The 112095-nt window shown below is 64.7% G+C and carries 107 protein-coding genes, 1 tRNA gene and 2 pseudogenes (1 of these 110 cut by a window edge); 48 read left to right on the top strand and 62 right to left on the bottom strand.

The window, feature by feature from the left end:
• Positions 1-4: 4 nt before the first annotated feature.
• A complete protein-coding gene (locus tag JEY66_RS24445) occupies positions 5-193 on the bottom strand; it encodes a hypothetical protein (protein WP_018271551.1) in 189 nt (62 codons plus the stop codon).
• Between JEY66_RS24445 and JEY66_RS24440 the strand changes: the two genes are divergently transcribed.
• Complete coding sequence (locus JEY66_RS24440) at positions 192-371, top strand: VOC family protein (RefSeq protein ID WP_018271552.1); 180 nt, start codon at positions 192-194, stop codon at positions 369-371. The two genes, JEY66_RS24445 and JEY66_RS24440, sit on opposite strands and share 2 nt — an antisense overlap.
• Positions 372-453: 82 nt before the next feature.
• Here the strand turns inward: JEY66_RS24440 and JEY66_RS24435 are convergent, their stop codons facing one another.
• The 4 genes from JEY66_RS24435 to JEY66_RS24420 all read right to left on the bottom strand — a co-directional run bounded on the left by JEY66_RS24435 (position 454) and on the right by JEY66_RS24420 (position 5866).
• Complete coding sequence (locus JEY66_RS24435) at positions 454-771, bottom strand: barstar family protein (protein ID WP_240537292.1); 318 nt, start codon at positions 769-771, stop codon at positions 454-456.
• A gap of 94 nt (positions 772-865) precedes the next feature.
• Positions 866-3853, bottom strand: coding sequence for an excinuclease ABC subunit UvrA (gene uvrA, locus JEY66_RS24430; protein ID WP_018271553.1), 2988 nt, complete (start codon positions 3851-3853; stop codon positions 866-868).
• 350 nt (positions 3854-4203) lie between these two features.
• The gene (locus JEY66_RS24425) at positions 4204-4863 is read right to left on the bottom strand and encodes an outer membrane protein (RefSeq protein WP_026192744.1); all 660 of its coding nucleotides are present in this window, start codon (positions 4861-4863) and stop codon (positions 4204-4206) included.
• A gap of 256 nt (positions 4864-5119) precedes the next feature.
• A complete protein-coding gene (locus JEY66_RS24420; protein ID WP_018271555.1) occupies positions 5120-5866 on the bottom strand; it encodes an outer membrane protein in 747 nt (248 codons plus the stop codon).
• A 447-nt stretch (positions 5867-6313) separates the two neighbouring features.
• Here JEY66_RS24420 and JEY66_RS24415 point away from each other — a divergent pair, with 447 nt between their 5' ends.
• From JEY66_RS24415 to gyrA, 3 genes and pseudogenes are all read left to right on the top strand, one after another.
• Positions 6314-6805: a single-stranded DNA-binding protein gene (locus JEY66_RS24415; RefSeq protein ID WP_018271556.1), complete on the top strand. Its 492-nt coding sequence runs from the start codon at positions 6314-6316 to the stop codon at positions 6803-6805.
• A 258-nt stretch (positions 6806-7063) separates the two neighbouring features.
• Positions 7064-7461, top strand: a pseudogene (locus JEY66_RS24410) (DUF2306 domain-containing protein).
• 224 nt (positions 7462-7685) lie between these two features.
• Complete coding sequence (gene gyrA, locus JEY66_RS24405) at positions 7686-10412, top strand: DNA gyrase subunit A (protein WP_018271557.1); 2727 nt, start codon at positions 7686-7688, stop codon at positions 10410-10412.
• Positions 10413-10467: 55 nt separating this feature from the next.
• On the opposite strand, the gene JEY66_RS24400 is transcribed toward gyrA, so the two are convergent.
• The 3 genes from JEY66_RS24400 to JEY66_RS24390 all read right to left on the bottom strand — a co-directional run bounded on the left by JEY66_RS24400 (position 10468) and on the right by JEY66_RS24390 (position 13783).
• Positions 10468-11439, bottom strand: coding sequence for a phosphotransferase family protein (locus JEY66_RS24400; RefSeq protein ID WP_018271558.1), 972 nt, complete (start codon positions 11437-11439; stop codon positions 10468-10470).
• A 20-nt stretch (positions 11440-11459) separates the two neighbouring features.
• Complete coding sequence (locus JEY66_RS24395; protein WP_051110169.1) at positions 11460-13358, bottom strand: potassium transporter Kup; 1899 nt, start codon at positions 13356-13358, stop codon at positions 11460-11462.
• A gap of 167 nt (positions 13359-13525) precedes the next feature.
• On the bottom strand, positions 13526-13783 hold the full coding sequence (locus JEY66_RS24390; RefSeq protein ID WP_016846093.1) for a hypothetical protein: 258 nt from the start codon (positions 13781-13783) through the stop codon (positions 13526-13528).
• A 267-nt stretch (positions 13784-14050) separates the two neighbouring features.
• Between JEY66_RS24390 and coaD the strand changes: the two genes are divergently transcribed.
• From coaD to queA, 5 genes are all read left to right on the top strand, one after another.
• Positions 14051-14548 (top strand): pantetheine-phosphate adenylyltransferase, encoded by a 498-nt coding sequence (gene coaD / locus JEY66_RS24385; RefSeq protein ID WP_016846094.1) that lies wholly within the window; start codon positions 14051-14053, stop codon positions 14546-14548.
• A 46-nt stretch (positions 14549-14594) separates the two neighbouring features.
• Positions 14595-15158 carry a peptidylprolyl isomerase gene (locus JEY66_RS24380; protein ID WP_016846095.1) on the top strand — a complete coding sequence of 188 codons (564 nt, stop codon included), beginning with the start codon at positions 14595-14597 and terminating at the stop codon, positions 15156-15158.
• Positions 15159-15164: 6 nt separating this feature from the next.
• Complete coding sequence (locus tag JEY66_RS24375; protein WP_016846096.1) at positions 15165-15605, top strand: energy transducer TonB; 441 nt, start codon at positions 15165-15167, stop codon at positions 15603-15605.
• The gene (locus JEY66_RS24370; RefSeq protein ID WP_016846097.1) at positions 15581-16045 is read left to right on the top strand and encodes a peptidylprolyl isomerase; all 465 of its coding nucleotides are present in this window, start codon (positions 15581-15583) and stop codon (positions 16043-16045) included. The genes JEY66_RS24375 and JEY66_RS24370 overlap by 25 nt, the downstream gene beginning before the upstream one ends.
• Before the next feature lie 115 nt (positions 16046-16160).
• Positions 16161-17237, top strand: a complete 1077-nt coding sequence (queA, locus tag JEY66_RS24365) for a tRNA preQ1(34) S-adenosylmethionine ribosyltransferase-isomerase QueA (RefSeq protein WP_018271560.1) — start codon at positions 16161-16163, stop codon at positions 17235-17237.
• 193 nt (positions 17238-17430) lie between these two features.
• On the opposite strand, the gene JEY66_RS24360 is transcribed toward queA, so the two are convergent.
• The 4 genes from JEY66_RS24360 to JEY66_RS24345 all read right to left on the bottom strand — a co-directional run bounded on the left by JEY66_RS24360 (position 17431) and on the right by JEY66_RS24345 (position 21635).
• Entirely contained in the window at positions 17431-18468 is a 1038-nt protein-coding gene (locus JEY66_RS24360; protein ID WP_018271561.1) for an aspartate-semialdehyde dehydrogenase, read from the bottom strand.
• 268 nt (positions 18469-18736) lie between these two features.
• Entirely contained in the window at positions 18737-19309 is a 573-nt protein-coding gene (locus tag JEY66_RS24355) for a PepSY domain-containing protein (protein WP_018271562.1), read from the bottom strand.
• 307 nt (positions 19310-19616) lie between these two features.
• A complete protein-coding gene (locus tag JEY66_RS24350) occupies positions 19617-20366 on the bottom strand; it encodes a TetR/AcrR family transcriptional regulator (RefSeq protein WP_018271563.1) in 750 nt (249 codons plus the stop codon).
• 96 nt (positions 20367-20462) lie between these two features.
• A complete protein-coding gene (locus JEY66_RS24345) occupies positions 20463-21635 on the bottom strand; it encodes a patatin-like phospholipase family protein (protein WP_051110107.1) in 1173 nt (390 codons plus the stop codon).
• A 203-nt stretch (positions 21636-21838) separates the two neighbouring features.
• Between JEY66_RS24345 and tgt the strand changes: the two genes are divergently transcribed.
• The gene (gene tgt, locus JEY66_RS24340; RefSeq protein ID WP_018271565.1) at positions 21839-22972 is read left to right on the top strand and encodes a tRNA guanosine(34) transglycosylase Tgt; all 1134 of its coding nucleotides are present in this window, start codon (positions 21839-21841) and stop codon (positions 22970-22972) included.
• Positions 22973-22981: 9 nt separating this feature from the next.
• Here tgt and JEY66_RS24335 read toward each other — a convergent pair whose 3' ends face one another.
• Positions 22982-23197, bottom strand: a complete 216-nt coding sequence (locus JEY66_RS24335; protein WP_026192745.1) for a hypothetical protein — start codon at positions 23195-23197, stop codon at positions 22982-22984.
• A 226-nt stretch (positions 23198-23423) separates the two neighbouring features.
• Here JEY66_RS24335 and cysK point away from each other — a divergent pair, with 226 nt between their 5' ends.
• Positions 23424-24398: a cysteine synthase A gene (gene cysK, locus JEY66_RS24330; protein WP_018271566.1), complete on the top strand. Its 975-nt coding sequence runs from the start codon at positions 23424-23426 to the stop codon at positions 24396-24398.
• Positions 24399-24416: 18 nt separating this feature from the next.
• On the top strand, positions 24417-24656 hold the full coding sequence (locus JEY66_RS24325; RefSeq protein WP_018271567.1) for a BrnA antitoxin family protein: 240 nt from the start codon (positions 24417-24419) through the stop codon (positions 24654-24656).
• A 75-nt stretch (positions 24657-24731) separates the two neighbouring features.
• Here the strand turns inward: JEY66_RS24325 and JEY66_RS24320 are convergent, their stop codons facing one another.
• Positions 24732-25607: a DMT family transporter gene (locus tag JEY66_RS24320; RefSeq protein ID WP_026192746.1), complete on the bottom strand. Its 876-nt coding sequence runs from the start codon at positions 25605-25607 to the stop codon at positions 24732-24734.
• Positions 25608-25750: 143 nt separating this feature from the next.
• Here JEY66_RS24320 and JEY66_RS24315 point away from each other — a divergent pair, with 143 nt between their 5' ends.
• Positions 25751-26149, top strand: a complete 399-nt coding sequence (locus JEY66_RS24315) for a RidA family protein (protein WP_016846109.1) — start codon at positions 25751-25753, stop codon at positions 26147-26149.
• Between the two features lie 90 nt (positions 26150-26239).
• Here the strand turns inward: JEY66_RS24315 and JEY66_RS24310 are convergent, their stop codons facing one another.
• The 6 genes from JEY66_RS24310 to JEY66_RS24285 form a co-directional block, all read right to left on the bottom strand.
• Positions 26240-26794, bottom strand: coding sequence for a hypothetical protein (locus JEY66_RS24310; protein WP_018271569.1), 555 nt, complete (start codon positions 26792-26794; stop codon positions 26240-26242).
• Positions 26739-27098 carry a hypothetical protein gene (locus tag JEY66_RS24305; RefSeq protein WP_016846110.1) on the bottom strand — a complete coding sequence of 120 codons (360 nt, stop codon included), beginning with the start codon at positions 27096-27098 and terminating at the stop codon, positions 26739-26741. Before JEY66_RS24305 ends, JEY66_RS24310 begins: the two co-directional genes overlap by 56 nt.
• Positions 27099-27289: 191 nt before the next feature.
• Positions 27290-27889 (bottom strand): formyltransferase family protein, encoded by a 600-nt coding sequence (locus JEY66_RS24300; protein WP_018271570.1) that lies wholly within the window; start codon positions 27887-27889, stop codon positions 27290-27292.
• A gap of 133 nt (positions 27890-28022) precedes the next feature.
• Complete coding sequence (locus JEY66_RS24295; RefSeq protein WP_018271571.1) at positions 28023-29312, bottom strand: hemolysin family protein; 1290 nt, start codon at positions 29310-29312, stop codon at positions 28023-28025.
• Positions 29313-29617: 305 nt separating this feature from the next.
• On the bottom strand, positions 29618-29875 hold the full coding sequence (locus JEY66_RS24290; protein WP_016846113.1) for a hypothetical protein: 258 nt from the start codon (positions 29873-29875) through the stop codon (positions 29618-29620).
• 128 nt (positions 29876-30003) lie between these two features.
• Complete coding sequence (locus JEY66_RS24285; protein WP_018271572.1) at positions 30004-30219, bottom strand: hypothetical protein; 216 nt, start codon at positions 30217-30219, stop codon at positions 30004-30006.
• 937 nt (positions 30220-31156) lie between these two features.
• Between JEY66_RS24285 and JEY66_RS24280 the strand changes: the two genes are divergently transcribed.
• A complete protein-coding gene (locus JEY66_RS24280; protein ID WP_018271573.1) occupies positions 31157-32008 on the top strand; it encodes a 3-hydroxybutyryl-CoA dehydrogenase in 852 nt (283 codons plus the stop codon).
• Between the two features lie 147 nt (positions 32009-32155).
• Here JEY66_RS24280 and JEY66_RS24275 read toward each other — a convergent pair whose 3' ends face one another.
• Complete coding sequence (locus tag JEY66_RS24275) at positions 32156-32947, bottom strand: anthrax toxin lethal factor-related metalloendopeptidase (RefSeq protein ID WP_026192747.1); 792 nt, start codon at positions 32945-32947, stop codon at positions 32156-32158.
• A 339-nt stretch (positions 32948-33286) separates the two neighbouring features.
• Here JEY66_RS24275 and JEY66_RS24270 point away from each other — a divergent pair, with 339 nt between their 5' ends.
• From JEY66_RS24270 to JEY66_RS24260, 3 genes are all read left to right on the top strand, one after another.
• Positions 33287-33547, top strand: coding sequence for a DUF3551 domain-containing protein (locus JEY66_RS24270; protein WP_026192748.1), 261 nt, complete (start codon positions 33287-33289; stop codon positions 33545-33547).
• An 88-nt stretch (positions 33548-33635) separates the two neighbouring features.
• Positions 33636-33800, top strand: coding sequence for a hypothetical protein (locus JEY66_RS24265; protein WP_018271575.1), 165 nt, complete (start codon positions 33636-33638; stop codon positions 33798-33800).
• Between the two features lie 35 nt (positions 33801-33835).
• On the top strand, positions 33836-34306 hold the full coding sequence (locus JEY66_RS24260) for a hypothetical protein (RefSeq protein WP_041482654.1): 471 nt from the start codon (positions 33836-33838) through the stop codon (positions 34304-34306).
• A gap of 39 nt (positions 34307-34345) precedes the next feature.
• On the opposite strand, the gene JEY66_RS24255 is transcribed toward JEY66_RS24260, so the two are convergent.
• A complete protein-coding gene (locus JEY66_RS24255; RefSeq protein ID WP_018271577.1) occupies positions 34346-34564 on the bottom strand; it encodes a hypothetical protein in 219 nt (72 codons plus the stop codon).
• A gap of 267 nt (positions 34565-34831) precedes the next feature.
• Here JEY66_RS24255 and JEY66_RS24250 point away from each other — a divergent pair, with 267 nt between their 5' ends.
• The 3 genes from JEY66_RS24250 to JEY66_RS24240 all read left to right on the top strand — a co-directional run bounded on the left by JEY66_RS24250 (position 34832) and on the right by JEY66_RS24240 (position 36527).
• Positions 34832-35026 carry a hypothetical protein gene (locus JEY66_RS24250; protein WP_018271578.1) on the top strand — a complete coding sequence of 65 codons (195 nt, stop codon included), beginning with the start codon at positions 34832-34834 and terminating at the stop codon, positions 35024-35026.
• A 213-nt stretch (positions 35027-35239) separates the two neighbouring features.
• A complete protein-coding gene (locus JEY66_RS24245) occupies positions 35240-36145 on the top strand; it encodes a ribonuclease Z (protein ID WP_018271579.1) in 906 nt (301 codons plus the stop codon).
• Between the two features lie 145 nt (positions 36146-36290).
• Positions 36291-36527 carry a hypothetical protein gene (locus JEY66_RS24240; RefSeq protein ID WP_016846121.1) on the top strand — a complete coding sequence of 79 codons (237 nt, stop codon included), beginning with the start codon at positions 36291-36293 and terminating at the stop codon, positions 36525-36527.
• Between the two features lie 364 nt (positions 36528-36891).
• Here the strand turns inward: JEY66_RS24240 and JEY66_RS45170 are convergent, their stop codons facing one another.
• Complete coding sequence (locus tag JEY66_RS45170; RefSeq protein WP_256438746.1) at positions 36892-37023, bottom strand: hypothetical protein; 132 nt, start codon at positions 37021-37023, stop codon at positions 36892-36894.
• 773 nt (positions 37024-37796) lie between these two features.
• The gene (locus JEY66_RS24235) at positions 37797-39170 is read right to left on the bottom strand and encodes a TubC N-terminal docking domain-related protein (RefSeq protein WP_018271580.1); all 1374 of its coding nucleotides are present in this window, start codon (positions 39168-39170) and stop codon (positions 37797-37799) included.
• A gap of 365 nt (positions 39171-39535) precedes the next feature.
• Here JEY66_RS24235 and JEY66_RS45480 point away from each other — a divergent pair.
• A pseudogene (locus tag JEY66_RS45480) lies at positions 39536-39727 on the top strand (hypothetical protein); the annotation flags it as partial.
• A 43-nt stretch (positions 39728-39770) separates the two neighbouring features.
• Here JEY66_RS45480 and JEY66_RS24225 read toward each other — a convergent pair.
• The 3 genes from JEY66_RS24225 to JEY66_RS24215 form a co-directional block, all read right to left on the bottom strand.
• A tRNA-Lys gene (locus JEY66_RS24225) sits at positions 39771-39846 on the bottom strand.
• A gap of 194 nt (positions 39847-40040) precedes the next feature.
• Positions 40041-42890 carry a glycosyltransferase gene (locus JEY66_RS24220; RefSeq protein ID WP_018271581.1) on the bottom strand — a complete coding sequence of 950 codons (2850 nt, stop codon included), beginning with the start codon at positions 42888-42890 and terminating at the stop codon, positions 40041-40043.
• 193 nt (positions 42891-43083) lie between these two features.
• Entirely contained in the window at positions 43084-43695 is a 612-nt protein-coding gene (locus JEY66_RS24215) for a hypothetical protein (RefSeq protein WP_018271582.1), read from the bottom strand.
• 245 nt (positions 43696-43940) lie between these two features.
• Between JEY66_RS24215 and JEY66_RS24210 the strand changes: the two genes are divergently transcribed.
• The gene (locus JEY66_RS24210; RefSeq protein ID WP_018271583.1) at positions 43941-45569 is read left to right on the top strand and encodes a glycoside hydrolase family 17 protein; all 1629 of its coding nucleotides are present in this window, start codon (positions 43941-43943) and stop codon (positions 45567-45569) included.
• Here the strand turns inward: JEY66_RS24210 and JEY66_RS24205 are convergent.
• Both JEY66_RS24205 and JEY66_RS24200 read right to left on the bottom strand, forming a co-directional pair.
• Positions 45529-45909, bottom strand: a complete 381-nt coding sequence (locus JEY66_RS24205; RefSeq protein WP_018271584.1) for a hypothetical protein — start codon at positions 45907-45909, stop codon at positions 45529-45531. The two genes, JEY66_RS24210 and JEY66_RS24205, sit on opposite strands and share 41 nt — an antisense overlap.
• Before the next feature lie 94 nt (positions 45910-46003).
• The gene (locus JEY66_RS24200) at positions 46004-47371 is read right to left on the bottom strand and encodes a hypothetical protein (protein ID WP_018271585.1); all 1368 of its coding nucleotides are present in this window, start codon (positions 47369-47371) and stop codon (positions 46004-46006) included.
• A gap of 184 nt (positions 47372-47555) precedes the next feature.
• Here JEY66_RS24200 and glmU point away from each other — a divergent pair, with 184 nt between their 5' ends.
• Entirely contained in the window at positions 47556-48914 is a 1359-nt protein-coding gene (gene glmU / locus JEY66_RS24195) for a bifunctional UDP-N-acetylglucosamine diphosphorylase/glucosamine-1-phosphate N-acetyltransferase GlmU (RefSeq protein WP_026192750.1), read from the top strand.
• Positions 48915-48981: 67 nt separating this feature from the next.
• Here glmU and JEY66_RS24190 read toward each other — a convergent pair whose 3' ends face one another.
• The 4 genes from JEY66_RS24190 to JEY66_RS24175 form a co-directional block, all read right to left on the bottom strand.
• Entirely contained in the window at positions 48982-49923 is a 942-nt protein-coding gene (locus JEY66_RS24190) for an IS110 family transposase (RefSeq protein ID WP_018271587.1), read from the bottom strand.
• 357 nt (positions 49924-50280) lie between these two features.
• Entirely contained in the window at positions 50281-51864 is a 1584-nt protein-coding gene (locus tag JEY66_RS24185) for a solute symporter family protein (RefSeq protein WP_018271588.1), read from the bottom strand.
• 12 nt (positions 51865-51876) lie between these two features.
• Positions 51877-52191: a DUF485 domain-containing protein gene (locus tag JEY66_RS24180; protein ID WP_016846996.1), complete on the bottom strand. Its 315-nt coding sequence runs from the start codon at positions 52189-52191 to the stop codon at positions 51877-51879.
• Positions 52192-52268: 77 nt separating this feature from the next.
• Positions 52269-53219, bottom strand: a complete 951-nt coding sequence (locus JEY66_RS24175) for a LysR family transcriptional regulator (RefSeq protein ID WP_018271589.1) — start codon at positions 53217-53219, stop codon at positions 52269-52271.
• Positions 53220-53394: 175 nt separating this feature from the next.
• On the opposite strand from JEY66_RS24175, the gene JEY66_RS24170 reads away from it, so the two are divergent.
• Both JEY66_RS24170 and JEY66_RS24165 read left to right on the top strand, forming a co-directional pair.
• Positions 53395-54459, top strand: coding sequence for a carbon-nitrogen hydrolase family protein (locus JEY66_RS24170; protein ID WP_018271590.1), 1065 nt, complete (start codon positions 53395-53397; stop codon positions 54457-54459).
• Positions 54460-54634: 175 nt separating this feature from the next.
• Complete coding sequence (locus JEY66_RS24165; protein ID WP_018271591.1) at positions 54635-55429, top strand: adenylate/guanylate cyclase domain-containing protein; 795 nt, start codon at positions 54635-54637, stop codon at positions 55427-55429.
• Positions 55430-55598: 169 nt separating this feature from the next.
• Here JEY66_RS24165 and JEY66_RS24160 read toward each other — a convergent pair whose 3' ends face one another.
• Positions 55599-57566 carry an oleate hydratase gene (locus JEY66_RS24160; RefSeq protein ID WP_018271592.1) on the bottom strand — a complete coding sequence of 656 codons (1968 nt, stop codon included), beginning with the start codon at positions 57564-57566 and terminating at the stop codon, positions 55599-55601.
• Between the two features lie 396 nt (positions 57567-57962).
• Here JEY66_RS24160 and JEY66_RS24155 point away from each other — a divergent pair, with 396 nt between their 5' ends.
• The 4 genes from JEY66_RS24155 (at position 57963) to JEY66_RS24140 (ending at position 61788) form a co-directional block, all read left to right on the top strand.
• Positions 57963-58238 carry a hypothetical protein gene (locus JEY66_RS24155; RefSeq protein WP_018271593.1) on the top strand — a complete coding sequence of 92 codons (276 nt, stop codon included), beginning with the start codon at positions 57963-57965 and terminating at the stop codon, positions 58236-58238.
• Positions 58235-58882: a hypothetical protein gene (locus JEY66_RS24150; RefSeq protein WP_018271594.1), complete on the top strand. Its 648-nt coding sequence runs from the start codon at positions 58235-58237 to the stop codon at positions 58880-58882. The genes JEY66_RS24155 and JEY66_RS24150 overlap by 4 nt, the downstream gene beginning before the upstream one ends.
• Positions 58883-59057: 175 nt before the next feature.
• Entirely contained in the window at positions 59058-60884 is a 1827-nt protein-coding gene (gene glmS, locus JEY66_RS24145; protein WP_018271595.1) for a glutamine--fructose-6-phosphate transaminase (isomerizing), read from the top strand.
• Positions 60885-60990: 106 nt separating this feature from the next.
• Positions 60991-61788 (top strand): DUF502 domain-containing protein, encoded by a 798-nt coding sequence (locus tag JEY66_RS24140; RefSeq protein ID WP_026192753.1) that lies wholly within the window; start codon positions 60991-60993, stop codon positions 61786-61788.
• Positions 61789-61805: 17 nt separating this feature from the next.
• Here the strand turns inward: JEY66_RS24140 and recG are convergent, their stop codons facing one another.
• Positions 61806-63914, bottom strand: a complete 2109-nt coding sequence (gene recG / locus JEY66_RS24135; protein ID WP_018271596.1) for an ATP-dependent DNA helicase RecG — start codon at positions 63912-63914, stop codon at positions 61806-61808.
• Between the two features lie 244 nt (positions 63915-64158).
• Here recG and JEY66_RS24130 point away from each other — a divergent pair, with 244 nt between their 5' ends.
• Both JEY66_RS24130 and mfd read left to right on the top strand, forming a co-directional pair.
• The gene (locus JEY66_RS24130) at positions 64159-64449 is read left to right on the top strand and encodes an FAD assembly factor SdhE (RefSeq protein WP_016847004.1); all 291 of its coding nucleotides are present in this window, start codon (positions 64159-64161) and stop codon (positions 64447-64449) included.
• Positions 64446-67964, top strand: a complete 3519-nt coding sequence (gene mfd, locus JEY66_RS24125) for a transcription-repair coupling factor (protein WP_018271597.1) — start codon at positions 64446-64448, stop codon at positions 67962-67964. Before JEY66_RS24130 ends, mfd begins: the two co-directional genes overlap by 4 nt.
• 25 nt (positions 67965-67989) lie before the next feature.
• On the opposite strand, the gene JEY66_RS24120 is transcribed toward mfd, so the two are convergent.
• A complete protein-coding gene (locus JEY66_RS24120; RefSeq protein WP_041482655.1) occupies positions 67990-68895 on the bottom strand; it encodes a LysR family transcriptional regulator in 906 nt (301 codons plus the stop codon).
• A gap of 191 nt (positions 68896-69086) precedes the next feature.
• Here JEY66_RS24120 and JEY66_RS24115 point away from each other — a divergent pair, with 191 nt between their 5' ends.
• Genes JEY66_RS24115 through JEY66_RS24095 form a run of 5 tightly spaced genes read left to right on the top strand, consistent with a single transcriptional unit; the run spans position 69087 to position 73534 of the window.
• A complete protein-coding gene (locus tag JEY66_RS24115; protein ID WP_016845779.1) occupies positions 69087-69863 on the top strand; it encodes an amino acid ABC transporter ATP-binding protein in 777 nt (258 codons plus the stop codon).
• A gap of 27 nt (positions 69864-69890) precedes the next feature.
• Positions 69891-70685, top strand: coding sequence for an ABC transporter substrate-binding protein (locus JEY66_RS24110; RefSeq protein ID WP_018271599.1), 795 nt, complete (start codon positions 69891-69893; stop codon positions 70683-70685).
• Between the two features lie 8 nt (positions 70686-70693).
• Positions 70694-71359, top strand: coding sequence for an amino acid ABC transporter permease (locus JEY66_RS24105; protein ID WP_018271600.1), 666 nt, complete (start codon positions 70694-70696; stop codon positions 71357-71359).
• Positions 71346-72602: a M20/M25/M40 family metallo-hydrolase gene (locus JEY66_RS24100; protein WP_018271601.1), complete on the top strand. Its 1257-nt coding sequence runs from the start codon at positions 71346-71348 to the stop codon at positions 72600-72602. Before JEY66_RS24105 ends, JEY66_RS24100 begins: the two co-directional genes overlap by 14 nt.
• Positions 72599-73534 carry an arginase family protein gene (locus JEY66_RS24095; protein ID WP_018271602.1) on the top strand — a complete coding sequence of 312 codons (936 nt, stop codon included), beginning with the start codon at positions 72599-72601 and terminating at the stop codon, positions 73532-73534. Before JEY66_RS24100 ends, JEY66_RS24095 begins: the two co-directional genes overlap by 4 nt.
• Before the next feature lie 63 nt (positions 73535-73597).
• Here JEY66_RS24095 and JEY66_RS24090 read toward each other — a convergent pair whose 3' ends face one another.
• From JEY66_RS24090 to JEY66_RS24080, 3 genes are all read right to left on the bottom strand, one after another.
• Complete coding sequence (locus tag JEY66_RS24090) at positions 73598-74824, bottom strand: hypothetical protein (protein WP_018271603.1); 1227 nt, start codon at positions 74822-74824, stop codon at positions 73598-73600.
• A 105-nt stretch (positions 74825-74929) separates the two neighbouring features.
• Positions 74930-76483: an AMP-binding protein gene (locus tag JEY66_RS24085; RefSeq protein WP_018271604.1), complete on the bottom strand. Its 1554-nt coding sequence runs from the start codon at positions 76481-76483 to the stop codon at positions 74930-74932.
• Positions 76484-76523: 40 nt separating this feature from the next.
• Positions 76524-78308, bottom strand: a complete 1785-nt coding sequence (locus JEY66_RS24080; RefSeq protein ID WP_018271605.1) for an extracellular solute-binding protein — start codon at positions 78306-78308, stop codon at positions 76524-76526.
• Between the two features lie 319 nt (positions 78309-78627).
• On the opposite strand from JEY66_RS24080, the gene JEY66_RS24075 reads away from it, so the two are divergent.
• Positions 78628-79467, top strand: coding sequence for an invasion associated locus B family protein (locus JEY66_RS24075; protein WP_026192757.1), 840 nt, complete (start codon positions 78628-78630; stop codon positions 79465-79467).
• Between the two features lie 350 nt (positions 79468-79817).
• Positions 79818-81092: an MFS transporter gene (locus JEY66_RS24070; protein ID WP_018271608.1), complete on the top strand. Its 1275-nt coding sequence runs from the start codon at positions 79818-79820 to the stop codon at positions 81090-81092.
• Between the two features lie 47 nt (positions 81093-81139).
• Here the strand turns inward: JEY66_RS24070 and hspQ are convergent, their stop codons facing one another.
• Positions 81140-81472, bottom strand: a complete 333-nt coding sequence (gene hspQ, locus JEY66_RS24065) for a heat shock protein HspQ (RefSeq protein ID WP_016845766.1) — start codon at positions 81470-81472, stop codon at positions 81140-81142.
• A gap of 121 nt (positions 81473-81593) precedes the next feature.
• Here hspQ and JEY66_RS24060 point away from each other — a divergent pair, with 121 nt between their 5' ends.
• A complete protein-coding gene (locus JEY66_RS24060; RefSeq protein ID WP_018271609.1) occupies positions 81594-82547 on the top strand; it encodes an AEC family transporter in 954 nt (317 codons plus the stop codon).
• Positions 82548-82617: 70 nt separating this feature from the next.
• Here JEY66_RS24060 and JEY66_RS24055 read toward each other — a convergent pair whose 3' ends face one another.
• On the bottom strand, positions 82618-83802 hold the full coding sequence (locus JEY66_RS24055) for a UbiH/UbiF family hydroxylase (protein ID WP_018271610.1): 1185 nt from the start codon (positions 83800-83802) through the stop codon (positions 82618-82620).
• A 132-nt stretch (positions 83803-83934) separates the two neighbouring features.
• Here JEY66_RS24055 and pcsA point away from each other — a divergent pair, with 132 nt between their 5' ends.
• From pcsA to JEY66_RS24040, 3 genes are all read left to right on the top strand, one after another.
• Positions 83935-84663 carry a phosphatidylcholine synthase gene (pcsA, locus tag JEY66_RS24050; RefSeq protein WP_018271611.1) on the top strand — a complete coding sequence of 243 codons (729 nt, stop codon included), beginning with the start codon at positions 83935-83937 and terminating at the stop codon, positions 84661-84663.
• A complete protein-coding gene (locus JEY66_RS24045; RefSeq protein WP_018271612.1) occupies positions 84660-85385 on the top strand; it encodes a TerC family protein in 726 nt (241 codons plus the stop codon). The genes pcsA and JEY66_RS24045 overlap by 4 nt, the downstream gene beginning before the upstream one ends.
• Before the next feature lie 159 nt (positions 85386-85544).
• Entirely contained in the window at positions 85545-86519 is a 975-nt protein-coding gene (locus JEY66_RS24040) for a quinone oxidoreductase family protein (protein WP_026192759.1), read from the top strand.
• A gap of 134 nt (positions 86520-86653) precedes the next feature.
• Here JEY66_RS24040 and JEY66_RS24035 read toward each other — a convergent pair whose 3' ends face one another.
• From JEY66_RS24035 to rimO, 6 genes are all read right to left on the bottom strand, one after another.
• Positions 86654-87850 (bottom strand): acetylornithine transaminase, encoded by a 1197-nt coding sequence (locus tag JEY66_RS24035; protein ID WP_018271614.1) that lies wholly within the window; start codon positions 87848-87850, stop codon positions 86654-86656.
• 1061 nt (positions 87851-88911) lie between these two features.
• Positions 88912-89091 carry a hypothetical protein gene (locus tag JEY66_RS24030; protein WP_016845758.1) on the bottom strand — a complete coding sequence of 60 codons (180 nt, stop codon included), beginning with the start codon at positions 89089-89091 and terminating at the stop codon, positions 88912-88914.
• Positions 89088-89402, bottom strand: a complete 315-nt coding sequence (locus JEY66_RS24025; RefSeq protein WP_210291395.1) for a hypothetical protein — start codon at positions 89400-89402, stop codon at positions 89088-89090. The genes JEY66_RS24030 and JEY66_RS24025 overlap by 4 nt, the downstream gene beginning before the upstream one ends.
• A 403-nt stretch (positions 89403-89805) precedes the next feature.
• A complete protein-coding gene (locus tag JEY66_RS24015) occupies positions 89806-90261 on the bottom strand; it encodes an Hsp20 family protein (protein ID WP_018271616.1) in 456 nt (151 codons plus the stop codon).
• Positions 90262-91068: 807 nt separating this feature from the next.
• Complete coding sequence (locus tag JEY66_RS24010; protein ID WP_244620808.1) at positions 91069-91383, bottom strand: hypothetical protein; 315 nt, start codon at positions 91381-91383, stop codon at positions 91069-91071.
• A 297-nt stretch (positions 91384-91680) separates the two neighbouring features.
• Positions 91681-93006, bottom strand: a complete 1326-nt coding sequence (gene rimO / locus JEY66_RS24005) for a 30S ribosomal protein S12 methylthiotransferase RimO (RefSeq protein WP_018271618.1) — start codon at positions 93004-93006, stop codon at positions 91681-91683.
• 117 nt (positions 93007-93123) lie between these two features.
• Here rimO and JEY66_RS24000 point away from each other — a divergent pair, with 117 nt between their 5' ends.
• The 3 genes from JEY66_RS24000 to JEY66_RS23990 all read left to right on the top strand — a co-directional run bounded on the left by JEY66_RS24000 (position 93124) and on the right by JEY66_RS23990 (position 95271).
• Positions 93124-93714 carry an ANTAR domain-containing response regulator gene (locus tag JEY66_RS24000; RefSeq protein ID WP_018271619.1) on the top strand — a complete coding sequence of 197 codons (591 nt, stop codon included), beginning with the start codon at positions 93124-93126 and terminating at the stop codon, positions 93712-93714.
• Positions 93711-94868, top strand: a complete 1158-nt coding sequence (locus JEY66_RS23995) for a CmpA/NrtA family ABC transporter substrate-binding protein (RefSeq protein ID WP_018271620.1) — start codon at positions 93711-93713, stop codon at positions 94866-94868. The genes JEY66_RS24000 and JEY66_RS23995 overlap by 4 nt, the downstream gene beginning before the upstream one ends.
• 250 nt (positions 94869-95118) lie before the next feature.
• Positions 95119-95271, top strand: a complete 153-nt coding sequence (locus JEY66_RS23990) for a hypothetical protein (RefSeq protein ID WP_018271621.1) — start codon at positions 95119-95121, stop codon at positions 95269-95271.
• Between the two features lie 74 nt (positions 95272-95345).
• On the opposite strand, the gene JEY66_RS23985 is transcribed toward JEY66_RS23990, so the two are convergent.
• The 4 genes from JEY66_RS23985 to pxpB all read right to left on the bottom strand — a co-directional run bounded on the left by JEY66_RS23985 (position 95346) and on the right by pxpB (position 98464).
• Positions 95346-95744, bottom strand: a complete 399-nt coding sequence (locus tag JEY66_RS23985; protein ID WP_018271622.1) for a hypothetical protein — start codon at positions 95742-95744, stop codon at positions 95346-95348.
• Positions 95745-95896: 152 nt separating this feature from the next.
• On the bottom strand, positions 95897-96670 hold the full coding sequence (locus JEY66_RS23980; RefSeq protein WP_018271623.1) for a LamB/YcsF family protein: 774 nt from the start codon (positions 96668-96670) through the stop codon (positions 95897-95899).
• A gap of 31 nt (positions 96671-96701) precedes the next feature.
• Complete coding sequence (locus JEY66_RS23975; protein WP_018271624.1) at positions 96702-97736, bottom strand: 5-oxoprolinase subunit C family protein; 1035 nt, start codon at positions 97734-97736, stop codon at positions 96702-96704.
• A complete protein-coding gene (pxpB, locus tag JEY66_RS23970) occupies positions 97733-98464 on the bottom strand; it encodes a 5-oxoprolinase subunit PxpB (protein ID WP_026192761.1) in 732 nt (243 codons plus the stop codon). The genes JEY66_RS23975 and pxpB overlap by 4 nt, the downstream gene beginning before the upstream one ends.
• Before the next feature lie 211 nt (positions 98465-98675).
• On the opposite strand from pxpB, the gene JEY66_RS23965 reads away from it, so the two are divergent.
• Both JEY66_RS23965 and JEY66_RS23960 read left to right on the top strand, forming a co-directional pair.
• Positions 98676-99374, top strand: coding sequence for a ribonuclease activity regulator RraA (locus JEY66_RS23965; protein WP_018271626.1), 699 nt, complete (start codon positions 98676-98678; stop codon positions 99372-99374).
• Between the two features lie 23 nt (positions 99375-99397).
• Positions 99398-99802 (top strand): (R)-mandelonitrile lyase, encoded by a 405-nt coding sequence (locus JEY66_RS23960; RefSeq protein WP_016847553.1) that lies wholly within the window; start codon positions 99398-99400, stop codon positions 99800-99802.
• A gap of 198 nt (positions 99803-100000) precedes the next feature.
• Here the strand turns inward: JEY66_RS23960 and JEY66_RS23955 are convergent, their stop codons facing one another.
• The 9 genes from JEY66_RS23955 to JEY66_RS23915 form a co-directional block, all read right to left on the bottom strand.
• The gene (locus JEY66_RS23955; protein ID WP_018271627.1) at positions 100001-100825 is read right to left on the bottom strand and encodes a DUF2147 domain-containing protein; all 825 of its coding nucleotides are present in this window, start codon (positions 100823-100825) and stop codon (positions 100001-100003) included.
• A gap of 172 nt (positions 100826-100997) precedes the next feature.
• Complete coding sequence (locus tag JEY66_RS23950) at positions 100998-101771, bottom strand: transporter substrate-binding domain-containing protein (RefSeq protein ID WP_370143907.1); 774 nt, start codon at positions 101769-101771, stop codon at positions 100998-101000.
• Between the two features lie 55 nt (positions 101772-101826).
• A complete protein-coding gene (locus JEY66_RS23945; RefSeq protein WP_018271629.1) occupies positions 101827-102471 on the bottom strand; it encodes a hypothetical protein in 645 nt (214 codons plus the stop codon).
• Between the two features lie 143 nt (positions 102472-102614).
• Positions 102615-104039: an amidase gene (locus JEY66_RS23940; protein WP_018271630.1), complete on the bottom strand. Its 1425-nt coding sequence runs from the start codon at positions 104037-104039 to the stop codon at positions 102615-102617.
• A 69-nt stretch (positions 104040-104108) separates the two neighbouring features.
• Entirely contained in the window at positions 104109-105098 is a 990-nt protein-coding gene (locus tag JEY66_RS23935; RefSeq protein ID WP_016847557.1) for a hydroxyacid dehydrogenase, read from the bottom strand.
• A 29-nt stretch (positions 105099-105127) separates the two neighbouring features.
• Positions 105128-106228, bottom strand: coding sequence for an ABC transporter ATP-binding protein (locus JEY66_RS23930; protein ID WP_018271631.1), 1101 nt, complete (start codon positions 106226-106228; stop codon positions 105128-105130).
• Positions 106229-106232: 4 nt separating this feature from the next.
• Positions 106233-107144 carry a carbohydrate ABC transporter permease gene (locus JEY66_RS23925; protein WP_018271632.1) on the bottom strand — a complete coding sequence of 304 codons (912 nt, stop codon included), beginning with the start codon at positions 107142-107144 and terminating at the stop codon, positions 106233-106235.
• Positions 107144-108082: a carbohydrate ABC transporter permease gene (locus tag JEY66_RS23920; protein ID WP_016847560.1), complete on the bottom strand. Its 939-nt coding sequence runs from the start codon at positions 108080-108082 to the stop codon at positions 107144-107146. Before JEY66_RS23920 ends, JEY66_RS23925 begins: the two co-directional genes overlap by 1 nt.
• Before the next feature lie 116 nt (positions 108083-108198).
• Complete coding sequence (locus JEY66_RS23915) at positions 108199-109539, bottom strand: ABC transporter substrate-binding protein (RefSeq protein ID WP_018271633.1); 1341 nt, start codon at positions 109537-109539, stop codon at positions 108199-108201.
• Positions 109540-109994: 455 nt separating this feature from the next.
• Here JEY66_RS23915 and JEY66_RS23910 point away from each other — a divergent pair, with 455 nt between their 5' ends.
• A complete protein-coding gene (locus tag JEY66_RS23910; protein WP_026192763.1) occupies positions 109995-110732 on the top strand; it encodes a Spy/CpxP family protein refolding chaperone in 738 nt (245 codons plus the stop codon).
• Positions 110733-110995: 263 nt separating this feature from the next.
• Here JEY66_RS23910 and JEY66_RS23905 read toward each other — a convergent pair whose 3' ends face one another.
• Positions 110996-111397 carry a VOC family protein gene (locus JEY66_RS23905; RefSeq protein WP_026192764.1) on the bottom strand — a complete coding sequence of 134 codons (402 nt, stop codon included), beginning with the start codon at positions 111395-111397 and terminating at the stop codon, positions 110996-110998.
• Positions 111398-111421: 24 nt separating this feature from the next.
• Positions 111422-112095 carry the 3' portion of an acyl-CoA dehydrogenase family protein gene (locus JEY66_RS23900; protein WP_018271636.1) on the bottom strand. 514 nt of this gene lie beyond the right edge of the window, so 674 of the gene's 1188 nt are visible here — the last part of the coding sequence; its start codon lies beyond the right edge, outside the window; it ends in the stop codon at positions 111422-111424.

The raw sequence follows: 112095 nt of genomic DNA, 5'->3' as shown, positions 1-112095 counted from the left end.
GCCCTCATTCAAGCCCGCCGGCTGGCCTTCCGTCATACCGCGAATTGTCACCCGCGACCTCACCGGCTTGGCCAGATTTCTTCGAGACGTTTTCGATGCGCAGGGCGATGTCCGCTCCGGCGCGCCGACGGAAATCCGGATCGAAGACTCGGTCATCGCTGATCAGCGATGGCGGAGGCGTGCGCGAGGCCATGCCGACCTTTCTCTATGTCTATGTTGAGAACGCGGACGAGGCTTATCGGCGGGCGATCGCGGCAGGCGCTGAATCGATCGAGCCGCCTGCGGATACGCCTTACGGTGACAGACGAGCGACAGTTCGGGATTCATGGGCAAACGTCTGGCAGATCGCTACCTATCGCAGCAATCCGTAGGATGGGTGGAGCGAAGCGATACCCATCGTTCGGGCCGCGAGATGAGTCGATGGGTTTCGCTTCGCTCCGCCCATCCTGCGCGCTACGTGCGACGGGCGTGGTCCGCTCGAAGCAACCACATGACCTGGTCGCGATACTGGGGTGGAAATGCGACAGAAAGCGGATGGTCCGCCGATCGCGACATCTTGCAGACAGCGTCATTCAGAATTGCCACATAGGTCATGGCGTTCGACACGTCGCTAATCAGGGGCACGTCCGCATGCGCTACGAATACGGGACCGTGGGGCAACCATGAGAGATCGCGAATACATTCCTCGAACGCATCCCAAGTGTTGCCAAAGTAATCGGGGAGTCCGAGCTGCGCTGCGAGCGTTGCCAAGAGCGCTGCTTTGCTTGTCACGTTTTCGGGAATGTATGCGCGCGCCGCAGCGGTGTGCGGAGCGCTGTCATCTCCGAACGCGAAGCTTGTTCGCAGCCCGCTCACCCTACCAATGTCACTCCGCCGCCTCGCTTGCTGAGCTCTTCCTTGGCTTGCTGTTCGCCTTCTTCAGCACCGGCGCCAAAAACTTGCCGGTGTAGCTGCGCGGTGCCTTGACGATGTCCTCCGGGGGACCCCAGGCGACGATCTCGCCGCCGCCGTCGCCGCCTTCGGGGCCGAGGTCGATCACCCAGTCGGCGGTCTTGATGACTTCGAGATTGTGCTCGATCACCACCACCGTGTTGCCCTGCGCGACCAGCTCGTGCAGCACCTCGAGCAGTTTTGCGACGTCATGGAAGTGCAGGCCGGTGGTCGGCTCGTCCAGGATGTAGAGCGTGCGGCCGGTGGCGCGCTTTGACAGCTCCTTGGCAAGCTTGACGCGCTGGGCTTCGCCGCCCGACAGCGTCGTCGCCTGCTGGCCGACATGGATGTAGTCTAGGCCGACGCGGTGCAGGGTCTGGAAGGTCTCGCGCACGCGCGGCACCGCCTTGAAGAACTCGGCGGCTTCCTCGACCGTCATGTCGAGCACGTCGGCGATGCTCTTGCCCTTGAACAGCACCTCCAGCGTCTCGCGGTTGTAGCGCTTGCCCTTGCAGGTGTCGCAGGTGACGTAGACGTCGGGCAGGAAGTGCATCTCGATCTTGATGACGCCGTCGCCCTGGCAGGCCTCGCAGCGGCCGCCCTTGACGTTGAAGGAGAAGCGCCCGGGCTCGTAGCCGCGCGCCTTCGCCTCGGGCAGGCCGGCGAACCATTCGCGGATCGGCGTGAAGGCGCCGGTATAGGTCGCGGGGTTGGAACGCGGCGTGCGGCCGATCGGCGACTGGTCGATGTCGATGATCTTGTCGATGTGCTCGAGGCCCTCGATGCGGTCGTGCGGCGCGGCGCCTTCGCTGGCGTTGTTGAGCTTGCGGGCGATGGCGCGGTACAGCGTGTCGATCAGCAGCGTCGACTTGCCGCCGCCGGACACGCCGGTGACGCAGGTGAACAGGCCGAGCGGAATCTCGGCCGAGACGTTCTTGAGGTTATTGCCGCGGGCGTTGACGACCTTGATGGTGCGCCGGTGGTTCGGCGGCCGCCGGTCGGGCACGGGGACCGAAAGCTCGCCGGTCAGATACTTGCCGGTCAGCGATTTCGGGTTGCGCATGATCTGGTCGGGCGTGCCCTCGGCGACGATGTGGCCGCCATGCATGCCGGCGCCGGGCCCGATATCGAGCACGTAATCGGCAAGGCGGATGGCGTCCTCGTCATGCTCGACCACGACCACGGTATTGCCGAGGTCGCGCAGCCGCTTCAGCGTGTCGAGCAGGCGGGCATTGTCGCGCTGGTGCAGGCCGATCGACGGCTCGTCCAGCACATAGAGCACGCCGGTGAGGCCCGAGCCGATCTGCGAGGCGAGGCGGATGCGCTGGCTCTCGCCGCCCGACAACGTGCCGGACGAGCGCGACAGCGTCAGGTAGTTCAGGCCGACGTCGAGCAGGAAGGTCAGGCGCTCGCGGATCTCCTTGAGGATGCGCGTCGCGATCTCGTTCTGCTGGGCGTTCAGCGCCTCCGGCACCGTCTCGAACCATTCGCCGGCGCGCTTCACCGAGAGCTCCGAGATCTCGCCGATATGCTTGCCGCCGATCTTGACGCACAGCGCCTCCGGCTTCAGCCGGTGGCCGTTGCAGCCGGCGCAAGGCACGTCGGAGAAATACTTGCCGAGCTCCTCGCGCGCCCACTCGCTCTCAGTCTCGCGGTAGCGGCGGTTGATGTTGGTGATGACGCCCTCGAACGGCTTCTTGGTGTCGTAGGAGCGGACGCCGTCCTCATAGGAGAACTTGATCTCGTCGTCGCCGGAGCCGTGCAGCAGCGCGTTCTGGACCTTCTTGGTGAGGTCCTTCCACTTGGTGTCGAGCGTGAACTTGTAGTGCTTGCCGAGCGCGGTCAGGGTCTGGATGTAATAGGGCGAGGACGATTTCGCCCAAGGCGCGATCACGCCCTTGCGCAAGGTCAGCTCCTTGTCGGGGATGACGAGGTCCTCGTCGATATGCTGCTCGACGCCGAGGCCGCCGCAGGCCGGGCAAGCGCCATAGGGGTTGTTGAACGAGAACAGGCGCGGCTCGATCTCGGGGATCGTGAAGCCGGAGACCGGACAGGCGAATTTCTCCGAGAACAGGATGCGCTCGGGACCGCTCTTGTCGTGGATCTTCGCGGTCTTCTTCTTGTCCTCTTTCTTGTCGTCCTGCGCGGCCGCCGCCGGCGCGTCGGCGTATTCGATCACGGCGAGGCCCTCGGCGAGCTTCAGCGCGGTCTCAAAGCTTTCCGCGAGGCGCTGGGCGAGGTCGGGACGCACCACGATGCGATCGACCACGACGTCGATGTCGTGCGGGAATTTCTTGTCGAGCGCGGGCGCCTCGGACAGTTCGTAGAAGGTGCCGTCGATCTTGACGCGCTGAAAGCCCTTCTTGAGATACTCGGCGAGCTCCTTCTTGTACTCGCCCTTGCGGCCGCGCACGACCGGCGCCAGCAGGTAGAGGCGGGTGCCTTCCGGCAGCGCCAGCACGCGGTCGACCATCTGCGAGACGATCTGGCTCTCGATCGGCAGGCCGGTGGCCGGCGAATAGGGCACGCCGACGCGCGCCCACAGCAGGCGCATGTAGTCGTAGATCTCGGTGACGGTGCCGACGGTCGAGCGCGGGTTCTTCGACGTCGTCTTCTGCTCGATCGAGATCGCCGGCGACAGGCCGTCGATCTGGTCGACATCCGGCTTCTGCATCATCTCGAGGAACTGGCGCGCATAGGCCGACAGCGATTCGACGTAGCGGCGCTGGCCCTCGGCATAGATGGTGTCGAACGCGAGCGACGACTTGCCGGAGCCGGACAGGCCGGTGAACACCACGAGCTTGTCGCGGGGAATCTCGACGTCGATGTTCTTCAGATTGTGTTCGCGCGCGCCACGGATCGTGATGGCGCGCGATGAGGAGCCGGCGTTCTGTTGGCGCTTCGCCTTGAGCACTTCATCCATAGCGACAGTTCCGGGCGCATGCTTGGGCGCCTTTTGGGCGCGCATCGCCGGTGATGCCGGGACCTTGCGCCGATGGGGTGTGAAGACTGGAACGTAGGAAGAACGGCCAACAATTTCCAGTGCTGAGTTGCGTCCATCAACGGATAGTTTGCCTGATGGCAGCAGCCGTCAGCAGCGCCGGTTCCGCCAGAGCATTTTGCCGTTCCGATCGAATCGGAACGGGGGCTCCTGATTCCTGCTTTGGCGCGTTTTCTTGACGCGAACCGGAATCCACCTCGCTCAAAAACGCTCTTACGCAAAAAGGCCGGCGCGAGGCCGGCCTTTCCGCGCGATCTGATCGCAGATCGATCTTAGTACCTGGCGACGATCGGGCCGCCGAAGTGATAGTTGACGCCGAACTGGGCGCTGTGCAGCTCGAGCGTGCCGGAGGGCACGCCGAAATAGTTTTCGCTGTCGAGGCTGCGATACAGGTATTCGCCCTTGATCGACCACTGCGGCGCGATGAACGCTTCGACGCCGGCGCCGACGGTCCAGCCGGAGTGGAAGTTGCTCTGCGAGGCGGTGACGCCGAGCGCGGTGACGCTGACCTCGTTGTTGACCCAAGCGTAGCCGCCGGTGCCGTAGAACAGCACCTTGTCGACGGCGAAGCCGAAGCGGCCGCGCACGGTGCCGAGCGAGTCGATCTTGCTCCGGGCGGTAACGCCCAGCGTCGAGACCGACGCGTCGATGTCAGCGCCTGCAGCGTCGACCTCAAGGCCGTACACGATGTTGCCGGCCTGCCAGTTGTAGCCGATCGTGCCGCCGCCGAAGCCGCCTTCCATGCTCGGGGTGCCGGAGTTCTCGCTGGCGTAGCCGCCGAAGCCGCCGACGTAGAAGCCGGTCCAGTTGTAGATCGCGGCCGGCGGCGGAGCCTTCACGTAAGGCGCGCGCGCCGCCATGTCGGCGGCCATCGCCGGTGCAAAAGCGCTCAGTGCAAACATGCCGGCCGAGGCCAGCAAAACAGTCCTCATTTTCAAAGTCCCAGTCCCATTTTCTTGTTGTCCCTTCAGAGATATTGAAGAGAGCGTCACAGCAGTGTCGCGTGACGTGCTGGTGCTTCTACAGAGAAATGCCGGAACGTGTGTATCCGCGAAACCACAACGCACCGAAAACGGCCCCGGTGAAGTGCGCGTGCACACGCAACGAAAAAGCCGGCGCACAAACAGGCACAAACAAAAAGGCCGGCGCGAGGCCGGCCTTTCGTCTGGATCAATCGGCCTGGCGCGATCAGTAGCGCGCGACGACCGGGCCACCCCACTTGTAGTTCACGCGGACGGTGACGAGGTCGACGTCCTGGCGATCACGGATGGTGCTGTTCAGCGTGCCGTTGGGGGCGATCAGGTTGTAGGTCTTGTCCTGCATGAACAGGTGGTCGTATTCGATGCCTGCGGTCCAGTTCGGCGCGAAGCCGACTTCGATGCCGGCGCCGACAGTGCCGCCCCAACGGGTGTCGCTGGCGCTGCCGACCAGCACGCCGGTCGGGGTGAAGTAGGTGTTGAAGCGGTTGTCGGTCAGCGCCGCGCCGCCCTTGGCATAGAGCAGCACGTTGTTGACGGCGTAACCGATCTGGCCGGTGAACAGGCCGAACGCGTCGATCTTGGACTGGTTGGTGAACAGGCCCGGGAAGATCGCGCTGCCGTTGCTGCCCTTCAGGTCAGCCCAGTCGCCCTGCGCTTCAAGGCCGAACACCCAGGCGCCGGCCTGCCAGCGATAGCCGATCTGGCCACCGGCGACGCCGCCCGTTGCGTCATGGCAACCGTCCGAGGCGAGGAAGATGCCGGCCGGGAGCTGGTCCCAGCAATTGTGACTCGAGCCCCAGCCGCCGTTGGCGCCGATGTAGAAGCCGGTCCAGTCATAGATCGGGGCAACCACCGGCGGCGGCGCCTTGGTGTAGGGGCGCGCAGCGAGATCGGCGGCCGCGGCAGGCGCAGCAAACGCAATCAGAGCAACCGTACCGAGCAAAAACTTCTTCATTATCAGTCCCCCAATTCCCCGATCGGCTTCCAAACGGTCCCGAAGCACGATCCCAGACGCGAGCGCCCGCGCCACGGCTGGAGCTATACGCTGATTCAACCGGAAACGCCGTCTCCCAAATGCAACACTCCCGGAAGAAGTAACGATAAGGCAAGGTGCTGATTTGTTTGTTGTTTTTCTAAATCTCGTTGCCGGGTGTCGGCCGGTGCCGAGATCGACTGCCGCTCGGTCGGCACTGGCCGTTTCTACGGCTGGTTGTGCGAACAAAACTGGAACAATTCCGGATGCGATGCTATATCTTGAATATCGTGGATAACCGGCGTGAGGGCAAAGGCGGCGAGCCGGCACCGGCGTATAGGGTCATCCACGACGCCTGCGACGTAAGTGGCGAAGGTTGAGAGTGGCGGCCGATGTCCGGACGCCCGGTTTTTGAGTGGAGATGATGCGATGGCAGGAAGCGTGAACAAGGTGATCCTGGTGGGAAATCTCGGCAAGGATCCGGAAATCCGGCGGACGCAGGACGGCCGTCCGATCGCAAACCTTTCCATCGCCACCTCGGAAACCTGGCGCGACAAGGGCACCGGCGAGCGCAAGGAAAAGACCGAGTGGCACCGCGTCGTGATCTTCAACGAGGGCCTCTGCAAGGTCGCCGAGCAGTATCTGAAGAAGGGCGCCAAGGTGTACATCGAGGGTCAGCTGCAGACCCGCAAATGGACCGACCAGAGCGGCGTCGAGAAGTACTCGACCGAAGTCGTGCTGCAGGGCTTCAACTCCAACCTCACCATGCTCGACGGGCGGGGCGGCGGAGGCGGCAGCTTCTCTGATGATGCCGGCAGCGATTTCGGCTCGTCCGGACCGGTCAGCTCGGCGCCGCGCCGCGCCGTCGCCGCGGGTGGCGGCAGCCGCAACAGCGACATGGACGACGACATCCCGTTCTGAGGAGCGGTCGCGCTTCCATCCATTCCGTCAGGCGCCGTTCCGTGAAGATCATTCTCCGGAACGGTTGATGCGATCCGGAGCAGCAATTTCCTCGTGTGGAATATGAGGATAACCCGATAACTGTCTGTCGGAACGTCGCTGATCCTCCGTGCAGGGATGCGGGTTCCCTGGACTTTGACACAGGTGAATGTAAATGATATTTACATTTGCCTGCGGCAGTTGATGTCTGGCCGCGAGCTTCACTCGAGGGCCGCCATCATGAGCCTCGCGCCATTGCTCGACGCCGCGCCTGCGATCCCGCTCCACGCCTTTGCCGCGATGGCTGCCTTCGTGCTCGGCTCCATCCAGCTCGCCGTCCCCAAAGGCACGCTGCCGCACCGGACCCTGGGCTGGATCTGGGTGATCCTGATGCTGGTGGTCGCCGGAAGCTCGTTCTGGATCCATCAGATCCAGCTGGTCGGTCCCTGGAGCCCGATCCACCTGCTGTCGATCTTCTCGCTGGCGCGCTTGTGCTCGGCGTAATGGCGGCTCGGAGCCACAATGTCCGCCGCCACAGGTTCACGATGATCGGCATCTTCTTCGGCGCACTGCTCATCGCCGGACTGTTCACCTTGATGCCCGGGCGGATCATGCATGCGGTGGTTTTCGGCCAGTGACGGAAGAGGCGAGCAGCCTATGGCGAGTGGCGAATAGGGATTTTTCCGTTCGCTCTTCGTCATTCGCTGCACGCTTCCCGACCAAGCAGCCGGAACCTCGGTGTCCAACCCCTAAGTGCATGAAAAAACGAACGGAAAAACGGCTTGCCGGAGCCGCCCGAGGGTGGTTATCAGGCCTCCGATGGGCTATATGATTCCCCAGTAGAACCGACCGGATTTCCCCTTTGTCCGATAACGACGACCACAAGCCCGGCGAGCCGCCGGGACCCTCAGATATTCGTCCCGTTTCCATTCTCGACGAGATGAAGAAGTCCTACCTCGATTACGCGATGAGCGTGATCGTGTCGCGTGCGCTGCCCGATGCGCGCGACGGGCTCAAGCCGGTGCACCGGCGCATCCTCTATTCGATGCATGAGCAGGGACATACGCCGGACAAGAAATACGTGAAATCCGCGCGCGTCGTCGGCGACGTGATCGGTAAATATCACCCGCATGGCGACCAGTCGATTTACGACGCGATGGTCCGCATGGCGCAGGATTTCTCGCTGCGCGTGCCGCTGATCGACGGCCAGGGCAATTTCGGTTCGGTCGACGGCGATCCGCCGGCCGCCTATCGATATACGGAAGCGCGGCTGACCCGGGCGGCGCTTGCCGTTCTGGCCGACATCGACATGGAAACCGTCGATTTCCAGCCGAACTACGACAACTCCGAGAAGGAGCCGTCGGTTCTGCCGGCCCGGTTCCCGAACCTGCTGGTCAATGGCGCCGGCGGCATCGCCGTCGGCATGGCGACCAACATCCCGCCGCACAATCTCGGCGAGGTCGTCGACGCCTGCGTGGCGCTGATCGACAATCCGGCGCTCACAATCGACGAACTGATCGACATCATTCCCGGACCGGACTTCCCGACCGGCGGCGTCATCCTGGGCCGCCAGGGCATTCGCAGCGCCTACCATCTCGGCCGCGGCTCGATCGTGATGCGCGGCAAGGTGACGATCGACACCATCCGCAAGGACCGTGAAGCGATCGTCATCACCGAGATTCCCTATCAGGTGAACAAGGCGACGATGGTCGAGCGCATCGCCGATCTCGTCAAAGAGAAGAAGATCGAGGGCATCGGGGACCTGCGCGACGAGTCCGATCGCGACGGCTATCGCGTCGTCATCGAACTGAAGCGCGAAGCGGTGCCCGACGTGGTGCTGAACCAGCTCTACCGGTTCACACCGCTGCAGACCAATTTCCCGGCCAACATGCTGGCGCTGGATTCCGGCCGTCCACAGACGATGAATCTGAAGGACCTGCTCACCATCTTCGTCGCGTTCCGCGAGCAGGTGGTGACCCGGCGGACCAAGTTCCTGCTCGGCAAGGCGCGAGACCGCGCCCACATCCTGGTCGGCCTCGCGATCGCGGTCGCCAACATCGATGAGATCATCCGCGTCATCCGGACCTCGCCCGATCCGAACACCGCGCGCGAGGCCCTGATGTCGCGCGACTGGCCGGCGCGCGACGTCGAGGCGATGATCACGCTGATCGACGATCCCCGGCATCGCATCAACGAGGACGGCACGCTGCGGCTGTCGATGGAGCAGGCCAGGGCCATCCTCGACCTTCGGCTGCAGCGCCTGACCGCGCTGGGGCGGGACGAGATCTCCGAAGAGCTCGACAAGCTCGCCGCCGAGATCGCCGACTATCTCGACATCCTGCGCTCGCGTGCGCGCGTCCAGGGCATCGTCAAGACCGAACTCGCCGAGGTGAAGCAGCAGTTCGCCACGCCGCGGAAGACCGAGATCATCGAGCAGGAAGGCGAGGTCGAGGACGAGGACCTGATCCAGCGCGAGGACATGGTCGTGACCGTGTCGCACGCGGGCTACGTCAAGCGCGTGCCGCTGTCGACCTACCGGGCGCAGCGCCGCGGCGGCAAGGGCCGCGCCGGCATGCAGACCCGCGACGAGGATTTCGTCTCGCGCCTGTTCGTGGCGTCCACGCACACGCCGGTGCTGTTCTTCTCGTCGCGCGGCCAGGTCTACAAGGAAAAGGTCTGGCGGCTGCCGATGGCGGCGCCGAACGCGCGCGGCAAGGCGCTGATCAACATCCTGCCGCTGGAGCAGGGCGAGCGCATCACCACCATCATGCCGCTGCCGGAGGATGAATCCTCCTGGGCCAATCTCGACGTGATGTTCGCGACGACCGGCGGCACGGTTCGCCGCAACAAGCTGTCCGACTTCGTCGATGTGCGCCGCTCCGGCATCATCGCCATGAAGCTCGGGGAAGGCGAGGCGATCGTCGACGTGCAGATCTGCACCGAGCATGACGACGTGCTGCTGACCGCCGCCGGCGGCCAGTGCATCCGTTTCCCCGTCACCGATGTGCGCGTCTTCACCGGCCGTACCTCGATGGGCGTGCGCGGCATCGCGCTGGCCGAGGCCGACAAGCTGATCTCGCTGGCGATCCTGCGCCATGTCGAGACCACCTCGGACGAGCGCTCGGCCTACCTGAAGATGCGCCGCGCCGTGGCCGGCGAAGCCGCGGCCGAGGAGCCGGTCGAGGCCGAAGGCGAGGAGACCGCGAATGCGATCCAGCTGTCGCAGGAGCGCTATGCCGAGCTGTCGGCGGCCGAGCAGGTCGTGCTGACCGTCTCCGTCAACGGCTATGGGAAGCGGACCTCGTCCTACGAGTACCGCACCACCGGCCGCGGCGGCAAAGGCATCGTCGCGATGAGCGTCAACAACCGCAACGGCAACCTGGTGGCATCGTTCCCGGTCGAGGACGCCGACCAGATCATGCTGGTCACCGACAAGGGCCAGCTGATCCGCTGCCCGGTCGCCGACATCCGCGTCGCCGGCCGCTCAACCCAGGGCGTGATCGTGTTCGACACCGCCGAGGACGAGCACGTGGTCTCGGTCGAGCACATTCCGGAAGAGGAAAACGGCGAGAACGGCAACGGCGGCTAGCGCCGCCGGGCCGTTGAATTTCCTGTAGCCCGGATGAAGCGAAGCGAAATCCGGGCTACGCCAAGGTATTCGCGGCGCGTTCCAACTCCTCGGTGATCTTCGGGAGCGCGTCCATCTTCCCGATCTGGGCGAACCAGCACCACAGCTCGAGCGTCGAGGCCAGCCGGTAGAGGGCGATCGTGGCTTCCCAATCAGAACGGTCGCTCGCGCCATAACCCGCGAGCAATCCGTCGCGCTTCGGCGCGTCCTTCGGCGTGAAGTAGTAGAGCGCCTTGGCGACGTCCATCAGCGGATCCCCGGCGGTGGCATTCTCGAAATCGACGATGCCGGTGAGACGCGGCTGCCCCTCCGGTGTCACCAGCACGTTGCCGGCGTGGAAGTCATAGTGGCAGAGGCGGGGCGTGTCGGCTGCGTCGAGCAGGACGCTGCGCGCCAGGATGCCGGCCCGCAGCCGCGCGGCCAGCGCTTCGTCCCCGCCGCGCGTGCAAAACTCGGTCAGCTTCCGCTCGAACTGCGCGGACATGTAGGCGCGGTTGGTCGGGTGCGACGTCCAGACGCCGTGCGGGCCGATATAGCCGAAGCTGTCGAGCGTGATGCCATTGATATGGCGGAGCGCCGCGCCCATGGCGGCGTAGATCGAAAACAGCTCCTGATCCGTCAGCGCCGCCTCGCGGTTGCCGAGCACGACGCCGTCGAGCTTGCTCATCAGCACAAAATTGAGGTCGATCAGCGCGCGGCTGTCGTCGGCCATGAGGATACGGGGAATGGCAATGCCGGCGTCGCGCACAAGACCAAGGACATAGACCTCCTTCGCCATCTTCCATTGCAGCTGGGCGGGATAGACCTTGAGGATGCAGCTTGGCGCATCGGCCCGCGTGATCTCGAGGATCGTGCTGATCTCGCCGCCGTGCAGTTCGGTGATGGCTGCCACGGGCGATCCCGGCGCAACCCGATCAATGATCGCCTGCGCCTGGTCGATCGAAATCTCCAGCCGCGGCTTCAGCTGAAGAGGCGGATCGTCTGACATGTCCGCATCCGGCCGCGGGACTAGATCTCGATCTCCGTCCCGAACTCCACGACCTGTCCGGTCGGCACGCCGAAGAACGCCGCCGACCGCTCGGCGTTGCGCTGCAGGAAGGCGAACAGCGATTCCCGCCACACCCACATGCCCGGAATGTCTTCCCGCGGAATGATGGTTTCGCGGCCGATGTAGTAGGTCACATCGGTCAGACGCACACCGGGCAGTTTGCCCTGACGGCAGGCGAGCTTCAGCCCTTCGTAAATGGTCGGATATTGCATGAAGCCGTAACGCAGGATGACCCGGATGATGCCCGGGGTTACGTCGTGAACCACAACGCGATCCTCGTCCGAGATGCGCGGGGATTCCTCGATCTGGACGGTGACCAGCAGCACGCGTTGGTGCAGCACGTGGTTGTGCTTGACGAACTGGGTCAAGGCGAGCGGCACGCCTTTAGGGGCGGAGGCGAGGAATATGGCGGTGCCCGGCAGCCTGCTGTGGCACTTGTTGACCGCGGTCTCGATCAGATCTTCTTCCGGCTGACGCAGCTTGCTGCGCGCCGTCTCGACCAGTTTCACGCCGCCGCGCCAGGTCAGCATCAGAAACGCAACGGCGGCCGCAAGCAGCAGCGGGAACCAGCCGCCTTCGAACAGCTTGGTCGAGTTCGCCGCAAAGAAGATCGCGTCGATGATGAAGAAAAAGCCGTTCACGGCGATCACGATGATCGGCGAATAGCCCCACCGGATCGCGACCAGCGCTGCAAGCAGCGTGGTGATCGCCATCAACAGCGACACTGCGATGCCGTAGGCGCCGGCGAGCGCGTCCGAGGTGCCGAAGGCCAGCACCGCGCCGAGCGTTCCCGCGGCGAGCAGCCAGTTCACCAGCGGCACGTAGATCTGCCCGATCGCATCGCTCGTGGTGTGCTCGATGTGCATGCGCGGCAGGAAGCCGAGCTGGATCGATTGCTGGGTCAGCGAGAACACACCCGAGATGATGGCCTGCGAGGCAATCACGGTGGCGATGGTCGCGAGCAGGACGAGCGGGTAATGCGACCAGTCAGGCGACAGCTGGAAGAACGGGTTTTCGATCGCGGTCGGATCGGTGATCAACAGCGCGGCCTGGCCGAAATAGTTCAGCACCAGGGCAGGCAGGCAGACGGCGAACCAGGCGAGCCGGATCGGAAAGCGGCCGAAATGTCCCATGTCGGCATACATCGCCTCACCGCCGGTGACCGCGAGGAAGGCGGCGCCGAGGATGGCGAAGCTGACGTGAAAATCCTGATGGATCAGGAAATCGAATGCATAAAGCGGGCTCAGCGCAACCAGCACGCCGGGCGCCTTGACGATGCCGTGAATGCCTAGGGCCGCCAGCACGGCGAACCAGAACAGCATCACCGGACCGAAGATCCTCCCGATGAAGCCGGTGCCCTGCTTCTGCATCATGAACAGGCCGATCAGGATGACGACGGTGATCGGCACCACCGCAGGCGTCAGCGAGGGCGCGTCGACCTTGAGGCCTTCGATCGCCGACAGCACCGAGATGGCCGGCGTGATGGCGCCGTCGCCATAGAGGAGGGCTGCGCCGATCAGGCCGACCACCAGAAGGTGGGCGCGCCAGGTGCCGGGCGCGGCGTTGCGCGCCGAGAGCAGCGCCAGGAGCGCGACGATGCCGCCTTCGCCGCGGTTGTCGGCGCGCAAGATCAGCATCGCGTATTTGATCGAGATGATGAGGATCAGCGCCCACAGGATCAGCGAGACCACGCCGAGCACCGCGCTCTCGGTAAGCGGACCGCCATGGGTGGCGGCCTTGGCTGCTTCCTTCAGGGCGTAGAGGGGACTGGTGCCGATGTCGCCATAGACGACGCCGAGGGCACCGAGCGTGACGGCAACCGGGATCGGACTGGACGGGGGGCGGCCAGAAGAAACGATGGCGGGCGTACTCGTCACGGCAATCCCCCGATGTCTTGCGCGCGCCAGGTCATCCGGCCGGGCGCCTTAGACGATAGTCTGCGACGGGACGTCGCAAATTACCATTGGGTTTTGTGTGACGGCCCGACCTTACGCCAGGCTGACGACCGACTTCGCTTGAATACGCGCTACGGGGTACGGTCTGCGGTGACCAGGCGGGCTTCGCGAACCACCGTCTTGTTGCCGGCGGTGCGCAGGCACGAGGCCTCGAAATTCGGCCAGGCCTGCTGCGAGCAGTCCTTGCCGATCGGGTGGACGTCGAGACGGTCGCTCTTGGCCAGCGGCTGCGGGGTGGAGGCTTCGACCTGCGGCGCAAAGCCCGGCAGCACGGTGAGCGCGGCGGCAATGAACGCGGCCACAGCGACGGCGGAAAGTGCCTTGATCATGACGGTCCCCAGTTGATCGGGCCGCCCGGGCCCATCGTTTCATTGTCGAATGTCTACCGGCCGCAAGTTTCCTGGTGTCTTCGCCACCCCGGGAAATGGTTTCGTCGCGGGCCGGTTTTGTTTCGTCCGCCAACGGCCGACGAAACATTCACCCCCGTAGACGCTGGCATCCCAGGACTCGTTCACTGGACGACTGGAAATTTGTTTCGAGCAGGCGATGGAACCCGGGCGGCTTGCCGGGGAGAGCCGGGCGGGTTAGGAGGGACCATGTCCCGTATCGCGATCTATCCTGGCTCCTTCGATCCCGTCACCAACGGCCATCTGGACGTGGTGAAACAGGCCGTCTTCCTCTGCGACCGCCTGATCGTCGCCATTGGCGTCCATCCCGGCAAGAAGCCGCTGTTTTCCACCGAGGAACGGCTGGCCATGGTCCATGAGGTGTTCGGCCCCATCGCCCAGCAGGCGGGCTGCGCCTTCGAGAGCGCGACCTATGACAACCTCACGGTGGCGGCGGCGCGCGCGACCAAGGCCACGTTGATGATTCGCGGCCTGCGCGACGGCACCGATCTCGATTACGAGATGCAGCTTGCCGGCATGAACGAGGCCATGGCGCCCGAGGTGCATACCGTGTTCGTTCCGGCGTCGGTCGCGGTCCGCCCGATCACCGCCACACTGGTGCGCCAAATCGCCCAGATGGGCGGCGACTTCTCTGCATTCGTGCCGTCATCGGTTGCCGCTAGCCTGAAGGCCAAGTTCGCCGGCTGATCCCGGCGGCCTGCCACACCCCGATCGTTAAAGCTCCGGAGTTGCCATGATCCGCATTCTTGCATTCGTTGCCGCGCTGCTCTGCGCCGTGCCCGTGGTCGCGCAGTCGCTGCCGGCCAATCTCGACAAGGCCGATGCGATCGTGATCGACACCACCAAGGGCCGCATCGTCATCAAGCTGCGCACCGACATTGCGCCCAAGCATGCCGAGCGCATCAAGCAGCTGGCGCGCGAGGGCTTCTACAACAACGTGCCGTTCCATCGCGTGATGGACGGCTTCATGGCGCAGACCGGCGACGGCCAGAACTTCAACGGCACCGGCGGCTCGAAATACCCGAACCTGAAGCAGGAATTCTCCCAGGTGCCGTTCAAGCGCGGCATCGTCGGCATGGCCCGGCGCGGCGACAGCGTCGACAGCGCCAATTCGCAGTTCTTCATCATGTTCGCCGACGGACCGAGCCTGAACGGCCAGTACACCGTGATCGGCGAGGTGGTGCAGGGCATGGACGTGGTCGACAAGCTGAAGAAGGCGTCTGCGGGCTCGCCTGGCGGAGCCGTCACCGATCCCGACAAGATGGTGAAGGTGCAGGTCGCATCCGACATCAAGTGATCCGCGATGGCGGCGCGCAGCAAACCATGTGCCTGGTTCGCCGCGCCGCTGCTGGTGTGGCTCGCGCTGACCGGATCTGCGGCGGCCGAGCCGGAGCAACTCAATACGATCAAGGACGTTGTTCTTGCTATCCACCGCTGCTGGCGGCCGCCGCCGGCGGACAAGGCCGGCCCGATCGACATCACCGTCATTGTCAGCTTCAACCGCGAGGGCGCGATCCTCGGACATCCCAGGATCAGCTATGAATCGCAGGAGGCGACCGACAACGACCGGATTGCATACCGGGTCGCGGTGATGGAGGCGTTGCAACGCTGCACGCCGTTGCCATTTACCGAGAGTCTCGGCGGCGCAGTCGCCGGCCGCCCATTCGCGATCCCGTTCAGGAATAAGAAGTATCCACCCCGAAGCCAGGAGAAGCGAGCATGGCTGCTACCGAAAATACTCTGATCCTCGAAACCACGCAGGGCCCGGTCACGATCGAGATGCGCCCGGATCTCGCGCCCGGCCACGTCGCGCGGATCAAGGAGCTGGTGCGCGAGGGCTTCTACGACGGCATCGTGTTCCACCGCGTGATCGACGGCTTCATGGCGCAGACCGGCTGCCCGCAGGGCACCGGCATGGGCGGCTCCGGCAAGAAGCTGAAGGCCGAATTCAACAAGGAGCCGCATGTCCGCGGCACCGCCTCGATGGCCCGCGCCGCCAATCCGGATTCCGGCGACAGCCAGTTCTTCATCTGCTTCGACGACGCCTCCTTCCTCAACGGCCAGTACACCGTCTGGGGCAAGGTCACCGAGGGCATGGAGAACGTCGACAAGATCAAGCGCGGCGAGCCGGTGAAGGATCCGGACAAGATCGTCAAGGCGCGCATGGCCGCCGACGCGGCGTAAGTCAAATACTCCGTCATTCCGGGGGCGATGCGCAGCATCGAACCCGGAATCTCCAGATTCCGGGTTCACGCTTCGCGTGCCCCGGAATGACGGCGCTGAATTATTAGTCACCGCCATGCGCACCGACCTTTTCGACTTCGAACTGCCGCCCGAGAGCATCGCGCTTCGCCCCGCGAGCCCGCGCGATTCCGCACGGATGCTGGTGGTGCATCCCGACGGCGTGCTGCGCGACGCCACCATCGCCGACCTGCCGCATTGGCTGGAGGCGGGCGATCAGATCGTCGTCAACGACACCAAGGTGATCGCGGCGCAGCTCAGGGGCCGCCGGATCGGGCGCGACACCGAACCGAAGATCGAGGCGACCTTGATCAAGCGGCTCGACGGCTCGCGCTGGCAGGCGCTGGTGAAGCCGGCGAAGAAGCTCAGCCCCGGCGACACCATCCGCTTCGGCAATGAGGGTAGGGTGTGCCTGCTCGGCAATCTCGATGCAGAGGTCGAGGCCAAGGGGCAGGAGGGCGAGGTGACGCTGTCATTCTCGTTCCATGGTCCGGTGCTCGACCAGGCGATCGCCGATGTCGGCGCCACGCCGCTGCCGCCCTACATCGCCTCCAAGCGCACGCCTGACGAGAAGGACGTCAGCGACTACCAGACCATGTTCGCCACCAATGAAGGCGCGGTCGCAGCGCCCACGGCGGGGCTGCATTTCACGCCCGCGCTGGAGGCCGCGCTGAAGAGCCGCGGCGTCGAGCTGCACCGCCTGACGCTGCATGTCGGGGCAGGGACGTTCCTGCCGGTGAAGACCGAGGAGACCTCGGAGCACAAGATGCATGCCGAATGGGGCTGCATCACCGCCGAGACCGCTTCCGCCTTGAATGCCGCGCGCGCAAGAGGCGGCCGGATCGTCGCGATCGGCACTACTTCGCTGCGGCTGCTGGAGAGTGCCGCCAGTGCCGACGGCACTATCGAGCCGTTTGCGGCGGAAACCTCGATCTTCATCACGCCGGGCTACCGCTTCCGCGCGGTCGATATTTTGCTGACCAACTTCCACCTGCCGCGCTCGACGCTGTTCATGCTGGTCTCGGCCTTCTCCGGCCTCGAGACGATGCAACGCGCCTACGCCCACGCGATCAGGGACGGCTACCGGTTCTATTCGTACGGCGATGCGTGCTTGCTGTTTCGGGCGCGAGGCTAGCTCCGCAAGCACGGCCGCTTCACCGTCACCCCCGCGCAACGGCGCAGCCGTTGTCGCTGGAGGCGGCCGCTTCTTCAGCGGCCCTCGAGGGCGACGGCCCGACTGGGGCCGACGCATCCTTCGAGACGCCCGACGCGCGGGCTCCTCCAGCGACAATGGCTGCGCCGTTGCGCGGGGATGACGGTTCTCGCATTCACGCCATCGCGCGTTCGGGCAGCAGCTCGGCGATCTGCACCGCGTTGAGGGCGGCGCCCTTGAGCAGCTGATCGGCCGCGACGAACATCGAGATCGAGTGGCCGCTGGGGTCGCTGAGATCCTTGCGGATGCGGCCGACCAGCACGTCGTCCTGGCCGGAGGCGTCGATCGGCATCGGGAAGTAGTTCTTGGCGCGATCGTCGACGACCTTGACGCCCGGCGCCCGCGCCATGATCGCGCGCACCTGGTCCTCGGTGATCGGCTTCTCGCATTCGAAGGTGATCGCCTCGCAATGCGCGCGCAGCACCGGCACCCGCACGCAGGTGACGCCGACCGCGATCTTCTCGTCCTCGAAGATCTTGTGGGTCTCCTTGATGACCTTGGTCTCCTCGTCGTTGTAGCCGGTCTCCGGATCAACAGCGGTGTTGTGGTTGAACAGGTTGAAGGCGTAGGGGTGCGGCATCACCTTCGGGGTGTAGACCTGACCGTTGAGATTGGCGCGAGTGGACTCGAGGAGCTCCTCCATCGCGGCTGCGCCGGCGCCGCTCGCGGCCTGGTAGGTCGAGATGATCACGCGCTTGATGCGGTTCTTCTGGTGGATCGGCCACAGCGGCACCAGCGCGGTGATGGCGGCGCAGTTCGGGTTGGCGATGATGCCCTTGTGGTCGCGGATGCGGTTGGCGTTGATCTCGGGGATCACCAGCGGCACGTTCGGGTCCATCCGGAACGCCGAGGAATTGTCGACCACGACGGCGCCGGACTTCACGGCAAGCGGCGCGAACTTCCTGGAGATGCCGCTGCCGGCCGAGAACAGCGCGATGTCGACGCCCTCGAAGGCGCGCTCGGTCAGTTCCTCGATCACGACCGGCTTGCCGCGGAAGCTGACGGTCTTGCCGGCCGAGCGGGCGCTCGCCAGCGCCTTCAGCTTGCCGACGCGGAAGCCGCGCTTGTCCATGGTGGCGATGAATTCGGCGCCGACGGCGCCGGTTACGCCGACAATCGCGACGACGGGATCGTTACTCACTTTATCCTCCATTTGAGATGTGTTGGGTGTGCTGCAGGCAATAAAAAAGCCCCGGACCTTCATCAGGCGGGGCTTCGGGTAGAGATGATGCGGTTCGACCGACTACGCGCGCACGCCTCCCGAGGCCCCGGAGGGCTTGGCGGTTTTGCTGGTGCGTTTGGTCGCGGTGATCATGGATCGGACTTATGCGGGACAGATCGGCGTCCGTCAACGGCTTTGGGGCGAAAACTTGGCGAGGGAGAACTTGGCAAGGAAAACCTGGCAAGTCCCGCGCCGGGCCTCAGCGCCGGCGCGCGCCGGGCGGCTCGAGGATCACCTCTTTCAGATCGCTGCCGGCGAGCACGACGATGACGAAATTGAGCTTGCCGCGTTCGCGCATCAGGCCGCCGCTGATCGCCTTTCCGGAGGTCGTGTGCTCGGCCACCCGCACCGCGTCGGCGAGGCGATGCCGGAGCGCCCTGAGCACGACGAGGTTGTCACGGTCTTCGGCGCCGAGTGATTTCAGCGGCGCGGCGGCCTCGCCACCCACGACTTCGCCGGTCGCCGCGTCAATGGCGTGGCGCCAGATGCGGTCCTGCTGCATGGTCTTGACCCGGTAGACAGCGGGCTCCGACGCGCCGTCGAAGCTGATGTCGGCGGTGATCGAGCCGGAGTGCAGCGCCTCCGCAATCGCCATCGCCTTGCGCAGCGAGATCTGGGCGGCCTGGAAGCTGTCGAGCTCGCGGCGAACCGCGTGCACGTCGAGCGCGCTGTCGTTGTCTTGCGGGGTGAGCGCCGCGGCAGTTGAGCTCGTGATCGCGTACGCCGGCGTCGCGAAGGGCAGGGCAATGAGCGCGGTTGCCAGCAGCCGCATGCCGAATGCCCAATGCCGCAGTGCGTGTAATCGTCCCGTCGTCATGGTCGCATCCGTCGCGTCGAACCGCCGCCCGGGCAGAGAAAGTGCGGCCGACCTTTGTTAGTCAGAGGTCGGCCGCCGAACGTTCAGACGGAGCGATGGCGGCAGCTCCGTCGTGACGATCGAAGTTACAAGGCGACACGAAACCGTTGGGGGGCTGAACTTGGGTTCCGCGTCTCATTGCAACTAAACAATACGGTTTCGTTCTGTTTCCTTCAAGGCTCATCACGACAACGTGTGAGGCGATGCAACGATCCTAAAACTGTCAGCGAGCCGGGCGGCGGCGCGCCTTCGTCGTTTCCTTGGCCGCATCGCGAAGCCGGTCCTGCGGCCCGACGGCGCCGGCAAGAAACAGCCGGATCGAGACTTCCATCCGCGTCTCGGCGGTCTTCATGTCGATCGGAATTCCGAATGTCGCCATCCGGTGGGTATGGCCTACCACCATGTTGAGGAATGTCTCGGCCGCGATCGTGGTGTCCTCGAGATCGAGAACGCCTTTATCGACCAGATGATCGAAGAAATCCGCCGTGGTCGAAACCGCTTTCGACCAGCCCTCGTCGACGGCAAGCTTGGCGACCTCAGGGAAATTGATCGCCTGCGCGGTCAGGATCCGGCTGAAGGCGATGGAGTCGGCGCTGCAGTTGAGCACCAATAGCTGGCGTCCGAGCTCGGTCAGCCGTTCCTCGACCGAACCGTCGCAGTTGCCGCCGGTCTGCGCTTCGGCCGCCGCGGCGGCGAGCGGGGCCAGCCAGCGAGCGATCTCGCGGCGGAGTACCGCGGCGAACAGGCCGCGCTTGTCGCCATACTGCCCGTAGACGGTGGGCTTGCTGACGCGGGCGGCCTCGGCCACCGCGTCGATCGACGTCGCATCGAAGCCGCGATCGAGGAACAGGCGGGTGGCGACCTCGATCAGCCGCTGGTCGCGCTCGATCGCAGCGTCCCGCGTCGGCCGGCCGCCGCGTGACTTGATCACGCCACGCTTGGCCACCTTGGCCTTGGTTGCCGTCAATCCCATTTGCCCATTCATCTCATTGTGCGTCGGACGGGTCCGTCCGGTCTATAACCCGCGCGGTGCGGATTCGTCCATTCGGCGGTATCGGGAGCAGGCCGCTTACGGGGGCATCGCGGTCCAGGCCTGCCCGGCGGCGGCCTTGTCGTATCCGTACTGGTAGAGCGCGCGCATATAGGCGGTGTCGAAGCCCTGCGTTTCCGGCGCCGGATAGTCGCGTTCGATGTAGGACAGATGGAAACCCAGCCGGTTGCGCCGGGCGAAGTCATAGGTCGAGAGGATGACGGAGCGCGTCTGCGCCTGTGTGATCGCCGAAATGCTGCGCGAGGCGACGTCGATCGTCGAGTTCGACACCAGCTCGAAGTTGCCTTCGAGCTTCTTGTTGACGAGGATGTAGATGTTCATGCGGCCATTGGCGGGCCAGCCGCGCTCGCGGAACAGCAGCGCATCCGGCAATGTCAGCACCGGCGCGGTCACGCCGCCGTCGACATGCATCTCCTGGAAGCGCCGGCCCTGGCCCTCGGCGTCGATCATGATCGGCGGAAACACCAGCGGGATGCTGGCGGAGGCGGCCATCACGTCGCGAAACAGCTGCAGCGCCTCGGGCGTTCCGACGGCGGCGATCCGTCCCATGTCCCAGATCACCGTGCGCTGGGTGTCGAGATCGGTGGTGACGATCAGGAGCTTTCGGCCCTTGGCGTTTTCGCGCGCCACCTCGCTCAGGATGTCCGGACCGACATAACGCGCCACCAGTTCGCGCAGCCGCTTGTTGCCAAACAGGCCGGAGCCGAACAGCACCCGCATCAGGCTGGGGTCCTGCAGCAGGCTTTCCGCGATGCCCGAGGTGTAGACCTCCTTCAGCGTGTCGTCGTAGCGCGGGCCAAGGAAGGCAAATGGCGCAATCAGCCCGCCGGTGCTGACGCCGGAGACGACCGAAAAGGCCGGGCGGTTGCCGGCCGCGGTCCAGCCGTTGAGGACGCCCACGCCATAGGCGCCGTCGGCGCCGCCGCCGGAGAGGGCGAGGTAAGTCTTGATCGGGGCGAGGTCGCTCTTCTCGAGCTTGAATTTTGACGCCGGCTCGTCGGCATAGCGGCGCAGCCCGTCGAGGTCGAGCACCCGCGAATTGGCGGCATCAGCGGCCGTGTAGGGCATCCGCGGCAGCGAGCTGCAGGCCGAAAGCGCCAAGGCGAGGCCGCACAGCAGGACCGCTTGCCGGATCGCACGGGCAGCCGTCGTCCGAGGGCCGGCGGGCCGGACGCTAGGGGGTGAGACCATCTCTGCCAGTCACGTTCGCGGATTGACGTCGCTGCGGAAGCCGGTTGCCATATTGTCGTCATAAAACGACACTGTTTCGTTTTGTTTAACGGGGCTGATGATGCAAGGCAAGCGTCTGGCCGGTTGTCCGTGTTCACGAAGTCGCGCGAGGGCCGTTATCCGACGGGTTGATCGGGCACCGGCGACACGCAATAAGCAGCCGCATGAATCTTCCCAATCATTTCGAGCTGCTGGCAACCGACGGCGCCGCCCGCACCGGGCGCCTGACCACGCCGCACGGCCTCGTGCGGACGCCCGCCTTCATGCCGGTCGGCACCGCGGGCGCGATGAAGGGCATGCATTGGCGCGAAGTGCGCGATGCCGGCGCCGATATCGTGCTCGGCAACACCTATCACCTGATGCTGCGGCCGGGCGCCGAGCGCATTGCCGGGCTTGGCGGCCTGCAGCGCTTCACCGGCTGGGGCGGCCCGATGTTGACGGATTCCGGCGGCTTCCAGGTGATGTCGCTGTCGGAGCTGCGCAAGGTGACCGAGAAAGCCGTGACCTTCCGCTCGCATATCGACGGCACCAAGGTCGAGCTGTCGCCGGAGCGCTCGATCGAGGTGCAGCGGCTGCTCGGCTCCGATATCGCCATGCAGATGGACGAATGCGTCCGGCTGCCGGCGGAGCGCGCCGACATCGAGCGCGCGATGCAGCTCTCGCTGCGCTGGGCCGAGCGCTCCAAGCACGCGTTCGAGGCGGCGCCGGACGGCTACATGCTGTTCGGCATCGTGCAGGGCGGGGACGTACCGGATCTGCGGCACGCCAGCGCGCGCGGGCTGACCGACATCGGCTTTCACGGTTACGCGATCGGAGGGCTCGCGGTCGGCGAGCCGCAGGCGGTGATGCTGGCGATGATCGAGGAGACCGCGCCGGCGCTCCCGGTCGATCGGCCGCGTTATCTGATGGGCGTCGGCACGCCGGAAGACATCCTCGAGGCGGTGGCGCGCGGGGTCGATATGTTCGACTGTGTGATGCCGACACGGAACGGACGCCACGGCATGGCGTTCACCCGCTTCGGGCAGATCAATTTGCGCAACGCCCGGCACGTCGACGATCCGCGTCCGCTCGACGACGAGAGCCCGTGGCCGGCGGCGAACGGCTATTCGCGCGCCTATCTGCATCATCTGGTGCGATCGGGCGAAACACTTGGGGCAATGCTGCTGTCCGAAATCAACGTCGCCTATTACCAGCAGCTGATGCAGGGCATCCGCGATGCGGTGGCGAACGGGACGTTCGAGGACTTCAGAACGAAAACGCGCGCCGGTTGGGCGCGCGGTGACATCGCTCCAAGATGAGCTGTGTGATCAGTTGCACACGATCGGTTTCACCGCGTGTTTGGTCACGAACCCGTAACCGCAGTTGTCGCAGGTCCAGAGATAGCTGATCAGATTGTCGAACAGGTACGCGGAGGCTTCCGCCGCCACCATGGAGTCAGCACACACCGGACAGGTCGGCAAATCGCTGCCGCGCGGATCGGGCCTGGACGCTGTGGTCGACAGAACTTCAGCGAGAGCTGGCATGTGACCTCCTTTGCGTTCTGAGCTGCACCTGACGAAAGTATATAGACGCATTTGTTTGACCTTGTCGCAACACAAATGCGTAGGTTTTACGTTATTTGTGTAGGTTCTTATTTTGCAATGCAACGAATTCGCGCCGCGGCGGTTTCTCACTTGCGCGTCATGATGCGCTGCTTCTAATGAGACAAGACCGCATATTCCCAGCACATCCCGCTACAGGAGCCGCTTGATGGACGCGCCGTCGACAACGAGTGCAGTGCAACCCGGACGCGGCCGCGTCTTTGACTCCATCGTCGATGCGATCGGCTCCACGCCGATCGTGCGGCTGCGCAGATTGCCGCAGGCGGCTGGCGTCAACGCGACGATCCTCGCCAAGCTGGAATACTTCAATCCGGCGGCCAGCGTGAAAGACCGCATCGGCGCGGCGATGATCGTGGCGATGGAGAAGGCCGGTATCATCAACGCCGACACCGTGCTGATCGAGCCGACCTCGGGCAACACCGGGATTGCGCTTGCCTATGTCGCGGCCTCGCGCGGCTATCGGCTCAAGCTCGTCATGCCGGAATCGATGTCGATCGAGCGGCGGCGGATGCTGGCCTTTCTCGGCGCAGAGATTGTGCTGACCCCGGCCGCGCAGGGCATGAAGGGCTCGATCGCGACCGCGGAAGAATTGGTGCGCACGACGCCCAACGCTGTCATGCCGCAGCAGTTCAAGAACCTCGCCAATCCCGAGATCCATCGCCGCACCACCGCCGAGGAAATCTGGAACGACACCGGCGGCAACATCGATTACTTCGTCGCCGGCGTTGGCACCGGCGGCACCATCACCGGCGTTGGTCAGGTGCTGAAGCCGCGCAAGCCGTCATTGCGCGTCGTCGCGGTGGAGCCGGAAGAGAGCCCGGTGCTGTCGGGCGGCCAGCACACGCCGCACAAGATCCAGGGCATCGGCGCCGGCTTCATCCCTGACATCCTCGACCGATCCGTGATCGACGAGATCGTCAAGGTCAACAGCGCGACCGCGATCGAGACCGCGCGCGAGCTGGCGCGCAACGAAGGCATCCCCGGCGGTATCTCGTCGGGTGCCGCGATCGCAGCCGCCTTGCAGATCGGCAGGCGGCCGGAAGCGGCGGGCAAAACCATTCTGGCGATTGTGCCGTCATTCTCGGAGCGCTATCTCTCCACGGTACTGTTTGAAGGAATCTGAGACACAGGAATCCAGCATATGGCCGACCAGCCGAGGCGACCGCGAACCCTGAACGATGCCCGCAGCGAAGCCGAGGCGGCGTTCAAGCGCGCCACCACCAAGGTCGCGGACGCGGTGCCAAAGACCGTCGCTGTCCCCGGCGTCCGCGAGCAGGTCACGCTGCGGATCGATCAGGACGTGCTGGAGTATTTCCAGGCGGGCGGCCCCGGCTGGCAGGACCGCATCAACGCGGCGCTGCGCAAGGCCGCCGGAAAGTAACACGCCTTCGAAACCAGGGGGCCCGGGACGATCCCCGGGGTCTTGGCTGGCAGGGCGCGGCGACGCGCACGGGTGTTACCGCGCGCGGGCCGGCTTCCTTGCGGTCGGTTTCAGGTTCATGAGGTTGCCGGCCAGAATCATGGCCGCGCCGAGCACCGTGTAGACATCGAGCCTTTCGGCATAGATCAGCCAGCCGGCGATCGCCGTCAGTGGCACGCGGACGAAATCCATCGGGATCACGACCGTCGCGTCGGCGTGGAGCAGGGCGCGTGCCATGCAATAGTGCGAGAAGGTGCCGCAGAATGCGATCACGGCAAGCCAGCCCCAGGTCGAGAGCGGCGGCCACGTCCAGACGTAGAGCGCAGGCCCGATGCTCGCGAGCGATTGCACCACCAGCATCCAGAACATGATCGTCAGCGTCTGCTCGGTCCGCGTCAGCGACTTGACCACGGCGACCGAGATGCCGAAGCCGACTGCCGCGGCAAGCGCGATCAGCTGGCCCGGATTGAGCGCGCCGGCCGCCGGCCGCACGATCACGAACACGCCGACAAGGCCAAGCACGATCGCGACGATCTTCCACGCCGTCATCCGCTCGCCGAGAAAGCTCGCCGCGAGGATCGCGGTCCAGATCGGCATCGTGAACTCGATCGCGACCACCTGGCCGATCGGGATCAATGTCAGCGCAAAGAACCAGCCGAGCTGCGCGCAGAAATGGATCAGGTTGCGTGCGATATGGACGTGCACCCGTGCCGTCTTCACGATCGCAAACCCGCCATTCATGTAGATCAGCGGATAGAGCATCGCGAAGCCGAGCACGCCGCGAACGGCCATCAGCTGGAAGACGTTGACCTCGCGCGTGGCCTCGCGGCCGGCCACAGCCACGATCAGCATCAGCGCGAGCCAGCCGGACATCCACAAGGCTGCGCGGGTCTTCGAGGGCGTGCGATCCATGACGGGGAACGAGCGGAGGAGGGGTGCCCGGTATCGGCGAGCTGCCATGAATTTGCAACGCGCAATTCTGCCTGCGCGGTGATGCGTCACCCGCGTGATCTCTGCTAAGCAGATCGGGAAATCAAAATCAGGAGGATCTGCTCATGCGTGTCTTGCAACCGGCCGAATGGTCGAAACCCCGCGGCTTCTCGCACGGTGTCGCGTTCGACGCGCCCGGCAGGTGGATCGTGCTGGCGGGGCAGACCGGCGGCGATGAGAAGGGCGACTATCAGCCCGAGATGGCCGCGCAGGTTGGCACGGCGCTGAAGCGCATCGTCAAGCTCCTGAACGAAGCCGGCGCCGGTCCAGAGCACATCGTCCGCCTGACCTGGTACCTGACCAGCCGCAGCGAATACGAGGCCGCGGGCGCCGGCATTGGCGCCGCATGGAAGGAGACGCTCGGGCGCAATTTCCCGCCGTCCACGCTGCTCTATATCGACGGGCTGGTCGATCAGCGCGCCAAGGTCGAGATCGAGGTCACGGCGTTCGTACCTGCGGCATAGCACCGCTGGGAAGCATGCGAGCCATTGCGGCACAGGCGGAAAAAAGCCCTCGGGGATGACCGAGGGTTGTTCTCGTCGAGATCTGATTGATTACTTCGACAGCGTGATGTTGGCGCCGCGGAATTGATTGTCGGCCCTGATCGTCACCGACTGTCGGTTGCCGCTGGTGCGCATCGCGATGTCGGCGTTGAAGCCGGGCGCGCTGGCGACAACCTGGAAGTTGCCGCCGCCGCCGCGGCCCTGCAGGGTGCCGTTGATGTTGCGGCTCGTTTCGGTCCACGACCCGCTGACCGCGCTGCCTTGGGCTTGCACGTCGGCGCCCAGGTTGAACTTGTAGGAGTCGCTTGCGCAGACGAGGTTCATGGTCATCCTGGGCCCCCCAACTTGATAGGTCGCGCGGCAGCGAATCCGCTCGTTGGAACCGTCGTCCAGCGAGACCGAGCCGCCGCCCGACCAGGTGCCCGCCATGCCTGCGAACGGGCCGGACTGGGCATGGCCGGCGGTGCTCGCAAACGCAGTCACGAAAAGCGCGGCGGCCGCAAATGCAGGCCGCCGCGCGATCGCGAAAAACCTTGATGTGATGGTGATCTTACTGACGGGATGCTTCCCATCGGCCGCTGCACGGTACGCCAGCTGATGCCCCATTCCACTTCCCCGATCCGGAGTTGCCACTGAGTTGTCCGTTCGCATATGCACCATTGATCGAGACCCGCACAAGTCCCCCGCTGCCGACGGTGCCGGAGATTGCCGCACCTTGTGCCGAGATCTTTCCTTCAGCGACGGTCACGGTCGAGCTCTGCGACGGTTCGCAGCTGCCGGTCTTGGTGACGACGGTGACGTTCCAAAGGCCGTCATAAGGCTGCTGAGCGGAGGCGGGAGCAGCGGTGAGGGCGGCGGCCGAGGCGACCGAGGTGACCAAAATCAGGTCGCGAATGCGGATCGAACGCATGAATCAAATCCCTGTCATTTCGTGTGATGACGCGGCTTATCCTGTCACAATGTGTTCAAAATTTGCTGCGTCGCGGGAGTCCCCAAATGTTCCTGTGAACTCAAACACATCATGGTGAATTCGGTTCCGGATCAGGAACGGAAAATCCGAGCACGGCTTTCCGAACAGGGCATTCATATACTCCGGCTCGGTTAGTGCTTGCCAGGGCTCAGATTCGGCGCCTTGGTCGCAAACTGCTCATCCTGGACCTTGGCCGGCAGCGAGCCGTTGACCTTGCCGTAGTCGATGACTTGGGCGAGCAGACGCAAACCGAGCGGCGCCAGCGCGCGCTCCCACAGCTCGCGGGCGGTCTCGCCTTTCTTGACGAACACCCAGTCCTGCGCGGCGATCGCGCCGGCGTCCATGCGGTCGGCGAGGTGATAGATGCTGCCGCCGGCGATCGGATCGCCTTCCTTGATGGTCCATTCCACCGCCGCGATGCCGCGGTGGCGCGGCAACAGCGACGGGTGGTAGCCGATGCCGCCGAGCCTGGACGCGGCAAGCGCCTCCCTGCTGACCCGGGCGTGGCTGTGGGCGGTCACGATCAGGTCGGTGTCCGGCGCGATCTCGGCGGCCGTCACCAGCTTGGGATCGGCCTGGACAACGACCTCGATGCCGGCCGCTCTGGCCGCCGCCGCCAGCCGGTCCTCGCCGTCATGGACGACCACCCTGACCAGCGTGACGTGGTGTTCGCGCAGCATGTTCAGGGTCGTCACGCCGAAATGGCGGGAACCGACAAGGGTAATGCGCATGGGAATCTATTCCGTAGGGTTTACTCGGGGGTTTACTCGGGGATTGCTCGGGCCGCCGCTATGCCGATAGCACACCGCGGCCGCCTGTTTCGCTGTCTTGCCGCTTATCAACAGGACGGCCGGGTGGCAAATGTCAGGCCGCCGGCTGCTTGCTGGCCAAAACCTTGTCGATGCGCCGGCCGTCGAGGTCGACGATCTCGAATTCCCAGCCCTGCGCGGTGGTTTTCGCGCCGACATCGGGGATCGCGCCGAATTCATGCAGCAGGAAGCCGGCCGCGGTCTGGTACGGCCGCGGCGATGGCAGCGCGATGCCGAGCAGTTCGCTGAATTCCAGCGCCGGCATCCAGCCCGAGATTAGATAAGAGCCGCCGTCGCGCCGGACATAGGCGGGCTCGGCCGGGCCTTCCTCGGTGTGGAAGGCGCCGACGATGGCCTCGAGGATGTCGGCGCTGGTGACGACGCCCTGGAAGGTGCCGTACTCGTCGTGGACGAGGCCGATATGCACTCTGGAGTCGCGCAGGATCGCGACCACGTCGCGGGCGTCGACGGTCTCTGGAATGATCGGCGCATCGCGCGTGAGCGCGCGGATGTCGGGCGCCTGGCCAGCGAGGTAGACGTCGAGCACGTCCTTGGCCTGCACGATGCCGAGCGCATGATCGCGGTTGCCGTCGAACACCACGCAGCGCGAGTGACTGCTCTTCTGCAGCGTCGCCAGGATCTCGGCTGCGGGGGCGGCGAGGTCGATCAGGCTGACCTCGTGGCGCGGCGTCATCACGGCGCCGACCGGAAGATCGCCAAGCCGCATCACGCCGGCGATCATCTCCTTTTCGCCGGGCTCGAGCACACCGGCGTTCTCGGCCTCCACCACCAGTGTTTTGATCTCGTCCTCGCTGACGCGGTCCTGTGCATCCTCGCGATGGCCGAGCACCCACAGCAGCAGCTTGCCGGAACGGTCGAGCAGCCACACCAGCGGCAGCGACAGCCGCGCCATCATGGTCATGGCCGGAGCGACCTTGACCGCGACCGACTCGGGATCGCGCAATGCGATCTGCTTCGGCACCAGCTCGCCGACGATCAGCGAGGCATAGGTGATCACGCCGACGACCAGGCCCACGCCGACCGCGTCGGCGATGCCTGCGGATACGCCGAGCTCAAGCAGCCATTGGGTCAGACGCTGGCCAAGCGTTGCGCCCGAGAAGGCGCCCGACAGCACGCCGATCAGCGTGATGCCGATCTGCACCGTGGAGAGGAACTTGCCGGGATCGGAGGCCAGTGCAAGTGCGCGGCGCGAACCGCTGACGCCTCGTTCGACCAGCGCCGCAAGGCGCGCCGGACGCGAGGAGACGATCGCGAGCTCCGACATCGACAACAGACCGTTGACGACGATCAAGACCGCCACGATCGCAAGTTCCAGATATAACACGGGAGTCCCTAAACATTGGCGGCGTTGGCCGCTAGACGACGCCCAATATAGGCATACCGGAGCGGTTTTGCTGTGCCTTGTCGGGCGTTTCTGCACAAGCAGAGGGTGCGTATGGCCAGCATGCAGCAGGAGATCGCGGCATTTTGGCGCGCTGGCATGTGTGACAGCCGGACAAGTGCTGAGGCGCGACGAGATGGGGTTGAATCGTCATCGCGCTTCAGCCCATTGTTTGAGCATGATCTCCGCGCAAACGCCCTGCGTTTGTCGCGGGGGAAGGCCGCTTCGCACATTTCCGGATTCATGCTCTAGGCGAGGATCCGCAGCGCCGGCTTGGCGAACGTCCTGCCCGACGAGGCGGGCGGCACCAGCATTCGTTTGGAGGCGGCTTGCAGTTGCACGCGCAAATCGGCGTTGCATTGCTTCATCTGGTTGCGCAATTCGCGGCGGGAGAAGGCGGTGAGCGAGGGGTCCGCGAGTTGCTGCCAGGCCCTGCGCAGCCATTCCTGCAGTTCGCGAATGTTCTGATCCAGAACCTTCTGATCAAACACGTCGGGCTGGGTCATGCCGCCAAATCCCACGAAGCGATCAGTTGCAAACTAACGCTGATTCGCGTCGCTTCACCTAGCGCTATGTTGCGCAGGCATGTTTGCGGCGGGGGAGATTGGCGGCGGCAGGCGCGTTCGTGCCCGCGTCAGCGGGCGTCGTGGGGTCCGGTGCGCAGCAAATCCAGCGCGACCGGCAGCGCGAGGAACAGCGCTGCCAGCATGGAGAGATGACGCGTCTGCGCGGCGGTCAGGCCGAGATCGTATTGGGCGAGATATGCCAGCATGATCGCGATGTAGGCGGCGACGCAGATTGCGACGGCGATGCTTCCGAAATCGGTCTTGCTGTCGGTCTTATCGTCCATGGCGGCACCACGTCGTTGCCGGAGCGGTGTAGCGTGGGTCGACTTCACCACCTATGAGCTGGATCACGGGCGAGGGATTGCGCCGGCCAAATGGCTTCGTGCGTCACGACAGGAAAAACTGGCGGAGGCAAACGTCGCGACCAGCATTCCGCAGCGACGTGGCTGCGACGCCCTTGAAAGTCTCGCGGCGACCTAACCTGCCGGCAGCAGGAGCCTAGCGAGGCAGGCTGCCTTGCGATTGGCTTCCACCGGGAAGCTTGACCGGAATGTGGGGCGAGGTGCTCACCACGCGGGGACTTCCGTCGGAATGGGTCTGGCCGTTAAGCAATGTCTCGAGCAACAGAATGAATTTCTCGGCAAGCATGGGCGTAGCCCTCGTCCGTCTAATGTCCTTATGTCGCGGCGCTCGGCGGAAAATTCGATCAACAAAATGCGAGTCGGACCGGCATTGTGATGTTGCAGCGCGGAGACTTCCCGGTGCAATCCGGGAGACTACCGGCACCCGCGTGCTGCCGGCGCGTCGATGGTTGCCAGGTTGCTAACGATTGGCGGCGCTGCACGTGATGGCGCTCACCGTTCCTTCAAGGATGCACGTTAACGATAGGGGTATGGATCGTGATCAGGACATCGACGAGGGATTCGGATCGGCGCTGCGCCGCAGCTACGGGCGGCTGGCCTGGTGGATCGTACGACTTAACCGCGTGCTCGAACCGTCGCGTGCGGCCGAACCACCGCGCACCCAATTGCCGCCGCGGCCAGCCGTTCCGCCACGGCGGCCGCACCCGCCGCGCCCCGAATAGACCCCACCGTAATACCGGCTTCCACTGTATCGGCCGCGCGGCCGGACTGCTATTCATGCGCCATCCGCGGACCCCTCCGGTCCGCCGTTTTTGACGATGCGGCCGCGCGGCCGCGCAAGCGACGAAGGACGAACGCGATGATTGAGACGGTTGGCATTATCGGCGCCGGGACCATGGGTAACGGCATCGCGCAGATCTGCGCGGCGGCAGGCCTCGGCGTGACCATGGTGGATATCTCCGACGCGGCGGTCCAGCGCGGCCTGAAAACGGTCGGGAGCAGTCTCGATCGGCTTGTCGCCAAGGAGAAGATGACCGCGGCCGACCGCGACGCGACGCTCGGGCGCATCAACGCGACCACCGACAAGGCCAAGCTCGCCGCCTGCGATCTCGTGATCGAAGCCGCGACCGAGAACGAGGAGCTGAAGATCAAGATCCTGAAGGATCTCTGTGCGGGGCTGAAGCCGAGCGCGCTGGTCGCAACCAACACCTCGTCGATCTCGATCACTCGCCTTGCGGCCTCGACCGATCGTCCCGACCGCTTCATCGGGATGCATTTCTTCAATCCGGTGCCGGTGATGGCGCTGCTGGAATTGATCCGGGGCTTGCAGACCTCCGACGACACCGTCGCCAAGGCCGAAGCCTTCGCCAAGCGGGTCGGCAAGGTCGCGATCACGGCGAAGAACAGCCCCGGCTTTGCGGTGAACCGCATCCTGTGCCCGATGATCAACGAGGCGATCTTCGCGCTGCAGGAAGGCATTGCGACCGCCGAGGAGATCGATGCCGGCATGAAGCTCGGCTGCAATCATCCGATCGGGCCGCTCGCGCTTGCCGATCTGATCGGGCTCGACACCATGCTGTCGGTGATGGAGGTGTTCTACACCGGCTTCAACGACCCCAAATACCGGCCGGCGCCGCTGCTGAAGGAGATGGTCGATGCCGGCCATCTCGGCCGCAAGACCGGGCAGGGGTTCTACAGCTACAGCAAGTGAGGCCGGCGCGCGCCTGACCCCGTAATCATCCGGGATGGATCGCGCGGACAAGGTCGCGTATCGACAACACCTGATCCGCCACGAGGCGGGGGACATCAGAAACGAGGCCCGGTCTCCTAGGCACACCGGGCCTCGTTTTTTTGTGGGTCAGTCGGCCGATGCGACCGGCGTGACGCTGGTTTCCTCGGGATCGGCGCCGAACAGGCCGACGAGATATTTGTAGTAGTCCGGCATCTTCTCCTTGAGCGTGGCGCGCGTATAGGGTTCGTGCTCGGAATCCTTGCCGGCCAGAAAGATGCTCGCCGTCACCGCGAAGAACTCCTGCTGGTTCTTCAACGCGTAGGCCTCCTTGGCGAACAGCTCCTTCGATTTGGCCTGGCTGAGGAAAGCCTTGATGCCCTTGTTCTCATAGCCGTTCGGCATCAGCCGGGCGTGATAGGCATGAAGGAATTCGTGCAGCAGCACCGGCTCCTTCGCGTAACGCATCATGTTCGGACGCATCCTGATGATGCCGATGCCGGAATCGAGCGCAAGCGCGAGCGGATCCGAATTGGTCCATTGCTGCTTGTCGTGATCCCAGATGGTGACGTCGCGCGTCGCGCCGCGGTCCCATTCCGGCGGCGTCAAGCCATAGCAGGCCGCCGCCGCGCCTTCGTCGAGACACGCCATCTCGCTCGCAACGATCGGCACGCGATGGAAGAACTGCAACACCTTCGGGCTGAAGCCCGCGGTTTCCACGACGTCGAGCTGGCGGCGGACCATGTCGGCGATGCTGGTGACGTCCTTACGGTCGGCGTTCTCGGAGAGATCGAAGACGTAGCCGCGATATTTCTCGACGCTGCCCGGCGCCGCCTCGGACGGCCCCGACATTCGTGGTCCGGCAACGGCCGGACCGGCCGCAAGTGACAGGATCATTGAAGCAATGAGCGCGCTGCGCATGATTATCCCCCGTGCGACGAGCCCCTCCGGGTGTCGTCGTCCATTGAGCCGCGCGGGAGACTAGGGCAGCTGCCTTGCGGCGCGCTTAAGTCGCACATTTCAACCGCGCATCCCCGATTAGGCGTCGGTTAACTACATGCGCTGGGCGGCCCGGCGGGCAGCAGGCCGGCGGGTCTGGAGGCCGCGAGGGCCGATGACCGGTCAGCCGGTCCTCACCGTGCCGCGACCGGGCTTGGAGCCATCGTCACAGCTTCTTGAGGCGGTGCCCGGAAACCTCGCAGATCTTGCCGGCGTACCTAGATCAGCGGCTGGGTGCCGATGGAGCAAGGAAACACGATCATGCGCAGGACGAATTGGGCAATTCTGGCGTTCGCGGCGCTCGGAACGAGCTGGATTGTCGGTTCCGCGTCGCCTGCGGCGGCCGATCCCTATGATTATCCCTGGTGCATCCAGGGCCGGCAGGAGGGATATCCCGGCTATTGCGGCTACCAGACCTATCAGCAGTGCCAGGCATCCGCGTCGGGCCGCGACGCCTATTGCGGCATCAATCCGCGCGTTGCCTTCAGCCAGCAGCGGGTGGCGCCGCGGGCGTTCCGCTGAGCGGTGCGAGGAGGTCGGGCCAAGCGACCGTCGGGCACGATGGTTGCATAGCTGACGGTTGGATCATCATTTCTGCCTTGGAGCGAATATGGGCGAGATCATCAGGTTCATCTCGAAGTCCGAACGCGAGCGCGCGCGCCTGATCCGCGAGGCGCGAGCGAACTATGAGCGCATCTTTCCATCGGCCGATCCGGCTGATGCGCAAGACGCCGCAGACGAGGGCAGCGGCAGCGAGGCGTCGTCGAAGCCGTAGCGCTCGGTCATGCGCGCAAGGGGGCGGGCCCTGCGATGGGGAAACGGGTGTGGCAGCGGTTATGGAAAACTTGGACGATCGACAAGCCGGCCGCGCTTGGCGATTGGCTGTGGCAGATCCTGGTCGTTGAGCTCGCCGCCTTGCTCGACCGGCTGACGTTGCGGAAGCTGATCGCGCTGATCCCGGTTGCCATCGTGATCGGCGCCTACTGGCACCGGATTCCGCTTCCTCCCGAGCTGATGCTGGTTGGCGATGTGCTGGCCTATATCGACATCTTCTCGATGATCTTCCTGATCGGCTTCTCTACCCGCGTTGCGACGGTCGTGGCCGTCGTCAGGCAGGCCATCGATTTCGTCCGCGGCGCGATGCGACATGTGCCGATGGCGCTGCACAGGTTTGGCGTTCGTCACCGTCGTGCCAAGGACAGTCCGCGCCGCAGGCGGCTCACGCATGCCAAGACGGATGACGATGGCGCCGCCGGCATGGCAGGCCTGGCCTGGGCCTAGTCCGACGCGGTGTGGCGGTGACGAGCGCGATCGCGGCGCCTATCGCGGCTGTCCGGCCTGCTGATCGCCGTCATCCGCCTGGAGCCCGGCCGGGCTGCGCGCGGAAGCGCCGTCCTGGCTCCGCCGATGCGAACTGGAGAGGTCGGTCGCGCCGTGCTGGGATCGATGAAACGCGATGCCCATCTGGAAACTCCAGACGCCGAACAGCAGCGCGCCTGCCACACAGGCCGCCACGAAAGCCCAATCGCGTTTCCTCATCGGTCCAACAAAGCCAATTCGATACCGCATCAACCGCGTGTGTTCCAAAGCCCGCGAAGCGAGACCGCCGCATTGTGAAACGATTGCTCGCGGTTGTCGATCCGCGCGGCTCACCCTCGCATCGGTCACGGAGCGGTGACTATCAATTCATGCATCCAGAAACACTCCGACCAGATCGCCCGGCTCCCGCAACAAACTTGCCAAACTTTCACTAGGTCGCTGGCGCACTGAGTTCGAAACTACAGGACCCGATCGGACGATTCGCGAATGACCGAACTTGAGGAGCTCAGATATTTCGAGCATCAGTGCCTAGAGATGGCGGAGCAATCCACGCTGCCGGATGCCCGCCGCGCGCTCCAGATCCTGGCGCGCAACTACGCCGCTGCGGCCGAAATCGTCGAACGGCGCGCGCAATCCGCCAACACCGCGCTCGCGCAACTGTTTCGATGCTTGGGGCTTTGACCGGTTGAGGGCGTGACAAGGGCGCCGCGCGCCGGTCACGACGACCGATCCCGATGGCGCGGGTGCGGTCTGCCCTCAAAGCCGCTGGCTTCAGGACGCCTCGCTCGACCGTCGTCGGCATCGAAGTGCTTGAACACACCGGGCGACGCTGCCATCAGATTGCGCGATCTCGGCGGCATGGCGCCGTCGGCAGTCGGAAGGCGAGGTGCTGCGATGTTCTCGCTGACTTTTCTGGGAACGTCGGCAAGCGTGCCGTCTCCCGAGCGCAATCACCCGGGCATCCTCGTCGAGGCAGCCGGCAGTCGTATTCTGGTCGATTGCGGCGAGGGAACGCAGCGCCAGCTGCTGCGGAGTGGCGCCGGCTTTCGACGGCTTGATCGCCTGTTGCTGACCCACGGGCATTTCGATCATGTGCTCGGCATTCCCGGGCTGTTTTCGACCCTCCGGTTGCGGCAAAGTTCGGATGCGATGACGATTCATGCCGGACCCGGCACGCTCGATGTGGTCGTCCGCATGCTGGCCGGCCTTTGGGGCGAGGGCAGAGCGCCGATCCCGCTTGATCTTGTGCCGTTGAGCGAGGGGCGAGTCCTCGACGCCGGCGAATTCACCATCGATTGTTTTGCGGTCCGCCACCGGGATACGGACAGCTTCGCTTTCTCGTTTCAGAGCGCGATGCGCCGGCATCTCCTCCCGGACCGGCTCCTGGCGCTGCGCGTGCCCGACGGGCCCGTTCGGCGGGAGCTGGCGGAGGGACGGCAGGTGAAGTTGGACGACGGTCGCACCATCGATCCGGAGCAGGTGCTTGGCCCCGCCCAGGGACGAAGGAAACTCGTCATCGTCGGTGATGCCGAAACCACCGCGGGGCTCGCCGAACACGTCGGGGACGCCGACCTGCTGGTGATCGAAGCGACGTTTCTCGAGCGTGACGCAGCCATCGCGCGCGACTACGGGCATTTGACGGCCAGCGAAGCCGCCGCGCTCGCGGCGCGGAGCGGGGTCAAGCAGCTCATCCTCACGCACATCTCCGGCCGCTACCCGGACGAGGACATTCTGGCGGAGGCGACGAGGATTTTCCCGAACAGCCGGATAGCCATCGACTTCGATCGCATCGCGATCTGAGTGTGCGTCGCCGCACGAACAACATTTCGTTAACCCGACTCACGCAACGTCGTCCCAGGCCGTCTGGATGGGCCGCTTGCAGAAGGCCGCCACGAGTGACTACGTGGCGGCCTTTTGCGTCCCACAGTGCCAAGGGAGACGACCGATGGACTACGGCGCCTTCACCGACGCCAGCCTGAAGATGATGTACGAAGCCGTCCGCGGCGCGCTCAAAGCCGACGACCAATTCGAGGCCAACGGCGAAGATCCAAGATTCCGCGTCCGCGCAACGCCCGAGTGGAAACGGCATGCCGGCAGCCTCGAAGCCGAGATGCTGAAGCGAGGGCTCCAGGTCGACATCATCGACTGGACAGGCGGTCAGGGCGAGCTGCCGTTGGCTTGACGGCTGAAGTGTTGCAGCGCTCCGAATGTTCGTTCCGAATTGTGCGCTGAACGGCGCGCTTGCGCCGTCATGCGTCGCGCTCCACCCCTCGGCGCGAGGGTGACCTTTCTGACGCGGGCGGCTTTCGATGTGCCTTGAGTTGTTCCCCGATCGTTCCCTCCCAACGGCGACGCTGGCCCGATCAGAACGTCCAGTGGCCAAAGCTGAATTCCGCAACGGCCTAATTTGCTCCGCTGATGCGCCGCGGTTTTGCCGCGCCTTGTTCGCCCTGCCCAACTCTGTTCATATACCTTACGAGGTAACACAGATGTCATCTGTTCGCGGTTTGTGTCGCCACCGATCGGGGTATTCGAGCTCGCTCTGCCTACGGCTCCGGCTTCAGGGCGTCCGTCAACGCCTGCTTGATGTGTTCGGCCTGTTCCTTCGTCAGCTTCTCGGCGAAGTGCCCGTCTTTCTTCAACTGCGCTGGCCCCTTGAGCTCCCGATCATAAACCATCCAGTCGGTGCTTCCTCTCCGAACGACAAACCTTGACTGTAGGGGCGCTGCGTATCTCAACGATACCTCCCAATGAATCCAGCTGCTCGTCTCCAAAAGACACATCCGGCGACAGCTTGTTCCTGAACCGGGACACTGAAATTTCCTGCGCCACCTAAAGAGCAAGGCTCATGCCGGAATACGCGCGCCGCCGACCGGTCCGGAGAACCGCAGGCGGGCTCGACGCCGGCGACGCCGAACGTTATGACTGCGGCAGGGAGAGCAACGAGCCGTTGGCGTCCGAATGCGTCTGGTCCGAGCATTGGGATTGCAGTTCTGACCGTCCCGAAAAATTACGCCGCCGGGCCCGAAATGAGTTGTCCCGGCGGCGCCCTGTTCTTCCAGCCTCTGGGCCCTGAAATCCCCAGCGCCGAAAACCTACTAAAGATCACGCCGAACAACTGTGGCTTGGTTCACATAAAATTAAGAAGAGCCGGCGCCAGGGCCCGGGCCGGCTTCCAAACACCACGAGAGCGATGTCACTGCCGCAGGGAAATTTCGCGAATGTTTTGCAGGCTGACCACTTGGCTCAAATGGTTTGAGCAGCCCGAGACATAGGTGACGTCCCGTACCGCACACATGGGTTACACGTTCCGCTTTTGTTGTGCGGGAGGTGTGGATGCCTTGGAAAGCGGGTTCGGTGATGGAAGAGCGCCTTCGCTTTGTCTCCCGTCTGCGGGACGGGGAGGCCATGACGGACGTCTGCCGGGAATGATGCTGTGCTCCACCGTGTCCTACGAGTTGTTCGGCGGTGGTCCAGCAGGTGACCCGTAGGCATCGTGATCAGCGATTACGCTGCAGCTTCCGTCCTCTCGGAAGAACAGGCCACTGCCCGCGACTTCGTTCCACCAACCCCGGCCAGTCCGAGATCGACGCATACTCACCACGCCAAAGCGCCACGCGCTCATATCACCTTGGAATGGTTGCTCGGAGAACAAATCTTGATATCCCGGCACCGGCCAGGTGTGATCCAGCACGTCCCACTCCGTGAGATTGCCTTCAAGCCAAGCATCGAAATGATCCCTGATTTTCGTTCCCGGAGGATTCGGAAACAGAGCATTGATGTAGGCTGTTCCGTCCGCATCCAACCTCGTGGGAAGAGCCTCGACGACCCTCCGCAGAAGCTCAGTGCCTTCTATTCCACCGCTCCAAAAATTATCGCTTGCCTTGGCGGCAGTGTCCGGTGCGTAAGGAGGATTACATACCAGCAGATCACATGTCCCGTCGATCGAATCGAAGAGATCGCTTGTAACAAAATCGATGTTGCTCTTTTCGTTTAGCGCTGCATTGAAGTTGGAGAATGCGATGGCGCGTGGACTGACGTCTGCGCCCACTACTGTCGCAGAATGGTCGCTTGCCAGAATAGCGTGCACTCCGGAGCCGGTTCCGAGATCAATGGCGCGCCTGCGGGGGATCCTCTTCACAAAGCCGCCGAGCATAAAGCTCTCTCCCCACAACCACATGACTTGATTGATTGCGGTGTTCTTCTCGGCTTGATCGGTGACCAGGTATTTCCCATAGCACGGGAACAAACAGAAGTTTGATTGCAACAAGTCACCGTTTTTTTCAGCCAATCTCATTTCGAGCGCCGCATCGACAAAGAACGACGAAATCTGCTTCGTGATCACGTCTGCGCTCACCTGCTGGCCATCGATGAAGAGCGTAATGAGATTGTCGATCGGATCGTTCTTCCGAGGAGTCCAGGACATTCGCATTCTTTGCCAGAAATTGACGCCGAGGCGAGGAAGGACCTCAAGACGTTCGGCACAGCTTGCGAGGTCGTAACCGCAACTCCGGAGCTCCCTGACGAAGCGGCTCATGCGTTCACGCTGTGCCGGGATCATCGGCAGCGGAACTTCCCTGGAAACTGTCGGCAGGAGCGCTCTTGTCCCGTCCTCGCGCTCGATCGGCAGGGAGTCGGCCGGACCGCTCTTCAGCGTCTCCGCCTGCCGAAACCACGCGAGCAGTTCTTGTTTTCGGTCGGCCAGTGTCGCGCGTAACTCTGCGTCAAGCGCGCCAGCGGGGGCGCTGCACTTAAGGCGGTCCCCTTCGACCCATACTCTGACGTTCCGATCGCGGAGAACCGATAGAAGCGTGGCCGTTTCCATTTCAGATCGTCCTCGGGGGGCTTTGCCTTGGAATGGGCGCCCGATCTTGGAGGAGCCGGGCAGATGCTATCCCAAGCTTCTTTCGGCGCCTGGTCAATCATCCGCATGGCGAGAACGCCCGACGCCGTCCGCTTGAAATGCATGCGGCGGCGCCGGCCTAGCCCGAGGAAGAAAGTGCAAATTCCCGATGGATAATGGGACGTGCGAAACGCCAAGGGCTCGTGGCTTTAGCTCCACTAGATGAGGTACTCCGAATGTATGGGACAGCCCAGGCGAACAGGTCTTTCCCAGACTGGAGCATCCGCGCGAACGTCCGCTCTCGTGGGCCGCCCCGGATCGGCTCGAGCTCCATCAAGCGTCGGGCGCTTTGCCTGCACCGCAAGCGGATCAACATCTCCACCATGCTGGCCGGCCAACAACTCGGCATCAAGGAAGTCGATGACGGCATTTGGCTCGCAAGCTTCATGCACGATGGTCTTGGATACTTCGACCTGGAGCAGAAAACCCTGCAACCTCTCGACAACCCGTTCGGCACGAGGTTGTCACCCATGTCTTAGGTACGACCTGTTACCCATGTCGCCGGGCTGGACACTGTGAATTTGGTGAGCGCGGAGGGACTCGAACCCTCGACCCCATGATTAAAAGTCACGTGCTCTACCGCCTGAGCTACGCGCTCACTCACCTGAACAGCGGATCCGGACGTCAGCGGGTTAACCCGCATCTCGGGATCGTGCTCCAGCCCGCGCTGTGTAGGGGGCAGGGCCCATCGGGTCAATAGCCGAGGGGCGGTCAATTGTGCACCGCTGCGCCGGATTTGCCGTTCCGGCGCCTGCGGTTAGGGCCGTTTCTTGAAGTCGGCTAAATCCGCCGCTAGTTGTCGCGGCGGATTTCCGAGCCGACCGGCTGCGACGGGGCGGCGACCGAGGGCAGGCTGACCGGGCGCAACCCGATCAGTTCCGCGGTGCGGATCGCGCTGTTGCGCCAGAATGCGAACTCGTTGATCCGCGAATTCTCCAGGATCGCGATGGAGACCGCCGCCAGGAATGGCAGGCTCTGCAACACCAGGACGCCGGCAAAGATATAGATCTCGCGCACCTGCTTGTAGCCGTTGGTGACGACCAGCACGACGGCGCCGATCAGCAGCAACACGCCGATCACGGCTTCCCAGAACGCCTGGAACTCGATCGACATCCGCGACAGGCCGCCCTTGGAGGTGCGGGCGAACGCAAGATGCTCGGTGATCAGGCCCTGCGCCACCGCGCGCGACACCGTCCACTGCACGCTCATCGCCGCGATCATGGCTCCTAACATCTGGCCGGCCTTGATGTTCACGCGCAGCCGGTAGAGCGCGACGAAATGCACCAGCGAGACGATGAAGGAGGCGATGATCGGCAGCGTCAGAATCTTGTCGGGGATCGCGATGTCGGCGAAGGCGACGATCGGCACCCAGATCAAATTGAGGATCGCCACCACGACGCCGAGGCTTTCAGCGCCGAGCCAGTTGAGCCAGCCCAGCGAGAACTCACGGCGCTGATCGGGCGTCAGTCGGCTGGCGCCGGGCAGGAAGCGCCGCCAGTGCTTCTTGACGATCTGGAAGCCGCCATAGGCCCAGCGATGGCGCTGCTTCTTGAAGGCCTCATAGGTGTCGGGCAGCAGGCCTTCGCCGTAACGCACATTGGTGTAGTGCGTGAGCCAGCCCTGCTGCTGGATCGAGAGGCCGAGATCGGTATCCTCGCAGATCGTGTCGCTGGACCAGCCGCCGGCCTTGTCCATCGCGGCGCGGCGGATCAGGCACATCGTGCCGTGCACGATGATGGCGTTGAACTCGTTGCGCTGGACCATGCCGATGTCGAAGAACCCGGCATATTCTCCGTTCATGATGTAGTGCATCAGCGAGCGATCGCCGTCGCGATGCTCCTGCGGCGCCTGCACCAGGCCAACGCGCGGATCGGCGAACGCCGGCACGAGATCCTTCAGCCAGTCCGGATGCACGACATAGTCGGCGTCGATGATGCCGATGATCTCGGCATCCGCCGCGGTGCGGTCCATCGCGATGCGCAGCGCGCCGGCCTTGAAGCCCTGCACCTTCTCGGCATTGATGAACTTGAAGCGCTCGCCGAGCAGCCGGCAGTGATCCTGGATCGGCCGCCAGAACTCGGGGTCGGGCGTGTTGTTGATGATGCAGACGCACTCGAAGTTCGGATAGTCGAGCCGCGAAACCGCATCGAGGGTCTGCTTCAGCATCTCGACCGGCTCGAAATAGGCCGGGATGTGGATCGAGACCTTCGGAAACTTCACGTTCTCGCCAATCGTGGCGGGCGCAAGCGGCGCGCTCTTGCCGATCAGCCGGCGCGGGCCGCGGCCGAACGCCACCGCCGCGATCTCCTCGATCCGCGCCATCGCGATCAGGACCAGCGGAACCAGCAGCACCAGGCCGAGGCTGAGCGCGAAGGCCGAACCCCAGACGAAGTAGTGCGTGGTCCAGTACGAGAACACGGTCGCGACCCACGCGCCGACACCGTTGGCGGCCGCCGACAGCAGCAGCGCCTGCATCACGGTCGGCTGGTCCAGCCGCAGGATCGGCAGCGACATGAACAGGCCGACCAGCACGGCGACCAGCGCGATCTTCCAGTAGTTCGGATCGGTGACCGGACCGGTCCAGGCGAACTTTGGCTCGCGGTCGGCATTGAGGATGCCCCAGTAGGGTCCGACGCCGCCTTCGAAGAACTTCCAGGGCTGATCGATCGCCTCGACGATGTTGTAGTCCATGCCGATGGCTTCGGCGCGGGTGACGAAGTTGCGCAGCACGGTGGCCTGCTGGAACGGGCCGGGAACGGCGCTGCGCAGATTGTAGCCCTGGCTCGGCCAGCCGAATTCGGCGATCAGGATGCGTTTGCCGGGGAAGGAGTCGCGCAACAAATTGTAGCGGTCGACCGCCTGGTCCACCGCCTGCTTGTCGGTGAAGTTTTCCCAATAGGGCAGCACGTGCGCGGCGACGAAGTCGGACGAGTTGGCGAGCTGCGGATGGTCGCGCCAGATGTTCCAGATTTCACCGGTGGTGACGGGAACGTTGACCGACTTCTTGACCCGCTGGATCACCTTGATCAGCCGGTGCACGTTGTTTTCGGCGACTGCCCACTTGATCGCTTCAGCGCGCTTGCTCAAGCCGCTGCTGCCGTTTTCATCCGGCTGCATTTCCGCGTCGTGAAGACGCTGCGCTTCCTCGCGAAGAATCCTCTCGGACTCCTCGGGCGGCACGCCGATCTCCGGAACCGAGCCAAGGTTTTCGAGCGGCACCTGTTCGCCGCGGAACACGGTTTCGTTGCCGACCACGATGCCGATGACGTTGCTGTTGCGCTTGGCCAGGTTGATCGCGGCTTCGATCTCGCGGTTGTTGCGGTTGGCGTCCTTGTCGATCCACGCGCCAACCGTGACCTTCATGCCGAACTCGGCGGCGACCGGCGGCACCAGCTCGTTGCCTTCCGTCGACGAATAGAGGCGGACCGCTTTGGTGAGCGTGGACAGTTTTCGCAGGTCGGTGCGCACCTTCTCGGTGTCGGCGGCAACGTCGGCGACCGTATGACCCGACTCGAACGGGGCGTAGGACAGGCTCGGCAGCGTGCCACGGAAATCGGGCGCCGACTGCTTCTCCTGGAAGAGACCCCACAGGGCGGCGTGGGCGGCGGTGACAAGCAACAGGACGGCGACGACGGCGCGCATCGCGGTTAAACCATACGGGGCCTGAGATTGAGGACTAAGCGAACCCGTCCCCTGGGTTCGACCAATACGACGGCGGAGGGAAAGATATCTCCGCCATCCGATTTAACAACTGGTGTGCCGCGATGGCGTTTTAAGGGCGCAAGCCGTTCCAGCCGCGAAAAAAATCGCGGCCGGACCCGGTCGCGGGATACGGCTATTTCGACGCCGGCGCCGGTGACGCCGACGGGGTCGGTGCAGGCGAGGGCGACGCTGCCGGTGCGGGTGCTGCGGTGCCAGCCGTCGCCGGCGCCGGGGTCGGAGCCGCGGCGGCCGCCGCGGCCTGGGGCTGCGCGCCCGGGTTGATCCAGCAGGCGTGGATCCGGCCGTCGAGGCTGCCGCGGACCTTGTCGTCGATCTGGGCGCCGAACCGGGTCAGGCAGCGGAACGCCGCCTGGACGTGGCCGCCGGGGCAGCCGAACCGGTCGTAGAGGTCGAGATGGCGGAACGCGGTGTCGAGGTCGTCGTTCCACATCAGGCGGACGACGCGGCGGCCGAGCCAGACGCATTCCGGGTTGCCGGCCGGGCCGTTGATGGCCTGCTGGGCCTCGACGAATTCCTCGACCTTGCGCTGGTTGGCCTCCCGCGCCGCATTGGCGTTCGCGTCGGCCTGTCCAGGCTGCTGCTTGGCCTGGTCGGTCGGATTGGGCGTGCCGCTCTGGGCGAAAGCGCCGCCGGCCCCGGTCAGGAGCGCAAGGCCTGTGACAAGGCCGGTTACGGCAAGGTGGCGCAAAGCAGTGTTCTTCAACTCAAGCAGCCGTCGACGCATGTATTCCCCGATAATGTTCCTGCCCCCGCGGGATCATCCTAACGGCTCGCGTGATGCCGTCCAAATAGGTCTCCAGTGCGGCGGAGACTCTGGCGAAATCTGATGACTGGAATTTGGTATTTTGTCCAGCAAACTCACAACTTTATCGACCCAGCGCAAAACTGTCGCAGGACAACCATGGTATTGACCTAATCCCGCTCTTGGCAGATGGGCTGTGACCGGCTAATTCGACGGTCCCCCGGAGGATGGAACCGATTTCGCTTCGTACGCCGCTGGCGCTTCTCCTGATCTCGCTCGCCGTGATTGCATCCGTGTGGTGGTGGCTCGCCACGCCGATTACGCTCGTGCGCGCGCCGATCGATCCCGCTGCAAAGCTGCAATGCGTGTCCTATACGCCGTTCCGCGGCGCGCAGACGCCGCTGGATCCCACCACGCAGATTCCAATCGAGCAGATCGAGCAGGATCTGACCGATCTCGCCAAGGTCACCGATTGCGTGCGCACCTATTCGATCGAGAACGGCCTCGACCAGGTCCCCGGTGTTGCGGCCAAGGTCGGGCTGAAGGTGATGCAGGGCATCTGGCTCAGCAGCAACCGCTTCAAGAATTTGCAGCAGATCGCGATCGCGGTCCGGCTCGCCAAGCAGTATCCTGGCGTCGTCACTTCGCTGATCGTCGGCAACGAGGTGCTGCTGCGCGGCGAGATGACCGCCACCGATCTTGCCGGCAACATCCGCGCGGTGAAGGCAGCGGCGGGCAATCTTCCTGTCACCTATGCCGACGTCTGGGAATATTGGGTGAAGAACCGCGAGATTTATGACGCGGTCGATTTCGTCACCATTCACATCCTGCCGTATTGGGAGGACGTCCCGGTCAAGGCCAAGTACGCCGCCGCGCATGTCGACGATATCCGCAAGCGGATGGCGGTGACATTCCCGGGCAAGGAGATCCTGATCGGCGAGACCGGCTGGCCGAGCCAGGGGCGGATGCGGGAAGGCGCGTTGCCGTCGCGCACCAATCAGGCGCGGGTGGTGTCGGAGATCCTCGACCTCGCCAAGCGCGAAGGTTTCCGCGTCAACCTGATCGAGGCCTATGACCAGCCCTGGAAGCGCAAGCTCGAGGGCACGGTCGGCGGCAATTGGGGCCTGTTCGATTCGATCAAGCGGCAGGTGAAGTATCCGCCCGGCGTTGCTATCACGAACTATCCGGACTGGAAGCTGCAGATGGCGGGCGGCATGGCGCTGTCGGTCGCCACCTTCCTCGCGGCCTGGTTGACGCTGCGCCGCCGGCCCTGGACGCCGCGGCCGTCGGCCTGGATCGCGGTCGCCATTTCGGCGACGACGGCGGGGGCGCTGCTCGGGATCGCCGGCGACAAGATGTATTATGAGAGCTACGGCGTCGGCGGCTGGCTGCATTGGGGCGTGCTGCTCGCGGCGGGCATTGCCGCGCCGCTGCTGACGGCGCATGCGCTGATCGCCGGGCGGTCGCTGCCGACCTTCCTGGAGCTGGTCGGGCCGCGCGACTATCGCGGCAAGGGCGTGATCGGCGCGGTGCTGGCGATTGTGCTGGCGGTGACCACCGTGATCGCAGCCGAAACCGCGCTCGGCTTCACCTTCGATCCGCGCTACCGCGATTTCCCGTATGCCTCGCTGACCATGGCGGCGGTGCCATTCGCGCTGCTGACCATGCTCAATCGCCCGAAGGAAGGCATCCGGCCGCTCGCGGAATCCGTATTCGCCGGCCTGTTGGCGATCGCCGCCCTCTACACGATCTACAATGAGGGTACGATCAACTGGCAGTCGGACTGGACTTGCGCGATGTACCTTTTGCTTGCCGCTACGCTGTGGCGGGCGCGGGCCGCGCAAAACCCAGGATGAACAGCCCGATCGCAAGTCCCGACAGCACGACGTTGTAGAGCACGATCCCGAGCCCCGCAGCGATCAAGCCGACGGTCAGCAGCACGATCGACGGCCGCGTCAGGTTGAGCACCGCGATTACCAGCGCAGTGATTCCGAACACCGAGTTCTTGAACAGCACGGTCGACAGCGCGCGCGCCTTACAGAGCATGGTCTGCGTGCCGGCGTCGCAGGCCAGCGCCACGGGAGAGAACTCGATTGCCAGATAGCGCACGTAGAGCGCGTAGCCGACGGTGACGAAGCCCACGACCATCAGGAACTGGACCTGATAGGGGGAGAGGCGGAACGGAGGTTTTGTCATCGCGGCACTATGGTCGGGATCGGGTTGCGGGACAAGCTCGGTCGGAGCATCGAAATCGGTTGAAAATCCGGCCGCAATCCCTTGGCTGACATGATTATTGGCTGTTCCGCCGGAACATCGAGGAGATCGTGGTCGGCTCCGGTTTCTTGTCCTCGGCGACCGGCTGCTGCTGTTGCGGCGGCGGTGCGACGGCGCGCTTCGGCACGGCCCGCCGATGCGACGGCGCCGGCTTGGCTCCGGCGGGCGGCTCGTTAAGGGCCAGCCGCTGGCCGTCATAGATCGCCGTCTCGCAGGTCCGCTGCACCAGGCTGAGGCCCGCGCAGATCCTGGCGGCGGTGCCGGCGTCGTTCAGCGGTCCCGCCACCAGGCGCAACTGCATGCCGAGCCCGTTGCTGTTCTCCTTGATCACGATGATCGGCCGCAGCGCCGCCAGCGGCGCATTGGCCTTCGACTTCAACAGGCCGCGCCACAGCGCGCGCAGTCCATTGACCGAATTGGCGGTGCCGAGATCGACGCCGAACTCGGTGCGGTGGATCTGTGCCTGCGGCGCATCGTCCTCGGCGTCCGGATCCGCTGCGATCACCAGCGGAGGGATCGGTGCGGCGGTGACATCGTTGGCGGTCGGCGGCTTGACCGATTCGGTTGCCTTGTTCGCCGCAGGATCGAGCGATGCCAGGACCGGCTTGTCGGCAAGCGGCTTGTCCGCGACTGGCGCCGGCGCAGCGGGGGCATCCTCGGCGACGGCCGCCGCGGCGCTCATCGGACTGGCGATCGATGCGGCCGTGGCGGAATTCGGCGGCGAATTGTCGGAGGCTGGCGACTTCTCCGCGCCGGCCTGCGGCTTGGCGGCCGCGGGCGCCGGTTTCTTGTCGGCCGTTGCCGGCTTTTCGGCCGCCGCAACCGGCTTCTCGATCGGCCCAGTCGCCTTGCTGTCACCCGCTGCGGCCAGCTTGTCGATCGCCGCAGGCTTGTCCAATGCGACCGGCGGCGTCGTTGCGACAGCGGCAACGGTTGGAGCGGAGGCGGCGGGCGACGAACTGGCGGTTGCGGGCGAGGGCGCCGCTGCCAAGGGCGATGGTGCCGGCCGCTGCCTGGCGATCGCGCCGGTCACGGAGTCGAGGCCCTGCTCCAGTGTGGTGACGCGCGAATACAGCCGGTCGCGGTCGCCGTTGAGCGTGTCGATCGCGGACGCCAGCCGGCGTGTCTCGTTGTGGCTCTCCTTTGCCAGCGTCTGCAACTGCTGGGCCTGTCGCGCGAGGTCCGCTGCGGCGACCTGGTCGCGCCGCAGCGTCAACGCCGACTGGTTGGCCATCACCGCGACGGTGACGGCGCCGACCGCGGCAACGCCCCACGAGCCGAGCCGCCACAGCATGCGGCGATCCAGAGCATCCTCCTCGGCCAAAAAGCCGGTGGTGTTCTCGGTGTCGAATTCCGCCGCCAGATTGTCGCGATCTTTGGCCAAAGCCCGCTTGGCCCTCCTCAAGGCCCGCCGAATCACGAGGCAAAGATTAACAGGAAATGGACCGGGAACTTGAATCCGGAGCGCCACGGAGGCGAATCGGTTTCTTCTGCCGGGGAAAACAATTAAAGACGGCCTCGAAGAAAGCTTTGCGCAGCGAAACTGCGCGCGACATTGAGGATTGCGAATGACTGCGCGAACGAGCCTGACAGTGGTGCTTGCGGCCGGCGAGGGCACGCGGATGCGCTCGTCACTGCCGAAGGTGCTGCACCCCGTGGCCGGGCAGCCGCTGCTGGCGCATGTGCTCAACGCCGCGGCCTCCGGCGAGGGATCGCAGCTGGCGGTCGTGATCGGTCCGGACCATGAGGCGGTCGCCGCCGAGGCACGCCGGGTGCGACCCGACGCGCAGACCTTCGTGCAGCGCGAACGGCTCGGCACCGCGCATGCGGTGCTGGCGGCGCGTGAGGCGATCGCCCGCGGCGCCGACGACCTCTTGATCGCATTCGGCGACACGCCGCTGATCTCGGCCGAGACCTTTGCCCGTATGCGCGCGCCGCTGCGCGACGGCGCGGCGCTTGCGGTGCTCGGCTTCCATGCCGCCGACCCGACCGGCTACGGTCGCCTGGTGGTCGAGAACGGCAAGCTGGTTGCGATCCGCGAGCAGGCCGATGCCAGCGCCGAAGAGCGCAAGATCACGCTGTGCAATGCCGGCGTGATGGCGTTCGACGGCAAGAAGGCGCTCGCGATCATCGAGAAGATCGGCAACGCCAATGCCAAGGGCGAATATTATCTGACCGATGCCGTCGGCATTGTCAGGGAACTCGGACTGGAGGCCGTCGTGATCGAGACCAGCGAAGACGAAGTGCGCGGCATCAACACCAAGGCGCAGCTCGCCGAGGCCGAGGCCGTGATGCAGGCGCGGCTGCGCAAGCAGGCGCTCGAAGCCGGCGTGACCCTGATCGCACCGGAGACGGTCTATCTCGCCGCCGACACCAAATTCGGCAAGGACGTCACGATCGAGCCGTTCGTGGTGATCGGTCCCGGCGTGTCGATCGACGACGGCGCCGTCATCCATTCCTTCTCGCACATCACTCAGGCTACGATCGGCAAGAAGGTGGAGCTCGGACCCTACGCGCGGCTGCGGCCCGGCACTTCGCTCGGCGACGGCGTGAAGATCGGCAATTTCGTCGAGACCAAGGGTTCGAGGCTGGAGGCCGGCGTCAAGGTCAACCATCTCTCCTATGTCGGCGACGCCCATGTCGGTGCCAATTCCAACCTCGGTGCCGGCACCATCACCTGCAACTATGACGGCTTCCTCAAGCACAAGACGCTGATCGGCGAGGGCGCCTTCATCGGCACCAATACGTCGCTGGTCGCGCCGGTGACGATCGGCAAGGGCGCCTATATCGGCTCGGGCTCGGTGATCACCAAGGACGTTCCCGACGATGCGATGGCGCTCGAGCGCAGCGAGCAGTCCATCCGCGAAGGCGGCGCCGCGCGCTACCGCACGGCGAAGCTGAAGGAGAAGGCTGCGAAGGGGAAGTGATCTTCTCGCGACATATTTGCGAGCCTGTCTCACCATAAGGTGTCGTCCCGGCGAAAGCCGGCAACTGTTATGTTGGTTTGGTCTGCAGGTACGGCTTTCGGTCTCGCATCATGGCATTGAGGACCGTGAGCAGCTTCCTGGCGACGGCGATGAGGGCGAGTTTGGCTGGTTTTCCGGCCTGTCGCAGTCGTGCATAGAAGGCCTTGAACGGATCAGCTCTGCGAACTGCGTTGAGGGCCGCCATATAAAGGGCGTCACGAACGCGCTTTCGGCCGCCCGCAATCTTGCGCTTGCCGCGGAAGGTGCCGCTGTCGACGTTGAAGGGAGCAAGGCCAGCGAGCGCTGCGAGTTGTTTCGGTCCGACCCGCCCGAGTTCCGGCATCTGCGCGATGAGCTGCATGCAGGCCACGGGACCCACGCCGGGCAGCGAACGCATTAACTTCGCATCGTCCGCGATCTGCGCTTCGGCTTTAATCAATGCGCTGATGTCGGCCTCGATCTCGGCGATCTCGCTGTCGAGGACCTCGATGAGGCGGCCGATGCGTTCGGCCATGGCGCGATCGTCGGCCTCGCTGCGCCGGTTCTTCTCCTGGGCGCGCATGAGGACCAGCTGATCCCGCCGTTTTGCAAGCCTCGCCAAGGCGCCCCGTGCAGGATCGGCGACCTGCTCGGGGGCGGGCTGCATGGCCCGCGCAAAGGCCGCCAGCATCCGCGCATCGATCGGATCGGTCTTGGCGAGTAGGCCGCTGGCCCGTGCAAAGTCGCGGGCACGGGCCGGGTTGATCCGTGCGAACTGGATCCCGGCCTGACGCAGCGCCTCGCGAAGCGCGAGGTCATAGATACCCGTCGCCTCGAAGACCACCAGCGCATCGCATTGCCAACGCGCCACCTGCTGTGTGATGGCCTGTGTCGCGTTGGCAATGCGCCTCGGCACGCCGTCAGCCTCATCAAAGATATCGAGGTGTTTCTTGGAGATGTCGATTCCGACGTAACGAAGAGCTATGATCACGGTGCCTGTCCCTGTGATGCGAGGTCTGTTGGTGCAGCCTCGTGCAACTGTTCAGGTTGATAGATGGAACGGGCGGGAGACCGAGCCGGCTCACGGCGTCAAGCGCCAAGGACCCAACGGCTTCCCGCCCACCCTCATCCTGACACACTTCCAAGACACAGGGACCCATACTCCGCGGCGGAAGTTGGGGACAGGACTCGTCGTTCCAGCATCGTGAGGCAATGACCGTCGGTGGTTATGGGTCCCGGCTTTCGCCGGGACGACACTGAGTGTGTTGCGCGATCTGTGAGTCACACATCCGCATCGGGTGACGGGGTTCGCAACGGGCTGATCGCAACGTCGATCGGTTGACCCGGTTCATGCCGCATTCTTCGCCTGGCGCGGCTCGTCGGTCTTCGGCTGGACCGGTCCGAGCAGGATGCGCCGCTGCATCTCGTCAAAGGCGAGGCTTGCGTTCTTCTCGCGTGTGACCAGCGACAGTAGGATCGCGACCGCAAAGGATAGCGGCATGCTGATGATCGCGGGATTGCGCAGCGATACGAACCACCATTGATGCTCGACCGCGGCGAGCGGCTTGCCGAGAATGTCGACCTGGATGGTCGGGGACAGATAGATCAGCACCAGCGAGCTCAGCGTGCCGACGAGGATGCTCGCCACGGCAGCAGGCGTCGTGAAGTGGCGCCAGGTGATGGCGAGCACGAGCGACGGGAAGTTGGCGGCGCAGGCGATCGAGAACGCAAGTCCCGCCATGAAGGCGACATTCTGGCCCTCGAACGCGATGCCCAGGCCGATGGCGAGGATGGAAATCAGAACAGTCGCGACCCGCGCGACCTTGAGCTGCTCGGTCTCCGAAGCGGTGCCGTTGCGGATCACATTGGTCCAGACGTCGTGGCAGAGCGTGGCGACGCCCGACAGCGTCAACCCCGCGACGACCGCGAGCATGGTCGCGAACGCGACCGCACAGATGAAGCCGAAGAACGCATTGCCGCCGACGGTGAGTGCGAGCAGGGGCGCTGCCATGTTGCCGCCGCCTCCGGCCTTGGCCACCGCCTCGGGGCCGACCAGCACCATGGCGCCGAAGCCGATGATGAAGACCATGAGATGAAACACGCCGATCAGGCCGGTGGCATAGAGGATCGACAGCCGTGCGGCCTTGGAATCCTTCACCGTATAGGCCCGCATCAGCACATGCGGCATCGCGGCGGTTCCGAACATCAGGCCGAGCCCGAGCGAGATGGCATCCCATTGACCCGAGACCACCTTCGATCCCGGCTGCAGCACCTTGGTGCCGTATTTCTCGGACGCCGCGGCGAACAGCTTCAGCGGATTCATGTCGAAATGGGTCAACACGAGGAAGGCGAGCAGGATGCCGCCGCCCATCAACAGCACGGCCTTGACCACCTGCACCCAGGTCGTCGCCAACATGCCGCCGAACAGCACATAGACCAGCATCACACTGCCGACGACGATGACCGACCAGGTGTAGGGCAGGCCGAACAGCAGCTTGATCAGCGATCCTGTCGCGACCATCTGCGCGATCAGGTAGAACAGGATCACGGCAAGTGTACCGATGGCGCCGGCGAGGCGCACCGGGCGCTGGCGCAGGCGATAGGCCACGACGTCGGCGAAGGTGAAACGGCCGACATTGCGCAATGGTTCGACGATCAGGAACAGAATGATCGGCCAGCCGACCAGCCACCCGATCGAATAGATCATGCCGTCGAAGCCGTTCGAGGTGACGATGCCGGCAATTCCGAGCAGGGCCGCGGCGCTCAGGAAGTCTCCCGCGAGTGCCCAGCCGTTCTGCCACGGCGTGACCTGGCCGCCGGCGGCAAAGAAGTGCTCGGTGGTGCGCGTCCGCCGCGCAGCCCAATAGGTGATCGCCAGCGTCAACGCCATGAAGGCGAAGAAGAACCCGATCGAAAGCGTGCTGCTGCCCATTTGCCTGTCCCCTTAGCGAAGCTCGCGAACGCCTGCGTCGAACACCCGGTTCGCCCACAGTACGTAGACCAGGCAGAGCACGAAGGAGGAGATGATGACGAGCGGGCCGAGCACGATGCAAAGCGACAGGCCGGGCATCAGGATGGTGCCGAGCAGCGGTTTGTCGAACGCGAAAAGCCCCATGAAGCCGAAATAGATCGCGATCATCGCAACGCTCAGAACGAGCGCGACGGTCAGCCGCTTCCTGGCCAGTTGCTCGGCCGCTTTCTTGGCCAATGCGCCGCCGCTCGGCGCCGGATCGGCATTGCCGGGAATAACCACGTTCATATCGGCCCCCTCAAAACTTCAGCGCGCTCTGCTTGCGCCAATCGGACGAGCTTCAGCCGGGGTCTGACGGAAGGGAATTATGGATTTTTGCAATCTGCTGTGCGCGGCTGCGGCACGACATCGGCCAGCGTGACCTGCATGTCGGGGTCCTGCTTCAGGGTGTTTTTCAGGAAAGCGCGGACGGCGCGGATGCGCGGGGCGAATTGCAGATCGCTGTGGACGTTGAGCCAGACCTCGCGAACGGTGCCGGCGAGAGTGGGCAGCACGGGTATCAGGTCGGGCCGGTCCCGTGTGGCAAAGCTCGGCAGCATCACGATGCCGAGGCCGCCCGCCGCGGCGTTCATCTGCGCGATCATGCTGTTGGAGTGGAAGGCGATTTTCGGCTCTTCGATGACGTCGGCGAGCCAGCGCACCGAATCGACCTGGATCAGATCCTCGATATAGGACACGAACCAATGATCCTGCAGGTCGCGCAGGCTTGCGGGCATCCCATGGTTGTCGAGATAGTCGTGGCTCGCGAATAGCCCGAGTCGAAACTTGCCGATGCGCTCCGAGATCAGGCCCGGACCGGGTGGCCGGAAGAAGGACACGAACAGGTCGGCCTCGCGCTTATGGACGTAGACCGTCTGGGCGGACGTGACGAGTTCGACGGTGAGCTGTGGCGCGGTGCGCCGCAGCTTGGCAAAGCGTTGCGCCAGATAGAGCGAGGCGATCCCCTCCATGGTGGCGAGCCGCACGGTCCCGACGAGCTCCTGGGTGTCGCTGGCGCTGGCCTCCTCGCGGATGGCGATCACCGCGCTCTCGACCCGCTCGGCATGACGCAGCAACCGCTCGCCGACCTCGTTCAGCTTGAGCCCGGTGCGGTGGCGTTCGAACACCGCCACCCCGAGGGAAGCTTCCATTTGGGCGATGCGCCGGCTGACGGTGGAATGGTCGAGCCGCAGCCGTTTCGCGGTCTGGCTGAGATTGCCGGCGCGGGCGGCGCAGAGAAACACCCGCAGATCGTCCCAGTTGATCGTGTCGAACATCACCTGCCTCCCGGTTGCGGCCGTTGAAATTGCGGCCCTTGTCAGCAAAGCAATTCCCGTTCCAGCGCGTGGCGGTTCCGATCCTTCGCAAGCGACCTTGCGACAATTCCCATGCACGCCGGCAAGGCAGGGATGATACCGCTTCGCTCCCCTAGTCCTAGCCGGGATTTTCGACATGCTTCCTCGTTTCAAGGCTGCTGCCGTCCACGCCGCGCCCGTCTTCCTCGACAGCTGGGCGACCACCGAAAAGGCGATCGCCATCATTCGCGAGGCGGCCAGGGCCGGCGCCGAGCTGATCGCGTTTCCCGAAACCTATATTCCCGCCTTTCCGGTCTGGGCCGCGCTGTGGCCTCCAATCGACAACCACGATCTGTTCGTGCGCATGGCGGAGCAATCCGTGCTGGCGGACGGACCGGAAGTGGCGCGGCTTTGCGCCGAGGCGCGCGCCCTCGGCGTCACGGTCTCGATCGGCATCAGCGAGCGCTCGGCCGTCAGCGTCGGGGGGCTGTGGAACTCGAACCTGCTGATCGGCGAGACCGGAGAAATTCTCATCCATCACCGCAAGCTGGTTCCGACCTTCTATGAGAAGCTGGTGTGGTCGTCCGGGGATGGTGCGGGCCTTAAGGTCGCGGAGACGCGGCAGGGCCGGATCGGCGGGTTGATCTGCGGCGAGAATACCAATCCATTGGCCCGCTTCGCGCTGATGGCGCAGGGCGAGCAGGTCCACATTTCGAGCTGGCCGCCGATGTGGCCCACCCGGCGCCCGGCCGGCGGCGGCAATTTCGACAACGTGGCCGCCAACCGCATCCGGGCCAGCGCCCATTGCTTCGAAGCCAAGGTATTCGGGATCGTCACCGCCGGCTACATGGACCAGGCGCTGCGCGCCTTCCTCATTGAACGCGATCGAACGATCGCAGACGTGATCGACCAGACACCACGTGCGGCGAGCTTCTTCGTCGATCCGACGGGCAGCGTCTTCGGCGATGGATTGCAGGACGAGGAGGGGATCGCCTACGCGGAGATCGATCTCAATCGCTGCGTCGAGCCGAAACAGTTTCACGACGTGGTCGGCTACTACAACCGCTTCGACATCTTCGGCGTGACGGTCGACCGCAGCCGGTTGACCCCCGCGCGATTCCGAGATGCAGATCTGCCGATAGCGCAAGTGCAGGACGCGGCAATTCTGGCTGTCGATGCCGACGCCGGTTCGAACGGTCAGGGCCGCGACTATCGGAGCTGACGAAGAGCTGGTGCTGCCTTATACAATCCTTTGTCCGCGTGCGGGACTCTACGCGGACATCGCGGTCCGGCATTCTCGATAGTCCGAAAACCTGCACCGTTGCCAACGCAGGAATGTATGGCTACGCTTTACCCTGGGTAGGCTGCCAAACGCTTCTTCGATCGGCCGGACGCTCATGCCAAAATTCCTTCGCATCGGAGTCCATCAGTCGAACGTTTCCGGATACACGTCGAAGGCATGGTGCATTCGACGGGCCGGCTCGACGGTTTTCCTGAAATGGGGCGCCGTGCAGGTTGATGGCGCGGGCGACGGGCGAAAGGTCTACTGGACGTTTCCACCGCAGGAAAAAACCATTCGCTGCCGCACGGTGCAGCGCGCCCAGGATTACACCAAGGCCGCCATCGCGCGGCGACGCAGCCATCGCTATGAACCGCTGGCTGGGAATATCGCGAACCGGCGCCGAACCGTCGACCGGGACTCGCAGCTCAAACAGGCGCTCGCCACGATCCTCTATGTCGATATCGTCCGATCCACCGAAAAGGCCGCGCGGCTCGGCGACACGCGCTGGGCGACGGTGATGAATCACTACTACGTCGCTGTGCGCAGGGAGCTGAAGGCCTTGCGGGGGAAGGAAGTCGTGACGACGGGGGACGGGGTGCTGGCGACGTTCCGCGCGCCGGCAGCCGGGATCCGTTGCGCGACCGCAATCCGCGAGTCCGTGCGAACGCTGGGGCTGGAGATCAGGGTCGGACTGCACGCGGGCGAATACCAGGTGAGTGGGGCGGAGGTGATCGGTCTTGCGTTTCACATCGGCGCGCGCGTCGCAGCGAAAGCGCGGGCCGGCGAAGTGCTGGTCTCGAGCGCCGTCAAGGACCTGATGTCAAAGTCCGAAATCCGCTTCAAGGACCGCGGCGCGCACCAGCTCAAGGGCGTGCCGGAGCGATGGCGGCTCTATCGGGTTGAGCATTAGGGCGTCCGGCAGGGATCGACGTCGGCGTTGCGATCAACGCCGGCGCGACACGCTGATGGCTCGACGCGCTACAGCGCGATGAGATCCGGTTGAGCCGCCGTCGCCGTTCGGACCATCGTCAAAGCATGATCTTTTCGGAAATCCGCATCGCACTTTCCCGGACCGTGCTCTAGCCCTTGCGGGTCGAGATGCTCTCTCGAATCCGTTCCAGCCAGCCGATGATGGCGCCGAGCGCCTGATCGCCCTTGCCGAGAAGTCCCGCCAGCTCGCGCTCGGCACTGCCGCGCCGCGTGGAATCGGGCTCGGGCAGTGGCGGGAGAATGTGGGCGTAGTAGGTCTTGTCGAGCAGCCGGTGCAGCAGGCGTTCGCCCGGGAACGGTTCGTTGTTGTTCAAGGCACGGGCGCCCTTCAGGATGGTCCGGATATCATATTGCGTGGGGCTGATGTCCGGCACCTGCTTGGCGAGTTTGAGCAGCGTGTACACCGCGACCCGCGCGGTGCGGACCGAGCTGTCCATCGTGAAGATGATGTCATTCGATGTTTCCACGAACTGGCCCATCAGGCCCAGATTGGTGCAGCCCGCGGGGACGGGATGCGGCCGGTCGCCCGCCGCGCGGGGCATGAACATCGCGGTGATGTAGGGCATCAAGGCGAGGCGGGCCTTGGTGTTCGCCACCACCGCATCCAGCTTGTCCTCGATGCCGAGGTGGTAGCAGAGCTCGGCCAGAATCTCGCGGCCGGTGCAGGCCGGCATCGGCTTCTTGATGTAGTTGCCCTCCTTGTCCATCAGCAATGCATAGACCCAGACCACCAGGACGTCCTTCGGCTGGGTCGGAAAGTGCGGCTGCCGGTTGCAGGTGAAGCTGAGCACCCAATTGGAGTCGGTGAAGGTGATGATCCCGCCGGTGACCGTCTTGCCGGAATAGGGATCGTTGACCGAAAGCTCCTTCAGCCGGTCGACGAAGGGCGACGGCTTGCAGGTGAGCGTGACCGACTCCCACATCGACTTGTCGACATTGCCGTAGAACTTCTCGGGCTTGCCGAAGATCGGCGATTTCTTCGCCAGGTTCGTCCACAGCGTCCAGTCGCTGGCCTCACCCGGATCATGCTTGCCGCGCTGAAGAACGGGGGCGTGGTCCATGTCGCCATAAGCGGTGCCCTCGGTCATCGATCCCGTGAGCGCGAAGACCAGATCTTTCGGACCGACCGGAATGGTGGTGTCGGCGCCGCCCACCTTGGCGTGGATCGCGGTGACCGTGCGGGCATCGCCGTCGGTCTTGATGTCGAGATCGTGGACGCGGGTATCGAACTGCACCTTGACGCCACGCTCGCGCAGATGCGTCACCAGCGGACGGACGAAGCTGTCGAACTGGTTGTATTTCGGAAATACCAGCGCCGACATGTCGGTCAGCCCGTCGATCGCATCGAGGAAGCGATGCATGTAGAGCTTCATTTCGAGCAGGCTCTGCCAGTTCTCGAAGGCGAACATCGAGCGCCAGAGGAACCAGAAGTTGGTCTCGAGGAAGCCCGGGCTGAAGTACTGCTCGATGGTGATGTCGTCGAGATCCTCCTTGCGCTTCAGCAGCAGGCGGATCAATTCCCATTGCTGCGGCTTCGACAGGCCGAGCGTCGAGAAGTCGCGGATCTGGCCGCGCTTGTGCATCAGCCGCGCCTTGGAGAAGTTCGGATCGTTGTCGTTGACGAGCCGGTATTCGTCGAGAACGCTGTAACCCTCGGGCAATTCCAGCGCCTGGACGTCCTGGAACATGTCCCAGAGATTGTCGTAGTTCCAGTTCATCTCGCGACCGCCGCGAATGATGTAGCCGATCTCGGGATCACCGGCGCCGTCGAGCGAGCCGCCCTCGATGTGCATGGTGTCGAGAATGGTGATGTCGTCGCCCTTCATGCCGCCGTCGCGGATCATGTAGAAGGCCGCGGCCAGTCCCGCGATGCCGCTGCCGATGATCCAGGCCTTGCGGGCTTCGACCGGCTGTTTCGACACGGGACGGTTGCGCATGTAAGCGCCCATCATGTCCGGCGGCGGCAGCGTGTTGTGGCTCCCGTTGTGCCAGTAGCGCCTGGACGCGTCGGTTTCGACCTCGAAGGTGGGCGTGCCGGAAGCTGCGACATCAGTCATTGGCGACCTTTCTGCGTGATTGGCTTTCGCGATCTCCGTGGGGCCGATGTTGGCAGTTCGCCATGTCATTTTCTGGCCCGGGCCCGGTTGCGGCGAAGATGTTGCGGCGCGACCGGCGATGCTTCGTTAAGGGAGGGTGTCGCGGAGCCGGCAAATTTTCAGTGATTTGGGGAGGTTGACCGGATCGCCGCGCGCCGGTCAGGGATCGTAGGTGCGTCTCTACCGCGCGCCGAGGATGCGCCGCCATAGCGTGCCGCCAATCACCTTCTGGGAGCGCCGACTACCTCCGGCGTCGGCTGGCCTCGCCGAAAGGCGTTAATGACGTATTGATGCGGCTAGCGGCGTTTGCCGTCTGCGGTTTCATCGCTCTTAGGAGGCGACGAGGCACAACACGTCATGCGCAAACTTGCTGCGACCGTTTTGATTGGAGTCTTTTGCAGCCTGGTGACGTACTTCAGCGCGGCACGACTCTACCAATGGGCCGAGACCGGACAGCTGGCGGTGCTATCCCGGAAGACGCACGACCAACCCGAGTTCGTTTCCTGGGGCGGCGATCGGCTCAGCTTCGTGCCGCTGTTCGCGCTCTATCTGTTTTTCCTCAAGAACGGACTGCACGGCATGCTGGTTACCTGCCGCGACGTCTGGCTGCGTGGCCGGGGATGGGAACCGTGAGCGCGCGGCTGATCGCTGGATTGATCAAGGTGCTGCTCGGAGGTCTTCTCACGGCCGGTCCGTCGCTCGTGTCGGTCGCGCGCGGCGACGAAACTTCGAGCATCAATGCACGACGCGAGGCGCTTCGCGAATGGAGCAGCCTTGCCAATGGACGCACGGACTTTGAAATTTCCGATCCGGCCCTGGTGCCAAGGATGCTCGCGCTTGCGGCCGAGCAATCCGGCTGCAAATACAGGAATGACATCGAAAAGTTGCCGGTTCGCTTCATGAAAGTGGCCGGGCATCGTCTCGCCCTGATGTTCTGTCGCCTTTCCGTGACCGGATCGCATCGCGCGTTCGATCTTTCCGACGTCATCAGACCAAAGCCAATGGAATTTCCGTACGTCGCGCTGGACGGCTTCGGTACGACGGACACTCCGGGTTTCATCACATGGAGGGAGGAGGCCGGCTTGTTTCAGGCCGAAACCGGATCGGACCTGTGTCCCAGCCCACACCTGCGGCATGTCTATCGGCTGGACGCGACCAGTCGCGAAAGCTTTGTCGTGGTTCGCGTCGAGGTCAGTGCGCCTGCGTGCGGCGCGGGTCAGGAATGGACCACGATTTGGGAGGCGAAACCGTGGCCCGCGCCGACGGGTCCCCGCTGACGCGCTCTTGCCAAAATGGTTAGCCCCGATTAACCAGCCTTTCGCATCAACCTTGCCGTTTAAGACTGTCGCAATCGGCAATAATTATTGAGTATCTTGCGGCCGGCGATTCCCGTTAAGGGACCGTGTCGCCGCTTTGGCAAATTTTCGGCGATTTTTGGGGACATTGAACCGCATGTGCGGCATCGTCGGCATTCTTGGACGCGCTCCGGTCGCGGAGCAATTGGTGGATTCGCTCAAGCGGCTGGAATATCGCGGCTATGATTCCGCCGGTGTTGCCACGCTGGAGAATGGTGGCCTGGCGCGGCGCCGCGCCGAGGGCAAGCTGAAGAACCTCGAAGCCCGGCTCGAGGCTAAGCCGCTCGGCGGCCATACCGGCATCGGCCACACCCGCTGGGCCACGCACGGGCGACCGACCGAGAACAACGCACATCCCCATGCCACCGAGCGCGTCGCCGTGGTGCATAACGGCATCATCGAGAATTTCCGCGAGCTGCGCGAGGAGCTCGAGGCCAAGGGCGCGGCGTTCTCGACCGAGACCGACACCGAGGTCGTGGTGCATCTGGTCGACAATCTGCTGAAGGGCGGCGTCAAGCCGATCGAGGCGGTGAGGGCAGTGCTGTCGCAGCTGCGCGGCGCGTTCGCGCTCGGCTTCATCTTCGCGGGCGAGGACGATCTGATGATCGGCGCGCGCAACGGCCCGCCGCTCGCGGTCGGCCATGGCGAGGGCGAGATGTATCTCGGCTCCGATGCGATCGCGCTCGGGCCATTCACCGACACGATCAGCTATCTCGAGGACGGCGACTGGGTGGTGCTGAACCGCAAGGGCGCCACGATCTTCGACAAGGACAATGCCATCGTCCACCGCGAGGCGATCAAGCACACGACGGCGACGGCGCTGGTCGACAAGGCGAACTATCGTCACTTCATGGCGAAGGAGATCCACGAGCAGCCGGAAGTGGTCGGGCACACGCTCGCGCGTTACGTCGACATGGCGACCGAGCGCGTCACCATGCCGGTGAAACTGCCGTTCGACTTCAAGGATATCCAGCGCATCTCGATCACGGCCTGCGGCACCGCGAGCTATGCCGGCTTCGTCGCGAAATACTGGCTGGAGCGGCTGGCGCGGCTGCCGGTCGAGCTCGATGTCGCCTCCGAATTCCGCTACCGCGAGGCTCCCTTGCGCAAGGGCGACCTTGCGATCTTCATCTCGCAGTCGGGCGAGACCGCCGACACGCTGGCGGCGCTGCGCTACGCCAAGGCGCAGGGCGCGCACACGCTCTCGGTCGTCAACGTGCCGACCTCGACGATCGCGCGCGAGAGCGAGACCGTGCTGCAGACGCTCGCCGGCCCCGAGATCGGCGTCGCCTCGACCAAGGCGTTCACCTGCCAGCTGATGGTGCTGGCCTCGCTCGCGGTCGCCGCCGGCAAGGCGCGCGGCGAGCTGTCCGATGCTGACGAGGCCAAGCTGGTGCATGGCCTGGTCGAGATCCCGCGCCTGATGTCGGAAGCGCTTACCACCGAAGTGCAGATCGAGAAGCTGGCGCGCGAGATCTCGAAGTCGCGCGACGTGCTCTATCTCGGCCGCGGCACCAGCTATCCGCTGGCGCTGGAAGGTGCGCTGAAGCTGAAGGAAATCTCCTACATCCACGCCGAGGGCTACGCCGCCGGCGAGCTCAAGCACGGGCCGATCGCGCTGATCGACGAGCACATGCCAGTCGTGGTGATCGCGCCCTACGACAAGGTGTTCGAGAAGACCGTCTCCAACATGCAGGAGGTCGCCGCCCGCGGCGGCAAGATCATCCTGATGACCGACGCCAAGGGCGCGGCGGAGGCGACCATCCAGTCGCTGGTGACGATCGTGATGCCGGACATGGGGGCGACCTTCGCGCCGATCGTCTACGCCGTTCCGGTGCAGCTGCTCGCCTATCATACCGCTGTCGTGATGGGCACCGACGTCGATCAGCCCCGGAATCTGGCCAAATCGGTCACGGTCGAATAGTCGCAAGCCGCGGCTTCACGCGGCCCTTCAAAAAGCTGCTAGAATGGCTTAGCTGGGTGATGGACTACGGCCGCTCCGACGCCGCTTCGACGACCTTGGAACCGCAATGACCTCCAACCAAGTGCCTCCCGCCTCGACCGGTGAATTGCCCCCGGATGCCCCGCGCGGGCTGATGGCGCGGTTTCGCAACTATTTCCTCACCGGCCTCGTGGTGGCCGGGCCGGTTGCGATCACCCTGTATCTGACCTGGTGGTTCGTGAACTGGGTCGACAATCTGGTCCGCCCGTTCGTGCCCACGGCCTACCGGCCGGAAACCTATCTGCCGTTCGGACTGCCGGGTTCCGGCCTGATCGTCGCGGTCATCGCGCTGACGCTGCTCGGCTTCCTCACCGCCAACCTGATCGGGCGAACCCTGGTCGATCTCGGCGAACGGCTGCTTGGCCGCATCCCTGCGGTGCGCGCGATCTATCGCGGCCTGAAGCAGGTGTTCGAAACGCTGTTCTCCGGCAACGGCTCGAGCTTCCGCCGCGTCGGCCTGGTCGAGTTTCCCTCGCCCGGCATGTGGTCGATCGTGCTGATCTCGCAGGCGCCGAGCACCGAGCTCGCCGCCAGCTTCCCCGGAGAGGAGGAGCATATCTCGGTGTTCCTGCCGTGCGCGCCGAACCCGACCACCGGCTTCTTCTTCTATGTGCCGAAGAGCAAGATCATCGAGATCGAGATGAGCACCGAGGATGCCGCGACGCTGATCATGTCGGCCGGCGTGGTGCAGCCCGGCGCCAACGATCAGAAGCGCGCCGCGGCGCTCGCCGGCATGGCCAATGCAGCGCGCATTGCCAGCCAGGCTTCGGCCAACCAGGCCTCGCTGCAGCCGGCCACACAGCCCGCGCCGGCGAAGGTGGAGTAGGCAAGCGCCACTCCATACTACCCAGCCCCGATCAACGGCACGGCTTCGTCGCGTTCGTAGAGGTAGAGCAGGACGCGCAGCGCGTCGCCGCGTTCGCCCTTCAGCTTCGGATTGTCCTTCATGATCCGCAGCGCCTCGTCGCGGGCCTGGGTGATCAGCTGGCCGTGCACCTCTGAGCGCGCGATGCGGTAGCCGGGCAGGCCGCTCTGGCGGATGCCGAGCACGTCGCCTTCGCCGCGCAGCTTCAGATCCTCCTCGGCGATCCGGAAGCCATCGGTGGTCTCGCGGATCACTTTCAACCGCGCCTTCGACATCTCGCCGAGTGGCTCCTTGTAGAGCAGCAGGCAGGTCGAGGCTTCCGAGCCGCGGCCGATGCGCCCGCGCAGCTGATGCAGCTGCGCAAGCCCGAAACGTTCGGCGTTCTCGATCACCATGATGGTCGCCGCGGGCACGTCGACGCCGACCTCGACCACGGTGGTTGCGACCAGGAGCCCGATCTCGTGCTCGGCGAATTGCGCCATCACGCGATCCTTCTCGGTGCCCTTCATCTGGCCGTGCACGAGGCCGACGCGATCGCCGAACCTCTTCTGCAGGCTCTCGAAACGTTCGGTCGCGTTGGTGAGATGCTCGGTGCCCTCGGCCTCGGATTCATCGACCAGCGGGCAGATCCAGTAGACCAGCTTGCCGGCGGCAAGCGCGCGGCCGACGCCGTCCATGACGTCCTCGATCCGGCTCATCGGCACCGCGCGGGTGTCGATCGGCTGGCGGCCGGCGGGCTTTTCGCGCAGCTCCGAGACGTCCATGTCGCCAAAGTAAGTCAGCACCAGCGTGCGCGGAATCGGCGTGGCGCTCAGCACCAGCACGTCGACGGCCTCGCCCTTGGAAGTCAGTGCCAGGCGCTCGCGCACGCCGAAGCGATGCTGCTCGTCGACCACGGCAAGCGCCAGCGCCTTGTAGACCACATCGTCCTGGATCAGCGCGTGGGTGCCGACCAAGAGGTCGATCTCGCCGCCCTCAAGCTGCGCCAACAGCTCGCGGCGCTCCTTGCCTTTCTCGCGGCCGGTGAGGATCGCAACGCGTAGGCCGGCGCGCTCGGCGAGCGGCGCGATGGTCTTGATGTGCTGGCGCGCCAGGATTTCGGTCGGTGCCATCAGCGCGGCCTGTTTGCCGGCTTCCGCAACCGCGGCGGCAGCCAGCAGCGCGACCACGGTCTTGCCGGAACCGACATCGCCCTGCACGAGGCGCAGCATCCGCACCGGCTGCTGCAGGTCCGCGATGATCGCCGCGACCGCCTCTTGCTGCGACCTGGTCAGCGCATAGGGCAGGGCATCGATGATCTTCCGGCGCAGATGACCGTCGCCGGCGTTGCGCACACCGGCGGGACGGCGCAGCGTGGCGCGGATCAGGGCGAGCGCGAGCTGGCCGGCGAGCAGTTCGTCGAACGCGAGGCGCGACCAGAACGGGCCGTCGGGCAGGATGTCGGTCAGCTCGACCGGCACGTGGACGCGGGTCAGCGCCTCCCTGATCGGCGGGAAGTTGCAGCGGCGCAGCACCTCGGGGCTGATCCATTCCGGCAGATCCGGCAGCCTGGTCAGCGCCTGCGCGATGGCGCGGCGGAGCGAGCCGATCGCGAGCCCCTCGGTCAGCGGATAGACCGGATCGATGCCGGACAGTTTTGCAAAGCCCGCTTCATCGACGACGCGATCAGGATGCACGATCTGCGGGATGCCGTCATACATCGCCAGCGTGCCGGAGACGTAGCGCTTCTCGCCGACCGGCAGCAGCTTCTCGACATAGCCGGGCTGGGCGCGGAAGAAGGTCAAGACGACGTCGCCGGTATCGTCGCTGGCATAGACGAGGTAGGGCGCGCGCGAATTGCGCGGCGGCGGCGGGCGATGGCGGTCGACGGTGACCTCGAGCGTCACCATGGTTCCGACCGCGGCGTCGCGGATCTTCGGCCGGGCGCGGCGGTCGATCACGCTCGCCGGCAGATGCAGCAGCAGGTCGACCAGCCGCGGCGTCTCGCTGCGGTCGAGCAGATAGCGCAGCAGCTTGTCCTGCTTCGGGCCGACCCCTTGCAGGGTCGTGACCTGGGCAAACAGTGGATTGAGCAGGGCTGGGCGCATCGACGAATCCAAGACCGTTTCAGTACGTCATGCCCGGCCTTGTGCCGGGCATCCACGTCTTTTTTTGGAGCTGATGTCGGCCGGGTCCCGGCTACAAGGCTTCGACGGCGCGCAAGCCCGGTGACGGCATGCGCCCAGGGAAACCCCAAAACGCGGCGAATGAGGGCTGACATCGGCCATGGCCATGGCTATATCAGGCCCGCCCGGCACGTCCGGGCTTTTGGCGTTGGATGGATTTTGGGACATGACGGGATCGACACGATCGAGCCGCGGGCTCGATGACCGCCGCAAGCGGCTTTTGTTTCGCTGCTGGCATCGCGGCACCCGGGAGATGGACCTGATCCTCGGCCGCTTCGCCGACGCGACCATTGGCGAACTGTCCGACCACGAGCTCGGCGAGCTCGAGCATCTGATCGAGGTGCCGGATCCCGATCTCTATGCGGCGCTGACCGGCGACAAGGTGCTTCCCGCAGAGTACGAGACCGCGCTGTTTGCCCGCATCAAGGCGTTTCGGGTCGCGGATCCCAGCGCATGAAACAGCCGATGAAATCACCGGCCGCGATGCTCGCGCCCGGCCGGGTGCTGACCATCGCCAACGTCGCCGAGGGCGCCGAAGGGCTCGTCATCTCCGATCTGGCGCGCGCCATCGCCGCGCAGCCGAAGCGTCCGGCGGTGAGCCTTGCCGTGGTGTGCCGCGACGGCGCGCGGATGCAGCAACTCGCCCGCGCGCTGGAGTTCTTTGCACCCGATATCGCCGTGATGCAGGTTCCGGCCTGGGACTGCCAGCCCTATGATCGCGTCTCGCCGCATTCCGGCATTTTGGCGCAACGCCTGACCGCTTTGGCCAAATTGTCGCGGCTGGTCGGCAGCGACAAGCCGCTGATCGTGCTCACGACCGTGAACGCGGCCGTGCAGCGGGTGCCGGCGCGCGATCAGGTCGCAGCGCAAGCGCTGTCGGTTGCACCAGGCAATGTGGTGCCGATGGATTCGGTCGTGGCCTGGCTCGAGCACAATGGCTACAGCCGCTCGTCAACGGTGCGCGAGCCCGGCGAATATGCGGTGCGCGGCGGGATCCTCGATCTGTTTCCGGCTGGCCTCGACCAGCCGGTGCGCTTCGATTTCTTCGGTGATAGTCTGGAATCGATCCGTACCTTCGATGCCGAGACCCAGCGCACGCTGCTCGACATGCGCGGGCTCGATCTCGTGCCGGTCTCGGAATTCCAGCTCACCACCGAAACCATCCGGCGTTTCCGCATGGGCTATGTCGCCGCGTTCGGCGCGCCGGAACGCGACGACCAGCTCTATGAAGCCGTCTCCGAGGGACGGCGTCATCCCGGCATGGAGCATTGGCTGCCGCTGTTCCAGGAGCGGATGGACACGCTGTTCGATTATCTCGACGGCGCGACGGTTGCGATCGAGCCGCAGGGCGAGGACGCCGCGCGCGAACGCTTCTCGCAGATATCGGACTATTACGACGCGCGGCGCGAGGCGCTGGAGCACCCGGGCAGCGGCGCGATCTACAAGCCGCTGCCGCCGGACCAGCTCTATCTGACCGAGGCCGAATGGACCAAGCTGCTCCGCGATGCGCCGCTGGCGCGGCTAACGCCGTTCGCGGTGCCCGAAGGCTCGCCCGACGTGTTCGACGCCGGCGCGCGGCAGGGCCGCAATTTCGCCCCCGAACGCGCCGACACCAACGTCAACGTGTTCGAGGCCGTGGTCGGCCATGTCGGCGCGCTGCAGAGCCAGCGCAAGAAGGTGGTGATCGCGCTGTGGAGCGAGGGCTCGCGCGACCGCATGGGCGCGATGCTGCGCGACCACAAGCTCTTGAACACGACCAGCGTCAACACCTGGCGGATCGTGCAGGCGACGCCGCGCAACGAAACCATGCTGGCGGTGCTCGGCATGGAATCCGGCTTCGAGACCGACGAGTTCGCCGTCATCAGCGAGCAGGACATTCTCGGCGACCGCCTGGTGCGGCCGCGCAAGGCGAGCCGCAAGCTCGACAATTTCATCTCGGAGGTGACGAGCCTTGCGACCGGCGATCTCGTGGTCCACGTCGAGCACGGCATCGGTCGCTTCGTGGGCTTGCAGACGCTCGAAGTCTCCGGCGCGCCGCATGACTGTCTCGAGCTGCATTATGCCGCCGAGACAAAACTGTTCCTGCCGGTCGAGAACATCGAGCTGCTGTCGCGCTACGGCTCCGACAGCGCCAATGTCGAGCTCGATCGTCTGGGTGGCGGCGGCTGGCAGGCGCGCAAGGCCAAGCTGAAGAACCGCATCCGCGAGATCGCGGGCGAATTGATCAAGATCGCGGCCGAGCGGCAGCTGCACGAGGCCCCGAAATTCCCGCTGCAGCCGCACGTCTACGACGAGTTCTGCGCGCGATTCCCCTATGAGGAGACCGAGGATCAGTTAGGGGCCATCACCTCGACCTTGAAGGACCTCGAAATCGGCCGCCCGATGGACCGGCTGATCTGCGGCGACGTCGGCTTCGGCAAGACCGAGGTAGCGCTGCGTGCGGCGTTCGCCGTGGCGCTGGAGGGCAGGCAGGTCGCGGTCGTGGTGCCGACCACGCTCTTGGCGCGCCAGCACTCCAGAACCTTCACCGAACGCTTCAAAGGCTTCCCGGTCAACGTGGCGCAGGCGTCGCGGCTGGTGTCGACCAAGGAGCTCAACCAGGTCAAGAAGGGGCTCACCGACGGCAGCGTCGACATCGTCGTCGGCACCCATGCGCTGCTCGGCAAGGCCATCAAGTTCAAGGATCTCGGCCTGTTGATCGTGGACGAGGAGCAGCATTTCGGCGTCAGCCACAAGGAGCGGCTGAAGCAGCTGCGCGCCCAGGTCCATGTGCTGACGCTGTCGGCAACCCCGATCCCGCGCACCCTTCAACTTGCGTTGACCGGTGTCCGCGAGCTTTCGATCATTGCCTCGCCGCCGGTCGATCGCCTTGCGGTGCGCACCTTCGTCGCGCCGCACGATCCGCTGATGATCCGCGAGGCGCTGCTGCGCGAACGCTACCGCGGCGGGCAGGCGTTCTACGTCGTGCCGCGGATCGAGGACCTCGCCGGCGTCAAGGACTTCCTCGACAAGAACGTGCCGGAGATGAAGGTCGCGGTCGCCCACGGCCAGATGCCGCCGACCGTGATCGAGGACATCATGTCCGCGTTCTACGACGGCAAGTACGACATCCTGCTCTCGACCACGATCGTCGAGTCCGGTCTCGACATCCCGAACGCCAACACGCTGATCGTGCACCGCGCCGACATGTTCGGCCTGGCCCAGCTCTATCAGCTGCGCGGCCGCGTCGGCCGCTCCAAGCTGCGCGCCTATGCGCTGTTCACGCTGCCGGCACAGCAGAAGATCACGGCGCAGGCGGAGCGGCGGCTCAAGGTGCTGCAGTCGCTGGAGACGCTGGGGGCCGGCTTCCAGCTCGCCTCGCACGACCTCGACATCCGCGGCGCCGGCAATCTGCTCGGCGAAGAGCAGTCCGGCCACATCAAGGAAGTGGGCTTCGAGCTGTACCAGTCGATGCTGGAGGAGGCGATCGTCAACCTCAAGGCCGGCGTCGCCGAGCCGGCTGCCGACCGCTGGTCGCCGCAGATCACGATCGGCATGCCGGTCCTGATCCCCGAGGACTATGTCAACGACCTCAGCGTGCGCCTGTCGCTGTATCGTCGGCTCGCCGATCTCGACACCGACGAGGACATCGACGCCTTCGCCGCCGAGATGCGCGACCGCTTCGGCGTGCTGCCGGACGAGGTGCGCTATCTGTTCAAGGTCGCGGCGATCAAGGCCTATTGCCGAAGGGCCAATGTCGGGAAGGTCGACGCCGGCCCGAAGGGCGCCGTGATCGCATTCCGCGACAACAGCTTTGCGCATCCGGAGCGGCTGGTGAGCTTCATCCGCCAGCACGGCCAGGCCGCCAAGGTGCGGCCCGATATGAAGGTGGTGTTCTTCCAGGAGTGGGACACGCCGGAAGAGCGGCTCGCGGGCACCACCGAGATCCTGCGCCAGCTCGCCAATCTCGCCGAGAGCAAGAAGGCGGCTTGACGCGCGGTCCGACGCAAGTCCCCGTTCAGGATCGGATCAAATATGGCGCAACGTGGTCGTCGAGCAGTTTCAGGAACTGCTCGGCGAGAACGCTGAGTTCGCCGATCGTCGGCTTGAGGACTCCGACCTCGTAGTGGATCGCCGGCGCGAAGGGGCGGACGACGAGCGTGCTCGCTCCGCTGGTTCGCCTGAGCGTTTCGGACGCGCTGAGCGCGTCGACGAGGCAGACACCCGCGCCATCGATGACGAGGTTAAGCGCGACGGCGAAGAATTCACACTCGATCGCCGGATGAAACGGCGTACCGCTGGCTTCGAAGGCGCGCGATACCGCGGCGTAGGTCGATCGGCTCTGCGAGGTGATGATCAGATCATGTCGCTCGAGAAGATCGGGAGTGACGACTTTCCGGTCAGCCAGTGCATGAGTTGCAGGCATCACGCAGTCGAGCGACATCCGGTAGCGCCGCAACACGACATTGGTGCGGTCGAACGGCGGCTCGGCGACTCCGAAGTCGAATGCACGCGCCGAGACCAGGCTCCGGACATTCTCGGAGCTTCGGGTCAGGAGCCTGATCGTTGTTGACGGGCGCTCGCGCTGGAAGCGGCTGACGACGCCCGGAAGCCAGACTATCCCAGGCCCCGGACTCGCGATCGTCAGAACGCCGCGCTTGCCTGCAGAGATCCCGGCAGCGGCGTCCTCCAGCTCGGCAAACCCGGCCAGCGCCCGGATCGCTTCATTGTGCAGCAGATGCGCCTCCGGCGTAGGCACGATATGGCGGCTCTCCCGGCGAAACAGCGCAAACCCGACATCCGCCTCCAGCCGTTTCAAGGCCGTACTCACAGCCGGCTGCGATATGCCGAGTGCGCGCGCGGCCTCCGTTGCCGATCGATGCTGCATAACAGCATGGAAAATCTCAACAAGGCGCCGATCCATAACCAATATCTATATATCGTTTCGATGCTGCTCGTGGTATGAGCATGGAGGGAAACGCCAATAATACAAGGAATTTTCGCACATCACGCCGGCGAAATTCCAGATAATGTTACCGCAATCTGAGCGTGACGAAGCATTGGCATTATATTTGCTTATGTTTCGCGATGAAGTCGTCTGGAGGGTCTGCGGGGATGAACACAAGCCACGCATCATGTGCTGCGTCGGTCCTGGCCGCCGAGGCGGTGGTCAAACGCTTCGGCGCCCACACCGTTCTGAACGGCGTGGATCTTGCGCTGGGCACCGGGCAGTCGACCTGCATCATCGGTCCAAGCGGCTCCGGCAAGACGACCCTTCTGCGATGCATGGCGCTGTTGGAAGTTCCTTCCGACGGGCGCGTCGTGATGGAAGGGGCGACGGTCTCGCAGGCCCGGCCATCGTCGGATGTGCGGCTCGCTGCCCGCAAGGTGCGGCCGGAAATCGGAATGGTGTTCCAGCAGTTCAATCTGTGGCCGCACATGACGGTGCTGGGAAATATCATCGAGGCCCCGATGCGCGTGCGCGGGGTGAGCCGGGACGAGGCGGTCGTCACGGCCGAACGGCTGCTTCAGAAGGTCGGCATGGAGGCGAAGCGCGATGCCTATCCGGCCAGGCTGTCCGGAGGTCAGCAACAACGCGTCGCGATCGCCCGGGCGCTTGCCATGCAGCCGAAGATACTCCTGTTCGACGAGCCGACGTCGGCTCTCGACCCCGAACTTCGCCGCGAGGTGCTGCAGGTCATGCGCACGCTCGCGCTCGAAGGCATGACGATGCTCGTGGTGACGCACGAGATGGGCTTCGCCCGGCGCGTGGCGAGCCATGTCGTGTTCATGGACGAGGGGATGATCGTTGAGCACGGCACGCCGGCCGCCTTTTTCGAACGGCCGACGACCGAGCGCGCCAAGCGCTTTCTCAATCAGTTTGACGAGTGATCACTGCACGACAGGAGATTGAAGCTCATGCCAAATCTGCGCCGACTTGCCTTCGTTTGCGCGCTCTTTCTCTCGATGACGCCGGCGGCTGCCCAGCAGACGCAATCGCGACTCTACGAGATCACCAAGAGCGGGGTGCTCAGGGTCTGCATCTGGCCCATGTACTATTCGATTTCGTTCCGCAACCCAGATAGCGGACAGCTCGAGGGGATCGACATCGATCTCTCCAGGGAACTCGCCAAGGACATGGGCGTGAAGCTGGACTATGTGGAGACCAGCTTTGGCAGTTTCATCGCCGACCTGCAGGCCAACAAATGCGATCTCGGCATGTTCGGCGTCGGGGCGACGATGAAGCGGGCGCAGGCCGTCGCGTTCTCGGATCCGTATCTGACGAGCGGGGTCTATGCCGTCGTGCGCAAGGACGGTCCGATCAAGTCGTGGGCTGACATCGACAAGTCCGGCGTCAACGCCGGCGTCTCGCTCGGCAGCTATGTCGAGAACTTCATGCGGTCCTACTTCAAGAACGCCAAGACCGTCGCGGTCGCGCCTCCGGCCACCACCCAGGCTGAGCTGATGGCGCAACGCGTCGACGTCGTCATGACCGATTATCCGGCCTCGATCAAAATGAACGCCCAGTTCGACTGGACCACGACGGTGGCGCCGCCGGAAAACCTGTCCGTGACGCCTTACGCTTACGTCATGAACCAGGGTGACCAGATCTGGCTGAACTACGTGAACCTGTTCGTTCGCACCATCAAGCTCGACGGCCGGCTCAAGGCTGCCGCCGAGAAGAACAAGCTCGGACCGATCGTCGCGCCCTGAGACATCAGATGCAAAGCTACAGCTTTCGCTGGGACGTCATCCCGAACAATCTGGGTTTTCTTGCCTCCGGCATGGAAATGACCCTGTTCATTTCAATTGTCACGCTCGTGGTGGCGACCCTGTTGGGGCTCGTCATCGCGATCATGCAGATGTCCCGTTTCCGCTTCGCGCGCATCATCGCGCTTTCGGTCGGCGAAATCGTCCGCAATACGCCAATCCTCGTGCAGCTGCTATGGGTCTATTACGTGCTGCCGATCGTCTTCAATGTGAGGATCGATGCGCTGGCCGCGTCGATCCTCGGTCTCTCGCTCTATTCGGCGGTGTTCATCTCCGAGGTCTTCAGAGCGGGCATCCAGACCGTTCCGGTCGGGCACCGCGAAGCGGCGCAGGTGCTCGGCCTGACGCCCGCGCAGAGCTTTGTGCGGATCGTCGGCCCGCAGGCGATTCGCAGCGTGCTGCCGCCGCTGGCCGCCAATTTCGTCCAGCTCATCAAATATTCCTCGCTTGCGTCCGTGGTGTCGGTCGGCGAGGTCACGCGGCGCGGCATGGAGTTGTCGTCATCGACGTTCAGGCCGCTGGAAATATTCACCTTCATCGCGGTGGTGTATTTCGCGATCTGTTGGCCGCTCACTCACTCAATTCGCATATGGGAAGCGCGCCTTGCACGACGTTGATCAAGTTCGCCGCGCGATTTCGAGCGATCGGACCAGCCAGGTCGTCGAGCTGGCGATGCGGCTGATCGGAGTGCCGTCGCCAAATCCGGACGGCGATACCCGCGCTGTGGCGGCGCTGGCGGCGGATCTTCTCAGCGCCCATGTGCCTGGCGTTGCGGTTGAGCTGCATCCGGGGACAGCCGAGATCGTCAACGTCGTCGCACGGATCAAGGGTCATGCCCCCGGCCGCCGCATCGTGTTCAACGGCCATCTCGACACCTATCCGTTGGGCGAGCGGATGAGCTGGTCGGTCAATCCCGACGGAGAGGTCGTAGGCGGCCGCCTTTACGGCCGCGGCGCTGCCGACATGAAGGGCGGCATCGCGGCATCGATAGCCGCGATGGCCGCGCTGGCCGAGCAGCGCGAGGCATGGGCGGGAGAGGTGGTGCTGACGCTCGCCGGCGACGAGGAAAGCATGGGTCCATACGGGACCAAATACCTGCTCGACCAGGTCCCCCATGCCAGCGGCGACGCCGTGATCGTTGGCGACGCCGGTTCACCGATGGTGCTGCGCTTCGGCGAGAAGGGATTCCTCTGGATCGAGATCGAGGCGGACGGCAGCGCGGCGCACGGCGCGCATGTCCATCTCGGCATCAATGCGATCGATCGCTTGCGCGAAGCGCTGGACAGAGTGAGTGAGCTGCGCAGCCTGGCAGTTGCGATGCCGGTCAATGTCGCCGACGCCATCCGCCGCGCAAGGCCTGTCTCCGAACCGCTGTGCGGCGCCGGCGAAGCCGACGTCCTGTCGCGCGTCACGGTCAACATCGGAACGGTGAGTGGCGGTTCGTCGCCGAACCTGGTGCCGAGCCGGGCACGCGCGGCCATCGACCTGCGTCTGCCGGTCGGCGTCACGTCGGAAGCTGTACTCGCGCTGTTGCGGGAGGAGCTCGATCTGCCCGGCATCACATGGCGCGTGTTGCGCTGCTTCGAGCCCAATCACACCGGCCCCGGTGACGAGATCGTCACGCGCTGCGCAACTGCGGCGACGGACATCATCGGCAGGGCGCCGGCGATCAACATGCGCGTCGGCGGCTCCGATGCGCGCTGGTTTCGAATGGCCGGAATCCCGACGGTGGTCTATGGGCCGACTCCTCACAACATGGGCGCGCCGGATGAGTATGCGGAGATCGCCGAACTGGCGACGGTGTCGCGCGTGCACGCGCTGACCGCCTTCGACATGCTGACAAGAGAGAGCAGAAAATGAGCGACGTGGCGGGTTTCGTGGGTCCGGAAACATTCATGGGATTGCCGGCGGGGTTACCGCGCCCGGGCAGCCGCGCTGCCGTGCTCGGCGTGCCGTTCGACTGCGGCACGCATCCGTTCCGCGTCGGCGCCCGGCAAGGTCCGCTGGAGGTCCGGCGGGAGTCGCGGCTCATTCGCCGCTATCATCCGTCGCTCGCCGACGTCGATGTGCTGTCATTGCTGGGGGCGGTCGATGCCGGCGATGTTGCCTTGGTGCCGGGACGCATCGAAGACGCCTTTGTCAAGATCGAGGCTGCCGCCGGTCGGATTCTCGAGCTTGGCGCGGTGCCGGTCGGGATCGGCGGCGACGGTTCGGTCTCGCTTCCGCTGATGCGCGCCGCCGCCCGGTATCACAAGGATCTCGTTGCACTGCATATCGACAGCCATACCGATGCATATCCGTATACGCCGGACGATCGGTACAATGCGGCCACGCAGTTCACCAACGCGGCGCAGGAAGGCGTGGTGAACGCCGGCCGATCCTGGCACATCGGCGTGCGCGGATTCACCTATTGCCCGGGTGTGCTCGAACACACGCGATCGCTCGGATTTCGCGTCGTCACGATCGAGGAGCTGATGCGGCGCGGTTTCGCGCAGACCGTCGCGGAATTCAGCCAGGTCGTCGGCGCGCGACCGGTCTATCTGTGCTGGGACATGGATGTGTTCGATCCGTCGGTCGCTCCCGGCGTCTGCACGCCCGCCTGGGGAGGCCTGTCGGCCCGCGAGGGGATCGAATTGCTGCGCAGCCTTTCAGGCTTGAACATCGTCGCGATGGATTTCAACACCGTCAGCCCGCCACAGGACGTTCAGGGGATGGCCGCGCAGCTCTGCGCCCATATGATCATGGAGGCTCTCGTGCTGCTTGCCGCAGGCATGGGGCTGTTGCCGGACTGAAATCGCGGCGGCTTGATGGGTCATGCTGCGCCGGCGATGACCGTGCCCTTGAATCCGCGGGCCTTACGACGCTGCGCGCTCCGACGTCCCGAACAAACGCGCCAGCAGCGATAGCGCGGAATCGCCCGGCATCAGCGTTGTCACGCTGACCGCGGGCTCGGCACGCGTGTCGCGGCGGCCGTTCTGGGTGTGGCGCATGACGCTCGCCAGGCGCCGCGTGATCGCCTGCGCGTTGCGCAGGTCGGTGCCGGCGAATGCCACGACCAGCGAGCGGTCGTCATGCACGGCACCGAAATCGGCCTTGCGCATCAGCCGGCTGATGATCCGCGCGCCGTCGAATTGCGCGCGCGGCTGCGTGTTGTCGAAGGTGAAGCGTGCCACCGAGAGCGCGCCGCCGCGCTCGGCGGTCTGGTAGACGGCCGTCGCAAAATCGCGCTCGAACGCGGCCTTGGTGAGCAGGCCGGTGCGGGCATCGATCAGGCCCTTGGCGTCGATCGCCTTCAGCATGCGGCCGAGGCGCGCCTCGAAGGCGTGCTGGCGGATCATCGGCAGCGCCATGTCGGCGATGCGGGTCGGCCCGGCCGTGACGATCTCGAGATTGGGCAGTTCGTATCGCGGCGTCAGCTCGCCCGAGGCGACGATCACGGGCAACGGGCGGAAGCGCACATCCTCGGTCAGCACGGTCAGGAACGCATCCATCACCCTCGGCGTGAAGCCTTCCGCCAGCACGATGCCGTCGATATCGCGGCTCGAGAGATGCTTGGCGGCGGCCTCGATGCTGAGCGCACCGACCACGCCGGCGCGTTCGCCGAGCGCGACCGACAGCGTCGGGTAGGCGCCGCCGCGGCCGATCAACAGCGCGGTGGCCTCTCCGATCGGATCGATGTCAGACAGGGCGATCGGTGCCGGCGGCACCAGGCGGCGCATCACGGTGGCATGCAGGCCGCGAACGCGTAACGACGCATTGAGCCGGGCGACCAGCCGATCCGGCAAACCCTTGCTCTGGAAGAATGCGATCACGGTGTCGGGCAGGGTGGTCGCGGGATCGACCGCGATCACCGGCAGATACGGCGCGCGGGCAGCGGCGCGCTTGGCGAGACCCGACAGGGTGACGAAGTCGACGCCCTCGGCGGCCGCGATGATCGCTGCCGGCTTGACCTGCTCGATGGCCCGTCCGGCCTCGTTCCAGTCGCTGACCACGACCGGGAACAGTTTCGTCTCATCGAGGACCGCGGCAAACGACGGCTTTGTCGACGCCGATACGATAAGGACCGGACCTTGTTGGGACATTCGAACGCTCGAAACCAATGCAGAAATCAGCAACGGCTGCGATGCTAGTTCGCATGGCTTAATGCGGCGTCAACACAATGATAAGACTAACGCAATGATAAGATTTTAACTCACCCCGGCGCCGCCACGGTCGCGAAATGCTTCGACCATCAAGGGGTTAAGCCCAAGTTCTGTGAGGGCGTCGCGGGCGCGCGCATTGTCCTGCGCCCGTCCGGCCAGCCGGTGGCCGCTGAGGCGGTCCGGCAATGCGGTGAGCAGCGCGCCCTGGCCGAGGCGGCGCGACCACTCCTGCAGTTCCTGGGCGAGGAAGCGGTAGCCGCCGACCGTCATCACCCCCGACGGCGGTGCGGTGATGTTGATGGCCCCGGTCGCGCGATCGACCCGTGCGGCATATTCGGTGTCGACGAAATCGCGCGGCGGCGGCGCGATCAGGCTGTCGCCGGGCGGAGGCGGCGGCGCATAGGCGGCGACCGGCACCATCGGGCCGCGCAGGCCGAGCGTGCCCTTCGGCGTCAGCAGGATCTCGCCGGCGATCGATGCGCCGGGTGCTTCGCGCGGCGCGCTGTGCGGCCCCGGCTTGATCAGGGCCGGCGATCCGTCCTCGGCGGTGCGGCGGGCGCCGAACAGCCCCGCCTCGCCGAACAGATAGACGTCGGTCATGGTCACCGGCCGCGAGGTCCAGTGCGCACTGGAGGCAACTTGCTCCGGCGTGCGCCAGAGGCCGATCACGGTGCGCAGGCTGGGCAGGCGCTCCGACAGGCCGCGCTCGTCGAGCCGCAACGCGAGCTGCGCCGGCGCGATCAGCGTGTTGCAGGCGTGATCGTTGAACTGGGTCTCGAACGCGTCCTCGTCGAAGGGGTGGTGCAGCACCAGCGTTCCGCCCGACAGCAGCCAGGTCACCAGCGACGCGCAGATGCCGGCGAACGACATCGGCGCGAACGCCGACATGATGGTGGCGCCTGGCGCCAGATCGCTCTCCAGCGACATCGCGAGCCCGCCGGCAATCAGGCCGAAATGCGCCCGCGGCACCGGACGCAAACCGTCGCTGGTGACGTCGAAGGAGATCAGCGCCGGCTTGCGGCCGTCCTCGATCATCGGGCGCGAGGCCCGGGAGTCCTCCAGGATCGCCTGGTCGAGCGAGGCCATGCCTTCGGGCAGATCGGGTCCGAAGCCGCAGACATGGCGGATCGAGAAGGCTTCCGCCGCGGCGTTCATGGCGATGTCGGCATAGGAGACGCCGTCGATCCGGCCGCAGCTGACGATCGCCCGCGCCGCGGTGCGGTTGAGCACGGACGTCAGCTCGGCCTGCCGCCACAGCAGCGGCAGCGGCACCACCACCAGGCCGACCCGATGCGCTGCGAGGACCGTGAGGGCGAATTCGACTGTGCCGGGCAGCTGCACGGCGATCACCGTGTTGGCCGGCAATCCGCTCTGGACGAAGTGGGCGGCGATCGCCGAGATCGCGCGGTCGGCCTGGGCATAGGTCAGGCGCTTGCGGGTCTGTCCGGTGATGCGCTGCTTGTTGAGCGGGTCGACCAGCGCCAGCGCCTCGGGCTGCCGCGCCAAGGTACGCTTGAACAGGGTATCGAGCGTTGGCGAGGTGATCGACTGGTTCACAGGTTCAACGTCGGTTGCATCGCTTCGGTCGGACCAGGTCATGCCGCGCCGGGTCGCATCACTTGCTAGACTACTTGGCCAATCATCTGGATTGCGCGCCGGGCTTCTGCCACCAGGTCTCCGGCAGGTAGCCCGTCAACGCCGTGGTCGAAGGCCGTTCTATCCGATTCCAGCGCGCGATCCATTGCTCTCCCAAGTTAAATAGGGGGATAGCGTAACAGCCCGACATCAGGGCCCGGTCCAGCGCCCGCACCGCCGAGACGAAGACCGGCCGCTCGCGCGCCGCGAGCAGCGCCGCGATCATGGCGTCGATGGCGGGATCCCTGGCACCCATGTAATTGCGGGTGCCCGGCACATCGGCGGCCTGGCTGCCCCAGTAGAACCACTGCTCGTTGCCCGGCGACAGCGACTGGTCCCAGCGGATGGGGATCATGTCGAAGTCATAGCCGACGCGGCGCTGCTCGAACTGCACTGCGTCGACCACCCGCACCGCGGCTTCGATGCCGGCCCGCTTCAGGTCACGCTGATAGGCGAGGGCGATCCGCTCATGCTCGCGCGTCGTCACCAGGATCTCGATGCGCAGCGGCGTCCCTGTCGAGCGCTGCTTCAAGACCGTGCCGTCGAGCGCGTAGCCCGCCTCGGCGAGCAGCGCGAGCGCATTGCGCAGAAGGCTGCGGTCGCGCCCCGACCCGTCGGTGACCGGCAGACGATAGCGGCCGTCGAGGATCTCGGGCTGGATGTGCGACAGATATGGCTTGAGCAGCTCGCGCTCGCGCTCGTCGGCGGGGCGGCCATAGGCGGACAGATCCGATCCGGCGAAGAAACCGCCGGCGCGCGAGAACAGTCCGAAATAGTAGTTGCGATTGACCCATTCGAAATCGAACAGCATCGCCAGTGCCTGACGCACCCGCAGGTCGGCGAATTTCGGCCGCCGGCTGTTGAACACCAGGAATTCGGACGGCCGCGGCGTGCCGATCTTGATGGTGTCGCGGATCACCTCGCCGTTGCGCGCCGCCGGGAAGTCGTAGCCGTCGTGCCAGCGCAGCGGCTCGGTCTCGGTCCGGAAATCATACAGGCCGCGCTTGAAGGCCTCGAACATGCCGTTGGCTTCGCGGTAGTAATCCAGCCTGATCTCGTCGAAGTTCCAGAGGCCGCGGTTGATCGGCAGGTCGCGGCCCCAATAATTGGGATCCTGCGTGAAGGTGACGCTGGCGCCGGGCTTGACCGCCGTCACGCGGTAGGGGCCGGACCCGATCGGCGGCGCCAAGGTGGTTTCCTCGAATTTTTCGGGGTCGATGGCGTGCCGCGGCAGGATCGGCATCAGGCCGAGGATCAGCGGCAATTCGCGATCCGCCACGCCGCCGAAATCGAACCGGACCGTGAGCGGGTCGAGCGCCTCGGCCTTTGCGACTTTCGAATAATACTGACGGTGCATCGGACGGCCGTGGTCGCGCAGCAGCGCCAGCGAGAACAGCACGTCGTCGGCCAGCACCGGCCGGCCGTCCGAGAAGCGGGCGCGGGGATCGATGTGGAACGTCACATAGCTTCTGGCGTCGTCGGTCTCGACGTTGCGCGCGAGCAGGCCGTACAGCGTGAACGGCTCGTTGTTGCCGCGCGCCATCAGGCTTTCGTAGACATAACCGCGCTCATAGCCGTAGCCCCTGACCTGCTGCACGGGGACGCCCCTGATGATCAGGGGATTGAGGCTGTCGAAGGTGCCGATCACACCCTGGATCAGGCGGCCGCCCTTGGGAGCGTCGGGATTGGCATAGGGCAGGTGGGCAAAGTCGGGTGGCAGCGCGGGGTCGCCATGCATCGCGATCGCGTGGCTCTCGGCGGCCGCCGCAGGGGCCGGCCCGCTCATCATGCATCCCGAGACCAGCCAGATGGCAGCCCATGCGGCGCGCCAAGTGTGCCCGGGAACACGTGCGTGAGGCGCCGGATTTGATTCGCGAAACGTCACGTCCGGAGGTTTATCACAGGCCGCTGAAACTCGCCGCGAGATGGGCGCAAATCCGCTTGTCGGCATTGATCTTTCCGCGCGCCGCTGTATTGAAGGCGTGCAATTCGAAGGCGGGAACGCCTGTCACGTATCCGCCTCAATTGACTAGGAGACAGCCGCCCAAACGGCTATGTGTCGGCGCCTGCAGCGGTTTCGGGCTTCCGTTCAGAAAGGGTTTTCCGCAATGAATTTCCGTATCTTGGCCGCCCCGGTCCGGCCGCATGGGCGAATTGTTGCCCTGATGGCGGCGACGGCATTCTCTGCAGCGCTCCTGGTTCCTGCCGCTCAGGCCCAGCAGCCGGCAGCGCCGGCGCCTGCGGCACCGAAGGCCGCGCCCAAGGCGGCACCCAAGGCAGCTCCGAAGGCGCCGGCTCCGGCAGCCCCGGCACCGGCCGCCCAGGCGCCGGCCGCAGGCCAGGCGCCCGCTGCGGCCGGCCAGCAGCCGCCCCAGGATCAGCAGATCCAGCTGATCTACGCCCCCTGGACCAAGTTCTGCCTGAAGGGCCAGGAAGCCAACGCCAAGCAGGTCTGCTTCACCGGCAAGGACGGCCGCATCGAGTCGGGCCAGCCGGTGATTGCCGCCGTGATCATCGAGCCGGAAGGCGAGCCGAAGAAGATCCTGCGCGTCACGCTGCCGCTCGGCATGCAGCTCGTGCACGGCACCCGCATCATCGTCGATGGCAACCCGCCGCAGCAGGCGCCCTATGTGATCTGCTTCCAGAACGGCTGCATGTCCGACTATGAAGCAACGCCCGAGCTGATCGCCAACATGAAGAAGGGCCAGAACCTCGTGGTCCAGGCGATCAATTCGAACGGCGCGCCGCTGACGCTGCCGCTGCCGCTCAACACCGAATTCGCCAAGGCCTATGACGGCCCGCCGACCGATCCGAAGGTGTTCGAGGAAAACTCGAAGAAGCTGCAGGAAGAGTTGCAGAAGCGCGCCGAAGAGCAGCGCAAGAAGCTGGAAGGCGCGGGCGGTGGCTCTGCGCAGGCTCCGGCGCCGGCCAATCCGGCGGCCAAGTAAACACTTCGCAAACACTTCAATCGCGCGTTCAAGAAAGCGCGAGATCATCGCGATCAAAAGGCGCCCTTCCGGGCGCCTTTTTTGTCATGCGAAACAGACTGGCTGCTGGCAGCCTGCTGCGCTGGTGATCGCGCAGATCGTATGCGATGGTCATCGAAGGGTGCTGCGATTGCCTCGCGCGATGAGCGCGCATCGTTGGTGCCTGGTCCGGACCAGTCCGGCGTCGAAGCACAATCATAGATCCGGTACGGGAGGCCAGACGAAAGCGCGAACAGCGCCTTCGATGCGCAAATGCGCGCGCGGTTCTTCCGCGAATCCTGGCCGCCGTTCGCAGTCATGGAAGTCGCGCAATGTCCCGGCAAGTCAGCACGCAGCGGCTCGAACCGCGCTCCCGGCCCCGGGAGCAGCCGACCGGCGGTGCTTCGGTCGATGCTGGCGTTCGCGTCAGCCAAGATAACGCCCCCGGTAACTTTCATCCCGGCATCGTCCATCTCGCGCTGGCGATGGGCGGCTTTGCGATCGGCATCGCCGAGTTCGCGACCATGAGCCTGTTGCCGTTCTTCGCCCGCGACCTGCACATCAGCGAGCCCCAGGCCGGCCACGCGATCAGCGCCTACGCGCTCGGCGTTGTCGTCGGTGCGCCGGTCATCGCGGTGCTGTCGGCACGCATGACGCGGCGGACGCTGCTGATCGCGCTGATGGGCTTCTTCGCGCTGATGAACGGCCTTTCGGGGCTCGCGCCCGATTATCACACCATGCTGGCGCTGCGCTTCCTGGCGGGGCTGCCGCACGGCGCCTATTTCGGCATCGCCATGCTGGTCGCGGCCTCGCTGGTCCCAACGGACAAGCGCACGGCGGCGGTCGGCCGCGTGCTGCTAGGGCTCACCATCGCGACGACGATCGGCGTTCCACTCGCCAACGGGGTCGGGCAGGCGATCGGCTGGCGCTGGGCCTTCGCGATCGTTGCCGGCCTTGCGCTGTTGACCGCGGTCCTGGTGCTGATCTTCGCCCCGCGTGATGCCGCCAACAGCAAGGCGAGCCCGCTGCGCGAACTGTCGGCACTCGGGCGCAAGCATGTCTGGCTGACGCTGGCGATCGGCGCCATCGGTTTCGGCGGGCTGTTCTCGGTCTACACCTATCTGGCGTCGACCATGCTGGCGGTGACCCACACCTCGCCCGCGCTGGTGCCGGTCACGCTGTGCGTGTTCGGCGCCGGCCTTACCGCCGGCAACATCATCGTGCCGCGCTTTGCCGACCGCGCGCTGATGGCAACCGCAGGCGGGCTCCTGCTATGGTCGGCGGCGACGCTCGCGCTCTATCCGCTGGCGGCCGGAAATTTCTGGACGCTGACCGCCGACGTGTTCCTGATCGGGCTGGGCGGGGCGCTCGCCACCGTGTTGCAGACCCGCCTGATGGACGTCGCGGGCGAGGCGCAGAGCCTCGCCGCCGCGCTCAACCACTCCGCCTTCAACGTCGCCAATGCACTGGGGCCATGGCTCGGCGGAATGGCGGTTGCCGCGGGTTATGGCTGGACGTCGACCGGCCTGGTCGGCGCGGGGCTGGCGCTGGCGGGCTTTGCCGTCTGGGCGATCGCGGTTGTCCTGGCCAGGCGCGAGGGGGTGTGAGCGTGGCAGCGCGACCGCCGTGGCATCCGCCGGAACGCCGCCGAACCTCAGTTCAGCGACGGGTTGCGCGGACGGTAGCCGCCCGATTTGTCCTTGATGAAGATCTCCGCCACCTGCGAATGCCGGATCGGCTCGCCGGACTCGTCGGGCAGGAGGTTCTGCTCCGAGACATAGGCGACGTACTCGCTCTCCGAGTTTTCCGCGAGCAAGTGGTAGAACGGCTGGTCCTTGTGGGGCCGCATGTCCTCGGGGATCGACAGCCACCATTCCTCGGTGTTGTTGAACTCCGGGTCGATGTCAAAAATCACGCCCCGGAAGGAGAACACCCGGTGACGGACGATCTGCCCGATCTGAAACTTGGCGGTGCGCGCTTTGATCATGGCTCGTCGATAGACCAACATTGTGGCCGATGCTAGGGGCTAAGCTCCGAATTAACCCGCGCTTTACCGATTCCAGCCCTGCAAAAACGACCCGAAATCCGGCCGAGAAACTACTTTCAGAATGATCGATATCCTCAATCTGGCGTTGCCGTATTTCGGCTTGATCTTCATCGGTTACGCGTGCGGCAAGGCCAAGGGGTTGCCCGAGAGCGGGCTCGCCTGGATGAATTTCTTCCTGCTTTACGTTTCGTTGCCGGCGCTGCTGTTCGGGATCATGTCCAAGACGCCGTTTGCGGAGCTGAACAACCCGCCATTCCTGATCGCCACCACGCTCGGAACCGTGCTCGCATTCTTCCTGGCGATGGTCGCGGGCAAGGTGATCGGCGGGCTTACGCTGCGCGAGGCGACGCTGGCCGGCCTGTCAGGCGCCTACGGCAATATCGGCTATATGGGGCCTGGCCTCGCGCTTGCCGTGCTCGGTGCCAAGGCGGCGGCGCCGACCGCGCTGATCTTCTGCTGCGACAGCATCTTCCTGTTCTCGATCGTGCCGCTCTTGATCGAGCTCACCGACCGCGACCATCCCTCGCTGCTGCACGCACTTGGCGTGGTGCTGCGGCAGATCGTGCAGAACCCGCTGATCATGTCGGCCGTGTTCGGGGCGCTGGTCGCCGCGTTTCGCATCCCGATCCCGGTCGCGCTCGATCGCACCATCCAGTTCCTGGAAAACGCCGCCGCGCCGACGGCGCTGTTCGTGCTCGGCATCACGGTGGCGCTGCGGCCGTTCGAGCGGGTGCCGTGGGAGGTCCCGGGCGTGGTCGCGATCAAGCTTTTGATCCATCCGCTGCTGGCGTTCGGCCTGATGCTGCTGTTCGGCCCGTTCGCGCAGCCTTGGGCTGCGACAGCGGTGCTGATGGCGTCGCTGCCGCCGGCGCTCAACGTGTTCGTGATCGCGCGGCAGAACGACACCTGGATCGAGCCGGCCTCAGTCGCGGTGCTGATCGGCACCTTCGCCTCGGTGGTCACGCTGACCAGCGTGATGTGGTTCATCCAGAGCGGACGGCTGGTGTTTCCCTGATCGGCGCGCTTCTTATTTGACGCGTTTTCTTAACGCGAACCGGTACCCACTTCGCTCGAAAACGCTTTGCTCACCGCCGCCAAGACGGGGCAAGGCCTTCGCGCATCGCGAGGCGCCGCAACGGGCCGAATGCGCCGAGCAGATGCAGGCCGGCAGCGCGCGCCGTCTGCATGCCGAGGAAATCGCTCAGCAGCGACCGGTTGGCGATGTCGATAGCCCAGGTCCGGCTGGCGACATCGGGGCGCCGCGCCGCCTGGTAGCGCGACAGCACATTGGGCGCGCCGGGATCTTCGCCGCGACCGATCGCCTGACCCGCGATCTCGGCGATATCGGCGGCATCGCGCAGTCCCATATTGAGGCCCTGCGCGCCGATCGGCGGCAGCACATGGGCGGATTCCCCGACCAGCGCGATTCGGTTTTTGGCGAATTGCCGGGGCCGCTCGATCGCGAGCGGAAACACGTGACGGCCGCCCTGGACCTCGACGCGGCCGAGGATCGAATGCGATTGTCGCTCGGCCGCGAGGGACAATTCGTCGTCCCCGAGCGCCATCAGCCGCTCGGCCTCCTTGGGCGCCGAGACCCAGACCACGCTGCTTCGGTTGCCGCTGAGCGGCACGAACACGCAGGGGCCGTGCTCGGTGTGGAATTCGGTCGAGATGTTGTGGTGCGGGCGGGTATGGGTGATGTTGAAGGTGAGGGCGGACTGCCCGAGCTCGCGGCTCGTCACCTCGATGCCGGCGGCCTCGCGGGACAATGAATTGCGCCCGTCGGCACCGACCACGAGCCGGGCCTGAAGCGACTGGCCCTGCCGCGTCACCACGGTGACCGCGGCAGCGTCCGGCCGCACCGAGGCGGCTTCATCGTCGAACCGCGTCAACGCGGACAGTTCACCGGCGCGGTCCTCGAGCGCCGCGACCAGCGAGCGGTTGTCGATGTTGAAGCCAAACTGCTCGCGGCCGATCTCGTCGGATGAGAAGCGCACCTCGGGCGCGCGGATCAGGCGGCCAGTGTCGTCGACGAGGCGCATGGTCTTGAGTGCCGCCGCTCGGTCGCTGCAGCGCCGCCAGACGTCGAGCCGATCCAGGATATCGGTCGAGGCACCGAGCAGCGCGGTGGTCCGGTTGTCGGCATAGGGCGCGCGGCGCGCCAGCAACGCGGTCCGTGCACCTGCGTCGGCAAGGGCAATCGCAGCCGTCAATCCGGCCGGACCGCCGCCTATTACGATAACGTCATAATCCAGCGAGCTGTCGGTCATAGCAGGACATTTGACATGCTTGGCCCGATTTTCAAGCCATCGGTAACCACCAAGAGTTTCCAACGCTTTGCGCGGCGGAACGCCGCAAGACCGCATATGCAAACCGGTCCGATTCCTGATAGCACTCGGCCGATGGAGCATTCGAGCCAGCCCGATGCGTTGCCAGAACGGATGCGGACCGCCGCATTCTCCGTTCATATTTTCACGGCGCTCGGCGCCGGGGTCGCGCTGCTGGCGATGCTGGAGGCGGTGCGCGAGCACTGGGCCAACATGTTCGCCTGGCTCGGGGTCGCGCTGATCATCGACGGGATCGACGGCCCGCTGGCGCGCCGGTTCGACGTGGTGCGGCTACAGCCGAACTGGTCGGGCGAGGTGCTCGACCTGGTGGTTGATTTCGTCACCTATGTGTTCGTGCCGGCCTATGCGATCACCGCGAGCGGCATGCTGCTGCCGCTGGCGGCGCCGATCCTCGGCATCGGCATCGTGGTCTCCAGCGCGCTGTATTTCGCCGATCGCCGCATGAAGGCCGATGACAACCATTTCCGTGGCTTCCCGGCGCTGTGGAATGCGGCGGCGTTCTATCTGTTCCTGCTGCACCTGCCGCCGGTGCTGTCGACGATCGTGGTCGCGGCCCTGATCGCGCTGACCTTCGCGCCGTTCCACGTGCTGCACCCGCTGCGTGTGGTGCGGCTGCGCTGGCTGACGCTGTGGCTGCTCGGCGCATGGGCGCTGCTCGGCATGTACACGCTTGCCAACGATTTCGTGGTCGGAGCCCCGGTCACCTTCGGGCTCTGCGCCATCGCCGCCTACATCATCGGCAGCGATACCGTGATCCGCCGGATGAAAGCCTTCAGAGCATGATGCAATTGATCACCAGCCCGGAAGCCTGGGCGGCGCTGTTGACCCTGACTGCGCTCGAGATCGTGCTCGGCATCGACAACGTGATTTTCCTGTCGGTGATCGTATCGCGGATCCCGCCGGCGCAGGCCAAGCGCGCGCGGCAGATCGGCCTGCTGCTGGCGCTGCTGTTCCGCATTCTGCTGCTCTCGATCCTGGTCTGGCTGATCGGGCTGACCCAGCCGGTGATCACTGTTAAGGACGTCGCGTTGTCGTGGCGCGACATCATCCTGATCGGCGGCGGCCTGTTCCTGATCGCGAAAGCGACCCACGAGATCCACGGCGAGGTCGAGGCGCGCGAGGCGGAAGCCGACGACAGGCCGAGCGCCGGCGCGTTCTTCTGGGTGATCGTGCAGATCATCATCATCGACCTGGTGTTCTCGCTGGATTCGATCATCACCGCGATCGGCATGGCCCAGGACATCGAGATCATGATCGCGGCGGTGGTGATTGCCTGCGCCATCATGTACATCTCGTCGGGACCGGTGGCGCGGTTTGTCGCGGAGCATCCGACCACCAAGATGCTGGCGCTGGCCTTCCTGGTGCTGATCGGCGTGGCGCTGGTGGCCGACGGCTTCAAATTCCACATTCCGCGCGGCTACATCTATTTCGCGATCGCCTTCTCGGCCGCCGTCGAGGCGTTCAACGTCATGGCCAAGCGCAACCGCAGGAAGCCGGCGCGCTAATGGGCATTGTCTCCGCGCAAACGCTGCGCGTTTGGCGCGAGGGGAAACCGCTTCGCGCTTTTCCGGATCATGCCGTAGCCGGTTCCCGCCCGCTTGGTTGACAAGCCGGCCGCGATGGCATTCGCTCGCCTGACGCTGATATCTGAGGGGAGCGACGACATGACCAAGGCTGTGCGCGTGCACCAGGTGGGGGGCCCGGAAGTCCTGACCTATGAGGACGTCGAGGTGGGCGCGCCGGGGACCGGCGAGGTCCGGATCCGCCAGCACGCGGTCGGTCTGAACTTCATCGACGTCTATTTCCGCACCGGCCTCTACAAGGCGCCCGGCCTGCCGTTCATTGCCGGCAACGAGGCCGCAGGCGAGGTGTTGGCCGTGGGGCCGGGGGTGACCAATTTCCATCCCGGCGACCGCGTCGCCTATTACTACAATCTCGGCGGCTACGCGTCCGAGCGCGTCATCCCGGCCGACAAGCTCGTCAAACTGCCCGACCACATTACCTACGAGCAGGGCGCCGTGCTGATGCTCAAGGGACTTACGGTCTGGTACCTTCTGCACAAGACCTTCAAGGTCGAGCAGGGCCATCGCGTGCTGATCCACGCCGCGGCGGGCGGCATCGGGCTGCTCGCCTGCCAATGGGCGCGGGCGCTCGGCGCGCATGTCATCGGCACCGTCGGCTCGAAGGCGAAGGCCGATCTCGCACTCGCCAATGGTTGCGATCACGTCATCCTCTACAACGAGGAGAACTTCGTCGAACGCGTCAAGCAGATCAGCCGCGGCGAACTCTGCGACGTCGTCTATGACGGCGTCGGCAAGACCACGTTCCCGGGATCGCTGTCCTGCCTCCGGCCGCGCGGCCTGTTCGTCTCCTTCGGCAACGCGTCAGGTCCGGTGCCGCCGTTCCCGCTCGCCGAGCTCAACAACCACGGCTCGCTGTTCGCGACGCGGCCCAAGCTCAACGACTATGTCGGCACCCGCAAGGAATTGCTCGAAGGCGCCGACACGCTGTTCGCCGCCGTGATCAACGGCAAGCTGCACGTGCCGATCAACCACGCCTATGCACTGAAGGATGCGGCCAAGGCGCATATCGACCTGGAGAGCCGGGCGACCACCGGCGCAGCGATCCTGCGGCCGTAACTCTCGCCGTCATTCCGAGGCGCTCGCGACAAAATTGCAAAGCAATTTTGCGCTGAAGCGTCGAAGCAATCCATTGTCCCGCATGTGTGGAGGGATGGATTGCTTCGCTTCGCTCGCAACGACGAGCGCGGGCGCTACGCCACGCGGCGCGCAGCGCCGACCTTGGTCAGCACCGTATCCAGGCAGTCGATGACCAGGGAAATCTCCTCCCGCGTCACGTTGAGCGCCGGCATGAAGCGCAGCGTGTCCGGCTGCGGCGAGTTGATCAGCACGCCGGCCGCGAACGCCTCAGCGACGACGGCGGCGCCGATCGGCATCTTGAGATCGAGCGCCAGCAGGAGGCCGCGGCCCCTGATCTCGCCGAGCCCATGCCGCGACGACAGCCGCTGCAATTCGCGCTCGAGCAAAAGGCCGGCATCGACGACCGATTTCAGGAAATCGGGCTTGCCGACCTGATCGAGCACGACAAGCCCCGCGGCGCACATCAAGGGATTGCCGTTGAAGGTGCCGCCCTGATCGCCGTGATCGAAGCACGAGGCATGCTCGGTCGCGAGCAGGGCCGCGAGCGGCACGCCGCCGCCGATGCCCTTGCCGAGCGTCATGATGTCGGGCTCGATCCCGGCGTGCTGATAGCCGAACAGCTTTCCGGTCCGGCCGATGCCGGTCTGAATCTCGTCGACAATGAGCAGCAGGCCGCGCTGCTGGGTCAGCGCCCGCAACTCCTTCAAGAATTCATCCGTCGCGGGCCAGACGCCGGCCTCGCCCTGGATCGGCTCCAGCATGACCGCGACCGTCGACGACGAGATCAGCTTTCGCACCGACTCGATGTCGTTCAGCCGGGCTTTGCGGAAGCCCGGGACCTTCGGCTCGAACAGGAGCTCGAACGCCTTCTTGCCCGAGGCCGACATGGTCGCGAGCGTGCGGCCGTGGAAGCCGCCTTCGAAGGTGATGATCTCGTGGGCGCCATTCTTGTACTTGGCGCCGAATTTCCGCGCGAGCTTGATCGCGCCTTCATTGGCCTCCGCGCCCGAATTGGCAAAGAACACCTGGTCGAAGCAGCTGTTGTCGACCAGCAGCTTTGCCAGTTTCAGGCTCTGCTCGTTGTAGAATGCCGGGCTTGGCGTGAGCAGCCGTCTGGCCTGCGCCGCCAGCGCGTCGGCCACGATGACCGGCGAGTGGCCGAGTGGGTTCACGGCCCAGCCCTGCACGAAGTCGAGATAGCGGTTGCGGTTGCTGTCCCACAAATACGAGCCGGCGCCGCGCACGAACACGACCTCGGGGCGGGCGGTGATGTCCATCAGCGCGTCGAACGGATGGGTAGCGTTGGTCACGTCGTTCTCCTCTGGGGTCGGTGTGGGAAAGGGCGGGCCGAAAAGCGAGAAGGCCGCGCTTTGGGGGCGCGGCCTTCTCGAAAACCTTGGCTGATTTATAGGATCAGCGATGGCGTCGGACACGGCGCAGCCCAGCATCGTCGCGGGTGCGACGACGGCAGATGGCGCGGCGGTGGGTCCGGTTCAGCTTCATGGCGCAGGGCCATACAGCGAGAGGTGCGGCGGTGTCAAGCGCCGACCGCGCCTCATTCGACGGGCATAGCGCGCGTCGCCGGCGGGCAGGATTACGAGGTGAGCTACGAACCCGGAAGTCGGCAGCGTCGGTGAAGAAGGCCGTCAAAGAAGGTCGGCACCAGCCGCAAGCGAGTTGAGCGCCGGCTCGGGTCGGCGATAAGGAAGACGTTAGGAACGGCACCTTCGGCGCGTCGTTAGCAATGCGCCGCTCCTCGGCAGAGCGGCATTGGACGAATGAACGTGCCCCGGATCTTGCCCCCGAAGACCCGGGGCACATTCGCGATCATTTCCATTGGACCGTCGCCCTGGACAGGAAAAAGCGGCAATTTATCTCGCCCAGATTCACACGAGTTATTTCCGGAACTGGATGTCGTTGGGATGATCCGCGGAACAGGGCGCGTGATTTTCATTTCGTGTTTTTTCAGCCCTAGAACGACGACCGCTGCTTCTCGGTGAACAGCGGATCGGCGATCCAGCTTGACCCCGGCATGATCCGGATGCTGGGGCCACTTCTTCAGGGTGAAGTGAGGGGGCTTTGTCGCCCCCTCACTGTCGTCACCAATCGGTCCTGAGGTGATACCGATGCTTCAATCTAAATGTCGTGGCTGCCGCGGCGTGCTGGATTCGGTTGAGATCGGCACCGTCCCTGACCGTCGCATGAAGTCTCCAATCCGCGCTCGCTGGAATGACTTCCACATGGCACACATATTCACCGCCGAGAAAACTGCGAATTTCGCGCAGCGCGATCAACTCTAGGTCCTTCACCGATATTGGCGTTCTCATGCCGTCTAAGCCTTGCCGTCCACGTTGCCTTGAACGGTAACTGATCAGGCCGCTTGGGCTGGCCGAGCGAGATCAGCAAGCAGCCGTTCCAAGTTGCGCTTCTCTTCTTCGATCCTGTTCGCGAACGTCTCCCGCTCCTGTTCCGACTCCGCGGTGTCCAACAAAAACTGATAGTGACTAATTACCTTCTGGCTTCCGCGTATCAGAAATTGCGTCGTGCTCATGGTGAGGCACCTTCCGATCGACTGGGAATGCTAGGTGGTCGCTGTTCATGGACGAGAAGGGGAATCTCAGCCGCCAGATTTTCCATCGCCGACGATTCCTCGGACAGACGTCGTTCGATGAAGTTGCGCTCAAGGTCGCTCAGCTGTGTGCTGAGAAGCCATCGATACCGCTGGATGTTGTTGCGATGCGCCCGAAGCTGTTCGAGCTGGCGGTCGACGATCTCGCGCTTTTCTTTTGCCGATACCTGCCGGGCGCCCCAGCGGGCTTCGATCCTGTCCACAATGTGTTTCGGAAGGTTGATGTCGTTCATGTCACCCTCCTTCCTAAGCGGCGAGCGGACGCGCGGTTGAGCGAAGACGACGAGGTCTACCTCCCGGCGGATGATGAGGATCGCTGTCGAGACGGCATAGGGCGTCGAGAATAGCCTCGAGCTCCACCGGTGATCGTAGATCCCGAGGTGCCCGTAAGCCTGGGCGGCACGGAATCGCGGCAGCATCAGACGCCCATGACGCCAAGAGAGCGCGTTTTTCTTCCGTGGTCAGGGTCAGATCCGCCAGGACATCTCGGGGATGGTTAAACCGCGCCTCTTTGCGGTCAGATGCGTTCAAGGAAATGACGTTCGCGGTCGTCGGCCGCATGTTTGCCTCCGTTCCAAGACGAGAATTGAATGATTGAAGCCGCGTGCGGCAGATCCGGACGCGGCTTCGCGGCTGTCAGGCTGCAGCGGACTCAAGCCGTCGAGGCTGGCTCGGCTGCGTCGCGTTGATTGCGATCCGCCGCGGCTTCATGGCTTCCGGAATTTCGCGCGCCAGCTCGATCTTGAGTAGACCGTTATCGAACGCGGCATCCTTCACCAGAACATGGTCGGCCAGGCTAAACTGCCGTCTGAATCGGCGGGTCGAGATGCCTTGATAGAGGTAATCCCGGTCAGCTTTTTCGACCTTGTTGCCTTCGATCGTCAGGACGTTCTGCTCGGCGGTAACCGAGATCTCGTCCGGCGAGAATCCCGCAACCGCGAGCGCGATCTGGTAGCGGTCATCCGAAAGTCGTTCGATATTGTAGGGCGGGTAGTTGTCTTCGGTGGCTCGCTGGGCCGTTTCGGCCAGGTCGAAGAGGCGATCGAATCCAATTGTCGACCGGAACAGGGGAGAGAAGTCGTATGTGCGCATAGCCAAATCCTCCAGAGAGCAAGATGGGTATGAGAAGCACCGGACACGACCGGTGCCCGTTTGCCTGGACCCGTTTGGCGTCCAGGGCGCCGGCACCCTTAACGGATGACCTGCGCGCAGATGGAATTAGAGCGCGATTTGGCGGTGTCAAGAACGTCCAAGCAAAAAAATGCATAGCGGATAATCGGCCTTGCGCCGTTCGGGAAACGCGTCCGTCGGTGCAGCGCCGGATGCGCCGGGGGCTTTTTTATTTGTAGGAACGAAGCGCATCCACTGGCCTGGGTCGCCCTGTTCGGGTGCCGCACCGCGACCGGCACCTGGACGCCCAGCTACAAACTGGCCCCAGCTTGTCCGCTCGCTGGGGCCGTTTCTGGTTAGACGAACACATTACCGCCGGCCTGCGGCCTAATAGGAACTAAACGCCGAGTGCTGGTTTTGTGGTCGAGGTAATCATGGCAACTCGGCCTCGGCGCGCCCACCACGCTGGGGCCTTTCGCGAAGAGGCCGCCGACTGAGGCGGCCTCCGTTTTTCACATCAATAGGGCGATAGCCATTATTGCGATGGGGCTCAGCCCGAGCGCCACGATGAGCGCACTAAAAGGTAGGTCACTGCCCATGACACAACCCCTGCGGTTGGGGTTGAAGTCCTATTCCTGAATGCCGGATGGCCGCTAGTGCAGTTTGTGCCACATGTTGCGTTAACAAATCGAAAGGTACGACGTTCCTAGCCCCGCCGGAACTCCGTTCACGCATGGAGAAGACCGGGCCCAGCACCGGTCGATCGGTTCTGACACTCATTGAAGGGAATTAGGATAACTGATGCCGGCGGACTTCTCCGAGCCTCATGTTGAGCGTCAGGACGTGCTCGGCGGGAAGTTGTCGCTGAACTATGCTAGCGGCCCATCCTTCCGGAATTTCATCCAGCACGCGATCAACCGCTTCTTCGCGCGAGGTCGCAGCGAGCCAGACTTGGACTTCGCCCTCATCGGTTGTCACACGGACTAGATGAACCTCGGTCGCCTGTTGCATGAGCAATAAAAGCGGGATCGCCGCAATCGTTTCAAAAACCATCACATAAGCTAAGGCGGGAACCTGGATTGGGACAATTCGGCTGACTGACATACGCTAAAGCGCTCGCCCGATCCGAGGCGTAATGATTTGAACATTATGTTCAAGACCGATTTAGATGGCGTCGAGTTCAGCCTTATAGGCTTAGCGGGGATATCGCTCGTCGCGCTCATCGTCAGCGTGAGTTGGCTCTTGGTCAGCTGAACTGTCGTACCTCATTGGAAACGTCAACTTGGCCTCAGCGCTCTCTCGAGCGTTGCAGACCAACAATTTGCCGGCGACGTTTGAGTTCCGTCTAGCAACGGACGCCGTCTGGCATCCGCGGAGATCTCAAAGGAGCGGGACTGGAGCTCAGAATCCCGCGACGCTGCCGTGCAGGTCGTATTGGTCGGAGCGCTCGATCTTCGCGGTGACGATCTCGCCGATCTTGAGCGGGCGGCGGCTGGTGAGGTAGACGGCGCCGTCGATCTCCGGCGCGTCGGCCTTTGACCGGCCCTTCGCCACCGTCGGACCGACCTCGTCGATGATGACCTGCTGACGGGTGCCGACCTTGCGCTTCAGGCGCCTCGCCGAAATCTTCTGCTGGCGGGCCATCAGCGCATTCCAGCGCTCCTGCTTGACCTCGTCGGGCACAGCATTGGGAATCGCGTTCGACGTGGCGCCGGCGACCGGCTCGTATTTGAAGCAGCCGAGGCGGTCGATCCCGGCTTCATCGAGCCAGTCCAGCAGATAGGCGAAATCGGAATCGGTCTCGCCGGGGAAGCCGACGATGAAGGTCGAGCGCAGCGTCAGCTCGGGGCACTGCTCGCGCCATTTCTGGATCCGCGCCAGCGTCTTCTCCTGCGCGGCCGGGCGCTTCATCGCACGCAGCACATCGGGGCTCGCATGCTGGAACGGGATGTCGAGATAGGGCAGCACCTTGCCCTCGGTCATCAGGCCGATGACCTCGTCGACATGCGGGTAGGGGTAGACATATTGCAGCCGCACCCAGGCGCCGAGCTCGCCAAGCTCCTTGGCGAGATCGAAGAATTTTGCGCGGACGCCGCGGTCCTGCCACGGGCTCTCGGCGTATTTCAGGTCGACGCCATAGGCCGAGGTGTCCTGCGAGATGACGAGCAATTCCTTGACGCCGGCCTTCACCAGCTTCTCGGCCTCGCGCAGCACGTCATTGGCCGGCCGCGACACCAAATCGCCGCGCAGCTTCGGGATGATGCAGAAGCTGCAGCGGTTGTTGCAGCCTTCGGAAATTTTCAAGTAAGCGTAGTGCCGCGGCGTCAGCTTGACGCCCTGCGGCGGCACCAGGTCGATATGCGGGTTGTGCGCCGGCGGCAACGCGCGGTGCACGGCGTCCAGCACGCTCTCATATTGCTGCGGCCCCGTGATCGAGAGCACGCCGGGATAGGCGCTCTCGATCTGCTCCGGCTCGGCGCCCATGCAGCCCGTGACGATGACCTTGCCGTTCTCGGCCATGGCCTCGCCGATCGCGGCGAGCGATTCCTGCTTGGCGCTGTCGAGGAAGCCGCAGGTGTTGACGATGACGATGTCGGCGCCGTCATGCTTGCGCGCCAGCTCATAGCCTTCCGCGCGCAGCCGGGTGATGATGCGCTCGGAATCGACCAGCGCCTTGGGGCAGCCCAAGGACACAAAGCTCACTTTCGGCGCCGCGGCTTCTTGCATATCTCTGAATCTGCCTGATGAATGGGCAGGAGCTAGTCCCAATTGCCGAGAATTACAACCCTTTCCCGGGGCTTCCGGCATGATAAGGATGCGTCTGCCGGGCCTTAAGAGTTGTCGATGAGCGCTGAATCATCTCCCAAGATCGTCATAGTCGACGAGAGCCCGATCCGAGCGGCCATCCTGGAGGAGGGACTGCGGGAGGCCGGCTATACGGATGTCGTGCATATCAGCGAGATGCAGAGCCTGCTCTCGCGAATCTATGCGCTCGACCCCGAGATCATCGTCATCGACCTCGAGAATCCCAGCCGCGACGTGCTGGAACAAATGTTCCAGGTCAGCCGTGCCGTCCGCCGGCCGATCGCGATGTTCGTCGACCAGAGCGACGCCGCCTCGATCCAGGCCTCGGTCGAGGCGGGCGTCTCCGCCTACATCGTCGACGGCCTTAAGAAGGAGCGGATGAAACCGATCCTCGATCTCTGCGTCTCCCGCTTCAATGCCTTCTCCAAGCTGCAGGACGAGCTCGATCGCACCAAGCACGCGCTGGAGGAGCGCAAGGTGATCGACCGCGCCAAGGGCATCCTGATGAAGGTCAAGGGGCTGACCGAGGAGGAGGCCTATGTGTTGATGCGCTCGACCGCGATGCGCGAGAAAAAGAAGATCGGCGAGATCGCGCAATCGATCCTGACGGCGTCGGAGCTCCTGAAATGACCACACCTTTGCACATCGGGTTCATTCCGCTGGTCGACGCTGCCGCGCTGATCGTTGCCGTCGACAAGGGATTCGCCGCGGCCGAAGGCCTCGACGTCACGCTGGTGCGGGAAGTGTCGTGGTCGAACGTCCGCGACAAGCTCAATATCGGCCTGTTCGACGCCGCTCATCTGCTGGCGCCGGTGGCGATCGCCTCGAGCCTCGGGCTCGGTCACGTCAAGGTGCCGATCGCGGCGCCGTTCAATCTCGGGCTCAACGGCAATGCCATCACGGTCTCGCCGGCGCTGCACGCCGCGCTGATGGAAGAGATCGACGGCGACCGCTTCGATCCGATGGCAACCGCACAGGCGCTCGCCCGCGTGGTGGCAAAGCGGCGGAAGAGCGGGGCGGAGCCGCTGACCTTCGGCATGACCTTCCCGTTCTCGACCCACAATTACCAGTTGCGGTTCTGGATGGCCGCCGGCGGCGTCGATCCCGACGAGGACGTCCAGCTCGTGGTGCTGCCGCCGCCCTACATGGTCGACAGTCTCGCCAACGGCCATGTCGACGCGTTCTGCGTCGGCGCGCCCTGGAATTCGATCGCGGTCGATCTCGGCATCGGCCACATCCTGCACTTCGTCTCCGACATCCTGCTCAGCGCGGTAGAAAAAGTACTTGCTCTGCGGCAGAGCTGGTCGGAGACGCATCCCGATGTCGTGGCGGCACTGGTGCGCGCACATCTGCGCGCCGTGGAGTTCATCGAGCGGCCCGAGAACCGGTCCGAGGTGGCGCGCATCCTGGCGCAGCCCGAGCGGATCGGTGTCGATGCCAGCGTCATCCAGCGCACGCTCGATGGCCACCTGAAGATCTCGCCCGACGGCACCATGCGCGAGAGCAATCGCTATCTGCTGGTCGGGCGCGAGGCGGCGGCGCGGCCTGATCCGGGACAGGCGGCCTGGCTCTATGCGCAGATGGTTCGCTGGGGCCAGACGCCGTACCGGCCGGAGGCGCTGAAAACCGCCATGGCCGTGTTCAGGCCCGATCTCTACGACGCCGCATCGGGTCGCCCGGTTGGAGCCTCCAGTGCCATCGGGGCGTTCGCCGGCCCGCCGTTCGACCCGAGCGACGTTCCGGGGCATCTGGCGGCGTTCAAGATCGGGCGCTGGAAGGCCTGAGAGCGACGCAGCGGCCGCCTCGGGCTACTGTGCATGGGGTTGTTTTCGAGATTTTGGTTATTGCGGGCCGGTGCGGGTTCCCGATGCCTCGAATTGCAGCGAATAGGATTCTCGGCCGAGTACGCGAGAAGGAATATTCCTCTCGGAACCGTGTTCCCGAAGGCGGCGGCATCGCTATTTTTGCCGCCCGCTTGAATCCGCCCGCGAACGATATTCCATATGCCCGAGAATGGGGCGTTGGAGATCGACCATGCGCGAGCTATCGGCGGAGGCCCGCCTGCACCTTTACGCGCGAAACATTTCACGGAAGACGGGGACCGGAATTCACACGGCGGCGCTCTACAGCGCCTTTGCGGTGATCGCGGCCATCGTGTTCGGCACGTTGTCCGTCCACCCGTTCTAGGCGCTTCGGAACATTCAAAAGCCGCCGCCTGATATCCGCAGGCGGCGGCTTTGTGTTGGGTGGATGCTGGCAGCTCAGTAGCCGTAACCGTAGCCGCCGCCGCAGGTGTTGCAGGTCGGCTGAACCGGCGCATAGTAGGAATAGCCCGGCGAGACCATCTGCACGCGCTCCTGGGTGGCGTATTGCGGCGGGATGCGCTCATAGGCGACGCCTTCGGGCGCGACCATCACCGTCTTCGGCACCATCACGGTGCGATACTGTGGCGGCGTGCGATGCGCGACGACGCGGCCCGGCGCCACCATCACGGTCTCCTGCACCGTGCGATATTGCGGCGGCACGCTCTGCACCTGATAGCAGGTCGTGCACGGCTGCGGCGGCGGCGTATAGCAGCTGTAGCAGCCGGCGGATGCCGCGCTGGCGAAGGCGGCGGTAGCAACCGCGGCGATGGCGAGGGAGAGGCTGGTGCGGAACATGCTTTCGTACCCAATTTCCTAAGAGGACAATCAAAGGCTCGGAAGCTGCACCTAGCAATCAAAACGGCAAGTTTGGGTTTAAGAAGACTCTTAACGGAATCTAAAAGGGCCGGCGCGGCGGCCGGCCCTTTTTTGATCGGCGCGATCGCGGCTCAGTGTGCGGTCTTGAACGGCGCAACGGTGATGCCTGCCTGCTTCAGCGCCTCACGCAGGCCCCGCGCGATCTCGACGGCACCGCGGGTGTCGCCGTGGATGCAGACGGTATCGGTCTGCATCTTGATCACCTTGCCGGTGACCGAGACGACCGCGCCGTCCTGCACCATCCGCACCACACGGTCGGCAATCGCCTTGGGATCGTGCAGCACCGCGCCGGGCTTCTTGCGCGACACCAGGTTGCCATCGTCCTCATAGGCGCGATCGGCGAACACCTCATGCGCCATGCGCAGATTGGCAGCCTCGCCGGCACGCACAAGTTTCGAATTCGCCAGCACCACGAACACGAGGCTCGGGTCGACCGCCTTGATCGCATTGGCGATCGCCCTTGCGGTCATGTCGTCCTCGCAGGCGACGTTGGAAATCGCGCCGTGGGCCTTCACGTGGGTGACCTTGTGGCCCGCCGCGGTCGCGATCGCCTGCAGGGCGCCGATCTGGTAGGCGATCAGGTTCTCGATCTCCGAGGACGTCAGTCCCGGCATCGGCCGGCGGCCGAAGCCGTGCAGGTCGCGATAGCCGGGATGGGCGCCGACGCTGACGCCGCGCGCCTTCGCCAGCTCGACCGTCCTGCGCATGATGTCGGCGTCGCCGGCATGAAAGCCGCAGGCGACGTTGACCGAGGTCGCAAGCTCGATCATCGCGGCATCATTGCCCATTTCCCAGGGGCCAAAGCTTTCGCCGAGATCGCAATTAAGGTCGATGGTTGAGGTCATGACGATCGATCCGTCTGTTGTTCGTATTGATTCAGGGTAGCGCAACTTGCCAGGTCGACACATCGACGGCGTTGACGGCCTGACCCGCGACATTCGCATCCCGCAGCGCCTCGATGTTGAGACCAAAATCCTCGATGCCGCGGAGGCGGTCGGGCAGGGAACGCAGCAGCTCGTGGAACTTGATCGCCTCGGCCTGCGCTTCTGCCATCGTCACCGCCTTGAAGCGGAACGGCCGGCCGGCCGAGATCTGCGCGAAGCGGCCGAAATCGGCCGTGATCACGGTCGCGATCTTCGGATAGCCGCCGCTGGTGCCGCGGTCCGGCATCAGCACGATCGGCTGGCCGTTGCCGGGCACCTGGATGCTGCCGTTCACGGTGCCGTCGGAGACGATGTTGTGGCCGTCGAGATGCTTGATGACGGGACCTTCGAGGCGATAGCCCATGCGGTCGCTGGTCGCCGAGATATTCCACTCGCTGTCGACCAACAGCTTCTTGTTGTCCTCGGCGAACTCGTCGTCCTGCGGGCCGAACACGATGCGGATCGGCGCATCGGTCGCGGCCGGCAATTCGATGCGGCGTTCGAGCGCGCCGCTCGCAGCCTGCGTCTTCAACTCGTCGCCGCTTTGCAGCGGCCGCGGGTAGGGGCTGCCGAGCCCGGCGCGGGCGTTGACGGCGAGGCTGCCGAACATCGGCTCGCCTTCGATGCCGTGCTCGATCGCGAGATAGCTGAACGAGCCGCCGCGGGCAAAGCCAAGAGTGAGCGTCTCACCTTCGGCGAGCGTCGCCGAGCTGTCGAACGCGACCGGCCGGCCGCCGATATCCGCATTGCGCGACGCGCCGGCAAGGGCGACGCGCACCGCGCCGCCGCGTGCGGTGAAGCTGGCGCCGAACGGGCCGATCTCCACCGCGGCGGCGAACAGGTCATTGCCGACCAGCGCGTTGGCGGCCGCCAGCGAAAGCCGGTCCATCGCTCCGCTCGGCACGAGACCGTAGCGCTGCGAGCCCGGACGCCCGCCGTCCTGCACCGAGCTTGCCGGGCCGATCGAGGTGACGACGAGCTTGCTCATGGCGTCACCAGTTCAGCGACGAGCTCGCCGGCCTCGGCGGCGCGGTCCTGCTCGGCGAAGGTCTTGGCGTCGACCGCCGTGAAGGTGATGGCGTCGCCCGGCTCCAGCAGGAAGGTCGGATCGCGATGCAATTGGTAGGTTCGAACCGGGGTGCGGCCGAGCAGGTGCCAGCCGCTCGGGCCGGCCAGGCATTGCACGCCGGTCTGGATGCCGCCGATTGAAATGGTGCCGGCCGGGGTCAGAAGCCGCGGATCCTTGCGCCGGGGCATGTGCAGGAACCTCTCCAGTCCGCTGAGATAGGACCAGCCGGGCGTGAAGCCGATCATGGCGACGCGATAGTCGCCGGCGACATGGCGCGCCACGATCTGGTCGGGCGTGGTTTGGAGCGCCTTCGCGACATCCTCGAGATCGATGCCGTGCTCGCCGCCATAGGTCACCGGGATGCGCCAGCGCCGCGTGCCGGTCTCGGTCGGCGGCGCCTTGGCGGCGCGTGCCAGCAGTTGCGCGCCCAGCGCATCAAAGCTGATCTGGACGGGATCGTAATGCACCAGCAGCGACCGGTAGGTCGGCACGGTCTCGGTGATGCCGGCGATCGGCTCGGCAGATATCACGCGGTCGAGCGCCAGCACCCGCCGGTTGGCGGCGTCATCGATGGTGCGGCTGAATTCTACCGTGATGGCGCTGTCGCCACTCGGCAAAAGGCGGGGAGGACTTAAGGGTTCGGCCATTGGGTCAAGCGCTGTCGTCAACCATCAAGCTAGCGTGTTTCGCGACAAAACGGAATTCGCTTCGTGCAAAATGATGCAGCAACTTCAATAAATTAATCGGCATGCCGGCGATAAATCTGGATGATCGCAGGTTTTTCGCGCAGCCCTTGACGCAAGGCCTTTGCCCGGCAACATGCGCCGGTCTTTTCCTCCATCGGAGCACTCTTTCCAGATGTCACTGTCCGCCGAAGCGATCGCGACGCTGTCGCATGTGTCCACCGCCACCATCACCACCGTCCTGCTCAAGAAGGGCCTGCGCAACATCTGGATGCGCGGCACCAAGCCGCTGAAGCCGGGGCAGAAGCGGCTGGTCGGACCGGCCTTCACGCTGCGCTTCGTGCCGGCCCGTGAGGATCTGGCGACGCCGGAATCCTGGTCGTCGCCGATCTCGACCCGCACCGCGATCGAGGCGATGCCGGCGGGCTGCATTGCCGTGGTCGACGCCATGGGCATCACCGACGCCGGCATTTTCGGTGACATCCTCTGCGCCCGCATGGTCAAGCGCGGGGTGACGGCGCTCATCACCGACGGCGTGGTGCGCGACGTCGAGGGCGTGCTCGGCACCGGCCTGCCGGTGTGGTGCGACGGTTACGCGGCTCCGCCGTCGGTCGCAGGCCTGACCTTCGTCGGCTGGGGCGAACCGATCGGCTGCGGCGGCGTTGCCGTATTCCCGAACGACGTGGTGGTGGCCGACCAGGACGGCGCGGTGCTCATCCCGCAGGCGTTCCTCGATCACGTGCTGGCCGAGGGGCCGGAGCAGGAACGGATGGAAGCCTGGATCGTCAACGAGGTGAACAATGGCGCCCAGCTGCCCGGCCTGTATCCGATGAATGCCGAGACCAAGGCGCGCTACGCCGCAAGCAAGAAATAACGTCAAGAAAGGGAGGTAACCCCATGGACATCCACGTTTCCGGCTCGCGGCCGACCCGCCGCGCGCCGAAGGAGAATTTTACCGGCACCGTGTTGCAGGACCCGATCAACATGGCGCCTGCGCCGGCGCGGCTGAACGCCTCGCGCGTGTCGTTCGAGCCCGGCGCACGCACCGCCTGGCACACCCATCCGCTCGGACAGACGCTGTATGTGATCTCCGGCATCGGGCGCGTGCAGGCCAAGGGCGGCCCGATCAGGGAGATTCGTCCCGGCGACGTCGTCTGGATTCCGCCGAACGAGAAGCACTGGCACGGGGCCTCGCCGGACAACAGCATGACCCACATCGCCATGCAGGAGGCGCTTGATGGCGTCTATTCGACCTGGATGGAGCACGTCACCGACGAGGAATACAACGGCAAGGTCGGCTGAAGCGTCGTAGCAGTTCGTAAGATGAAAGCCCCGCTCATCGGGCGGGGCTTTTGATTTTTGAGACCGTAGCCCGGATGGAGCGAAGCGCAATCCAGGGCGGTCTCACGCGCGGTGGGAATCCCGGATTTCGCGGAGCCTGTCATCGGGCGCGCATTCGCGCGACCCGTTGGCTTCATCCGGGCAACGAATTCCGGCCGATCAATTCACCCGCGTCCAGGTCTGGCCGCCGCAGAACATGCCGCCGAACGCGCAGCCCTGGACGCGCAGCGTGTCCGGGCTCTTCATCGCGATGGTGGAATCGTAGGTGCTGCCGCTATTCGGATCGAAGATGCGGCCGCTCCATTTGTCCTTGGCCGGCTTCATGTTGATCAGAACCTGTTCGCCGTTGGCGTTCGATTTCTTGTCGACGGCGTAGCCGCAGAGATTGGCGCCGCATTGCTCGATGCGGATTTTGCCTTCCTTCTCCTCGGTGAGCCAGACGCCGAGTGGCGAGTTCGCTGCTTGCACGGGATTGGCAAGCGGCTTGGGCGCCGGAGCGCTCGGCGCGGCGGCACCAACGGTTGGAGCGCTGGTGGGCTTTGCAGCCGGCGCAGCAGTTTGCTGGACGGCTGGCGGCGCGGGCGGCGGCGGTGTGGTCGCTGCTGTAGCTGAAGGCGGCGTGGCCGCAACACCCGTGCTGGCCGGCTCTGTCGTTGTTGCGGCAGGCGCCGGCGGGACGGCGGCCTGATCAACGGCCGGCGGAGCGGGTGGAGCAGCCGCCGCGGGCGCGCTGGGCGGTGCGGCCTGGGAATTCGTCTTAGTGTCCGTATTGGCTTCCTTCGGAGCCTTGCGCTTCTGCTCGGTGTCCTCGCGTTTGGCGCGCTTGGTGCCGCGGCCGGTATTGTCGTAGACGCCGGGGATCGAAACCGTGCCGCGATCGGGATCGATGCGAATGGTGCGGCCGCCGTAATCGAATGTGTACTGCGCCTGCGCTGCGGCCGTGCTCGCGAGCACGAGCGTGGCGATCGCCAGAAGCTTTCTCATCTCGACCTCCGGTGAAGGAACTCCGTTCGCAAGGCTATCCGGTGACCACCCTGTTGAACGTGTCCCAGATCACGGTCAGAACATGAGTCGTATCCTTGCGGCTTAGGTTCAAATCGCTGGGTTGCGGTCTGGTTTCAAGCCGCGCGCTTCAAATCATGCGCGGTGACGCAGGCTATTCGAACCACGCGGCGTAGATCTTCGCGTAGCTGCCATCTTCGCGCGCGATGTGAAGCCATTGGTCGACGAACGCCTTCAATGCGACGTCGCGCTGCATCCAGTAGGCCTTTTCCGCGAAGTCGAACGGCGTGTCGGGATGCACGGCGCACAGCACGCCGGGATGCAGCTTCTGCTGATAGCGCGTCTCGGACGCATCGGTCATCATCAGGTCGGCGTCGCCCTTTGCGATCTCGTCGAAGATCTTGGTGTTGTCGTTGAAGACCCGGATCGCGGCGGCTTTCACATGGGCGCGCGCGAAGCGCTCATTGGTGCCGCCGGGATTCACGATGACGCGGGTGCCCGGTTTGTCGATCTCGGCGATCGTCTCAAACTTGCCCTTGTCGGCACAGCGCGCGATCGGCGTCTTGCCCTCGCGCATGATCGGCGTCGAGAACAGACCCTTCTTCTGCCGATCGAAGGTGATGGAGACGCCGCCCATCGCGATGTCGAAATCGTCGGCCTCGAAATCCCTGGTCATCTGCGGCCACGATGTCGGTACGAACTCAACCTTGACGCCGAGCGCCTTGCCGAGTGACTGCGCCATGTCGACATCGAAGCCGCGGAAGGCCTTGGTCTCCTTGTCGAGGTAGGTGAAGGGCAAATAGTCGCCGGTCATGCCGACACGCAGGATGCCGCGCTTGACGATCTCATCGAGCCGGGACGGCGCCTGCTGCGCCTGTGCGGTGGACAGAAGCAAGGCGAAGGCGAGGCCGGCCAGCGCGCGAAACATCGAGGTCTTCTCCATCCGCATCGTGTTGCGATGCCCGTAGGGCACGTATCGCGTCTCAGGCCTCGTTGTTGTCCTTGCTCGCCTGATAGACGGTCGCAGTGCGGCTGAGCATCTCGTGCTTGAAATACTCGAAACGCCGCCGCGCTTCGGCCTCACGATCGTCGACGAATTTGATCGCGGCGTCCCGCTCCATCGGGCCGCTGACGAGTGGGGTCGATGCCTCGCCGACGGTCTCGTCGACATAATATTGGGCGCCGTCCTGGCGCACCGTCCAGCGGAAGCGCAGCGCGGCCATCGGGCCTGGGCCGGACTTCGAATAGCCATTGGCCTCGATCGATTGGGGCGGGGGCTGGATCGGCTCAGGCTCCGGCGCGCTGGGCTCGGGTTCATTTAACTCGGCCTCACTCGTCTCAGCCTGTTCGACCGGGGTGGGCTCCTCGATCGCTGCAGGCTCGACCACCGCCGGTTCGGCGGGCGCGACCTCAACGGACACCGTCTTGATGGACACGGTCTCGACGGTAACGATTTCGACGGATGACGGCAGGGGCGGCGGCATCGCTATCGAAACCGGCGGCTCCGCTGCGGGCTCAGCTGGCTTGTCCGCCGTCTTGTCTGTCGATTTGGCGGTCTCGGGAGGTGTGGTCGTCTGGTCGAGAATGCTCGCGATTGCGGCCAGCGCATTGTCGGTCGGGTCATTCACGGTTTGGTCTCCCAGGCTGACGGCGCGCGGAATCGTGCCGACACCCTTCCTATCTACCTGATCTGACTATCCTTTGTCAGCCCCAGCGGTTCTGGCGCGCGTTCCTGGCGCGAAGTGGGGCCCCGCTTCGCTTGAAAGCGCTGCTAGGCGCAAACCGGCGGACGCCGGTCCTTCCAGGGGCGGACCTGTTCGAGCTGGCCGGCCAGACGGAACAGCAGTCCTTCCTCGCCGAGCTTGGCCGCGAACATCATGCCGAGCGGCAGACCGGCCTTGTTCCAGGCCAGCGGCACCGACATCGCCGGCTGTCCGGACATGTTGAACATCGAGGTGCCCGGCATGTAGCGGCGCAGCACCGGCGCGATGTGGCCGAGGTCCTCGGACATCGTGTTCAGCTCGCCGAGGCGGAGCGGCGGCGCGCACAGCGTCGGGCTGAGGAATATGTCGCAACCTTCGAAGAAGGTCGCGAGCGCGCGCGAGATCTGGAACGCTGCAAGCTGCGCGGCCACGTAGTCGGCCGGGTTCATCTTGGTCGCATTCTGGGCGCTGGCGAGCGTGAGCCGCTCGACATCGTCCGACGTCAGGGTGCGCCCGACGCGCTGCTCGAGCAGACGGATCGTCAGCGCCGTGTTGCCGCCGACGATGGTCGTCATGACCGCGGCGGGATCGGCCGCAAGCGGCGGCGCGCGCTCCTCGACATGATGGCCGAGGCCTGCGAGCAGCTTCGCCACGTCGCGCACCGCCGCGGCGATCTCGGGATCAATGGCATCGCCATAGGGCGACTTGTCGGTGAAGCTGATGCGCAAATGACCGGGGTCGCGGCCGACTTCCTGCGAGAACGGTCGCTCCGGCGGCGGCGCGACATAGAGGCTCGACGGCTCAGCGCCGTGGATCGCATCCATCATGACCGCGCTGTCGCGGACGCTGATGCTGAGCACATGGCCGACCGAGAAGCCGCCCCAGCCTTCGCCGCGATCGGGCCCGCAGGGGTTGCGGGCACGCGTCGGCTTCATGCCGAACACGCCGGAGGCGGAGGCGGGGATCCGGATCGACCCGCCGCCGTCGCTGGCATGCGCGACGGGCAGGATGCGGGCCGCGACCGCAGCCCCAGCGCCGCCGGACGAGCCGCCGGAGGAATGGTCGAGATTCCAGGGATTGCGGGTGGGGCCGAACAGGCGGGATTCCGTCGTCGGCATCAGCCCGAATTCCGGGCTCGAGCTCTTGCCGAAGATTGCAAGCCCGGCATCGAGAAAGCGCTGGGCCAGCGTGCCGTTGTGATCAGCGACGAAGTCCTTCAGCAGGCTGGCACCCGACGTGGTGCGTGTGCCCTCGAGCAGATCGAGGTCCTTCAGCAGGAACGGCACGCCGGTGAAGGGACCGTCAGGCAACCCCTTGGCGATCTGGCGCTCGGCGTAGTCGTAATGCTTGACGACGACCGCGTTGATCTTGGGATCGACGGCGGCGGTGCGCGCGATCGCCTCGTCGAGCAGCTCCTTCGCCGTCACGTCCTTGTTGCGGACGAGCTCGGCGAGACCGACCGCATCGTAGTTGCCGAATTCCTTGAAAGCCATGTGGGTACTCCGCATCGCCGGGCCGATCCTTTCGGATCGGCCGCGGCGCAAACGAGGAAGGCTGAAAGCTCAGCCGAGGACGTCCTGGTTGATCACATTCTGGCGCAGCGGACTGCCATCCAGCACGCTCAGGATATTGCGTGCGGTCTGCTCGCTCATGCGATCGACGGCCTCGACCGTGACGCCGGCGACGTGCGGCGCCATGATCACGTTGGGCAAAGCGTGCAGGGGCTGGCCGACCGGCGGCGGCTCGACCTCGAACACGTCGAGGCCGGCGCCGGCGAGCTTGCCTGACACCAGCGCGTCGTGCAGCGCCTTTTCGTCGACGATGCCGCCGCGGGCAGTGTTGATGAGATAGGCGGTCGGCTTCATCAGCCTGATCCGCGCGGCGTTGAACAGCCCGACCGTTTCGGGATTCTTCGGGCAATGGATCGTGACGAAATCCGCCCGCGGCAGCGCCGCTTCGAGGCTCGGCACCGCCTCGCAGCCGGCCGCGGTGATCTCGCCGGCGGGCTTGTAGGGGTCGTAGACCAGCACGTTCATTTCCATGGCGAGGCAGCGCTTGGCGGTGCGGGTGCCGATGCGGCCGAAGCCCACGATCAGCACCGTCTTGCCGTAGAGATCGAACGGCAGCACCCCGAGCCGGCTCGCCCAGGTGCCGTCCTTGACCATCGTGTGCATTTCCTGCGCGCGCTTGGCCAGCGTCAGCATCATGAACAAGGCTTGTTCGGCGACCGACGGCGAGTTCGCGGTGCCTGCGACCATCAGCGGCACCTTGCGGCGGGACAGCGCCGGAACATCGACGGCGTCATAGCCGACACCGATCCGGGTCACCACCATCATGCCCTTGGACGCCTCCAGCTCCGCCTCGCCGAAGCGGGTTGCGCCGAGCGCCACGCCATGGACCGGCGCATGCTGCTCGAGCATGGTCTGAAAGTCCTTGGCGGAGATCAGGTTGGGAAATTCGATGAGTTCTACGTCGTCCCGCTCGTTGAGGAGCACCCGTGCCCCCGGTGACAGAGTCTGGGTAATAAAGATCTTCTTCTTGTTGGTGGCCATTTCCTGCCCTTGAGGTTTCTTGTGCGCCGTCAAAGGACGGCGCCGGTCACCTCGTTTAGCAAATGCATATTGTTGAGGTCCACAGCCAATCGGAGCGGGCTGCCATCCTGCGCTCCGGCATTGGGATTAACCCGGCCGCAGACCTGGGTGCCCTCGAGCGTGAAATAGACCAGGGTCTCCATTCCCATCGGCTCGGTGACGTCGAGCGTCGCGTCGAACGGCTCGACGCCCGGCTCGGCATGCGGCCGCGCCTCCATGACGTGCTCGGGCCGGATGCCCAGCAACAGCTTGTCGGTGCGGGAGAGAGCCTGGTAGCGGGCGGCGCGTGCCGGCGGCAGCGCGAAAGCGAGGCGATCGGTCAGCCGCACATTGAGCTTGCCGCCGGTGTCCTCGAGCCGACAGGGCACGAAGTTCATCGCGGGCGAGCCGATGAAGCTTGCGACGAACCGGGTCGCCGGCTTGTGGTAGAGTTCGTTGGGCGTGCCGATCTGCTCGATCCTGCCGTGGTTCATCACCACCACGCGGTCGGCGAGCGTCATCGCCTCGACCTGGTCGTGGGTGACGTAGACGGTCGTGGTGCGGACCTTCTGATGCACCTTCTTGATCTCGATCCGCATCTGCACGCGCAGCTTGGCGTCGAGGTTGGACAGCGGTTCGTCGAACAGGAACACCTTCGGATTGCGCACGATCGCCCGTCCCATCGCGACACGCTGGCGCTGGCCGCCGGAGAGCTGCTTCGGCTTGCGGTCGATCAGATCGGTGATGTCGAGCATGCGGGCGGCCTCGGTGACCCGGCTCTTGATCTCCGCCTTGGGATAGTGCTTCAGCCGCAGACCGAACGACATGTTCTCGGCAACGGTCATATGCGGATAGAGCGCATAGTTCTGGAACACCATCGCGATGTCGCGGTCCTTCGGCGGCACGTCGTTGACGACGTCGCCGCCGATCATGATGTCGCCGTCGGAAATGTCCTCGAGGCCGGCGATCATCCGCAGCGTCGTCGACTTGCCGCAGCCGCTCGGCCCGACCAGCACCACGAACTCATGGTCGGCGATATCAAGGTCGATGCCGCGCACCGCCTCGACCTCATCGTAGCGCTTCACAACCTTCCGCAAACTGACATCAGCCATAAGTTCAACCCTTTGTCGCACCGGCGGTCAGGCCGGCAATGTAGTAGTCCATCAGGAAGGCGTAGATGATCAGCGGCGGCGCGGCGCCGAGCAGGGCGCCGGTCATGATCTGTCCCCAGTTGAAGACGTCACCCTTGATCAGGGTCGTGATGATGCCGACCGGCAGCACCAGCTGATCGGTCGATGTCGTGAACACCAGCGGATAGAGGAACTGGGCCCAGGAGACGGTGAAGGCAAAGATCGTGGCCGCGATCAGGCCGGGCAGGGCGACCGGGATGAAGATCCGGGTCAGCGTCTGGAACCAGCTCGCGCCGTCGATGATCGCGGCCTCGTCGAGCTCCTTCGGGATCGAGGCGAAATAGCCGATCATGATCCAGGTGCAGAACGGCACCGTCAGCGTCGGGTAGATGAACAGCAGCACGTACCAGCGATTGACGAGCTGGATGCCAGTCCAGTCGCCGAACACGGCGAACATCTTGAACAGCGGAATGAACAGCAGGCTGTCCGGAATGAGATAGGTGAGGAACACGCCGGTCGCGAGCGTCGCCGAGCCCCAGAATTTCATCCGAGCCAGCGCAAAGGCCGCCGGCACGCTGATCAGCATCGTGATGGTGACCACGATGATCGAGACCCAGGCCGAGTTCCAGAAGAAGCGCAGGAACTGGTTCGAGGTCAGGAGCTCGATGTAGTTGCTGAGTGTCGGGTGATAGACCCACCACGGATTGGTCGCGGCCGAGATCTCGGCGCTGCTCTTCAGCGAGGTGATCAGCATGTAGATCGGCGGCGTCAGCGAGAAGATCGCGAACAGCACCAGGAAGAAATAGGACCAGCGTAGCGCCCAGGCGCGGTCGCGGCTCATGCTGCCGTACTTGACCTTGCGGTTCGGTCCGGACTTGTCGATCGTCAGCGAGCTCATCAGGCTTCGTTCCCGCGTTTGGTGATGTCGCGCAGGATGAAGATCGCCGCGACCGCGAGGATCGGCACCATGAACAGCGAAACGCTGGCGCCGAGCGGCACATCGCTGCCCTCGATGCCGACGCGGAACGCCCAGGTGGCGAAGATATGGGTGTGGTCGAGCGGCCCGCCCGCGGTCAGGATGCGCACGATGTCGAAATTGGCGAAGGTCACGATCAGCGAGAACAGCGTCGTGATCGCGATGATGTTGCGCATCATCGGCAGGGTCACGTACCAGATCCGCTGCCACCAATTGGCGCCGTCGATCGCGGCCGCCTCATAAAGCTGGTCGGGTACCGATTTCAACGCCGCCAGATACATGATCATGAAGAATGGCGCGCCATACCAGACGTTGACCAGGATCACCGAGAAGCGCGCCCACATCGCATCGCCGGTCCACGGGATCGGCCCGATGCCGAAGAAGGAAAGCGTGTAGTTGAAGGCGCTGTAGGAGGGGTCGAACAGCCAGAGCCATGCCAGCGTGCTCATCGCCGGCGGGATCACCCACGGCACCAGCAGCATGCCGCGCCACTTGCGCTGCTTGTTGGCGGGGACGTTGTGCACGAAATGCGCGACGATGAAGCCGATCAGGGCTTTGAAGATCACCGCCGAGATCGCGAAAATGCAGGATTGCTTGACCACCAGCCAGAAGGTGTCGCGCTTGAACAGGAACTCGAAATTGCCGAACCCGACGAACTTCGTCATCGCCTTGTTCAGCGTCGCGAGGTGCAAGGAGTAGAGGGCCGGGTAGAGGACCAGGATCGCGATCAGGAGGATCAGCGGCAAGGTCATCAGGAACGCGGCCATCGACTTGCGCCGCAGCGCGTTGCGCAGGCCGGCGCGCCTTCGTCCCGTCTGGGCAGCGGCTGCGCGGTTGGATTGGAATGCGACATCAACCATAACGCAGGTCCCTCGCGCGGGTTGGTTGCACAGCTCGCCGGTCCGGCGGCTGGGATGTGAAGACGGGACCTCGCGCGGCCAACATTACGGGCGGTCGCGCGAGACCTCGCTTGTCGTCAGCTTCGCATGAAGCCTTCGCACTCGCCCTCGGCCCAGGCGAGCGTCTTTTCCATGCTTTCACCCTGGTAGTACCGCAGGCACATCTTGGTCAGCGTGGCCTGGAAGTAGATCTGCTGCGCGATCTTGGGCGGCGCGGGCGAGGCCGCAATCGACAGCGTCTGGTGCTTGTAGGGGTTCGGATAGTGGTAGAGCGTCCCCTTTGGCGGCGCTTGCTCCGCCCAGACCTTCAAGGTCGTGAGTTTTTCGTAGGCCGGCAGGTCATAGCCACCGCTGGCGACCACCATCTTCTCGATCGATGCGGGCTGCGACAGGTGCGTCAGCAGGCTCTTGGCCGCCTCCTTGTTCTTCGAGAACGACCAGATCGACCAGAAGAACGGCAGATAGGGCGCGAAACGTCCCTTCGGCCCGGCCGGGAACCCGTGCGTCCAGCATTGCTCCGCGACTTGCGGAGCATCGCGCTTGGCGACCGCCCACGCGCTCGGCGGGTTCATGATCATCGCGCCCTTGCCCGCGACCAGCCATTTGTTGTTGGAGGCATCGTCCCATGCCGAGACGTCGGGCGGCAGGAAGGCGAGCAGCTTCTTGTAGTAGTCGAGGGCCTGGCGCACCGCGTCGGTCTTGACGGTGAGGTTGCCCTTGGCATCGACCAAATGGGCACCGAAGGACTGGAAGATCGCGCCGGCGGTGTCGACACTGTCGCTGGTTTCGCCAAGGCCGATGCCGAACGGGAATCCGGCCTTGTGGCAGGCTTCAGCCGCCTTGAGGAAGGTATCGAGGGTCCAGTTATCGGCTTTCGGCTCGCTTCCGGCCGGATACATCTCCTGGACGTCGATGTTGGCATGCTTTTTCATGAGGTCGATGCGTGAGCAGGGACCCTTGATCTGGCTGCCGACACTGGCGGGTACGCCGAGCCATTTGCCGTTGGCCTGGCCGAGATATTTCACCGTGCCGTTGACCTCGCCGTTCAGCTTGATGAGCGGATCCATGATGTCGTTGACCGGCTCGAGCAGTTCGGCGTTGGCCTGCGGCCACCACGTCGGCATCTGGAAAATGTCGTGACCGGATTTCGCCTGCGCCTCGGCGGCGATGGTGACGATATTCTTGTTGCCCTGGCTGGTGATGTAGTCGATCTGGACCTCGACCTTCTCCTTGGCAGCCCATTCATTGACCAGCTCGGTGGACGCACTGTTCGCGCCGGGCACCCAGTGATCCCAGAAGCCCATCGAGAGCTTTCCGGCTGCATAGGCGCCACGTACGTAGGGGGCTGTAATCAGCGCGGCCGATGACAGCGCTGTCGCCGCGACGAATTCTCGGCGCGAGAGCTTCTTCCGTGACATGGCATTCCCTCCCTGGTAGCCAACGGACAAAAGACTTTTTTTGAATCCCGTTGTTGTTTTTGTGCGTCACGTTTGCGCGACGTCGCGGGATTGCGTTGACACCGATCAGAACAGAATTGCCGGCATCTGTCGAGAAACGAGATGCTGATGCCAACTAGAACTAACGTTGTGGTCAAATAGCAGGCAGTGTCGTTCGCATCATTGCAGTTGCCGGCGGTTAGCCGCGCGTCTTGCGATCATGCTGCGATGCACGCAGAGGGTGACGCAGACAAGGTCGCGGACGGTGCGCGGTTGAGCCGCAGGTTTCCGGCCAAGCCTCAGCGAACCCTGTTCCGCCATGGTGATGCCCGGCGCGGCCGATAGACTTGCCGAAGCCGGAAACGCTAAAGTCCGGATGCGTCGAACCTGACCTCGCATCAATTCTGCAATCCACCACCGATCACGGAGACCCGATCATGCTCATCCCGGTAGCGAAGCTGCGAGCGCAGTGGAGATTGTGCGCCGCAGTTGGGGCCGCCACCGTCACGTTGCTCGCAGTGCCTCATATGGTCGATGCGCAGATCGTGCAGGGCGTCGAAAAGGGTGCGCGCGAGGGCAACAAGGCCGCCGGGCCGGTCGGCGGCGTTCTCGGCGGAGCGATCGGCGGCGTTGTCGGGGTGGTGACCGGCGTAACCGGAGTATTGACCGGCAACAATGGCAATAACGCCACCGGCAGCGGCAAGAACCCGCAGGCACCTGCGGCCGGCGCCAAGGCCTCCAAGTCGGCCAAGGCCGCCGCCAAGGACAAGGGCGCGAAGCAAGCGCCGACCGTGCTGACCCAGGCCGGTGCACCGCAGCTGACCGCCGAACAGATCGTCGCCAACAGCGATGCCAACATCGAACGGATCAAGAAGGAGCTCAACCTGACGCCGGAGCAGGAGAAGAACTGGGCCGGCTTCAACAGTGCGATGCACTATCTCGGCCACAACGGCGCCGACCGACTCAACCTGCGCATCGCGCGGGCGCAGCGCGATCCGCCTGATGACATCATCGAGCAGATGCGCAACGAGGCCCAGTTCCTCAATGACCGGGCGGTCGATCAGCGCGGCGTCGCCGACGCCGCCGAGCCGCTGTTTGCCAGCCTCGACGACAAGCAGAAACAAATCTTCATCAACGAAATGGTCCGCCTGAGCCACGAACGTGGGCTCGACTGAGGAAATCGCGCCGGCCGAGTGGGGACGAATAGCCGGGCCACCATGCCCTGGGGTAGGTTAAAGGCGCAGCACCCGGCTATTCTGCCGCAGCGGCGCGGCCCGGTTAATTCGTCATTCAATGTTGAAGAAAAACGGACCGGATCACGCCCGAGTGATGGCCGAGTCAGGGCCTTGTCGGGAACCATCCACAGCGCAAGCGCGAGCGCGAACGAAGCCGTGGATGGCCGACAAAACCGGCCATCGCGATCCGGGAGCGGCGGTGCTCAGCTCTTCGGGAAGTTCAGCTCCACACCGACGCCGTCTGGATCGTAGAGGAATATCTGGGTGTCGCCGGTGCGCGGCACGATCTGCTCACGGAAGGTGACGTTCTTCGACTGCAGGCGCTTGCGCACGGCCTCGACGTCGCTGGCGGCAAAGGCGATATGGTCGAGGCGCCCGGTGTCCTCATATTTCTTCTCGGTGCCGCGCACCACGATGCCGTCGCGCGGCTTGCGGGTGCCCATTAGATGGACTGTGGCCTGGCCGCCGGAATAGAGCCAGTAGCCGGGGAAATCGAGCGGCGGCCGTTCGCCGTTCTCGAGCCCGAGCACATCGCAATAGAACTCCTTGGTCTTCTCCAGATCCTGCGGCTCGATGGTGTAATGCTGTAGTCCACCCAATGGCATGGTTCTTCTCCTTGAGAAATCGGATTAAACGAAGCTGAGGTCGGCATCGACGCCCAGCATCCAGGCGCCGACCGTCTCGAAGTGACTGAAGCGGCCCTGCAATTGCTGGGTCACGGTGTGGATGTCGCGGAAGCGCCGCTCCAGCGGATGGCCGTCGAAGATCGCGGTGGCGCCGGCGGTGTTGTAGGCGAAGTCGACGGCCTCCCGCGCCTTGTGGATGGCGTGCGTGGCCGCCATCCGGATCGTCATGCGCTGTGCGACCGTGATGCTGTGGCCGGCAACCAGATCCTTCCAGATGTCGGCCATCGACTGCAGCAGGAAGGCGCGGGCGGCGCACAGATTGACCTCGGCCTGGGCGAGGCCGGACTGCACCACGGCATTGTCCCGCAGCGTCTTCTTCATGCCGCGCGGCACCTTGTTGCGGGCGACGTCGACGAAATTGTCGAGCGCGCTGCGCGCAATGCCGCAGGCGACTCCGGCAAAGCCGATCTGGTAGCAGGTGTGGTTGCTCATCCGGTACAGCGGGCCATCCTCGCGGCACTCGCGGTCGAATTCGCGGGTGATCGAATGGTCCGCGCGGACGAAGAAGTCGTCGAGCGCGAACTGGTCGCTGGCGGTACCGCGCAATCCGACCGTGTTCCAGATGTCGGTCCATGCGACGTCCTCGGTCCGCACCAGCATGGTGCGCTCGACCTGCT

The sequence above is a fragment of the Bradyrhizobium elkanii USDA 76 genome, assembly GCF_023278185.1.
Classification (GTDB): Bacteria; Pseudomonadota; Alphaproteobacteria; order Rhizobiales; family Xanthobacteraceae; genus Bradyrhizobium; species Bradyrhizobium elkanii.
This window is presented reverse-complemented; position numbering and strand designations above follow the sequence as displayed.

Coding starts and splice junctions, on each gene's coding strand:
- JEY66_RS24165 (WP_018271591.1), top strand. CDS start 54,635: ATGCCAAAATTCCTTCGCATCGGAGTCCATCAGTCGAACGTTTCCGGA.
- JEY66_RS24440 (WP_018271552.1), top strand. CDS start 192: ATGCCGACCTTTCTCTATGTCTATGTTGAGAACGCGGACGAGGCTTAT.
- JEY66_RS24175 (WP_018271589.1), bottom strand. CDS start 53,219: ATGTTCGACACGATCAACTGGGACGATCTGCGGGTGTTTCTCTGCGCC.
- JEY66_RS24375 (WP_016846096.1), top strand. CDS start 15,165: ATGGCGGCGCGCAGCAAACCATGTGCCTGGTTCGCCGCGCCGCTGCTG.
- JEY66_RS24085 (WP_018271604.1), bottom strand. CDS start 76,483: ATGACCTGGTCCGACCGAAGCGATGCAACCGACGTTGAACCTGTGAAC.
- JEY66_RS24115 (WP_016845779.1), top strand. CDS start 69,087: ATGAACACAAGCCACGCATCATGTGCTGCGTCGGTCCTGGCCGCCGAG.
- JEY66_RS24335 (WP_026192745.1), bottom strand. CDS start 23,197: ATGCCAGCTCTCGCTGAAGTTCTGTCGACCACAGCGTCCAGGCCCGAT.
- JEY66_RS24110 (WP_018271599.1), top strand. CDS start 69,891: ATGCCAAATCTGCGCCGACTTGCCTTCGTTTGCGCGCTCTTTCTCTCG.
- JEY66_RS24080 (WP_018271605.1), bottom strand. CDS start 78,308: ATGATGAGCGGGCCGGCCCCTGCGGCGGCCGCCGAGAGCCACGCGATC.
- JEY66_RS24140 (WP_026192753.1), top strand. CDS start 60,991: ATGACCTCCAACCAAGTGCCTCCCGCCTCGACCGGTGAATTGCCCCCG.
- queA (WP_018271560.1), top strand. CDS start 16,161: ATGCGCACCGACCTTTTCGACTTCGAACTGCCGCCCGAGAGCATCGCG.
- JEY66_RS24010 (WP_244620808.1), bottom strand. CDS start 91,383: ATGTCAGTCAGCCGAATTGTCCCAATCCAGGTTCCCGCCTTAGCTTAT.
- JEY66_RS23975 (WP_018271624.1), bottom strand. CDS start 97,736: ATGAGCAAGCTCGTCGTCACCTCGATCGGCCCGGCAAGCTCGGTGCAG.
- mfd (WP_018271597.1), top strand. CDS start 64,446: ATGAAACAGCCGATGAAATCACCGGCCGCGATGCTCGCGCCCGGCCGG.
- JEY66_RS24025 (WP_210291395.1), bottom strand. CDS start 89,402: ATGAACGACATCAACCTTCCGAAACACATTGTGGACAGGATCGAAGCC.
- JEY66_RS23930 (WP_018271631.1), bottom strand. CDS start 106,228: ATGGCTGATGTCAGTTTGCGGAAGGTTGTGAAGCGCTACGATGAGGTC.
- JEY66_RS23910 (WP_026192763.1), top strand. CDS start 109,995: ATGCTCATCCCGGTAGCGAAGCTGCGAGCGCAGTGGAGATTGTGCGCC.
- JEY66_RS23985 (WP_018271622.1), bottom strand. CDS start 95,744: ATGTTCCGCACCAGCCTCTCCCTCGCCATCGCCGCGGTTGCTACCGCC.
- JEY66_RS24205 (WP_018271584.1), bottom strand. CDS start 45,909: ATGACAAAACCTCCGTTCCGCCTCTCCCCCTATCAGGTCCAGTTCCTG.
- JEY66_RS23950 (WP_370143907.1), bottom strand. CDS start 101,771: ATGTTTCGCGCGCTGGCCGGCCTCGCCTTCGCCTTGCTTCTGTCCACC.
- glmU (WP_026192750.1), top strand. CDS start 47,556: ATGACTGCGCGAACGAGCCTGACAGTGGTGCTTGCGGCCGGCGAGGGC.
- JEY66_RS24315 (WP_016846109.1), top strand. CDS start 25,751: ATGCGTGTCTTGCAACCGGCCGAATGGTCGAAACCCCGCGGCTTCTCG.
- JEY66_RS24260 (WP_041482654.1), top strand. CDS start 33,836: ATGGGGAAACGGGTGTGGCAGCGGTTATGGAAAACTTGGACGATCGAC.
- JEY66_RS24215 (WP_018271582.1), bottom strand. CDS start 43,695: ATGCGTCGACGGCTGCTTGAGTTGAAGAACACTGCTTTGCGCCACCTT.
- uvrA (WP_018271553.1), bottom strand. CDS start 3,853: ATGGATGAAGTGCTCAAGGCGAAGCGCCAACAGAACGCCGGCTCCTCA.
- JEY66_RS24055 (WP_018271610.1), bottom strand. CDS start 83,802: ATGACCGACAGCTCGCTGGATTATGACGTTATCGTAATAGGCGGCGGT.
- tgt (WP_018271565.1), top strand. CDS start 21,839: ATGAATCTTCCCAATCATTTCGAGCTGCTGGCAACCGACGGCGCCGCC.
- JEY66_RS23980 (WP_018271623.1), bottom strand. CDS start 96,670: ATGACCTCAACCATCGACCTTAATTGCGATCTCGGCGAAAGCTTTGGC.
- JEY66_RS24155 (WP_018271593.1), top strand. CDS start 57,963: ATGCGCAAACTTGCTGCGACCGTTTTGATTGGAGTCTTTTGCAGCCTG.
- JEY66_RS24105 (WP_018271600.1), top strand. CDS start 70,694: ATGCAAAGCTACAGCTTTCGCTGGGACGTCATCCCGAACAATCTGGGT.
- JEY66_RS45170 (WP_256438746.1), bottom strand. CDS start 37,023: ATGGTTTATGATCGGGAGCTCAAGGGGCCAGCGCAGTTGAAGAAAGAC.
- JEY66_RS24045 (WP_018271612.1), top strand. CDS start 84,660: ATGATGCAATTGATCACCAGCCCGGAAGCCTGGGCGGCGCTGTTGACC.
- JEY66_RS24400 (WP_018271558.1), bottom strand. CDS start 11,439: ATGTCAGACGATCCGCCTCTTCAGCTGAAGCCGCGGCTGGAGATTTCG.
- cysK (WP_018271566.1), top strand. CDS start 23,424: ATGGACGCGCCGTCGACAACGAGTGCAGTGCAACCCGGACGCGGCCGC.
- pcsA (WP_018271611.1), top strand. CDS start 83,935: ATGGAGCATTCGAGCCAGCCCGATGCGTTGCCAGAACGGATGCGGACC.
- JEY66_RS24325 (WP_018271567.1), top strand. CDS start 24,417: ATGGCCGACCAGCCGAGGCGACCGCGAACCCTGAACGATGCCCGCAGC.
- JEY66_RS24170 (WP_018271590.1), top strand. CDS start 53,395: ATGCTTCCTCGTTTCAAGGCTGCTGCCGTCCACGCCGCGCCCGTCTTC.
- hspQ (WP_016845766.1), bottom strand. CDS start 81,472: ATGATCAAAGCGCGCACCGCCAAGTTTCAGATCGGGCAGATCGTCCGT.
- JEY66_RS23915 (WP_018271633.1), bottom strand. CDS start 109,539: ATGTCACGGAAGAAGCTCTCGCGCCGAGAATTCGTCGCGGCGACAGCG.
- JEY66_RS24040 (WP_026192759.1), top strand. CDS start 85,545: ATGACCAAGGCTGTGCGCGTGCACCAGGTGGGGGGCCCGGAAGTCCTG.
- JEY66_RS24240 (WP_016846121.1), top strand. CDS start 36,291: ATGGACTACGGCGCCTTCACCGACGCCAGCCTGAAGATGATGTACGAA.
- JEY66_RS24355 (WP_018271562.1), bottom strand. CDS start 19,309: ATGCGGCTGCTGGCAACCGCGCTCATTGCCCTGCCCTTCGCGACGCCG.
- JEY66_RS24445 (WP_018271551.1), bottom strand. CDS start 193: ATGGCCTCGCGCACGCCTCCGCCATCGCTGATCAGCGATGACCGAGTC.
- JEY66_RS24300 (WP_018271570.1), bottom strand. CDS start 27,889: ATGCGCATTACCCTTGTCGGTTCCCGCCATTTCGGCGTGACGACCCTG.
- JEY66_RS24130 (WP_016847004.1), top strand. CDS start 64,159: ATGACGGGATCGACACGATCGAGCCGCGGGCTCGATGACCGCCGCAAG.
- JEY66_RS24070 (WP_018271608.1), top strand. CDS start 79,818: ATGTCCCGGCAAGTCAGCACGCAGCGGCTCGAACCGCGCTCCCGGCCC.
- JEY66_RS24350 (WP_018271563.1), bottom strand. CDS start 20,366: ATGGGATTGACGGCAACCAAGGCCAAGGTGGCCAAGCGTGGCGTGATC.
- JEY66_RS24235 (WP_018271580.1), bottom strand. CDS start 39,170: ATGGAAACGGCCACGCTTCTATCGGTTCTCCGCGATCGGAACGTCAGA.
- JEY66_RS24360 (WP_018271561.1), bottom strand. CDS start 18,468: ATGGAGGATAAAGTGAGTAACGATCCCGTCGTCGCGATTGTCGGCGTA.
- JEY66_RS24210 (WP_018271583.1), top strand. CDS start 43,941: ATGGAACCGATTTCGCTTCGTACGCCGCTGGCGCTTCTCCTGATCTCG.
- JEY66_RS24420 (WP_018271555.1), bottom strand. CDS start 5,866: ATGAAGAAGTTTTTGCTCGGTACGGTTGCTCTGATTGCGTTTGCTGCG.
- recG (WP_018271596.1), bottom strand. CDS start 63,914: ATGCGCCCAGCCCTGCTCAATCCACTGTTTGCCCAGGTCACGACCCTG.
- JEY66_RS24095 (WP_018271602.1), top strand. CDS start 72,599: ATGAGCGACGTGGCGGGTTTCGTGGGTCCGGAAACATTCATGGGATTG.
- JEY66_RS24280 (WP_018271573.1), top strand. CDS start 31,157: ATGATTGAGACGGTTGGCATTATCGGCGCCGGGACCATGGGTAACGGC.
- JEY66_RS24015 (WP_018271616.1), bottom strand. CDS start 90,261: ATGCGCACATACGACTTCTCTCCCCTGTTCCGGTCGACAATTGGATTC.
- JEY66_RS24425 (WP_026192744.1), bottom strand. CDS start 4,863: ATGAGGACTGTTTTGCTGGCCTCGGCCGGCATGTTTGCACTGAGCGCT.
- JEY66_RS24275 (WP_026192747.1), bottom strand. CDS start 32,947: ATGCGCAGCGCGCTCATTGCTTCAATGATCCTGTCACTTGCGGCCGGT.
- JEY66_RS24255 (WP_018271577.1), bottom strand. CDS start 34,564: ATGAGGAAACGCGATTGGGCTTTCGTGGCGGCCTGTGTGGCAGGCGCG.
- JEY66_RS24415 (WP_018271556.1), top strand. CDS start 6,314: ATGGCAGGAAGCGTGAACAAGGTGATCCTGGTGGGAAATCTCGGCAAG.
- JEY66_RS24075 (WP_026192757.1), top strand. CDS start 78,628: ATGAATTTCCGTATCTTGGCCGCCCCGGTCCGGCCGCATGGGCGAATT.
- JEY66_RS23940 (WP_018271630.1), bottom strand. CDS start 104,039: ATGGCTTTCAAGGAATTCGGCAACTACGATGCGGTCGGTCTCGCCGAG.
- JEY66_RS24320 (WP_026192746.1), bottom strand. CDS start 25,607: ATGGATCGCACGCCCTCGAAGACCCGCGCAGCCTTGTGGATGTCCGGC.
- pxpB (WP_026192761.1), bottom strand. CDS start 98,464: ATGGCCGAACCCTTAAGTCCTCCCCGCCTTTTGCCGAGTGGCGACAGC.
- JEY66_RS24310 (WP_018271569.1), bottom strand. CDS start 26,794: ATGGGGCATCAGCTGGCGTACCGTGCAGCGGCCGATGGGAAGCATCCC.
- JEY66_RS24345 (WP_051110107.1), bottom strand. CDS start 21,635: ATGGTCTCACCCCCTAGCGTCCGGCCCGCCGGCCCTCGGACGACGGCT.
- JEY66_RS24000 (WP_018271619.1), top strand. CDS start 93,124: ATGAGCGCTGAATCATCTCCCAAGATCGTCATAGTCGACGAGAGCCCG.
- JEY66_RS24090 (WP_018271603.1), bottom strand. CDS start 74,824: ATGTCCCAACAAGGTCCGGTCCTTATCGTATCGGCGTCGACAAAGCCG.
- JEY66_RS23990 (WP_018271621.1), top strand. CDS start 95,119: ATGCGCGAGCTATCGGCGGAGGCCCGCCTGCACCTTTACGCGCGAAAC.
- JEY66_RS23935 (WP_016847557.1), bottom strand. CDS start 105,098: ATGGCCACCAACAAGAAGAAGATCTTTATTACCCAGACTCTGTCACCG.
- JEY66_RS23920 (WP_016847560.1), bottom strand. CDS start 108,082: ATGGTTGATGTCGCATTCCAATCCAACCGCGCAGCCGCTGCCCAGACG.
- JEY66_RS24185 (WP_018271588.1), bottom strand. CDS start 51,864: ATGGGCAGCAGCACGCTTTCGATCGGGTTCTTCTTCGCCTTCATGGCG.
- JEY66_RS24220 (WP_018271581.1), bottom strand. CDS start 42,890: ATGCGCGCCGTCGTCGCCGTCCTGTTGCTTGTCACCGCCGCCCACGCC.
- JEY66_RS24030 (WP_016845758.1), bottom strand. CDS start 89,091: ATGAGCACGACGCAATTTCTGATACGCGGAAGCCAGAAGGTAATTAGT.
- JEY66_RS24380 (WP_016846095.1), top strand. CDS start 14,595: ATGATCCGCATTCTTGCATTCGTTGCCGCGCTGCTCTGCGCCGTGCCC.
- JEY66_RS23960 (WP_016847553.1), top strand. CDS start 99,398: ATGGACATCCACGTTTCCGGCTCGCGGCCGACCCGCCGCGCGCCGAAG.
- JEY66_RS24060 (WP_018271609.1), top strand. CDS start 81,594: ATGATCGATATCCTCAATCTGGCGTTGCCGTATTTCGGCTTGATCTTC.
- JEY66_RS24270 (WP_026192748.1), top strand. CDS start 33,287: ATGCGCAGGACGAATTGGGCAATTCTGGCGTTCGCGGCGCTCGGAACG.
- JEY66_RS24265 (WP_018271575.1), top strand. CDS start 33,636: ATGGGCGAGATCATCAGGTTCATCTCGAAGTCCGAACGCGAGCGCGCG.
- JEY66_RS23925 (WP_018271632.1), bottom strand. CDS start 107,144: ATGAGCTCGCTGACGATCGACAAGTCCGGACCGAACCGCAAGGTCAAG.
- JEY66_RS23905 (WP_026192764.1), bottom strand. CDS start 111,397: ATGCCATTGGGTGGACTACAGCATTACACCATCGAGCCGCAGGATCTG.
- JEY66_RS24305 (WP_016846110.1), bottom strand. CDS start 27,098: ATGCGTTCGATCCGCATTCGCGACCTGATTTTGGTCACCTCGGTCGCC.
- JEY66_RS24245 (WP_018271579.1), top strand. CDS start 35,240: ATGTTCTCGCTGACTTTTCTGGGAACGTCGGCAAGCGTGCCGTCTCCC.
- JEY66_RS24390 (WP_016846093.1), bottom strand. CDS start 13,783: ATGATCAAGGCACTTTCCGCCGTCGCTGTGGCCGCGTTCATTGCCGCC.
- JEY66_RS24285 (WP_018271572.1), bottom strand. CDS start 30,219: ATGGACGATAAGACCGACAGCAAGACCGATTTCGGAAGCATCGCCGTC.
- JEY66_RS24180 (WP_016846996.1), bottom strand. CDS start 52,191: ATGAACGTGGTTATTCCCGGCAATGCCGATCCGGCGCCGAGCGGCGGC.
- rimO (WP_018271618.1), bottom strand. CDS start 93,006: ATGCAAGAAGCCGCGGCGCCGAAAGTGAGCTTTGTGTCCTTGGGCTGC.
- JEY66_RS24250 (WP_018271578.1), top strand. CDS start 34,832: ATGACCGAACTTGAGGAGCTCAGATATTTCGAGCATCAGTGCCTAGAG.
- coaD (WP_016846094.1), top strand. CDS start 14,051: ATGTCCCGTATCGCGATCTATCCTGGCTCCTTCGATCCCGTCACCAAC.
- JEY66_RS23995 (WP_018271620.1), top strand. CDS start 93,711: ATGACCACACCTTTGCACATCGGGTTCATTCCGCTGGTCGACGCTGCC.
- JEY66_RS24160 (WP_018271592.1), bottom strand. CDS start 57,566: ATGACTGATGTCGCAGCTTCCGGCACGCCCACCTTCGAGGTCGAAACC.
- glmS (WP_018271595.1), top strand. CDS start 59,058: ATGTGCGGCATCGTCGGCATTCTTGGACGCGCTCCGGTCGCGGAGCAA.
- JEY66_RS24290 (WP_016846113.1), bottom strand. CDS start 29,875: ATGACCCAGCCCGACGTGTTTGATCAGAAGGTTCTGGATCAGAACATT.
- JEY66_RS24120 (WP_041482655.1), bottom strand. CDS start 68,895: ATGGATCGGCGCCTTGTTGAGATTTTCCATGCTGTTATGCAGCATCGA.
- JEY66_RS23965 (WP_018271626.1), top strand. CDS start 98,676: ATGTCACTGTCCGCCGAAGCGATCGCGACGCTGTCGCATGTGTCCACC.
- JEY66_RS24370 (WP_016846097.1), top strand. CDS start 15,581: ATGGCTGCTACCGAAAATACTCTGATCCTCGAAACCACGCAGGGCCCG.
- JEY66_RS23955 (WP_018271627.1), bottom strand. CDS start 100,825: ATGAGAAAGCTTCTGGCGATCGCCACGCTCGTGCTCGCGAGCACGGCC.